Here is a 115343-nt window from a genome sequence, read left to right as displayed (position 1 = left end):
CGTCCTGCTCGAACACGGTGTCGCCCTCGCGCGCCTCGCGCGCCAGGTCGGCGGTGTGCTGCCAGCCCGAGCAACCGGTCTTGGTCACGCCGAAGCGCAGCCCCAGCGTGCCGGGCGATTCGGCCAGGAAGTGCTGGACGCGGGCGAGAGCGGCGGGAGCGAGGGTGACGGCCATGGACGGGGCTTCTTGGTGGTTTCTTGGAGCTTGCGGTGGAGGGTCGGCGCAGCGGATCGCGACGCCGGATTCATGTTATCAGCCCGGCCGCGGCCGGCTGTACCCGATATGGCGGCTGACCGGGCCGGTTCAAGCCTGGGTTCAGGCCCGTGCCGCCGGGCCCGGGGCGGCGCCGTGACCGCCGCCGCAGTTCGCCGGACCCTGCCCTCCGGCGCGTGCGGCCGGCGCCATCCGTTATGATCGCCCTCCCTCACACGCAACGCGCTAAGGCGGCACGACATGACGGTGGTAAGCGTCGAACAGGCACTCGCAGGCAAGGTTCCGGCGGGCGGCGAGGTCACGGTACGCGGCTGGGTGCGCACCCGGCGCGATTCCAAGGCCGGTCTGAGCTTCGTCAACGTCAGCGACGGCTCCTGCTTCGCGCCGATCCAGGTGGTGGCGACCAACGCCCTGGCCAATTACGAAGACCAGGTAAAGCACCTCACCACCGGCTGCTCGGTGATCGCCACCGGCACCCTGGTCGCCTCGCAGGGCCAGGGCCAGAGCTTCGAGATCCAGGCCAGCAAGCTGGAAGTGGTCGGCTGGGTCGAGGACCCGCTGACCTACCCGATGCAGCCCAAGCAACACTCGCTGGAGTACCTGCGCGAGTTCGCCCACCTGCGCCCGCGCACCAACCTGTTCGGCGCGGTGACCCGGATCCGCCACTGCCTGTCGCAGGCCGTGCACCGGTACTTCCACGAGAACGGCTACTACTGGATCAGCACCCCGATCGTCACCACCTCCGACGCCGAAGGCGCCGGGCAGATGTTCCGCGTCTCGACCCTGGACCTGGCCAACCTGCCGCGCGGCAAGGACGGCGCGGTCGATTTCTCGCGCGACTTCTTCGGCAAGGAAACCTTCCTGACCGTGTCCGGCCAGCTCAACGTCGAGGCCTACTGCCTGGCGCTGAGCAAGGTCTACACCTTCGGCCCGACCTTCCGCGCCGAGAACAGCAACACCACCCGCCATCTGGCCGAGTTCTGGATGATCGAGCCGGAGATCGCCTTCGCCGACCTGATGCAGAACGCCCAGGTCGCCGAGGACTTCCTCAAGTACCTGTTCCGCGCGGTGCTGAACGAGCGCGGCGACGACATGGCCTTCATCGCCGAACGCGTCCAGCCCGACGCGATCAGCCGCCTGGAAGCCTTCATCAACTCGCCGTTCGAGCGCATCGACTACACCGATGCGATCGCGCTGCTGCAGAAGTCGGGCAAGAAGTTCGAGTTCCCGGTCGAATGGGGCCTGGACCTGCAGACCGAGCACGAGCGTTGGCTGACCGAGGAACACGTCGGCCGGCCGGTGGTGGTGCTGAACTACCCCGAGCACTTCAAGGCCTTCTACATGCGCCTCAACGACGACGGCAAGACCGTCGCGGCGATGGACGTGCTGGCCCCGGGCATCGGCGAGATCATCGGCGGCAGCCAGCGCGAGGAGCGCCTGGACGTGCTCGACGCGCGTATGGCCCAGTTCGGCCTGGATCCGGCGCACTACGGCTGGTACCGAGATTTCCGCCGCTACGGCACGGTGCCGCACGCCGGCTTCGGCCTGGGCTTCGAGCGCCTGGTGGTCTATGTCTGCGGCCTGGCCAACATCCGCGACGCGATCGCCTATCCGCGCGCCCCGGGCAGCGCCGAGTTCTGAGTACGCCGGAGCGGCTGCGTCCGCTCCCAGCCGTCGTTCCCGCGAAAGCGGGAACCCAGGGCTTCGTCGCGACCGCGCGGCGAAGTCTCTGGATCCCCGCCTTCGCGGGGACGACGATCACCGTCGTGCGCGGCGAGCGGCCGGCAACGCGCTCCCCGCGCCTCATCGAGAGGCAGCGAGTGATCCTGTTCCTGGCCCTGACCTTCGTCGGCATCGCGATCTCCGCCGCGTGCGCGTTCGCGATCTTCTGGCCGCTGGCGCTGGTGCATCTGCGCGACCGCCACCCCTCGCTGCGCGGCGAACTCGGCGAGGCCGCGTTCGTCAGCCCGCAGGCCTGGCGCTGGCTGCTCGGCAGCCGCTACCGCGAAGCCGGCGACCGCAACCTCGACGGGCTGGCGACGCCGGCGCGGATCTCCCTGTTGACCGTTTTCGCCGCACTGGCCTGCGCCGGCCTGCTGTGGCTGCTTTCCATGGTGGTGTCATGAGCGAATCCGAAATCTCCAGCGCCGGCGACGCCGGCGCTTCCCGCAGCGAGCAGTGGTGGCTGGCCACCCTCGGCCGCACCGTGATCTGGGCCCGGCTGCGGGTGCGCGAGGCCGGCACCGCCGAGGTCTTCGACAGCGACGGCAACACCCTGCCCTACGACAGCGAAGACACCGCCCGCGCCGCGCTGATGGACGCCGAGTTCGTCGAGCTGGACGGCCTCGACGAGGACGACGCGCAAGCGCGCGGCTTCGCCCTGGCCGAACTGGCGCCGCCGCGCGCCGGCGACGACCAGGGCCTGGCCGCGCTGATGATCCAGAAGCTGCCGCAACGGCACTGAGCCCGGCCATGTACCTGCCCCGCGCATTCGCCGAAACCGACCTGGGCGCGCTCGACCGCCTGGCCGACGCCTACGACTTCGCCAGCCTGATCACGGTGCGCGAGGGCGCGCCGGAGGTCAGCCATCTGCCCTTGCTGTACCGGCGCGAGGGCGAGCGGATCGAATTGCGCGGCCACTGGGCCCGGCCCAACCCGCAGGCGCGCCACGCCGGCCCGGCGCTGGTGGTGCTGCAGGGCCCGCACGCCTATGTCTCGCCGGGCTGGTACCCGGACAAGGAAAGCGCGGCGCGGGTGCCGACCTGGAACTACGCCCTGGCCCATCTGCACGGCGAGTTGCGGACCTTCGAGGACGAAGCAGGACTGGCGCAGTTGATCGACGACCTCAGCCGCCGCCACGAAGCCCGCCTCGGCAGCGACTGGCGCTTCGAGTTCGAACGCGACGACCACCGCCGCCAGTTGCGCGGCATCGTCGGATTCCGCTTCCTGGTCGAACGGATCGAACTCAAGTTCAAGCTCAGCCAGAACCATCCCCAGGCCAACCGCGACAGCGTCGTCGCGCGGTTGCAGGCGCAGGATCGCGACGACAGCCGCGCCATCGCCGCGCTGATGCGCGAGCGCACCGCGCAGGCCGAGTGAGCGGCCGAGTGACTGGCCGAATGAATCGGCGCGCGGTTGCGCGGTCCAAGGACGCCCCGCCAAGGTCGGCCGGGAGCGTCGTCGGAGCGAATCGAATCGAACGAATCGGAGACTGCGTATGGATCTGAACCTCAGCGGCAAGCACGCCCTGGTCTGCGGCGCCTCCGAAGGCATCGGCCGCGCCGCCACGCACGAACTGGCCCTGCTCGGCTGCGACGTCACCGTGCTGGCGCGCCGGGCCGAGGCCCTGGCCGAGGTCGCCGCGGCCTTGCCGCGCCAGGGCGCGCAGGCGCACGGCTGGATCGCCGCCGACGTCGCCGACGCCGCCGGCCTGGCGGCTCAGGTCGAGGCCCTCGCGGCCGGCAAGCCGGTGCAGATCCTGGTCAACAACACCGGCGGCCCGCCGGGCGGTCCGGCCCATACCGCCGCCGACGCGGCCTATTTCGATGCCTTCCAGCGCCATCTGATCGCCAACCACACCCTGGTGCGCGCGGTGCTGCCGGGCATGCGCTCGGCGCGCTGGGGGCGGATCGTCAACGTGATCTCGACCTCGGTACGCGAACCCATCGTCGGCCTGGGCGTGTCCAACACCATCCGCGGCGCGGTCGCCAGCTGGGCCAAGACCCTGTCGCGCGAGTTGGCCGCCGACGGCATCACCGTCAACAACGTCCTGCCCGGCTACACCAAGACCGGGCGCATCGAACAGATCATCGCCGACCGCGCGCGCAACAGCGGCCAGTCCGAGCAGGAAGTGATCGAGGCGATGCGCAAGACCGTGCCGGCGCAGCGCTTCGCCGAACCCGGCGAGATCGCCGCCTGCATCGCCTTCCTGTGCTCGCCGGCCGCCGGCTACGTCAACGGCGTCAGCCTGGCCGTCGACGGCGGCCGCATGCAATCGATTTGAGTCCGCACCCAGTAGGAGCGGCGTGAGCCGCGACAGGGGACGCGTCGAACGCCCAGCGGCGATCGGCGCCGAGCGAAGCCACGCATCGTCCCTCTCGTCCACGGACATACCGCTTTGGTCGAGATGGAACGCGGTTTCGATAAGCGGCCTGCAATACTGAGGTGTCTGCGCGTCCCGTGTCGCGGCTCACGCCGCGCCTACAGGGGCGGCATCGCGGCGTCCGAGGCGCGAGCGTTCGAACCACCACAGCAGGCTTGCGGCCATCAGCCAAGCCAGGAACCAGGGCCAGGCCGGCATGCGCGCCGGCGCGGTCGGCGCGAACCAGCGCGGTTGCGCCGGGTCCAGGGCGACCGCCGCCGATGGCCGCACCAGCGCCGCGGTCGCCTGGCGCAATTCGTTCGCGCGCAACCCCGGTGCCTCGTCCTGGGCCCGCACCACCAACGGCACGCGTCGCGCGCCGTCGACCAACAGATGCCAGCCGGCCTGTTGCGGCCAGAATCCGGCGCAGCGCCGCGCGCCGCTGGCCGGGTCGGGCAGCAGTCCGATCCGGCCGCCGTCGGGCGCGAACACCTGAGCCGCGCCGCCCAGCCCGCACAGCACGCTGCGGCGGTGCTGGCGGAACGGGTCCGATTCGGCGGCCTCGTCGCGCAGCGGCGCTTCGACCGCGCTCGCCCGCGCCAGCGTGGCCACGGCCTGGCTCCACAGCTGCGCATGCAATTCGTCGCGTCCGGCCAGCACCAGGCGAAAACTGTCGCCCAAGGTCCATACCGCGACCCGCCCGCGGCCCCGGGCGCGCCAGGCCGCCAAGCCCGCGCCGTCGGCGGCGCGCAGCCAGACCTGCGCCGTCGCCGGCAAGTCCAGCGCCCGCCGGCTCAGCATCGGTGTCTCGCCAGGCGATTGCTCCGGCCGCCTCGGCGCGTCGGCGCTGCCGGGCCCCAGGCGCGCCCGCACCGCGGCCTCGTCGCGCGCCTGCGCCGGCCAGCGCGCCGGCAGCGCCTCCGCGCCGGCGCCGAGCTCGAAACCGAACCCGCGCCACTGCGCTCGGGTTCGCGCCGACAAGGGACCGGTGACGCGCAACAGCACGCCGAGCCCGTCGCGTGCCGCCGCCGACACCGCGGTTCGCGAGGCCTCGCTCAAGCCGTCCCAGGCGCGCTCGTCGACCAGCAGCAGGTCGAAACCGGCCAGGGTCGCGGCATCGATCGGCAACGGCGGGTCGCCGATCTGCAGTCCGGCGCCCAGCGCGATCTGGCTGTGCAGGCGCACGCCGGCGTCCTCGGCCCATCGCCGCAGGTACTTCAGCTCCGGATTCGGCGCGCCGGCGAGCAGCAGCACGCGCGGCGCCGCGTCCGCGGCGACGTTCAGCGGCAGCGACAAACTGTCGACCGCCGCGCCGCGCGCATCGCGAAGGCGCACAACGAACTCCACCGGGCCGGCCACCCGGGCCAGGCCTTCGAGACGAAAGCGTCCGTCGCGCGCCAGCGCGATGCGGTCGATGCGCTGGCCGGCCGGATCGAGCAGTTCGGCGCTGCCGCCGGCCAGATCGTGGGCGCGGCCGTGCACGGCGAAGACATTGCCCGCGCTGGCCCGCTGCGGCGGCCACCATTCGCTCAGGCCGCGCGGCAGCGGCGCCGGAGCGAAGCTCAGCGCCAGCCCCTGCGCCGCAGCGCGATCGCGCGGCTCCAGACCGGCGCCGATCACCCGCAAACGCCGCGTCTGCGGATGACGGCGCAGGGCCGTGGCCAGGTCCGGCACGCGTTCGCCGTCCACACCGTGCGGCGCCTCCGGCAGGACCACCCGCGCCGCATCCGCGGCGAACGCGCCCGGCGCGGCGGCGGCGGTGAGCACGACCAGTTCCGCCTGCGGCGTGCGCAGCGGAGGCGGGAACAGGGTCAGCAACAACAGCGCCGCGCACAGCGGTTGCGCGGCCAGCAACAGGCCCAGCCGCCAAGTGCGTGCGCGATGTTCCGGCACGGTACGGTACTGGCGCGCGAGCAGGCGCAGCACGGCGATCAGCGTCGCCGATGCCAGCAGGGCGGCTACCGCGACGCCCGGGCTCATCGTCCGCCCTCCGCCTGCAAGGCCTCGAAATAACGCCGGTCGCCGGCATCGCCCGCGGCGCGGCGCGGCACCGTCGCCGGCGGACGCGCCAGCACCGGCCACAGCAAGGCGCGCAGGCGCGCCCGGCAGTCGCTGCAGTCGCCGCGCTGGCGCAGCGCATCCAGCGCGGCCGCGAACGCCAGCGGATCGCTCACCCGCTCCGGATGCGCGCCGAGCCAACGCTCCAGGGCGGCGTAGTCGACCGGCGCCGCGGCGGCGCCCGGCACTGGCTGCAAGGCCTGCCACCAGGCCGCCGGCAAGGGGTCGGCGGCGGTCGCCGCGACCAGCGGGTCGGCACGCCGCGCCAGACCGGCGCGGTCGCCGCTGAGGCGGCGAGAGAAATCGATCGGCGGCAGCTCCGGGCCCACCCGGGCCAGGTAGATCCGGTCCGCCTGCTGCACCTGCTTGATCAGGCGCAGGGCGCGATAGGCATAGGGCAGCGCCAGTTGCGGCCGGCCCTGGCGCAGTTGCAGTTCCGACTGCCACATCTCGTCCAGCGCCGATTTGAGCAAGGCCCGGGTCTTGGGATCGAGCAAGGTCGCGGCCTCGGCGATGTCGTGGGTGTGGCCGAACTGCTCCAGCACCGAGCCGGCTTCGCCGAAGCGCTGCGGCACCGGATCGTGGGCATGGCCGTCCTCGCCGGCCGGCGCCGGTTTCGCCGCCGCGCCGTCTTCGCCGGATTCGGCGGAGTGGCCGTCGTGGGCGCCGCCTTGGTGCTCCGCGGCGTCGTGCCCGGGCTCGGCCTCGCGCGCGTCGTGGGTCGGCAAGCTCGGCGCGCCTTCGGATTCCTCGCCCAGGAACTGGCCGTAGCGCAAGCGCAGCAAGCGCTGGTCGACGCCGATCGCGTCGGAACGCTGGACGAAGCGTTCGCCGTCGAGCTTGCGCCGCTGCGCGATCAGCGCTTCGGCGTCGATGATGATCTGGCGCTGGCTGCGGAAATACGCCGGCATCACCGTCTTGACCAGTCCTTCCACCCCGGTCGCCTCGCTGCCCTGGTCGGCCGGCCAGCGCAGGATCAGGCTGGCGCTGCGCACGCTGTGCGCCTGCGGGCGGCGGTTGTCGTCGACGCTGAGCTGGACGATCAGGTCGTCGCCGCGGGCGAAGCCCAGCGCGGCCAGATCCAGGCGCTGCGCATAGCGCTTGGCGGCGATGCCGCCACGGCCGGGCACGCGCAGGGTCTGCTCGCGAAAGACGATGTTCTCGCCGCTGCCCTGGGCCAGGGTCACGCGCAGCGTGGCGTAGGCGGCCAGGCCATAGTCGTCGCTGGCGTCGAAGGCCAACGGCCAGTGGCGCTGGCCGGGCTCGACCAGGCTCAGGCTGCGCTCGGGCTCGATCGTCCGCAGTTGCGGCGGACGGTCCGGCACCACGTCGAGCCGGTGCAACCGCTGCGACTGCGCCGCCGGCGCGCCGCGGGCGAGGATCCGGTACAGCGCAGAACGGGCCAGCGTGCCTTGCCCATGCCAGTCGCCGTCCGCGCCGCGCTGCAAGGGCAGCCGCCGACCGTCGAGGAAGGCCAGTTCGGCGGCTTGCGGTTGCGGCGCGAAACGCAGCCGCCAGCGCAGGGTCGAGCCTTCGGCGATGCGCCCCTGCAGGCTGGGTTCGTCGCGCGCCGGCAGGCCGGTGTAGGCCGGCGGCTGCACGCGCAGGTTGTGCGCCAGCAGGCGCGGCTGCCCCGGCGCGGCGGCGACCGCGGGCGCCGGCGCCAAATCGCCTTCGCTCGGCGCCGCCGGGGTTCGCGGCCACAACAGCGCGGCGGCGACGAGCGCCGCAGCCGCCAGCCCCGACAGCGCTATCCATCGCCGCGACCAGGCCGGGCGCAGGTCCGGCGCCGGTCCGGCGGCCAATCGCGCCTGCAGCCGCGCCTGCTGCAGGCGCTGCAATTGGTTGAGATCTTGCTCGCGCGCGAACAGCAATTCGGCGCTGTCGTCCATGTCGCGGCGCAGACCGTCGAGCCGTCGCGTCAGCCAGCGCCGGTCGAGCGCGACGACGGCGCGCCAGGCGAACGCCGACACGATGCCGGCGGCGACGACCAAGCCGAGCGCGGCGGCGGCGGTACCGCAAACGCGCCACAACCCGACGCCGAGCGCCCCCGCCCATGGCAACCACAGCGCGGCCCGGTCCAGACCACGACGCCAACGCGCCGCACGCCAAGCCCGGCGCAGCCGCAACTCGGCCGCAGCGGCGCTCACGGCCCGCCCCCGTTGCGCGCCCGTGTGGCCCGCCAGCGCTCCAGCAACGCGACCAGGGCGATAGCTACAGCCAGCCACGGCCCCAGGTCCTGCGGCGGCAAGACCGAGGCGACCGCGCCGGTGCGCGGCGCGACGTCGCCGGCCCGCGCCCGCGTCGGCGGCGGCGGAGACGGTTGGAACAAATCGCGCAAGCCGGCGACGAAGCCGGGTTCGAGCAGTTCCGGCCATTGCGCCGGCGACAACGGCCGGGTCAGGCGCAGCAGGCGGCCGCGACCGTAGCGGCCGCCCTGCGCCAGCACCGCGCCGGCGGCGTCGCGCCACAAGGCAGCAGGTTCCGGCGCGGCATCGGCCGGCCAGTCCGCCTGCGCGTCCAGCAACACGGTGGCGCCCTCGCGCGCGCGCGCCAGGACCGTCGCGGGTACCGCGCCGGGCGCGAGCCAGATCAATCCGTTCGAGGCCTGCGGCCAGGGCGCCGAAAACGGCGCGACGTCGGTTCGCGCGTCCGCCGGCGCGGTCGCGCTCCAGGCGATCAGCGCCGCGCGCAGGTAGGGCAGCGCCGAAGCGCGCTCGGGCGCGTGCCGCAGCGCCGGCGGCGCGACGGCCGCCGCCGCGACCGCCGGCGGCGACGGCGAAGCGCCCTCGGTCGCGTGCCATTCGATCCGCCGCGACAGGCGCACCCGCTCTGCGTCCAGTCCGCCCAGGCGCTCGGGCACGAACACCTGCAGCGCGGCCTGCGCCGGCAGGCGCGCATCGAGTTCGCGCAACAGGCTGGCGGTCGCCGCGGTGCCTGCGTCGGCGGGCGGGACAGCAGCCTCTTCGGCGACGGCGGGAAACCCCGGGGTCAGCCAATGCAGGCCTGCGCCCTGCGCGGCCGCCGCGGCACGCGCCGCGGGCAAGTCCGCGCCCGGCGCCACCGCCACCCAGGCGCGTGCGCTGTCGGCGCCCGACAATACCGGCCGCGCCAGCCACAGCGCCAGCAGGGCCAGCAGCAACAACCGCAGCAACAGCAGCGGCCAATCGTCGAAGCGGATACGCTGGCGCGGTTTCGGCCGTTGCCGCAACCAGCGCAGCGCGGCGAACTCGGTCGGGCGCTGTTCGCTGCGCCGGGCCAGATGGATCAGCAAGGGCAGGACCCAGGCCGCCAGCGCGGCCAGGCCCAAAGGCAGCAACAGCGCCAGGCTCACGCGCCCTCCGCTGCGTCGCGTCCGCCGAACAACCGCCGCAATGGCAGATCCAGCTCCTCGTCGAGCACGTACTCGGCATGGCGGACGCCGCAGGCCTGCAATCGCGCGTCGATCGCCTGGCGTGCCGCGGCGAAGCGGCGCAGGAACTCCTCGCGTAGCGCGGCGCCGTCGCCGAGCAGCTCCTCGCCGGTTTCAGGATCGCGGAAGCGGTGCCCGCCGCGGTACGGGAAGTCGCGCTCCTCGGCGGTCAGGATGCGGATGCTCAGCACTTCGCGCCGCGCCGCGGCCAGCCGTTCGGCGACCTCCAGCGCGGCCTCGTCGAAGCCGTCGCCGAGCATCAGCACCAGGTCGCCGGCGCCGATCCGCTCCCACAACGGCCGCAGCCGTTGCGGCGACGGCCAGCGACCTTGCGCGCACAACGCATGCAGTTCCAGCCACAGCCGGTCGCGCTGGCGGGTGCCGGCGGCCGGGGCGATCAGGCGCAGGCCGTCTTCCTGCAGGGCGATCAAGCCGAAACGGTCGCCCTGGCGCAGGGCCAGCTCGGCCGCGCACGCGGCCAGGGCCTTGGCCGCATCGAGCCGGCTCCAGCCGGGACGCGCGGCATCGCCCTGCCCCATCGAGGCGCTGGCGTCGACCAGCAGCCATAGCGCCAGCGGACTTTCGCGCTCGGCTTCGCGGACGAAGAAGCGGTCCGAGCGCGCGTACAGCTTCCAGTCGATCTGGCGCGGCTCGTCGCCGGGCTCGTAGGCGCGGTACTGGGCGAATTCCAGGCCGGCGCCACGGCTGCGGCTGCGGTGCTGGCCCAGTCCGTGCGCGCCGAGCGAGCGCCGCGAAACCAGGCTCAGACCGCGCAGGCGCGCCCGCACCGCCGGCGGAATCAGCTCGCGCATGCGCCGGCTCAGGCGTCCGGCGCAGGCAAAGCGCGCAGCAGCGCCGCGACCACATCGTCGGCGCTGCGCGATTCGGCCTCGGCGGCGAACGACAGCAACAGGCGGTGGCGCATCACCGGCGCGGCCAGGGCGATCACGTCCTCGCGCGTCGCGGCCAGGCGGCCGTGCAGCAGGGCGCGGGCTTTCGAGGCCAGGGCCAGCGACTGGCCGGCGCGCGGGCCGGCGCCCCATTTCACCCATTGCCGGACCTCGCTCGGCGCGCCCTCGCCCGGCCGGCTGGCGCGCACCAGGCGGGTGATCCAGCGCAGCAGGTCTTCGCTCAGGTGCACCTCGCGCACTCGCGACTGCAGCGCCAGCAGGTCGGCGCCGTGCATCACCCGCGGCACCTGCGCGCCGTGGCTGCCGGTGGTCTGGCGCAGGATGTCGTGTTCTTCGTTCTCGCTCGGATAGCCGACCCGGATGTGCAGCAGAAAGCGGTCGAGCTGGGCTTCGGGCAAGGGATAGGTGCCGGCCTGTTCGAGCGGATTCTGGGTCGCCAGGACGAAGAACGGCGCCGGCAGCGCATGGGTGGTGCCGGCGTAGCTGACCGTGCGTTCCTGCATCGCCTCCAGCAACGCCGCCTGGGTCTTGGGCGGGGTGCGGTTGAGTTCGTCGGCCAGCAGCAGATGGGTGAAGATCGGCCCGGGCTGGAAGCGGAAATGGCGATGGCCGGTGCCGTGGTCTTCTTCCAGCAGCTCGGTGCCGAGCAGGTCGCTGGGCATCAGGTCGGGGGTGAACTGGACGCGCCGGAACTGCAGCTCCAGCGCCTGTCCCAGCGAGCGCACCAGCAGGGTCTTGCCCAGCCCCGGCACGCCCTCGAGCAGGCAATGGCCGCCGGCGAGCAGGCCGATCAGCAACTGCTCGACCACCTCGTCCTGGCCGACGATCGCCCGCGCGATCGCCCCGCGCAGTTCGCCCAGCCGCGCCAGCAAAGCCTGCAACCCGGCTTCGCCGCCCACTTCGTCCGCTACCGCCTTGGTGTTCATGTCTGGTCCCGATTCCTTACGCATCGAATGCAAGAGCAAAAGCAAATCCCCCGCGTCCGCTGCGCGAACGCCGCCCCCTTGTGCAAAGGGCAACGGCACGAGCGCTCGATGCCGTGCCCCCGCCTTTCGCCCGTGGCCGCTTCTGCCTCTGCCACGCTTTACCCCGACCGAGTCCGCACCCTCACCCCATCAACGCATACATCACGATATTGACCGCGAACTTGGTGTTGTCTTCGGCCAGGAAGCGCTTGTTGCGCCAGTCGTAGTCCCATTCGCAGCCGTAGTCCTTGTTGCTGTACAGCACGCCCAGGCGGCCGTCGATCTCGATCCCCTGCAGGTAGTCGTGGACCAGGTCGTCGCCCCAGCCGTTGAGCTCGAAGCCGGTCGCCGGCGGACCGTCGAAGACGAAGAAGCTGCGGTAGAGAGGGTGGTTCCTGGGCAGGCGCTTGAGCGCCTTGCGGCCGAAGATCGACGCCATCTGGCTTTCGAACGAACGCGCGAACAGACCGTCGATGTCGTGGTTGCAGTCGTCGACGAAGACGAAGCCGCCGTTGCGCACGTAGCGCTCGAAGTTGCGCCGCTCCTCGGGATTGAACTCGACCAGCTTGTGCCCGGCCAGGTAACAGAACGGCGCGCCGAGCATCTTCGGATCGGACAAGGCCAGCACATGTTCCTTCGGGTCCACCCGCAGGCCGGTGTAGTCGACCAGCGCGGTGATCAGGTTGGCCGGCATGCGCTGGTCCACGTCCCAGTCGCCGGAGTCGTACTTGAGCCGGGTGAACCAGAAGTCGTAGTCGGCCGCGGCCCGCGCCAGCGGCGAGCGCGCCAGCCAGGCTCCGGCCAGGCCGCCGGCGAGCAGGCGCAGGAAGGCGGCGCGGTTCATCGCCGTCCTCGCCGGCCGGCGCGCAACGGCCGGGACGGTCCGCGATGCCGCCGCGGCGAACCGCCCCGCACCGCCATGCTCAGACCGCGTCCGAGAGCGAGGTGAAGGTGAAATCGCGCAGCTTCATCGGCGGGATCATCATCACGAAGCTGGACTCGTCGCCGGCCACCCGCACCGGCCGGCCGAGCTCTTCGATATTGTTGAGCATGATCACCGGCGACTCGTTGAAGCGGAAATTCTTCACCGGATGCTTGATGGCGCCGTTCTCGATGTAGAAGGTGCCGTCGCGGGTCAGCCCGGTCAGCAGCACGGTCTGCGGATCGACCAGGCGGATGTACCAGGTTCGGGTGACCAGGATGCCCTTCTGGGTGCCCTTGATCAGCTCGGCGGTGGACTTGTCGCCGCCGGCCATCAGCAGGTTGCCCGGCTGGCCGACCGCCTTCTTGCCCTGCTTCTGCGCCCAGTAGCGCGAATAGCCCAGCGCGGCGATCTTGCCGTTCTCGACCACCGCCATCTTCTCGCGCGGCAGGCCTTCGTTGTCCCAGGGCAGCACCGCGGCGCGGGCGTCCCAGGGGTCGGCGCTGATGTTGACCCGGCTGTCGTAGACCTGCTCGCCGAGTTTGTTGCCGCCGCCCTTCTTGGACAGGAAGCTGCGGCCTTCGTCGGCCTGGCGCGCGTCGAAGAAGCCCATCATGAACGAGATCAGCCCGGCGGCCGCGGCCGGCTCCAGGATCACCGTGTATTTGCCCGGCTCCAGCGCCTTGGCTTCGGCCGATTCGGTGGCCTTGCGCATGGCGATGCGGACCTCGTTGTCGGCCTTGAAATCGGCGGCGTCCTTGAGATTGCGGCCGACCCAGCCCGAGCCCCGGCCGTCGTCGGTGCGCACGGTGCAGGTGTAATTGAAATTGGTCGCTTTCTGGTAGCCGAAATTGCCGTTGCTGTTGGCGATCGCGACGAAGCTGCGGCCGTCCTCGAGGAAACCGGCGGCGGTCAGCTTGCCGGCGCGGCAGGGCGCGATCGAGTCGGATGCGGCCTTGGCGCGGAACTCGGGATCGATCGCTGCGGTGGATTCGCTGAAGGTCGGGCTGGGTTTGTAGTCCTGCTTGCCGATCGCCGGCACGAACTCGGGATTCTCCGGCGCCAGCCGGGCCAGATCCTCGGCGCGGCGCACCACCCGCTCCAGCGCGGCGTCGTCGAACTCGTTGATCGTGGCGATGCCGACGCGCTTGCCGAACGCCACCTGCACGGCCAGGTCGACGTTGCTGACGATGCCGCTGGTGGAGACGTCGTTGAGGGCGAAACGGATGTTGCCGTCGACCGACCCGGTCAGGGTCGCGGTGCACTCGTCGGCCTTGGACAGGGCGATGACCTTGTCGAGGATGGCCTTGGCTTCGGCTTCGGTGAAGATGCTCATGGTCGTTTCTCCTGCGCCGGTCAGCCGAGCTTGCGGGCGGTGTTGATGACGTTGACGCCGTTGAAGCGCGCCGTGGCGGAGCCGTGCGAGACCGCCGAGACCTGGCCCGGCTGGCCCTTGCCGTCGAAGAACGAGCCGCCCAGGCGGTAGTCGCTTTCGTCGCAGACGGCGACGCAGGAGTTCCAGAACTCCGGGGTGCGGATCTGGTAGGCCACGTCCTCGAGCATGCCGGTGATCTTGCCGTTCTTGATCTCGTAGAACAGCTGGCCGCCGAACTGGGCGTTGTAGCGCTGCTGGTCGATCGAGAACGAGCCGTCGCCGACGATGTAGATGCCGTTCTCCACGTCCTTGATCATGTCGGCGACGCTGAGCTTGTTCTTGCCCGCCGCGAGCGACACGTTGGCCATGCGCTGGAACTGCACGCTGGACCAGGAATCGGCGTAGCAGCAGCCGTCGGACTCGGTCTTGCCGAGGATGTGGGCCTGGTCGCGGATGGTCTGGTAATCGACCAGCACGCCGTCCTTGATCAGGTCCCAACGCTTGGTCTTGACGCCTTCGTCGTCGAAGCCGACCGCGCCGAGGCTGCCGGGCTGGGTCTTGTCGGCGAACACGGTGACCTGGTCGCTGCCGTACTTGAACGCCGACTTGAGCTTGTCTACGGTGGCGAAGCTGGTGCCGGCGTAGTTGGCCTCGTAGCCAAGCACGCGGTCGAGTTCGAGCGGATGGCCGATCGATTCGTGGATGGTCAGCCAGGTATGCGAGGGGTCGAGCACCAGGTCGTACTTGCCCGGCTTGACCGAGGGCGCGGTCAGCTTCTGCCGCGCCTGCTTGGCCGCGGCGACCGCGTCCTCGACCATGTCGTAGGAGTCGCGGTAGTTGACCACGCCGTTGGGCGAGACGACCTTGCCCGAGGCGGCGCCGTCCAGGTACTCGTAGCCCATGCCCATCGGCGAGGACAGGCCTTCGCGGGTGCGGAACTTGCCGCTGGCCTTGTCGATCGCGGTCACCGTCATCGGCGCCCACACCCTGTGCACGTCCTGGTCGATGTAGGAGCCGTCGGTCGAGGCGAAGTATTTCTGTTCGTTGACCAGGAACAGCATCGAGTTGACGAAATCGGCGCCGGCCTTGAGCGCGGCGGCGTTCACGCTCAGCAGCAAGTCGGCCTTGTCCTTGATCGGCACTTCCATCGCGTTCTTGCGGATCGGGGTCTTCCAGGCGACCTCGCCCACGCCGGGGGTCTTGGCCAGCTCGACCTTGGCGGTCTGGGTCTTGGCGTTGGCGCGGGCGATCGCGGCGGCCTGCTTGGCCGCCTCGGCCACGCTCTTGTCGTCCAGGCGGTTGGTCGCGGCGAAGCCCCAGGCGCCGTCGACCAGCACGCGAATGCCGATCCCGGTCGACTCGGTGTTGACCACGTTCTCGACCTTGTCCTCGCGGGTGATCACGAACTGGCGCAGGTAGCGGCCGATGCGCACGTCGCAATAGCCGGCGCCGGCGCCGCGGGCGGCGGTCAGCGCGGTGTCGGCCAGGCGCTTCTTGCGCGCCACATCGAGCGGAACCAGCAGCGCTTCGGCGGCGATGGCGCTGCCGAAGGGAATCATCAGACCGGCGATGCCGAGCCCGGTCATGCTGAGGAAGTTGCGTCTGTCCACGTTGGCTCCGCCGTTATGGCCCGTGCGATCGGTTGCGAACCGCGTCGCAAGGCATGGATGAATGTGACCGCCGGACTGTGCGCAGCGGTTCAGCGCGCAGTCAAGTGCCGTCCGCCATCGCGTCATGGCGTCGTCATCGCCCCAGCACGCGCTGCGCACGCAACCAGGATGCGGCGCAAGCGAACCCGGTTGCACACGGGATTTACGCCACTATCGGCGCGACGCGACCGGCATGTTCGCGCTGCGCCGCGACTGCGATCGCAGCGCTGGAACGAGACGATGCGCACTTGGCACGGGCCAAGGGTCATGCATGACTTTGGTCACGCTGGGCGCAGAGTCGGCAAAGTCGGGACTCGGGACTCGGGACTCGGGACTCGGGACTCGGGGCTCGGACTCGGACTCGGGACTCGGATTCGGATTCGGGACTTGTAACTTGGGTTCTAGGTTCTCGGTACGCGGTTGCGCAGCGCCGACGACCGCGGCCTACGACCTTCCCGGCCGCGGCGAATACGCTTACCGAGTCCCGAGTCCCGAGTCCCGAGTCCCGAGTCCCGAATCCGAGTCCCGAGTTCCAAGTGCCGATTCCCAGCCACAAGCGTTAAGCTTGGCGCCATGCACAAATTCCGGCACTGGATCGACGGACAGCCCCGCGATGCGGCCGGCGGCCGTTGGCTCGACGTCCACGACCCCGCCAGTGCGCTGGCGTATGCGCAGGTCGCCGCCGGCGGCGCCGACGACGTCGAACTCGCCGCGAGCGCGGCGCAGCGCGCTCTGCCCGGCTGGGCCGGGCTGCCACCGAGCGAACGCGCGCGTTGGCTGGAGGCCCTGGCCACGGCGCTGGAGGCGCGGCTGGAAGACTTCGCCCAGGCCGAGTCGCGCGACGGCGGCAAGCCGATCCGGCTCGCCCGCGAGGCCGAGATTCCGCGCGCCGTGGCCAACCTGCGCTTCTTCGCCCAGGCCGCGACCCAGTTCGCCAGCGAATCCCATCACGGCCAGGCCGGGCTGAACTACACCCTGCGTACCCCGCTGGGCGTGGTCGCGACGATCTCGCCCTGGAACCTGCCGCTGTACCTGTTCACCTGGAAGATCGCCCCGGCCCTGGCCGCCGGCAATACGGTGATCGCCAAGCCTTCCGAGGTGACACCGGCCACCGCGACCCTGCTCGGCGAGCTCGCCGCGCAGATCGGTTTCCCGCCCGGCGTGCTCAACATCGTCCACGGCCTCGGTCCCGAGGTCGGCGAAGCGATGGTCCGGCACCCGGCGGTGAAAGCGATCTCCTTCACCGGCAGCACTGCGGTTGGCCGGCGCATCGCCGGCATCGCCGCGCCGATGCTGCGCAAGGTCTCGCTCGAGCTCGGCGGCAAGAACCCGACCCTGGTGTTCGCCGACAGCGATTGGCGCGCCCAGCTCGACACTCTGGTCCGCTCGGCGTTCCAGAACTCCGGGCAGATCTGCCTGTGCGGTTCGCGCCTGCTGATCGAGCGCGGCATCTACGCCGAGGTCCGCGAGGCCTTGGTCGAACGCGCGCAGGCCTTGCGCGTCGGCGACCCCGGCGACGAGAGCACCGCGCTCGGTCCGCTGGTGTCGCAGGCCCATTACGACAAGGTCGTGGCCGCGCTGCAACGCGCCCGCGACGAAGGCGGCACGGTGCTGTGCGGCGGCCAGGCGCTGGACCGGCCCGGCTGGTACGTCGCCCCGACCCTGATCGAGGGCCTGGGTCCGGACTGCGCCAGCAACCGCGAAGAGATTTTCGGCCCGGTCGCGACCCTGCAGGCCTTCGACGACGACGAGCACGCCCTGGCCCTGGCCAACGCCAGCGACTACGGCCTCAGCGCCAGCCTGTGGACGCGCGACCTCAACCGCGCCCATCGCCTGGCCGCGCGCCTCAACGTCGGCATGGTCTGGATCAACACCTGGCTGCAACGCGACCTGCGCACGCCGTTCGGCGGCGTCGGCGCGTCCGGCCTCGGCCGCGAAGGCGGCGTCGAGGCGATGCGTTTCTTCACCGAGGCCAAGAACGTCGGCCTCCACTTGGGATGACCGCTGCATGAGTAGTACCGCCACCAGTCCGCTCGAAGACCTGCTCGAGCGCAATCGCGAATGGTCCGAACGGATCAACGCCGAAGACCCCGAGTTCTTCGCCCGCCTGTCGCGCCAGCAGGCGCCGGAGTACCTGTGGATCGGCTGCTCCGATTCGCGCGTGCCGGCCAACCAGATCATCGACATGGCCCCGGGCGAAGTGTTCGTCCACCGCAACATCGCCAACGTGGTCGTGCACACCGACCTCAACTGCCTGTCGGTGATCCAGTTCGCGGTCGACGTGCTCAAGGTCAAGCACATCCTGGTGGTCGGCCACTACGGCTGCGGCGGCGTCCACGCCGCGCTGCACGGCCAGCGCGTCGGCCTGGCCGACAACTGGCTGCGCCACGTCGCCGACGTCGCCGACAAGCACGCCGGCTGCATCCACCATGCGCACAGCGACGAGCGCCACGACCGCCTGTGCGAGCTCAACGTGATCGAGCAGGTGCAGAACGTGTGCCTGACCACCATCGTCCGCGACGCCTGGAGCCGCGGCCAGCCGCTGGCCGTGCACGGCTGGGTCTACAGCCTGCGCAACGGCCTGGTCCACGACATGGGCATCGACGTCGACGCCTACGACAAGCTCGACGGCCTGTACGCCGCGGCGGTGACCCGGGTCAACGGCTATCGCGGGGATTCGCCGCGATGAGCCGGGCGGTGCGCACCGACGCCGCGCCGCGCCCGGTCGGGCGCTACCCGCATGCGCGCCGGGTCGGCGAACTGCTGTTCCTGTCCGGGGTCGGTCCGCGCGACGCGGCCAGCAACGCCGTGCCCGGCAACGTCCACGACGCCGACGGCCGGTTGATCGCCTACGACATCGAGCTGCAGTGCCGCTCGGTGTTCGCCAACGTGCGCGCGGTGCTGGAAGCCAGCGGCGCGTCCTGGGACGACCTGGTCGACGTCACCGTCTACCTGACCGACATGGCGCGCGATTTCGCCGCCTACAACGCGGTCTGGGCCGAGTACTTCCCCGACATCGAGCGCGCGCCGTGCCGGACCACGCTCGGCATCACCGCCCTGCCGACCCCGATCGCGATCGAACTCAAATGCATCGCCCGCCTGCCGGCGGACGCCGCCAAGGACTGACCATGCTGCCCGGCCCGATCAACCTGCAAGCCTGGATCGACGAACACCGCCATCTGCTCAAGCCGCCGGTCGGCAACAAGGTGATCTACGCCGGCGACTTCATCGTCATGGTGGTCGGCGGACCCAACCAGCGCACCGACTACCACTGGGACGAGGGCCCGGAGTGGTTCTACCAGCTCGAGGGCGAGATGGTCCTGCGCATCCAGGAAACGCTGTCCGACGGCAGCGGCGCGGTGCGCGACATCCCGATCCGCGCCGGCGAGACCTTCCTGTTGCCGCCGCGGGTGCCGCATTCGCCGCAGCGCCTGCCCGACTCGGTCGGCCTGGTGATCGAGCGCAAGCGCCTGGCGCACGAGGACGACGGCCTGATGTGGTTCTGCGAGCGCTGCAACCGCAAGCTGTACGAGGAATTCTTCAAGCTGCGCAACATCGAGACCGATTTCCCGCCGGTGTTCGACCGCTTCTATTCCTCGCGCGAGCACCGCACTTGCGGCGAATGCGGGCATCTGAACCCGGCGCCGGCGCGCTACGCGATGCCCGATACCTGAGACGCGGCGATGCGGGCGCTTACGCGATCGTCGTTGCGCCGGCTGGGCGGCCTGCTCGCCGCGGCCTTGCCGGCCGCCGCGGCGGCTACGCCATCGCTCTCGCTCGAACCGGTCCCGCTCCCGCCCCCGGCCGTCGTGGTGCTCGCCGGCTGCCTGATCGCCGAACCCGGCGAGGCGGCGCTGGGCCCGCACACCCTGCTGGTCCGCGACGGTCGCGTGCAGCGGCTGCAATCCGGCCTGGACCGCGCCGCCGAGGCCGGCGCGCGGGTGCTCGACCTGTCGCAGGCCTGCGTCCTGCCGGGGCTGATCGACGCGCACATGCACTTGGCGATCGATTCGGAAGCCGATCCCGCGCTGTACGCCGAGCCGGCCCGGCTGGCCCTGGCGGTGGCCGGCTATGCGCGGCGTCTGCTGCGCGCCGGCGTGACCACGGTGCGCGACGTCGGCGACAACACCGGCGTGACCTACGCCGTGCGCGACGCGATCGAGTCCGGCACCGTCGAAGGTCCGCGCATCCTAGCCGCCGGCCGGATCGTCTCGCGCAGCGGCGGTCACGGCGCCAAGCGCGCCGCGCCCGGCGACGTCGCCGCTCCGCCGGCCGCCTGCGACGGCCCCGAATCCTGCCGCCGCGCGGTGCGCGAGAACGTCGAGGCCGGCGCCGACTGGATCAAGCTGACCGTGTCCGGCTCCGGCCGCGAAACCGGCGGCCGCGCGCAGGCCGCGCCGATCCTGTTCCAGGACGAACTCGACAACGCGATCGCGGCGGCGCGGCAGGCGCAGCGCCCGGTCGCCGCGCACGCCCACAGCACCCAGGCGATCGACTTGGCGCTGCGCGCCGGCGCACGCACGATCGAACACGGCACCTATTTCGACGCCGGCTCGGCGGCGCTGTTCAAGCGCCAACAGGCTTACCTGGTGCCGACCGCGTTCATCGCCCACTACGTCGGCACCCAGTTGGACCGCTTCGCCGGCGGCCGCGACGGCCAGTCGCAGCAGGACCTGCGCGCCTGGGTCGACGCCGCCAGGCAAACCCCGGGCCGGGCCTGGCGCGCCGGCGTGCCGCTGGCGCTGGGCACCGATGCCGGCCCCAGCTTCGCCACCGATGCGACCGCGCGCGAAGTCGTCCACTACGTCGAATCCGGCGTGCCGGCGGCCGCGGCGCTGCGCGCGGCCACCGCCGGCAACGCCGACGCGCTCGGCCTGGGCGCGCAGCTCGGCCGGCTGCGCCCCGGCCAGCGCGCCGATCTGATCGCGGTGGACGGCGACCCGCAGCGCGACCCGGCCGTGCTGCAACGCGTGCGCATGGTCATGAAACACGGCCGGCTGGTGTGCCTGAACGACTGCGCCGAAGCCGGCGCGGGATCGCCAGCGCAGGAACCGGCCAAGTAGACTGCCGCCATGCTCAAGATCGACACCCACGCCCACTACCTGCCGCGCGACTGGCCGGACCTGGCGCGCAAGTACGGCGACGACCGCTTTCCGGTGATCCACCATACCGAGGACGGCCGCCACCGCATCTACAAGGACGGCAAGTTCTTCCGCGAGATCTGGTCCAAGACCTGGGACCCGGTGGAGCGGATGCAGGACTACGCCCGCTTCGGCGTGCAGGTGCAGGTGATCAGCACCGTGCCGGTGATGTTCAGCTACTGGGCCAAGGCGCACCAGGCGCTGGACCTGCACCAGGCGCTCAACGAACACATGGCCCAGGCCTGCCGCGACTATCCGCGCCACTACGCCGGCATTGGCACCGTGCCGCTGCAATCGCCGCGGCTGGCAGTGCAGGAACTGGAACGCTGCATGGACCAGCTCGGCCTGCAAGGCGTGCAGATCGGCAGCCACGTCAACGACTGGAACCTGGACGCGCCGGAACTGTTCGAGTTCTTCCAGGCTGCCAGCGAGTTGGGCGCGGCGATCCTGGTCCACCCCTGGGACATGATGGGCACGCCGAGCATGCCCAAGTACTGGCTGCCCTGGCTGGTCGGCATGCCGGCCGAGCAGTCGCGCGCGGCCTGCTGCCTGGTGTTCGGCGGCGTGCTCGAACGCCTGCCGAAGCTGAAGATCTGCCTGGCCCACGGCGGCGGCAGCTTCCCCTACACCATCGGCCGGATCGAGCACGGCTTCAACATGCGCCCGGACCTGGTCGCTACCGACAACCCGCGCAATCCGCGCGACTACCTGTCGCAGCTGTATTTCGATTCCTGGGTCGCCGACCCGCGCGCCCTGCAGTACCTGCTCGACACCTGCGGCGTGTCGCGGGTGATGCTCGGCACCGACTACCCCTTCCCGCTCGGCGAGCAATCGCCCGGCGCCGGCATCGCCTCGCTGGACCTGCCGCCGGCCGACCAGGCCCGGCTGTACCACGGCACCGCGCTGGAATGGCTGGGCTTGCCGAAGTCGCGTTTCGAATGAACCCCGATCGCTTCGCCCGCCACGACGCCTGCGTCCGCACGAGCCCCGCATGCCGCACTTGACCCTGCACTACACCGCCAACCTCGCCGGCTTCGACGCCGACGCCGCGTTGGCGGCGCTCAACCGCGTTCTCGCCGACAGCGGCCATTTCGACGAAGCCTCGATCAAGAGCCGCGCCCTGCGCCTGGATCACTACCGCATCGGCACCGCCGACGCCGGCCGCGGTTTCGTCCATGCCCAGCTCAAGATCCTGCCGGGCCGCGACGCCGCGGTGCGCGCCGCCCTGTCGCAGGCCGTGCTCGATGCGCTGCGCGCCCGACTGCCGGCCTCGGCCGGCGCGGCCGAATTCCAACTCTGCGTGGAGGTCGACGAGATCGTCGCCGACGCCTACCGCAAACACGTACTCGCTCCGGACCCGCTCTGACCCCATGACCGACCTGCATTCCGCGGCCCACGCCGCCGCCCTGGACGCCGCCGATCCGTTGCCGACCCTGCGCGAGCAGTTCCTGGTCCCGCGCCACGGCGGCGCCGAACAGGCCTACTTCGTCGGCAATTCGCTCGGCCTGCAGCCGCGCGGCGCCCGCGCCCACGTCGAGGAAGTGCTGGACAAGTGGGCGACCGAAGCGGTCGAAGGCCACTTCACCGGCCAGGCGCAGTGGATGCCCTATCACGAACTGGTGCGCGAACCGCTGGCGCGGCTGGTGGGCGCGCAGCCGCAGGAAGTGGTGGCGATGAATTCGCTGACCGCCAACCTGCACCTGATGATGGTCAGCTTCTACCGCCCGACCCGCGAACGCCCGGCGATCCTGATCGAGGCCGGCAGCTTTCCGTCCGACCGCTACGCGATGGCCTCGCAGATCGCCTTCCACGGCTTCGACCCGGCCGTCGACCTGATCGAACTGGAGCCCGACGGCCCCGGCGGCCTGATCTCGATGGAACGCATCGAGCGCGCCATCGCCGAGCATGGCCCGCGCCTGGCCCTGGTGCTGTGGCCGGGCGTGCAGTACCGCACTGGGCAAGCCTTCGATCTGGCCGAAATCGCCCGCCTCGCCCACGCCCAGGGCGCGCTGTGCGGCTTCGACCTGGCCCACGGCGTCGGCAACCTGGATCTGCGCCTGCACGACAGCGGCGCCGATTTCGCGGTCTGGTGCCACTACAAATACGTCAACGCCGGTCCCGGCGCGGTCGCCGGCTGCTTCGTCCACCAGCGCCACGCCGGCACCGACCGGCCGCGCTTCGCCGGCTGGTGGGGCCACCAGGCCGCGACCCGCTTCCGCATGGGGCCGCAGTTCGTGCCGACTCCCGGCGCCGAAGGCTGGCAGCTCAGCAACCCGCCGATCCTCGGCCTGGCGCCGCTGCGCGCCTCGCTGGAGCTGTTCGACCGGGTCGGCATGGCTGCGCTGCGCGACAAGTCGCTGCGCCTGACCGGCTACCTGGAGCGACTGATCCGCGCGCGCCTGGCGCAGACCCTCCAGATCGTGACCCCGGCCGATCCGACCCAGCGCGGCTGCCAGCTCTCGCTGCGGGTGATCGGCGGACGCGGCCTGGCCGGCCGCGAAGCCGGCCGCGCCCTGTTCGACTACCTCGCCGCCCAGGGCGTGCTCGGCGACTGGCGCGAGCCGGACGTGATCCGGATCTCGCCGGCGCCGTTGTACAACACCCATGCCGATATCGCACGGTTCGTGCAGGCAGTGGAGGATTGGCAGGGGAGCTGAGACGGCCGTAAGCCGATGCTGATGCTTACGCCCAGCGTCACGTTGCCAGTACTGCCACGCCCCTATCGTCATTCCCGCGAAGGCGGGAATCCAGAGCGGGTCGTAGCGTGAAGTCTCCCGCGGTCTACCTGCTGGCCAGCGCAAAACGCGGCACCCTCTACATCGGAGCGACCTCGAACCTGATTCAGCGGGTGTGGCAACATCGGAATCATGCGGCGGACGGATTCAGCAACCGCTACGACGTCACCCGCCTGGTTTGGTACGAGCAGCACGAAACGATGGAAAGCGCCATTCTTCGCGAAAAACAGCTGAAGAAGTGGAATCGGCAATGGAAGATCGGTCTGATCGAAGAAAGCAACCCAGACTGGCGGGACCTATGGCAAGACATCGCAAGTTCCGGCTGAAGTCTCTGGATTCCCGCCTTCGCGGGAATGACGGCCTGCGGGTTTCTGGCAGCCCGGCCCCTCTCATGCGGCGTGCCGCAGGACTCATTCTTTGAACGTGTCTACCGACAAACACCTCACCATCATCGGCGCCGGCCTCGCCGGCGCCCTGCTCGCCACCCTGCTCGCCCGCCGCGGCTGGCAGGTCGACGTGTACGAGAAGCGCGGCGATCCGCGCCAGCAGGGCTATCAGGGCGGGCGCTCGATCAACCTGGCCCTGGCCGAGCGCGGCCGCCACGCGCTGCGCCTGGCCGGCGCCGACGAGGCGGTGATGGCGCAGGCGGTGATGATGCGCGGGCGCATGGTCCACTTTCTCGACGGCCGCACCGACCTGCAGCGCTACGGCCGCGACGACAGCGAAGTGATCTGGTCGGTGCACCGCGGCGAGCTCAACCTGATCCTGTTGCAGATCGCCGAAGACGCCGGCGCGCAGCTGCATTTCCACCGCGGCCTGCAGTCGGTCGATTTCGAACGCCGGCTGGCGGTGTTCCACGACGACCGCGACGACCAAGCGCACGAGATCGTGTTCGACAGCCTGGTCGGCGCCGACGGCGCCGGCTCGGCCCTGCGCGGGGCGATGAAGCAGGCCGTCGACCTGGGCGAGCGCACCGAGTTCCTCGGCCATTCCTACAAGGAACTGGAGATCCCGCCGGCCGCCGACGGCGGCTTCAGCATCGAACCCAACGCCCTGCACATCTGGCCGCGCGGCCGCTACATGTGCATCGCCCTGCCCAACGACGAGCGCACCTTCACCGTCACCCTGTTTCTGCCCAATCAGGGCGAGCCGGGCTTCGATACCGTGCGCAGCGGCGCCGATGCGCGGGCCTTGTTCGAACGCGACTTCGCCGACGCCCTGCCGCTGATTCCGCAACTGGAACAGGATTTCGAACGCAACCCGACCGGCCTGCTAGCGACCTTGTACCTGGACCGCTGGCACCTGGACGACCGCGCGGTGCTGCTCGGCGATGCCGCCCACGCGATGGTGCCGTTCCACGGCCAGGGCATGAACTGCGCGTTCGAAGACTGCGTCGCCCTGGCCGAGCGCCTGCTCGCCGACGACGATCGCGCCCGCGCCTTCGCCGATTTCCAGGCGCGGCGCCTGCCCAGCGCGCGCGCGATCCAGGCCATGGCGCTGGAGAACTACCTGGAGATGCGCGACCGCGTCGACGACGACGATTACCTGCTGCAGCGCGCCCTGGAGCGCGAGCTGGCCGAGCGCCACCCGGACCGGTTCATGCCGCGCTACGCCATGGTCACCTTCCACCGCATGCCCTACGAGGTCGCGTTCGAGCGCGGCCAGCGCCAGCGCGAGCTGCTGGTCGAGCTGACCCGCGGCCACGACAGCCTGGCCAGCCTGGACTGGAACGCGGTCGACGCGACCGTGCGCGCGCGCCTGAGCCCGTTGCCCGCGGACGAGTGAGCCCATGGCCGCGAGCTTTTTGTTCTACGACCTGGAAACCTTCGGCGCCGATCCGCGCACGACCCGCATCGCCCAGTTCGCCGCGATCCGCACCGATCCCGACCTCAACCCGGTCGAAACGCCGATCAGCGTGTTCGTCAAGCCCGCCGACGACCTGCTGCCCTCGCCGATCGCGACCCTGATCACCGGCATCGCGCCGCAGGACGCGCTGCGCGACGGCGTCGGCGAGGCCGAGATCTTCGCCCGCATCTTCGACGAGATGGCGCGCCCGCAGACCTGCAGCGCCGGCTACAACTCGCTGCGCTTCGACGACGAATTCGTCCGCCACGGCCTGTTCCGCAATTTCTACGATCCCTACGAGCGCGAGTGGCGCAACGGCAACTCGCGCTGGGACCTGCTCGACGTGCTGCGCCTGGCCCACGCCTTGCGCCCGGATGGGGTGATCTGGCCGCAGCGCGAGGACGGTGCGACCTCGTTCAAGCTCGAGCACCTGGCCGAGGCCAACGGCGTGCGCGAAGGCGATGCGCACGAAGCCCTGTCCGACGTGCGCGCCCTGATCGGCATCACGCGCAAGTTCAAGACCGCGCAGCCGCGGCTGTGGGACTACGCCCTGCGCCTGCGCGACAAGCGTTTCGCCGCCGGCCTGCTCGACATCATCGGCATGGTCCCGGCGCTGCACGTCTCCCAGCGCTACCCGGCCGCGCGCTTGTGCGCCGCGCCGGTGATTCCGCTGGCGCGGCATCCGCGCATCGACAGCCGGGTGCTGGTGTTCGATCTGGCCCAGGATCCGCAGGCGCTGCTGAACCTGGCCGCGGACGAGATCGCCGACCGCCTGTACACGCCGACCGCCGACCTGCCCGAGGGCGAGGAGCGGATCGCGCTCAAGGAAGTGCATCTGAACCGCTGCCCGTCGCTGATCGCCTGGAACCACCTGCGCCCGGCCGACTTCGACCGGCTGCGGATCGACCCGGCCCAGGTCGAGCGCCGCGCCGCGCAGATCCGCGAAGCCGGTCCGGAATTGGTCGAGAAGGTCCGTCGCGTCTACGCCCAGGATGCGGCGCGCGAGCCCGGCGACGTCGACGGCTCGCTCTACGACGCCTTCATCAACGAAGCCGACAAGCGCCTGTTCCGGATCGTCCGCAGCACCGCTCCGGAAGCGCTGAGCAGCGTGGAGTTCGACTTCCGCGACGCGCGCCTGCCCGAACTGTTGTTCCGCTACCGGGCGCGCAACTGGCCGCACACGCTCGACGCCGGCGAGCGCCGGCGCTGGGACGACTACCGACGGCGCCGGCTGGGCCAGGACGCCGGCCTGGCCGAATACGGCTTCGAGCGCTTCCGCGCCGAGCTGCTGCAGGCCCGCGCGATGGCCGGCGAGGACGGCGCCAAGCAGGTGCTGCTGGACCGGCTGCAGGCCTGGGCGGAGGAGATCGAGCGCGGGCTGGGCTGAGGGCGAGAAGTGAGCGCAGAGAAGCGAGGAACGAGCCGGATCGCTGCAGTCGGCCGACCGGCGACGATCTGCACACACCGCCCTGCCCCGCTCCGGCTAATCTTCCCCTCTGCCTGCTCTGGCTCTGCTCACTACTCACTCCTCTGCGCTCTCTCTTAGCCTTATGCCCGGTTATTTCTCCGAAGCCAGCTTCAAGTTCCTGCGCTCGCTGGCGCGCAACAACAACCGCGAATGGTTCCATGCCCACAAGGCGGCCTACGAGGAGCACGTGCGCGGGCCGTTCCAGCGCCTGTTGACCGACCTGCAGCCGGTGCTGGCCGAAGTCAGCCCGCACTACCGCAGCGAGCCCAAGACCGTCGGCGGCTCGCTGTTCCGGATCCAGCGCGACACCCGCTTCGCCAACGACAAGGCGCCGTACAAGACCCACCAGGGCGCGCGTCTGTTCCACGAGCGCGGGCGCCAGGTCGAATCGCCCTCGTTCTACATCCACCTGCAGGGCGGCGAGTGCTTCATCGCCGCCGGGGTCTGGCATCCGCAACCCGACACCCTGCGCAAGATCCGCCACTTCGTCCTCGACAACCCCGGCAGCTGGAAGGCCGCCGCCTACGCGCCGGCGTTCCGCAAGCGCTTCGACCTGGACGACAGCGAGATGCTGACTCGCGCCCCGCGCGGCTTCCCGGCCGAATTCGAGTTCGCCGACGATCTGCGGCGCAAGAACTTCGTCGCCCTGCGCGCGATCGACGACGCCGTCATGACCGGCCCGCGCCTGCTGTCGACGCTGCACAAGGACCTGGCCGGGCTGGCGCCGTTCACCGATTATCTGTGCGCGGCGCTGGACCTGGAATTCTGAGGCCGATGCAGCGATCGCGAGCTAGCGGAAGCTACAACTATCTCCTATCTCCGACTGCTATCTCCTGCTCTAATACGCCCGCCCCTTCCCGCAAGACGCCGCCCCGGTGCCTGCCGAATTCCGCCGTTACGCCCTGTTCTACCTCGGCTACTTCGGCGCGCTCGGCGCCTACACGCCCTACATCGGCCGCTGGGTCACCAGCCACGGCCACGGCGGCTATGCGGTCGGGGCGATGCTGGCGCTGTGGTACGGCGGCCGCATCCTGGCGCCGCCGACCTGGGCGCGCTGGGTCGGGCGCAGCCCGCGACCGGGCCATTGGCTGGTCGGCGGCTGCCTGCTGGCGCTGCTGATCTTCGCCGGCTTCCTGCGCTACGACCAAGGCCTGGCCCTGTTCGCGGTGATGGGCCTGTTCGCGGTGTTCTTCAATGCGGTGATGCCGCAGTTCGAGGCGATGACCCTCAACGCGCTCGGCGCGCGCAACCACGACTACGGCCAGATCCGCATGTGGGGCTCGATCGGCTTCCTGCTGGTCGCGGCCAGCTACGGCTGGCTGCTCGACCGGCTCGGCGACGACGCCTTCGTCTGGCTGACCCTGCCCTGGCTGGCGCTGACCGTGGTCGCGGCCTGGCTGCATCGCGCCGACCCGGCGCAGCCGCCGGCGCCCGCCGATGCGCCGCGCGAGGCGCTGTGGCGCCGGCCAGGCATGCGCCCGCTGCTGGTCACGGTACTGCTGACCCAGCTCGGATTCGGCCCGTTCTACGTGTTCTACACCTTGCACCTGCAGGCGCAGGGCCACGACGGCTTCGCGGTCGGCCTGCTGTGGGCGATCGGGGTGCTGTGCGAGATCGCGATGTTCTGGCAGGCGCCGCGGCTGGTGCAGCGCTTCGGCGCGCAACGGCTGCTGGCCGCGTGCATGCTCGCGACCGCGGTGCGCTGGACGATCGTCGCCGCGTTCGCCGACTCCTTCGCCTGGATGGCGCTGGCCCAGACCGGTCACGCCTTGAGCTTCGCCGCCTTCCATGCCGGCTGCATGCGGCGCATGGCCGAACTGTTCCCGATCCGGCGCGACATGGCTGCGGCGCAAGGCCTGCTGTCGGCCTTCAGCAGCGGCATCGGCGGCGTGCTCGGCGCCGGCATGGCCGCATTGACCTGGCAACTGGGCGGCGGCGCGTTGGCCTTCGGCGCCGGCACGGTCTGCGCCCTGGCCGCACTCGCCGTGCATCTGTCGGCCCAGCACGGCCGGCGGACCGAAGCCGCGGCCTGAGCGGCGCCCGCCGATCCGCATTGCGGTAGCGCCGCGCACCCATTCGAAGTTGCGGTGCCTGTAAGCGTGCGCGCGGTCGCCTGGCAATCCCGCCGCGGTCACGCTTTTCATCGCCGCGCTACCGCGCTGCCGCATGACAGCAACATGCGCCTACGTATGCTCGAATCTAGGCCGCGCAGGACGCGCCGGCCATATCGATCGGGCGCGCCGGCGGGACGCCGGCCTCTTGCGCCCGAGCATTCTCGGGGAGGAGACATGCAACAACTCCGCAATTGGCGGCGGCCTGCGGCCGCGGCCGCACTCGCTGTCGCGCTCGTCGCGGCCGCGCCGCTGACCGCCGGCGCCAACACCGGCGTCGCCTTCGTCCACGGCACCGGCAAGCAGAGCAACGCCTACCAGGACTACTGGAAGCCGGCCATGGTCGACAGCGTGCGCCAGGGCCTGGCCAATCCGGCCAACTACACCGTGGTCAACTGCGATTTCGAGCAGTACATGTGGGACAGCCGCGCCGCCGGCTGCCTGGCCCAGCAACTGACCGACTTCATCGCCGCCCGGCAGATCACCCGCCTGATCGTGATCACCCATTCCAACGGCGGCAACGTGATGCGTTGGATCCTGTCCAATCCCAGCTACGACAGCCGCTACCCCGACATCATCGCCAAGACCGTGCGGGTCAACGCGATCGCGCCGTCCTCGGCCGGCACCCCGCTGGCCGACGCGGCGATGAACGGCAACGTGTTCGAACAGGCGGTCGGCTGGCTGCTGGGCTACAAATCCGACGCGGTGAAGATGCAGCAGGTCAGCTGGATGGCCAACTACAACCGCAACAATCTCTACGGCACCGCCGGCCGTCCGGCCCTGCCCAAGCCGTTCCGCAGCGTGGTCGGCAGCGACGTCGACTCCTCGCCGTTCGACAGCGACAGCTATTGCGGCGGCTACACCGAGAACGTCGGCCTGGAGACCACCCAGAACTGGCTCGACAGCTGCTCCGACGGCTTCCTCAACTGCTCCAGCCAGTCGGCCGCGGGCAGCGTCTGGTTCCAGGACAAGCAGCGCACCGCCGGCGGCGAACCGCTGAGCCACAACCAGAGCCGGCGCGCCTGCTTCAACCTCAACACCATCCTGCGCAGCGACATGACCCAATGAGGCCGACGACCATGCGAACGATCCTGACTCTCGCACTGCTCGCCGCAGTCGCCGACGCCTTCGCCGCCGATGCGCCGCTGCTGCCGCCGGCCCGCACCGACCAGGTGCCGCAGCGGCTGAGCGCGCTGGCCGCGCCCAAGGCCGCGATCGAACGCGCGCCGGTGGGTTTTTCCTGGGCCTTGGACCCGTACGCGCCGCTGACCGCCGCCGCGCAGCCGACCGTCGCGGAAAGCCGCGAGTACTGGCAAGAGACCGACGGGGCCGAACTGCAGCGCGGCCTCGACCTGTCGACCAGCGCCCCGGGCGCGCTGATCCGGGTCAGCCCGGTCGCGGGCGCCGCGCCGGTGCCCGCCGATGCGGTGCAACTGCATCGCGGCGGCCAGGCGGTCGCGCTGGCCAAGCGAAACGATGCCGCACAACTGCAAGCGGCCGGACTGCAGGTCGCCGACGGCAGCGCCGCGGTGCAACTGGCCGACCAGGCCGGCCCCGGCCGCTATGCGCTGCGGGTCGCGCAGGCGCGCGGCCGCTACCTGGTGCACGTGTACGAACCGCACAGCCCGGTGCGCCTGCACGCATCGCTGAGCCAAGACCGGGCCTTGGCCGGCGGCCGCAGCGAAGTCGTGGTCGACCTCAGCGACGGTCGGCGCCAGTTGTCCGATGCGCAAGGCAGCGCGCTGCTGGTAGCGCCTTCGGGCCGCAGCTGGCCGCTGAGCCTGCAGCGTGGCCGCGACGGTCGCCTGCGCGCGCCGGTCGTCGTGCCCAGCGACGCCGGCGAACAGCCGGCCGGGCTGTGGGAGGTGCAGGTGTTCGCCGCCGCGGGCGAGATCCAGCGCGACGTGCGCACTGCGCTCGCGATCGCCCAGCCGACCGCGCGCCTGGAAGGCCGCTATGCCTTCGACGCGCGCCGGATGAGTTTCGAACTGCCGGTGCGCGCCGCCTCGCCGGGCCGTTACGAGCTGCGCGGCACGCTGTACGCCAGCGGCCCGGACCGCAGGCTGCGCCCGGTCGCGATCGCCCACAGCGCGCAATGGCTGGACAGCGGCCAAGGCCGGATCGAACTGGCCTTCGAGCGCAAGCAGTTGCCGGCCGGATTCGGCGCGCCGTTCGAGCTGCGCCAGCTCGAGCTCAACGACCAGAGCCGTCTGGCACCGGTCGAGCGTCGCGAGCGGGCGGCGCGGGTCGGTCGCTGAGGCGGTATTAGCTTCGCATGTTGAAAGCCCCTCTCCCGCCTGCGGGGTGAGGGGTTGCGCTTGCGAGCCACCGGCTCGCGCGGCGCCGAACGCCCGGACGCCGTGCGTTCGGGCCGGGATGGGTTGGGTTGGGGTGAGGGCCGTTCGTGTGGTATCGCGTCTTCGGTAGCTACGCTTGCGTACATCGCTTCGGTTGGTCGCGGCTCACGCCGCTCCTACAGACGGGACCGGCCTCGCGTGCCGAGGCCGACCGTCCGCACCGGCGACGGAATATGGCTCCGCTTAATCCAGCATCGGGCCAACGCCGCTAATCTGTCGGCTCACGCTCAGCGGACCGCCCCGATGAAGAAATGGATCGCCTTGTTCGCGCTCGCCCTGGCCCTGTTGCTCGGCTACGTCGCCGCGGGACCGTTTTTGACCGTGCATGCGATCCGCAGCGCGGTCAAGGAAGGCAACACCGGCGAGCTGTCCAAGCACGTCGACTTCGCCGCGATCCGGCTCAGCCTCAAGGCCCAGGTCGACGATTACCTGGTGCGCCGCGCCGGGCCCGAGGTGCAGTCCAACCCGTTCGGCGCGATCGGCCTGAGCCTGGCCGGCAGCCTCGCCGGCACCGCGGTCGACGCGATCGCCACGCCGATGGGCATCGGCGCCGTGCTGGAAGGGCGCAAACTGCTGCGCCGGGTCGACGGCAGCGCGAGCCGGCGCGACGCCTACCAACCGGTGGCGCCGGCCGAACCGCTCAAGGAACTGAGCTATCGCTTCGAATCGCCGTCGCGCTTCACCGCCACCGTCGCCAACGCCGACGGCGATCCGGTGGTGTTCGTGCTGACCCGCGACGGGCTCAGCTGGACCGTCACCGACGTGCGCCTGCCCTTGGACAAGATGCTGCCCTGAGCCGCGCCGGCGGCGTCATCGTCGTCGTGCGCCAACGCGACCGGCCTGCATCGATCGTGCCAGGACCGGCGCCGCCGGTCGCTGCGTACACCAGCAAGTTCCCCGGCGGCGAGGTGCGCAGCCAACTCGGCGATCCGCGCGAGGATTGAGGCGCAGCAGCGCCGGCCGGGCGGATGCGCGCTTGCTTTGCCGATCGGACGAACCCGGCCACGCCGCCCGGCGTGGCCGACGCGTGTGCGCGACGCGGCAAACGGTCAGCGATTGGCCACGCCGTGCGGCACATGGCCGGCGGCGACGTGGTCGCGCGCCGAGCGGATGTTGTGCTCGGAATCGTCGAAGAAGATGTCGGCGCCGAACGCCTCCAGGAACGGCCCCTTGGAGCGGCCGCCGAGGAACAGCGCTTCGTCGAGGCGGATGTTCCATTCGCGCAGGGTGCGGATCACCCGCTCGTGGGCCGGAATCGAACGCGCGGTGACCAGGGCGGTGCGGATCGGCGCGTCCTGGCCGACCGGGAACGCGGCCTGCAAGCGGTGCAAGGCGTCGAGGAAGCCGCGGAACGGACCGCCGGACAGCGGCTCGCCGGCATGGCTGCGCTCGTGTTCGGTAAACGCGGCCAGGCCGCCCTCGCGCGACACCCGCTCGCCTTCGTCGTCGAAGATCACCGCGTCGCCGTCGAAGGCGATGCGCAACTGGTCCGGGCTCAGGTGCGGCGCCAGCCGCGACGGCGGAATCGCCGGCAACAGGGTCGCCGCGGCCACGCCGGCGGCGAGCGCGGAACCGACGTCCTCGGCATTGGCCGACAGGAACAGGTCGGCGCCGAACGGACGGATATAGGGGAACGGCGGCGCGCCGTTGCTGAACGCCGCACGCTTGATCGACAGGCCGTGGTGGGCGATCGAATTGAAGATGCGCAGGCCGCTGTCGGCGGAGTTGCGCGAGATCAGGATGACCTCGACCCGCGGCGCTTCCGACGGCGCGCCGTGATTGAGCGCCAGCAGTTTGCGCACCAGCGGGAAGGCGATGCCCGGCCGCAGCACATCGTCCTCGTGCTCGCGCTGGAACGAGGCGTAGGCGTCGATGCCCTCGCGTTCGAACAGCGCGTGGCTGTCTTCCATGTCGAACAAGGTTCGCGAGGAGATCGCGACGATCAGCGGGTCGGCATCACGGTCGGGCATGGGGGCATTGTAGAGGAACCCGGACGCGGCGAGGCCTAGGCCGGAAGCCGCCGAAGAGGGACCAGGTGCGGTAGGAGCGCTGAACCTTGCTCTTTACTCGTTCCCCTGCGCTCATTTCCGGGTTCGCGCTCCTGCCCAGGCGCCTCACCCTATATCCTTGCCCTTTCGCCCGCCCGGACCCGCTCGATGCCCGCCAGCCCCGCCGCCCCCGCTTCCGCTCCGCAGCTCGGCCATGCGCTCAAGTCGCGGCAACTGGTGATGATGGGGCTGGGCAGCGCGATCGGCGCCGGCCTGTTCCTGGGCTCGGGCGTCGGCGTGCAGACCGCGGGACCGGCGGTGCTGCTGTCCTACCTGATCGCCGGCACCCTGATCATCATCGTCATGCGCGCGCTCGGCGAGATGGCCGCCGCGCGCCCGACCAGCGGCGCGTTCTCGGTCTACGCCGCCGACGCGATGGGCCCGACCGCGGGCGCGACCCTGGGCTGGCTGTGGTGGGTGCAGATCGTCATCGTGGTCGCGGCCGAATCGGTCGGCGCGGCCGGACTGCTGGCGACGGTCTGGCCCGGATTGCCGGTGGCGGCGACCTCGTTGGTGTTCATGACCGCCTTCACCCTGGTCAACCTGCTTGGGGTGCGCAACTTCGGCGAGTTCGAATTCTGGTTCGCGATCCTCAAGGTCGGCGCGATCCTGGCCTTCATCGCCATCGGCGCGGCCCTGCTGCTGGGCCTGCTGCCGGAGGTGGCCTCGCCCGGCCTGGCCAATTTCACCGCCCACGGCGGCTTCGCGCCCAAGGGCTGGGCCGGGGTCGGCGCCGCCTTGCTGGTGGTGGTGTTCGCCTTCGGCGGCACCGAGATCGTCGCCGTCGCCGCGGCCGAAACCCAGGACCCGGAGCGCAGCATCACCCAGGCGATCCGCACCGTGGCCTGGCGCATCCTGGTGTTCTACGTCGGCTCGCTGGCGGTGATCATCGCGGTGGTGCCGTGGACCAGCGAGGCGCTGAAGTCGCCGTTCGCGGCGGTGCTGGAAGCGGCGCGGATCCCGGGCGCGGCCACCGCGATCACCCTGGTCGCGGTGGTGGCGCTGCTGTCGGCGCTCAACGCCAACCTCTACGGCGCATCGCGCATGATCTACTCGCTGGCCCAGCGCCGCGAGGCGCCGCGCTTGCTCGCCCACCTCAGCCGCAGCCAGGTGCCGGTGGCGGCGGTGCTGGCCAGCGTCGCGTTCGGCTTCGTCGCCACCGCGCTGGAGCTGCTGTACCCGGAGAAGGTATTGCCGGCCCTGCTCAACGTGGTCGGTTCGACCTGCTTGCTGGTGTGGACGCTGTCGCTGCTCTCGCAGTTGATCCTGCGCCGCCGCGCCGATCGCGACGGCACCGCGCTGCCGTTCAAGATGTGGGCGTTCCCGTACGTGACCTGGCTCGGCCTGGGCATCCTCGGCCTGGTCTTCGTCCTGGCCCTGATGACCCCGGGCCCGCGCCTGCAGTTGCTGTCGACCGTGGCCCTGACCCTGGTCATCGCCGCGCTGAGCGAAATCGCCCGGCGCCTGCGGGCGCGCGCCTGATGCCGCGCATTACTTCAAGTAGGCGATGCAAACCATTGATTCGAATAATTAAGTGATGCGTAACTTAAAGTGATTTCGAGCTACGCTACCGCCGCCGACCGAATTCCCGCGCGGGCCAGCACATGAGCGCCGGCGAACGCCGCATCGGCCTGGTCGGCGCCCTGCTGATGCGCGACGGCCAAGTCCTGCTCGGCTTGCGCGCCGGCTTCAAGCGCCTGGCGCCGAATCGCTGGGACATGTTGGGCGGCCACGTCGAGCCCGGCGAATCGCCGCAGCAGGCCTTGCGCCGCGAGCTCGAAGAAGAGGCCGGCGTGCGCATCCGGGCCTGCGCCGAACTGGCCGAACTCGAGCGCGGCGGCATCCGCCTGCGCGTTTATCGCGTCGACGCCTGGGACGGCGAGCCGCAGGCCTGCGGCGACGAGCACCGCTGCCTGCACTGGTTCGAGCCGGCGCAGGCGGCCGAACGGCCCGACCTGTCCGATCCCTGGATGCGCGAGCTGCTGTTGAAACTGATTTGAGCGCCGGCCTCAGCCGCTGGTGAACTGCTCGATCAGCATCCGCTCTTCGAGATTGTGCTCGCGGTCGAACAGCAGGGTCACGGTGCGGTCGCGCGACTCGCGGATCATCACCTCGACCACGTCGCGCACCTCGTGCGAATCCGCGGTGGCGCTGACCGGGCGCTTGTACGGGTCGAGCACGCGGAACTTGACCTCGGTATCGGCCTTGAGCAGCGCGCCGCGCCAGCGTCGCGGCCGGAACGCCGCGATCGGAGTCAGCGCGATCACCGCCGAACCCAGCGGCAGGATCGGCCCGTGCGCGGAGAAGTTGTAGGCGGTGCTGCCGGCCGGGGTGGCGACCAGCACGCCGTCGCAGATCAGCTCGTCCAGGCGGGTCTGGCCGTTGAGGTCGATGCGCAGGTGCGCGGCCTGGCGGGTCTGGCGCAGCAGCGAAACCTCGTTGTAGGCCAACGAGCCGAAGGTCGCGCCGGACTCGGTCTGGGCCACCATCTCCAGCGGCCGCAACACCGCCGGCTCGGCCACCGCCAGGCGTTCGAGCAAGCCGTCGCCGGCATCGGCGTACTGGTTCATCAGAAAGCCGACCGTGCCCAGCTTCATCCCGTACACCGGCTTGCCGAGCGCGCCGTGGCGGTGCAGGGTCTGCAGCATGAAACCGTCGCCGCCGAGGGCGACCAGGACGTCGGCATCGCCGGGTTCGTGCTGGCCGTGCCGCTGCGACAGGGCCGCGAGCGCGCGCTGGGCGTCGTCGGTGTGACTGGCGAGGAAGGCGATGCGGGGCGTCGCGGTCATCGGCGGCTCCGTGAACAGGCCGCCAGCATAACCCGCCGACCGTGGCGGTTTCCGCACGCCCCGTCGCGCCTCGCCGATGCCGGCCTGCGGGCGCATTCCGCAGGACGCGCCGCACCCTTCCAGGGCAGGAGCGGCGCCCCAGGGATTTCCTCTGGTCACCAGCCGCGATCGCGTCGCCGCAGCCACCGTGCAAGCGCCGCGCTCCCTGCAGGAGCGGCGTAAGCCGCGGCCGCGCCGGCTCGGCTGCGGCGCCGGCCCGGATCGGCCGTGGTTCCGCGGTCGCGGCTCACGCCGCCCCTACAAGAAGGGCGATGCTTGCGCCCATAGCCAGACAACAAAAAAACCTCTCCCTGGCAGGAGACGGCTCGAGCGCTGCGATCCCAGTAGGAGCGGCGTAAGCCGCGATCGCGCCGGCTCGGCTGCGGCGCCGGCCCGGATCGGCCGCGGTTCTGCGGTCGCGGCTCACGCCGCCCCTACAAGAAGGGCGATGCTTGCGCCCATAGCCAGACAACAAAAAAACCTCTCCCTGGCAGGAGACGGCTCGAGCGCTGCGATCCCAGTAGGAGCGGCGTAAGCCGCGATCGCGCCGGCTCGGCTGCGGCGCCGGCCCGGATCGGCCGCGGTTCTGCGGTCGCGGCTCACGCCGCTCCTACAAAAGAGGCGATGCCTGCATCTTGGCCGGGCGGTGCGGTCGCGGCTGGTGACCATGGGAAATCCCTGAGGGACGCCGCTCCTAGTCCGACGAGATGCCCGGGCCAGACAACAAAAAGCCCCCTCCCTTGCGGGAGAGGGCTCGATGGCGATCGGTTGCCGCGCGCAGGACCGGCCTGACGGCCGGCCTGCGCTCGATCAGCCGCGTGCGGCCAGTTGCGACAAGCGCTGCACCGCGACCGAGGCGGTCGGGTAGTCCAGGCTCTTCTGCGCCGCCAGCTCGGTCAACATCGCCAGGGTGAAGCGCAGCGACTGGTCGTCGCGGCCCAGCCACTGCTGGACCTTGGCCTCGGCGGTGGCGCCCGGCATCTTCAGCACCTGGCCGACCAGGATCCGCTGCTGGGTCGAGAGCTCCTCGCGCAGCACGCCGCGCGCGACCGCGTGCCAGCGGCCGTCGACCACCAGGGCATCGATCTGCTCCTGCAGCCACGGCAGGCGCAGCGCTTCGCCGAGGCGGAAGTGGACCTTGGCTACCTCGACCGGCTTGAGCTTGCGCTCGCGGGCCAGTTCGATGATGTCGCAGCTCGGCTCCAGGTACGGCAGCGCCGCCAGCTGCGCCGCCAGCGCTTCCGGCACGCCCTTGGCCTTCCAGTCGGCGTAGGCGGCGTCGTGCGCCGGCCGCTGGCCGTCGCCGAGGATGCCCTTGCCGGCGCGGATGTCCTTGAAGCCGTCGTGGTAACGCTCGACCGCGGTGGTGATGTCCGGAATCGCGCCCGGCCGCGACAGCAGCCAGCGGGTGAACGAGCGCTGCAGGTTCCAGATCACCTGCAGGGCGTCGATCTGGGTCGACTCGGCGACCGCGCCGTCGAGCGCGTCGATCTGCGCCCACAGGGCGCGCGCGTCGAGGGTCTCGCGGGTGATGGTGAAGGCCTTGGCGACTTCGCCCGGGGTGCGGCCGCTGTCTTCCTGCATGCGCAGCAGGAAGGTCGCGCCCATCCGGTTGATGGTCGAGTTGGTCACCGCGGTGGCGATGATCTCGCGCTTCAGGCGGTGGTTCTCCATCGCCTTGGCGTACTTCTTCTGCAGCGGCTCGGGGAAGTAACGGACCAGCTCCTTGGACAGGTACGGGTCTTCCGGCACGTCCGAATCGAGCATCTGCTGGAACGCCACCAGCTTGGAGTACGACAGCAGCACCGACAGTTCCGGACGGGTCAGGCCCTGGCCGCGCGCCTTGCGCTCGGCGATCTCGGCGTCGGACGGCAGGAACTCGATCTGGCGGTCGAGCAGGCCCTGCGACTCCAGGGTGCGGATGAAGTGCTGCTTGGACCCCAACCGGCTCAGGCTCATCCGCTCCATCAGGCTGATCGCCTGGTTCTGGCGGTAGTTGTCGTTCAACACCAGGCCGGCCACTTCGTCGGTCATCGACGCCAGCAGCTTGTTGCGCTCGGGCAGGGTCAGCTTCTTCGCCTGGACCTGGCCGTTGAGCAGGATCTTGATGTTGACCTCGTGGTCGGAGGTGTCCACGCCGGCCGAGTTGTCGATGAAGTCGGTATTGAGCAGCACGCCGTGCTGGGCCGCCTCGATGCGGCCGAGCTGGGTCAGGCCCAGGTTGCCGCCCTCGCCCACCGTCTTGCAGCGCAGATCGCTGCCGTTGACGCGCAGGCCGTTGTTGGCGCGGTCGCCGACGTCGGCGTTGGACTCGCTGGAAGCCTTGACGTAGGTGCCGATGCCGCCGTTCCACAGCAGGTCGACCGGGGCCTTGAGGATCGCGCTCATCAGCTCGACCGGGCTCATCGCCGCGGCCGCGCCCTCGATGCCCAGCGCCGCCTTGATTTCCGGCGACAGCGGGATCGACTTGGCCGAGCGCGGGTACACCCCGCCGCCCTTGCTGATCAGCTTCTTGTCGTAGTCGTCCCAGCTCGAGCGCGGCAGCTTGAACATGCGCTCGCGTTCCTTGAACGTCCTGGCCGCGTCCGGGTTCGGGTCGAGGAAGATGTGGCGGTGGTCGAACGCCGCGACCAGGCGGATGTGCTTGGACAGCAGCATGCCGTTGCCGAACACGTCGCCGGACATGTCGCCGATGCCGACCGCGGTGAAGTCCTGGCTCTGGCTGTCGCGGCCCATCGCGCGGAAGTGGCGCTTGACCGACTCCCAGGCGCCCTTGGCGGTGATGCCCATGCCCTTGTGGTCGTAGCCGACCGAGCCGCCGGAGGCGAAGGCGTCGTCGAGCCAGAACTTGTGCTCGGCGGCGATGCCGTTGGCGATGTCGGAGAAGGTCGCGGTGCCCTTGTCGGCGGCGACGACCAGGTACGGATCGTCGTTGTCGTGGCGCACCACGTTCTTCGGCGGCACGATCTTGCCGTCGACGATGTTGTCGGTGATGTCGAGCAGGCCGTTGATGAACATCTTGTAGCAGGCGATGCCCTCGGCCAGCACGGCGTCACGGTCGCCGCCCAGCGGCGGACGCTTGGCGAAGAAGCCGCCCTTCGAGCCGACCGGCACGATCACGGTGTTCTTGACCATCTGCGCCTTGACCAGGCCCAGCACTTCGGTACGGAAGTCTTCGCGACGGTCCGACCAGCGCAGGCCGCCGCGGGCGACCGGGCCGAAGCGCAGGTGCACGCCTTCCACGCGCGGACCGTAGACGAAGATCTCGCGGTAGGGCTTGGGCTTGGGCAGGTCCGGCACCTGGGCCGAATCGAACTTGTAGCTGACGTAGCCGCGCTCGCCGCCGTCGGCGGCGCGCTGGTAGTAGCTGGTGCGCAGGGTGGCGTTGATCACGCCGATGAAGCTGCGCAGGATGCGGTCCTCGTCGAGGCTGGAAACGCGGTCGAGCAGGCCCTTGAGCGCGCCCAGGGTCGCTTCGGCCTGGGCCTCGCGCTTGCCGCTGCGGGCGTCGAGCACCGGCTGCAGCACCGCCAGCACCGCGGCGTCGCCGCCGGCGAGCACTTCGAACTGCTCGCGCAGGCGCTCCTGGCCGGCCTTGATCTCGGCCTTGCTCTCGCTGCCGGTGCTCGGGTCGAAGCGGGCTTCGAACAGCTCGACCAGCAGGCGCGCCAGCAGCGGATAACGGCTGAAGGTTTCCTCGACGTAGCTCTGCGAGAACGGCACCCCGACCTGCAGCAGGTACTTGCAGTAGGCGCGCAGCATCGCGACCTGGCGCCAGGACAGGTTGGCGGCCAGGATCAGGCGGTTGAAGCCGTCGTTCTCGGCGTTGCCGCGCCAGATCTGCGCGAACGCGTCCTCGAAGGTCTCGTCGAGACGGTCGACGTCGATGTCCTGGGTGGCGGTCTCGACTTCGAAGTCCTGGATGTAGAGCGGCTGGCCGTCGACGCTCAGCCGATAGGGGTGCTCGGAGATCACCCGCAGGCCCATGTTCTCCATCATCGGCAGCGCATCCGACAGCGGGATGTCGTCGAGCTGGCGGTAGAACTTGAAGCGCAGGCCGCCCTCGCCCTGACGGGTCCGGCACAGGCTCAGGCGCAGGTCGTCCGGGCCGCTCAGTGCGGCCAGGTGGGCGATGTCCTGAGCGGCGACCGCGGCCGAGACCTCATCGATATAGCCCGCCGGCAAGGCGCGGCCGTAACGGTTGGCCAGGGCCAGGCCCCGTTGCTCGCCGTGGCCGCGGACCAGCGCGTCGCGCAGTTCGTCCTGTCGATTGCGCACGATCTCGGCCAGCTCGGCCTCGATCGCGGCGTTGTCGATCTGCACCGCCTCGCCCGACTTCGGCCGCACGATCAGGTGCAGCTGGGCCAGCGGCGATTCGCCGATGTGCACGGTGGTGTCGACATGCTCGCCGTGCAGCTTGTCCTTGAGCATCGCTTCCACGCGCAGGCGCACGTCGGTGTTGAAGCGCTCGCGCGGGATGTAGGCCAGGCCGGAGAAGTAGCGGCCGTAGCGGTCGCGGCGCAGGAACAGCTTGCTGCGCACGCGCTCCTGCAGGCCGAGGATGCCCGAGGCGGTCTTGAACAGTTCCTCCTCGCTGGACTGGAACAGCTCGTCGCGCGGCAGGGTTTCCAGCACGTGGCGCAGGGTCTTGCCGCTGTGGCTGTCGGCGGCCAGGCCGGAGCGCTGCATCACGTAGGCATGGCGCTGGCGCACCAGCGGGATGTCCCAGGGGCGACGGTTGTAGGCGCTGGAGGTGTACAGACCGAGGAAGCGCTTTTCCGCCACCGGGCGGCCTTCGGCGTCGAAGCTCAGCACGCCGATGTAGTCCATGTAGCCCGGACGGTGCACGGTCGAGCGGGCATTGGTCTTGGTCAGGATCAGCGCGTCGACCGAACCGGACTGCGGCATGTAGTGCGCCGCCAGCGAGGTCAGCGGACGCGGCTTGCCCGCATCCTTGCCGCGCAGCAGGCCCAGGCCGCTGTCCTTGATCGCGCGCAGCACCTCCTGGCCGCCCTGCTTGACCACCTCGTATTCGCGGTAGCCCAGGAAGGTGAAGTGGTTGTCGGCGGCCCAGTGCAGGAAGGCCTGCGCCTCGCGCTTGCCTTCATCGGCGACCGGCATGCGCTCGCCGACCAGGTCGTCGGCGACGGCGTTCATGCGGTCGCGCATCTGCGCCCAGTCGCGCACGATCGCGCGCACGTCGGCGAGCACCACGTCCAGGGCCTGCTTGATCGCAGCCATCGCCTCCGGCGTCTGGCGGTCGATTTCCAGGTGCATCAGCGACTCGGACACGCCCTGCCCGACCGCGACCAGCTTGCCGGCCTTGTCGCGCTGGAAGGTCACTACCGGGTGGCCGAGCACGTGCACGCCGATGCCCTGGTCGGCCAGGGCCATGGTCACCGAGTCGACCAGGAACGGCATGTCGTCGTTGGCGATCTGCAGCACGGTGTGCGGCGATTCCCAGCCCTGCGCCTTGAGGGTCGGGTTGAACAGGCGCACCAGGGCGGTGCCCGGCTTGCGGTCGCGGGCGAAGTCGAGGAAGTCGGCGGCCAGCGCGGCCCAGCCCTCGGCCGGGTGCTGCGGCAGCTCGTCGCCGCTCATGCGCTTGTAGAACGCCTGGGCGAAGGCCTCGGCCTCGACATGGCGCGCCTTCGGCAGGCGCTTGCGCATGGCCTCGACGATCGGGCCTAGGTCGACGGCCTGCGTTTCGGCCGCCGGCGCGATGCGCGGCGCCTTGGCCGCGGCGGACTTGGCGGCCGGCTGGGTCGCGGCCTGCTTGACCGGGGCTTGCTTGGACGAAGCCGGCTTGGCGGCCTTGGCCGGTTTGGCGGGTTCGGACTTGGAAGCTTTGGTTTTATTGCTCATGGGAACGTTGGCGATCCGGATGGAATGAGGCCCACGCTTTCGCGCGGGCCAAGAGGAAGTCGGTGCGGGGGATGGGGGCGATCGAGGCTTGCAGGGCGGCGATGGACGCGGCGCCGTAATCGAGCGACGCGCCCACGCGGCCGCGCGCCGTCGGGCGCGGGCCGGCTACGGCGGCGGCGTTCGCGACGCGCAAGCCCATGCCGCCGTCCTCAGGACAGGCGGTGGGCCGTGACGAGCCGAAACGTTTCATCGGGCTGGGGCTTCAGCGCAGGCCGGTTTCGTTGCGGGCGATGACCAGGCGCTGGATTTCGCTGGTGCCTTCGTAGATTTCGGTGATCTTGGCGTCGCGGAAATAGCGCTCCAGCGGCATTTCCTTGGAATAGCCCATGCCGCCGTGGATCTGCACCGCCTGATGGGCGATCCACATCGCCGCCTCCGAGGCGGTCAGCTTGGCGATCGCCGCCTCGTTGCTGAAGCGGCCGCCGTTCTTCTCCGCCTGGCCCTTCTGCCAGGCCGCGCGCAAGGTCAGCAGCAGGGCCGCGTCGAGCTTGCACTTCATGTCGGCGATCTTGGCCTGGGTCATCTGGAACGCGCCGATCGGCTGGCCGAAGGCCTTGCGCTCGCGCACGTAGGCCAGGGTCGCCTCGTAGGCGGCGCGGGCGATGCCGATGGCCTGGCTGGCGATGCCGATGCGGCCGGCGTCGAGCACGCCCATCGCGATCTTGAAGCCGTGGCCCTCGTCGCCGAGCACGTCTTCGGCCGCGGCGACGTAGTTCTCGAACTCGATCTCGCAGGTGGCCGAGGCGCGGATGCCGAGCTTGGGCTCGGTCTTGCCGCGGTGGAAGCCCGGCTTGGCGGTATCGATCATGAACGCGGTGATGCCGCGCGCGCCCTTGTCCGGGTCGGTCATCGCGAACAGGACGATGTACTTGGCCACCGGGCCGGAGGTGATCCAGCTCTTCTTGCCGTTGATCACGAAGCTGCCGTCGGCCTGCTTGACCGCCTTGCAGCGCATCGCGGTGGCGTCGGAGCCGGACTGCGGCTCGGTCAGGGCGAAGGCGCCGATTTCGCGGCCCTCGGCGATCGCGCGCACGTACAGCTGCTTCTGCGCCTCGGTGCCGAACTTGAGGATACCGTTGCAGAACAGCGAGTTGTTGACCGACATGATGGTGGAATGGGCGGCGTCGCCGGCGGCGATCTCGACCATCGCCAGGACGTAGCTGATCGGGTCCATGCCCGCGCCGCCGTACTCGGCCGGCACTTCGATGCCCATCAGGCCGTTCTCGCCCAGGGTGCGGATGTTCTCGAGCGGGAACTCGCCGGTCCGGTCGTGGTGCTCGGCGCTGGGAGCAATCTTTTCCTGGGCGATACGGCGCGCCACGTCCTGGATCATCAACTGCTCTTCGGTAAAGCCAAAATCCACGTCGCACCTCTGCTGGGTTTGAGCGCTGCGGCCGTTCCCCCATTGCGGCGCGCTCTTCGGCGCTGCCGCGTCCCGGAACGACCGGCGCGTTGGTTCTGCGTCCTGGTCCGCGCTCCGTTGCCCGGACCGCGACTGCGAATTGTAGCCGCGCGCGCCGAATAACCCCACCCGTCCGGCTGCCCGGATCTGGCGTCATCCGCGCGCCGCCGGCGCGCTTCAGTCGCCGTTGCGGCTTGCTGCACCGCCGCACGACTTGACCTGGACGCACGGTCGGCACACACTCATCGCTATATCGCGATACGTTGATGGATGCTCGGGACTCGGGACTCGGGACTCGGGACTCGGAGCTCGGGACTCGGAGCTCGAGCCTCGGGGCTCGAGCCCAGCGCTCGGTTCCCCGCTTTGCCGAGTCCCGAGTCCCCAGTCCCGAGTCCCGCCCCCACCCACATCACACAGACCCACACGACCGATGGATCTCGAAGGCTGGTCCTCCCGACTCAAAGTATTCGCCGACGCCACCCGGGTCCGGCTGCTTGCGCTGCTCGAGCGCGAGGAGCTGACCGTGGCCGAGCTTTCTGCGATCACCCGGCTGGCGCAGCCGCGCGTGTCCACCCATCTGTCCAAGCTCAAGGAAGCCGGGCTGGTGCGCGACCGTCGCGCCGGCGTGTCGGCCTATTACCGTTTCGACGAGGCCGCGCTCGACCAGGCCCAGCGCGCCCTGTGGCAGACCCTGAGCACCGGCAGCGACGACCCGCTGCTGCGCCAGGACGCCGACCGCGTCGCCGCGGTGCTGGCGATGCGCGCCTCCGACCAGAACTGGGCCGATTCGGTCGCCGGCGACATGGAACGCCATTACTCCCCGGGCCGCACCTGGGAGGCGCTGGCGCGCTCGGCCCTGCCGTTGCTGCAGCCCGGCGACGTGCTCGACATCGCCTCCGGCGACGGCGTGCTGGCCGAACTGCTGGCGCCGCACTCCAATCGCTATGTCTGCCTGGACGCCAGCACCAAGGTCGTGGCCGCGGCCTCCGAGCGCCTGCGCAAGCTGCGCAACGTCGAAGTCCGCGAGGGCGACATGCACGCCCTGCCGTTCGAGGCGGCCAGCTTCGACCTGGTGGTGCTGATGCACGCCCTGACCTATGCCGAACACCCGGCCCAGGCGGTGGTCGAAGCGGCGCGCGTGCTGCGCCCCGGCGGCCGCCTGCTGCTGACCAGCCTGGCCCGCCACGAGCACCGCGGCGCGGTCGAGGCCTTCGGCCACGTCAACCTGGGTTTCGCCGAAAAAGACCTGCAGAAGTTCGCCAACAAGGCCGGCTTCGACATCGTCAGCTGCGAAACCGTAACCCGCGAGCGCCGCCCGCCGCATTTCGAAGTGATCGCCCTGATGGCGCGCAAGCCCGGCGCCGAGCCGGCGCGCAAGCCGGCGAAGAAGTGAGGACCAGCCGATGAAACAGCTACCGTGGATCCATCCCGAACGCGCCCAGGCCCTGCTGCAGGGGTTGGCCCAGCGCATCCTGGTCATCGACGGCGCGATGGGCACGATGATCCAGCAGCACACGCTGGAGGAGGCCGACTACCGCGGCGAACGCTTCGCCCACGGCTACGACCGGCTGTACCTGGCGCACGGCGACGACCACGTCCACGGCGAAGGCTGCGGCTGCGCGCGCGACCAGCGCGGCAACAACGACCTGTTGACCCTGACCCGGCCCGACATCATCGCCGGCATCCACCGCCAGTACCTGGAGGCCGGCGCCGACCTGGTCGAGACCAACACCTTCAACTCGACCACGATCTCGCTGGAAGACTACGGGCTGGAACACCTGGCCCGCGAACTCAACCTCGAAGGCGCGCGGCTGGCGCGCGGGGTCTGCGACGAGATCGAAGCGCGCGACCCGTCGCGGCCGCGCTTCGTGATCGGCGTGCTCGGCCCGACCAGCCGCACCGCCTCGTTGAGCCCGGACGTCAATCGTCCCGGCTACCGCGCGATCAGCTTCGATCAGCTGCGCGCGGCCTACCGCGAGGCGGCCGACGGCCTGATCGACGGCGGCGCGGATGTGCTGATGGTCGAGACCATCTTCGACACCCTCAACGCCAAGGCCGCGCTGTTCGCGATCGAGGAAGCCTTCGACGCCCGCGGCGCGCGCCTGCCGGTGATGATCTCCGGCACCATCACCGACGCCTCCGGCCGCACTCTGTCGGGCCAGACCGCCGAAGCCTTCTGGTACTCGGTGCGCCATGTCCAGCCGACCGCGATCGGCTTGAACTGCGCGCTCGGCGCCAAGGACCTGCGCGTGCATATCGATGTGCTGGCGCAGATCGCCGACGCCTGCATCAGCACCCACCCCAACGCCGGCCTGCCGAACGCCTTCGGCGGCTACGACGAAACCCCCGAAGACATGGCCGCAGTGCTCGGCGAGTTCGCTCGCGCCGGCTTGCTCAACCTGGTCGGCGGCTGCTGCGGCACCAGCCCGGCGCACATCGCCGCGATCGCCCAGGCGGTCGAGGGCGTGGCGCCGCGGGCGCGGCTGCAGCTGATCGACGCGGCGGCATGAACTTCCACCAACTTCCCGCGCGCCCTTCCTATCGTCATTCCCGCTTGCGCGGGGATGACGGGCAAAAGCGAACGCCAAGAATCAGCAGCAGGCAATGACCGATTCCCTTCCCCGCCATACCCGTCTCAGCGGCCTGGAGCCGCTGCAGATCACGCCCGAAAGCAACTTCGTCAACGTCGGCGAACGCACCAACGTCACCGGCAGCGCGCAGTTCAAGAAACTGATCCTGGAAGGCCGCTACGACGAAGCGGTCGCGGTCGCGCGGCAGCAGGTCGAAAGCGGCGCCCAGGTCATCGACGTCAACATGGACGAGGGCCTGCTCGATTCCGAGCAGGCGATGGTCACCTATCTCAACCTGATCGCCGCCGAGCCGGACATCGCCCGGGTCCCGGTGATGGTCGACAGTTCCAAGTGGAGCGTGATCGAGGCCGGACTGAAGTGCCTGCAGGGCAAGGGCATCGTCAACTCGATCTCGATGAAGGAAGGCGAGGCCGAGTTCCTGCGCCAGGCCCGGCTGGTGCGCCGCTACGGCGCGGCGGTGGTGGTCATGGCCTTCGACGAGGCCGGCCAGGCCGACACGGTAGAGCGCAAGGTCGAGATCTGCTCGCGCGCCTACCGGCTGCTGACCGAAGAGATCGGCTTCCCGCCCGAGGACATCATCTTCGACCCCAACGTGTTCGCGGTCGCCACCGGCATCGAGGAACACAACGACTACGCGGTGGCGTTCATCGAGGGCGCGCGCGAGCTCAAGCGCCGCTTCCCGCACAGCCACATCTCCGGCGGCGTCTCCAACGTCTCGTTCTCGTTCCGCGGCAACGAGCCGGTGCGCCAGGCGATCCACGTGGTGTTCCTGTACCACGCGATCCGCGCCGGCATGGACATGGGCATCGTCAACGCCGGCGCCCTGCCGCTGTACGACGACCTCGACGCCGAATTGCGCGAACGGGTCGAGGACGTGGTGCTCAACCGCCGCTCCGACGCCACCGAGCGCCTGCTCGAGATCGCCGACCGCTACAAGGGCAAGAAGGGCGAGAAGAAGGTCGAGGACCTGCGCTGGCGCGACAAGCCGGTGCGCGAACGCCTCAGCCACGCCCTGGTCCACGGCATCGACCAGTGGATCGAAGAGGACACCGAGGCCGCCCGCAGCGAGGCCGCGCGCCCGCTGGACGTGATCGAAGGCCCGCTGATGGCGGGCATGAACGTGGTCGGCGACCTGTTCGGCGCCGGCAAGATGTTCCTGCCGCAGGTGGTCAAGTCGGCGCGGGTGATGAAGAAGGCGGTGGCCTACCTGCTGCCGTACATCGAAGCCGAAAAGCTGCGCACCGGCGACGCCGGCAAGTCCAACGGCAAGATCGTCATGGCCACGGTCAAGGGCGACGTGCACGACATCGGCAAGAACATCGTCGGCGTGGTGCTGGCCTGCAACAACTTCGACGTCGTCGACCTCGGCGTGATGGTGCCGGCGCAGACCATCCTCGACCGCGCCCGCGCCGAGAACGCCGACCTGATCGGCCTGTCGGGCCTGATCACCCCCTCGCTGGAAGAGATGAGCCACGTCGCCCGCGAGATGCAGCGCCAGGGCTTCACCATGCCGCTGCTGATCGGCGGCGCGACCACCTCGCGCGCGCACACCGCGCTGAAGATCGACCCGCACTACCAGGCCCCGACGATCTGGGTCAAGGACGCCTCGCGCGCGGTCGGCGTGGCCCAGTCGCTGATCTCGATCGAGCTGCGCGAGCCGTTCGTCGCCGCCAACGCCTCCGACTACGCCGAGATCCGCCAGCGCCACCGCAACCGCGGCGACGGCAAGCGCCTGGTCTCGCTGGACAAGGCGCGCGGCCAACGCTTCGACGGCGGCTGGGCCGAGTACGCGCCGCCGGCGCCGAAGCTGGCGCCGGGCGTGTACGCGTTCGACGACTATCCGCTGGACGAACTGGTCGACTACATCGACTGGACCCCGTTCTTCAACACCTGGGAACTGGCCGGGCGCTACCCGGCGATCCTCAGCGACGACATCGTCGGCGTCCAGGCCAGCGAGCTGTACCGCGACGCGCGGGCGATGCTGGGCAAGATCGTCGAAGAGAAGTGGATCTCGGCCAAGGCGGTGTTCGGCCTGTGGCCGGCCAACGCGGTCGGCGACGATGTGGTGGTCGACTTGCGGGACTCGGGACTCGGGACTGGGGACTCGCAGAGCTTCGCCAGCCCGTCGCCTCGCCGCGTCGAATCCCCAACCCCCGATCCCGGATCGCAAACCCTGCACTTCCTGCGCCAGCAGGCCGACAAGCCGGCCGATCGACCGGACTTCTGCCTGGCCGACTTCATCGCCCCGCGGGATTCCGGCCGCCAGGACTGGATCGGCGCGTTCGCGGTCACCGCGGGGCTGGGCATCGAGCCGCACGTGGCCCGCTTCGAGGCCGACCACGACGACTACAACGCGATCATGCTCAAGGCCCTGGCCGACCGTTTCGCCGAGGCCCTGGCCGAGCGCCTGCACGAGCGCGTGCGCAAGGAGTTCTGGGGCTACGCCGGCGACGAGGCGCTGGACAACGATGCCCTGATCGACGAGGGCTACCGCGGCATCCGCCCCGCCCCCGGCTATCCGGCCTGCCCGGAGCACAGCGAGAAGGCCAGCCTGTTCGCGATGCTCGACGCCGGCGCCAACGCCGGCCTGGAGCTGACCGAAAGCTTCGCCATGTACCCGGCCGCGGCGGTGTCCGGCTATTACTTCAGCCATCCCGACAGCCAGTACTTCGTGGTCGGCCGGGTGTCCAAGGAGCAGGTCGAGGACTACGCCCGGCGCAAGGGCGCGAGCCTGGCCCAGGCCGAACGCTGGCTGGCCTCGAATCTGGATTACGATCCCGAATGAGCGGTGCGGGCCCTGCGGCCCGCGTCCGCTCGCGCCTCCCGGCCCGGTCGCGTTGCCGGCGACGGGCGCCGCGCCCCACCGACCATCGCCGTCACCCAGAGAGTTGCCAGGATGAGCGACATTCTGCTGCCCGAAGACCTCGCCGAGGACGCTTCCTCGGACCCGCGCGGCAATGCCGCCTTCATCGAGAAGCACGCCGGCCCCGGCCGGATCGGCCTGTGCGGCGGCCGCGACTTCATCAACAAGCTGATCCGCAAGGCGCAGGCGCCGCTGACCGAGGACGGCCATCGCAGCCTGTGGTCGCACGCGTTCTTGTTCAACGAACGCCGCAGCGACGGCCAGTGGTGGGTGATCGAGTCCGACCTGGACCTGCGCTATCGGCAGATCCGCCTGGGCGTGCAGGAGAACCGGGTCGCGCGCTATTACGACGCCGAAGCCTTTCCGAACATCGCGATCCTCGACTTCGGCCTGGACCAGGCGCAAATCCGCCAGGTCCAGATCGCCGGGCTGGACCTGCTGGCCGGCTTGTCGAGCTATTCGATCAGCGAACTGGTCGGCACCTTGATGGCCATGCACAGCCGGCGCCTGCGCCGGCGCAGCAACCTGCTGGCCAAGGAGGGCGCGCTGTACTGCTCGGCCCTGGTCCAGCACTGCTATCACGCCGCCGGCATCGAGTTCCTGCCCGGCGTGCCGGGCAAGAACATCGCCCCGCACGACATCGACGACTCGCCGATCCCGCACGCCACCCACCGCATCATCCGCGACCTGGGCGTGTCGACGGTGCGCACCCTGGCCCACAGCGCCCGCGCGCGGCTGAGTTCGGCGCTGGACTGAAAGCCGGCGCAAGCGGACGCCGCCGGCGGACCGGCGGCGTCGCGATGCCGGACGGCGGGTTCGAGCGAACCTCGCCGCGGGGGTTTACGGGCCGGGCGGCGGCAACGGACGCTCGACGTTGTGGCGGCTCACCGCGCATTCGGAGAAGCCCGAGCGCTGGGTATTGACGAACACGTTCTCGACGCAGGTCGCATCGACCGCGCCGGTCATGCCATGCGGCAGGCCCGGCTCGGACTGCATGATCGTGTTGTGCACCACCCGCGCCCGCGGCGAACGATCGAACTGGATCATCCGGTCGACGCCGGCGAAGTCGAGGAACTGGTTGCCGATCAGCTGGGTGTCCGGCGCATCGGCCAGCCACAGGCCGCGCCGGCCGTCGCGAAAGCCGGCGACGACGTTGTTGCTGAGGATCGCGCGATTGAGGCCGATCACCTGCACCGCCGCATGCGAGCCCCAGGACGGTTCGGTGTCGTAATAGCCGAAGATCCGATTGCCCGTGACCCGGATCGGCGTGGCCAAGGGGTCGTGCCGGCCGTGCACCAGCAGCGGCGCCTGCCTGGCCCGCAGCACCGTGTTGTTGACCAGTTGCGAGGCGCCGCGCGCGTCCAGTTCGATGCCGCGCTCGAAGCCGTCGACGCGGCAGTTGCGCACGATCAGGTTGTCGCCGTGGGCGCGGATGCCGGCAGGGCCGGCGCCGCCGCCGGGCGGCGCGATCAGGCTGCGGCTGCGGCAGTCCAGTTCGATATCGCTGCCCTGGATCTCGATCGGCAGGCTACGGTTGGCGCTGAGGCAGTACTTGCCGGGATGGAACACCTGCACCTGTTGGGGATCGAGCACGGTTTCGCAGGCCAGCGCGGACCCGCTGAGCATCAGGCCCGACAAAGCCAGGCCGGTAATGGCGATGAGTCGCATGAAGTTCCTCTTCGTGAGTTGTCCTTGTGCGGCACGGAGCGCCGTCCCGGCGCCCCGTCCGCACCACGATCATGGACCCGCGATGTCGCCCTGGACGCGACCGGGGCCGCGGCCGGGGACCAACCCGACGATTCAAGGGACGGGTTGGCTGATCTGCTCGAGGTTGTTGCGCTTGGCCGCGCACAGCGCCAGGTTCGACGGCGTGGTGTTGACGAACACGTTCTCGATGCAGGTGGCGTTGCCCACGCCCTCGCCTTCGATGCCGCGGACGTTGTACGGCCGCAGCGCAGTCACGGTGTTGTGGACCAGGCGCGTGCGCGGCGAATAGCGGTCCAGGTAGAACGCCGAGCCGACGCCGGACTCGAAATCCAGCACCTGGTTGCCGGTCAGGCGCACATCGGCCGAATGTTCGACATGGACCACGCCTTCGCCGCCGAAACCGGCGATCACGTTGTTGACCGCCTGCAGATGGTTGGCGCCCTGCAACCGGATCGCCACCACCGGCTGCACGGCGCCGTGGTTGCCGTAGTTGGCGATGCGGTTGCCGATCAGGCGCACGCCGTCGCCTTCGGGCAAGTCGTTGCCCTGCACCAGCAAGCCGGCCGACCGCGGACGCAGCACGGTGTTGTTGACGATCTGGGTATCGCTGGCGCGGTCGACGTACACACCGCGCGGCCAGCCCTCGATGCGGCAATTGCGCACGGTCACGCCGCGGCGCGGCGATACCGAAATGGCCGTGTCCCAGGACGAGCCGGCGCCGTTGCCGAGCAGGCGGCCGCGGCAATCGAGTTCGACGTTGTCGCTGCGGATCTCGATCGGCAGTTCGCGATCGGCGAACAGGCAGTACTTGCCGGGGGCGGTGATGTCGCGTTGGTCGGGCTGGAGCACGAAATCGCAGGCCGAAGCCGAAGCGCTGGCGAAGACGGCGGCCAGGGCGAGGCCCGCACGGGAAACGATGCGCATGAAATCCCTCTCTTTGTGGTGGTCCATCGGTGGCGATCGACTGACGGCAATCGATTGACGGCAATCGATCCGGTGCGCGGCGAACGCACGAACGCCGCGCCGGCCGAGTATGCGCGCGCGCCGTTTCACCGAGTCAGATCGCAGCGGCGAGACGACGGTCCGCGACGCCGGGACGGCGCGCTGCGGCTGCGGCGCGATCAGGGCCGGGCTTCGATCCAGTCCCGGGTCTGCGCCAGCAGTTCGGCCGACAGCTCGGGATCGTCGCTGGCGCGGGCCAGGATCAGCGCACCGACCATCGCCGACCAGCGTCCGATCGCGTGGCGGCGGCGCTCGGCGCAGTTGGCCCCGGGCGCCGAGACGGTCATCGCCTGCAAGGCCTGGCGCAGGAACCCGGTCATCGCCGCGCGCGCCTGCGGCGACTGGCGCAGCGTCTCGGCGGCCAGGCCGGCGGTCGCGCAGCCGCCGGCGAGGTCGGCGCAGTGCTCGGGCGAGAGGTAGGCGGCGAGAAACGCCGCCGGCTCGGCGGGCGCCTCGGTCGAGGCCAGCGCATGGGCCAGGGCCTGCGCGATCAGGTCGTCCTTGGACTGGAAGTGACCGTAGAAGGCGCCATGGGTGAGCCCTGCCGCCTTCATTACCTCGGCCACCGTCACCGCCTCGAACCCGCGCTCGCGGAACAAGCGCGCCGCGGCCTGCAGGATCCGCCGACGGTTCTCTTCGACCTGCTCGCGACTGACTTTCATGACCCCTCCGGCACAGGCTTGACATGTTACATGATGATCGTCATGATAACTTAAACATTACGCTCATCATCAATAAATCGCCATCCCTCGCCCTTCCCGCCCGCCGCTCCTGCCTTTCAACCGCTAGCTCCTAGCCCATCCAGGCCCTATCCATGCCCACTCCCACCGTTCTCATCACCGGCGCCTCCAGCGGCATCGGCGCCGTCTACGCCGACCGCTTCGCCCGGCGCGGTCACAACCTGGTCCTGGTCGCGCGCGATCGCGCCCGCCTGGACGCCCTCGCCGAACGCCTGCGCCGCGAGGCCGGGGTTCAAGCCGACGTGCTGGTCGCCGACCTCAGCGATCCGGCCGCGCTGGCCGCAGTCGAAGCCCGCCTGCGCGACGACGCCGCGATCGAAGTGCTGATCAACAATGCCGGCGCCAGCCTCGCCGGCGGCTTCCTCGACCAGGGCCCGGACCGGGTCGGGCAACTGATCGCGCTCAACGCCGTCGCACCGGCGCGGCTGGCGGCGGCGATCGCGCCGCGCCTGGCCGCGGCCGGCCGCGGCGCGATCGTCAACATCGGCTCGGTGGTCGGGCTGGCGCCGGAGTTCGCGATGGCGGTGTACGGCGCCACCAAGGCCTTCGTCCAGCATTTCAGCCAGGCCCTGCAGGTCGAACTGGGACCGCGCGGCGTGTACGTGCAGGCGGTGTTGCCGGCGGCGACCCGGACCGAGATCTGGCAGCGCTCGGGCAAGGACGTCAACAGCCTGCAAGGGGTCATGGAGGTCGACGAACTGGTCGACGCCGCCCTGCTCGGCTACGACCGCCGCGAGCCGGTGACGATCCCGCCGCTGCCGGACGAGGCGCAATGGACGGCGCTGGAAAACGCCCGCCGGGCGATGCTGCCGAATTTCGCCCAGTCCCGCGCCGCAGCGCGCTACCGCAACCGCGACTGAGCGCCGCCCGGAGCGGCCGCGCCGGGCGCGCGAACCGCGGCGCGCGGCGCTGTCGCCAAACAGTACGCAATGGTATGTTTGGCGCCCCGCGCCGCCTCCGCCGGCATCCGCGACCCGCGCCCGCTCCATGACCGATCTGTTGTTGTTCTCCCACGCCAACGGCTTTCCGGCCCCGGTCTACGACCTGATGCTGGAGTCCCTGGCCGGTCGCTTCCGGATCGAACGCCCGGAGCGGATCGGCCACGACCCGCGTTACCCGGTCACCCGCGACTGGCCGCACCTGGTCGAGGAGCTCAGCGCCCGCATCGGCGCCGCCGCCGGCGACGCCGGCCGGATCTGGCTGGTCGGGCACTCGCTCGGCGGCTATCTGAGCCTGCTCGCCTCCCTGCGCCTGGCCGGCAGTGCGCTCGGCGCGCGCGTGGCCGGGGTGGTGATGCTGGATTCGCCGCTGATCGCCGGCTGGCGCGCGCGCCTGGTCCAGGTCGGCCGCCGCACCGGCCTGGACAACCTGGTCATGCCGACCCGCGCCACCTTGCAGCGCCGCCGGCATTGGCCCGATCCGGACGCGGTGCGCGCGCATTTCCTGGCCAAGCCGGCGTTCGCGCGTTGGGACCGGCGGGTGCTGGAGGCCTACGTCGAACACGGCACCCGCGCCGCCGGCGACGGCTCGCGCGAGTTGGCCTTCGAACGCGAGATCGAGTACCGCATCTACCGCAGCCTGCCGACCACCGCGCTCAGCGACTGCGTGCCGCAGGTGCCGGTGCCGGTCGGGTTCCTGGCCGGCACCCGTTCGCGCGAATTGCGCCACGCCGGCCACGCCGCGACCCGGCGCCTGGTCGGCGAACGCTGGCGCTGGCTGGAAGGCAGCCATCTGTTCCCGATGGAACGGCCGCTGGACACGGCGCAGGCGATCGAGGCGATGATCGACAGCCTGGCGCCGCAGGCTCGGCGCTGAGCGCGCGCGATCGGCGAGCGGCATGCGGGGGGCCGGCGGCGCAGCCGCGGCCGCCTCGCGCCTTCCGGTCGCGCTGACGAAGACAGCGGCATCGCGCCGCTGTTCGACTGCCGACGACGCGCCGGGCCTGGGCGACCCGGCGCGAGGGACTCACCAGACCAGGTCGTCGGGCACCTGATACTGCGGATCGGCGTACGGGTCTTCGTCGGCCGGCGCGTTCGGGTCGACCTTCAGCGCCACCGCCGGGGCGAACACCGCCTCGGCCTGGGCCAGCATCGCCGCGGTCACCAGCACGTAGCGGCCTTCCATCTGCACCACGCCGAGTTCGCCGGCGTTGAGCTGCTTGAGTTGGGCCTCGGTGACGTAGATGCGCTTGATCTTGCCGCCGTACGGGAAGTGGCGCGCGATCTCGGCGTCGGCGGCGTTCAGCGCCTGGTCCTTGAGCAGTTCGGCGAGCTTGGCGCGCGCCTCGCGGCGCAGGCGCGCCTCTTCCTGCTTGGCCTGCTCGGCGGCGATGCGCTCTTCCTTCTCGCGCTGGGCGCGGATCGCATAGGCCTTGGCCAGGTCGATGTCCTCGCGCGTGCGCGGCTTGCCCTGACCCGGACGGCCCTGGCCGGGCTTGGCGGCGCCGCCCGGCTTGTGGCCGCCGGACGGACGGCCGTCGGCGCGGGCGCCGTCGGGCCGCGGGCCGCCGGGCTTGCGCGCGTCGTGGCGCGGCTGGCCCGGGCGCGCGCCCGGCTTGGCGTCGGCGCGGGCGCCGCCGCCGGGCTTGCCGCCGCGGCGTTCGTCGGGCTTGCGCTCGCTGCGTTCGGGCTTGGGCGCGGGCTTGAAGCCCAGGCCCAGCAATTGGTCGCGGAGACTGTCGCTCATGATTCGGTACTTGAAGTTCGGTGCTGGAGCGAAAGCGCTCAGTAATGCGGCGGAGGCGGTTCGGCGGCGGCGTCGCCGGTCAACGGCGTCGCGGCCATGGCGGCGCGCAGGTGCTTGATCTCGTCGAGCGCGCGGTACAGCAGCAGCGAATTGCGCGCCTCTTCGCTGCGCGCGGCGGCCAGCGCGTCGCTGAGTTCGTTGAGCGCGTGTTCCTGGAACGCGAGCCGCGTTTCCAGGTCGATCAGGCGCTGGTCGAGTTCGTTGGTCACGGTTGCGCTCGCTCGGAAGAAGGCGGTCGGCCGGCTCAGCCGGCGTCGACCAGGATCGAACGGCCGCGGCCGATGCCGTAATACGCCAGCTCGGCGGCTTCGACTTCGTCGGGGTGGTAGAGGTTGCGCCCGTCGAAGATCACCGCGTCGGCCAGAGCTTGCCGGATGCGGACGAAATCCGGGCTGCGGAACTGCTTCCACTCGGTCACCACCACCAGCGCGTCGGCGTCGGCCAGGGCGGCGCGGGCCGAGTCGCACAGCACCAGGTCCTCGCGCTCGCCGAAGATGCGCTCGGCTTCCTCGTTGGCTTCCGGGTCGTAGGCGCGCACCCGCGCGCCGGCCGCCCACAGCTGCGCCAGCAGGGTGCGGCTGGAGGCCTCGCGCATGTCGTCGGTGTTGGGCTTGAACGCCAGGCCCCAGACCGCGAAGGTCTTGCCCTTCACTTCGCCGCCGTAATGGCGCTGGATCAGTTCGAACAGATGGCCCTTCTGGCTGTCGTTGACCGCCTCGACCGCATCCAGCAGGCGCGCGCCGTAGCCGTGCTGCTGAGCGGTGCGGGCCAGGGCCTGCACGTCCTTGGGAAAGCACGAGCCGCCGTAGCCGGCGCCGGGGTAGATGAAATGCCAGCCGATGCGCGGGTCCGAGCCGATGCCCTGGCGGACCATCTCGATGTCGGCGCCGACCTTCTCGGCGATGTTGGCGATCTCGTTCATGAAGCTGATCTTGGTCGCCAGCATCGCGTTCGCCGCGTACTTGGTCAGCTCGGCCGAGCGCACGTCCATCACCACGATGCGCTCGTGGTTGCGGTTGAACGGCGCGTACAGGCGCTTGAGCTTCTCCACCGCGGCCGGGTTGGACGAACCCACGACGATACGGTCCGGGCGCATGCAGTCGTTGACCGCATCGCCTTCCTTGAGGAATTCGGGGTTGGAGGCGACGTCGAAGGCGATCTCCAGCCCGCGCTCGCGCAGCTGTGCGGCGATGGTGGCCTGGACCTTGTCCGCGGTGCCGACCGGCACGGTCGACTTGTTGACCACCACCACCGGGCGCTCGATGTGGCGGCCGATGGTCGCGGCGACCGCGAGCACGTACTTGAGGTCGGCGCTGCCGTCCTCGTCCGGCGGCGTGCCGACGGCGATGAAGATCAGGTCGCCGTGGCCGATCGCGCTGGCGGCGTCGGTGGTGAAATGCAGCCGGCCGGCGGCGTGGTTGGCCTTGACCATGGGCTCCAGGCCCGGCTCGTAGATCGGGATCACGCCGCGGTTGAGGCCCTCGACCTTGGCCTGGTCGATGTCGACGCAGACCACGTCGTGGCCGACGTCGGCCAGGCAGGTTCCGGTGACCAGACCCACATAGCCGGTACCGAAGATGGTGACGCGCATTCGTTGCTCTCAGTGCTGGGTACTGCGGCGCCTGGGCGGCGCGCCGCGTCCGGGTTGCGGACGCGGCGCGCGCCGGAGGCTCACTTCTGCTGCGGCGGCTGGGTGCCCATCGCGGCCGACTCGGCGCCCTGCGCGTTCGGCTTGACGATGTCGAGCAGTTCGACGTCGAACACCAGGGTCGCGTTCGGGCCGATCGGGCCGCCCGGGGTGCCCTGCTCGCCGTAGCCGAGCTTGCTCGGGATCCACAGCTTGAACTTGCTGCCGACCGGCATCAGCGCGATGCCTTCCTGCCAGCCCGGCACTACCGCGCCGAGCGGGAACACCGCCGGCTCGTTGCGGTCGTAGGAGCTGTCGAAGGTCTTGCCGTCGAGCAGCGCGCCCTTGTAATGCACGCGCACGGTATCGCTGGCCTTGGGCTTGGCGCCCTTGCCTTCGCTGACGATCTGGTACTGCAGGCCCGAAGCGGTGGTCACCACGCCCGGCTTCTTGCCGTTGGCGGCGAGGAACTTGTCGCCCTCTTCCTGGTTGGTCTTGGCCATCGCGACCATCTTTTCCATCTGCTTGGTGCGCACCTTGTTCTGCAGGCGCTCGCGGATCTGGCGCGCTTCCTCGTCGCTCAGCAGCGGCTTGTCGCCCTTGATGTTGGCCTGCATGGCCTTCTGCAGCACGGCCAGGTCGAGGTCGTCCTTCAGCAGCTCCAGCGAACGGCCCATGTCCATGCCGATCAGGTAGCTGTCCTGCTCCTTCTCGGTCTTCATCCCGCCGATCGCCTTGACCTCGGCGCCCTTGGCCTCGGTCGCGGCCTTGGCGTCGGCGGCCGGCTTGTCGCCCGGCTTGCCGGCCTGGTTGCAGCCGGCGGCGAACAGCGCCATCGAACCCACGGCCACGGCGAAGGCGGTGTTACGCATGAAAGGCTTCATCAAACTGCACTCCTGAATACGGGAAAGCGAAAACGGAATGGGAACCGGCCCGGCGGCACAAACTGCCAGCCGGCAGCTGAACGCAACGAGTCTGCGCGGCGACCGGTCAGAGGATATCGAGCAGTTCGACTTCGAATTCCAGGGTCGCGTTGGGGCCGATCTTCGGCGGCGCGCCCGACGGGCCGTAGGCCAGCTCGGCCGGGATCCAGAACTTGAACTTGCTGCCGACCGGCATCAGCGCCAGGCCTTCCTGCCAGCCCTGGATCACGCCGTTGACCGGGAATTCGGCCGGCTGGCCGCGATCGTAGGAGCTGTCGAAGGTGCTGCCGTCGAGCAGCGTGCCCTTGTAGTTGACGCTGACCTTGTCGGTCGGCTTGGGACGCTCGCCCGAGCCCTGGCGCAGCACCATGTACTGCAGGCCCGAGCCGGTCACGAACACGCCCTTGACCTTCTTGTTGCCTTCCAGGAATTCCTTGCCCTTCTTCAGGTTGGCTTCGCCGGCGACCGCGGCCTCGGCCTTCATCTTGGCCTGCAGGCGCTCGCTGAAGCCGGTCAGCACGGTGCGCGCCTCGCCCTCGGCCAGCAGCGGCTTGCCGCCGGTCAGCGAAGTGCGCAGGGCCTGCACCAGCACCGGCAGTTCGATCTCGGCTTTGATCTGCTGCAGCGAGGGGCCGACCATGTAGGTGCCGATCAGCAGGCCGACCTTGTCCTTGGCCACCTCCGGCGGCTTGGCGCCCGGCGCCTGGCCCGGCACCGGCTTGCCGTCGCGGGCGGCGATGCGCGCGCGCAGGGCCTGGTCGACGCTGCGCGCCTCGTCCTGGCCGATCAGCGGCTTGCCGCCGTCGAACACGTTCTTGACCGCGCGCTCGAACGCGGCGGTGTCCAGGTCCGGTCCGACCGGCTTGAGCGAACTGGCCACGTCGAGGCCGATGGCATAGCTGACTTTTTCGCGATCGTTGGCGAGCACGGTCTTTTCCTGGGCAGAGGCGACGCCGCCGAACAGCGTCGCAGTGGTGATCAACACGGCCGCGCCGCGCACGAAAGCCTTCATCGGGGTCCTGCTCCTGGTTGCAGTCCTGGTGGTGTATCGATACGCCGCAGTCCGGCGCAAGCCCGTCATTGTCGCGGGCCGGCGCTATGGCGGCAATGTTCCAGTGTGACGTCGCTCAAGCTGCGAAGTTCCGCACCCTAGCGGCTCGCGCGCGGCCGAAACCCGACCGCGCGCGCAAATCCCGCCGGACCGGCTCAGCGCCGGCCCGGCGCGGCCGGACGCGGCGCGGCCAGGGCGCGCTCGATCGCCGCGACCAGCGCCGGGTCGTTCGGCGCGGTCTTGCTGCCGTAGCTGGCGATCAGCCGGCCGTCGCGGCCGACCAGATACTTGTGGAAATTCCACTTCGGCGCCTCGCCGGCGTTGCGGGCCAGGTCCCGGTACAGCGGCGTGGCCTGCTCGCCGACCACATGCACCTTCTCGAACATCGGGAACTTGACCCCGTAAGTCAGAGTGCAGAACTCCTGGATCTGCTTCTCGTCGTCGAATTCCTGCGCCTTGAAGTCGCCGGAGGGAAAGCCGAGCACGGCGAAGCCGCGCGCCTTGTACTTGGCCTGCAGGCCTTCCAGGGCCTCGAACTGCGGGGTGAAGCCGCATTTGCTGGCGGTGTTGACCACCAACAGCACCTGGCCGCCGTACTGCGCCTGCAGGTTGACCGGGGTCTTGCCGGCCAGCGGGCGGAAGCTGCGGTCGAGCAGGCCGGCGCCGGCCGCGGCGGCGGCGGCGGTCGTCAGCACGGTCAGGCACAGCGCGGCCAGGGCCGCCCGGCGCGCCGGGCGAGACCGCGAAACGGCGGGAAACAGCGGGGTCTGGGACATGAACAGGCTCCGTCGCAAGGGGCAGGCCCGGTCGCGGCCGGGCGGTGCGGGCAAGTATGACTTTAGTTGGGCCGGCGGCGATTGACGCGACGTGTTTAGGTGTTATAGTTGCATACAACACCGGCCCACTAATGAGCAGGACGTTCGCATGAACCGCAAGCTCCATAACTCCATATCGGCCCTGATGGCCGCCGGCGGCGCCCTGGTCCTGGGCCTGGTGATCGCCCTGCCGGCGCCGAGCGCCCCGGCCGGGCAGCTCGCCGCCGCGCACAGCCGCCCGCTCGAACTCGACCTGGGCCTGGTCCAGGCCCGGGTCCGCTTCGACCCCGCCTATGTCGAGCGCGCCCGCGCCCGCAGCGGCGACCTGACCCGGGTCGCCGACCGCATCGGCGCTCGCGCCGAGCAGTTCGAACGCGACGGCGCGGCCCTGGCCTTCGCCACCGGCATGGCCGGCGAAGTCGCCGACTTGGCCGCGATCGCCTCGACCCTGGAATCCCCCGCTGCCGCGGAGCCGGCCAGCACCGAAAGCAAGCGCAAGGCCGGGAAGGCCGCGCGCCGCAACCGACGGAACCTCGTCATGCCTTACTTCTCCTTCCTGCCGCGGGGCTGAACCATGACCGCAATCCAATGGAGCGACGGCGCTCCGATCTATCGCCAGCTCAAGGAGCGCGTCGTCGCGATGATGCTCGACGGTGTGCTCAAGCCGGGCGATGCCCTGCCGTCCGTGCGGCAGGTGGCCGCCGAATACCAACTCAACCCCATCACCGTCTCGCGCGCCTATCAGGAATTGGCCGACGAGGCGCTGGTCGAAAAACGCCGAGGCCTGGGCATGTACGTGACCGAAGAAGCCGCAAGGAAACTGCTCCTCAACGAGCGCGAACGCTTCCTGAAAGAAGAATGGCCGCTGGTCCTGGAGCGCATCCAGCGCCTGGGCCTGAGCACCGAGGAGTTGCTCGGCGGCGGCGACGACCAGAAGGCGGGCTCGCCATGACCGACGCCATCCGCATCGACCCGGGCCACATCGTCACCGCGCGCAACCTGCGCAAGCGCTACCGCAGCAAGCTGGCGCTCGACGACGCGGCCTTCGACATCCCGGCCGGCCGCATCGTCGGCCTGATCGGTCCCAACGGCGCCGGCAAGACCACCGCGCTGAAGGCCATCCTCGGCCTGATCGCCTTCGACGGCGATCTGTCGGTGCTCGGCCGCGACCCGCGCACCCAGCGCGACGACCTGATGCGCGACGTGTGCTTCATCGCCGACGTCGCGGTGCTGCCGCGCTGGCTGCGGGTGCGCGAGGCGATCGACTTCGTCGCCGGCGTGCATCCGCGCTTCGACCGCGCCAAGTGCGAGCGCTTCCTCCACGGCACCCAGCTCAAGCCCAACCTGCGCGTGCGCGAAATGTCCAAGGGCATGATCGTGCAGCTGCACCTGGCGCTGGTGATGGCGATCGACGCCCGCCTGCTGGTGCTCGACGAACCGACCCTGGGCCTGGACATCCTGTACCGCAAGCAGTTCTACCAGCGCCTGCTGGAAGACTACTTCGACGAGAACAAGACCATCCTGATCACCACCCACCAGGTCGAGGAGATCGAACACATCCTCACCGACGTGATGTTCATCCGCGACGGCAAGGTCGTGCTCGACAGCCAGATGGAAGTGCTCGGCGAGCGGTTCGTCGAGGTGCTGGTCAACCCGGACCAGGCCGTGCACGCACGCAACCTCGGCCCGATCGACGAACGCGCGCTGCCGTTCGGCAAGACCGTGATGCTGTTCGACGGCATTCCGGCCGCGCAGCTGGACGGGCTCGGCGAAACCCGCACCCCGGGCCTGGCCGATCTGTTCGTCGCCACCATGAAGGGAACCTACGCATGAACGCCGCAGACGACATCCTCGCCCCCTCGCCCGCCGCGCCGCGCGCGGTCGCCGCGACGCCGAGCCTGCAGACCTTCAAGATGCTGCTCAAGCGCGAGTACTGGGAACACCGCGGCGGCTTCCTGTGGGCGCCGTCGATCGTCGGCGCGATCGCGATCGTGTTCACCCTGCTCGGGGTGGTCGCCAGCACCGTGATGCTGCGCAGCGCCGTCAGCAAAGGCGAAATCGACCTGGAGAACGTCAGGATCGGCGTAGGCGCCGGCTCCGAGGCCGGCTTCGCCGGCGACGTGGCCCTGCTCGGCGGCATCGGCATGGTCAGCATCGTGCTGGTGTTCGTGGTGTTCTTCTACGCCCTGGGCTCGATCTACGACGAGCGCAAGGACCGCAGCATCCTGTTCTGGAAGTCGCTGCCGGTCTCCGACACCCAGACGGTGCTGTCCAAGCTGGCCTGGGCCCTGCTCCTGGCGCCGCTGCTGACGATGGCGATCGGTCTGGTGGTCGGCGCGGTGCTGTGGCTGATCTCGTGGCTGGCGATGGTGATCAACGGCGTCCCCGGCGCCAGCGCGCTGATCACCGAAGCGCATCCGTTCCGGCTGATCTTCCAGTTGCTGTGCGCGGTGCCGGTGTACGCCCTGTGGGCCCTGCCGACCATCGGCTGGCTGATGCTGTGCTCGGCCTGGGCCCGCAGCGTGCCCTTCGTCTGGGCGGTGGTCGCGCCGCTGCTGGCCTGCATCTTCATCAGCTGGCTCGACGTCCTGCCGGGCATCGAGATCCCGCACGACAAGATCTGGTACGCCGTCGCCTTCCGCGGCCTGCTGAGCATGGTTCCGGCGAGCTGGTACCTGAGCCCGGGCATGGAACAGGTCCGCGACTCGGCCATCCACGGCCCGGAAGAGCTGGCCCGCTCGATCGAACTGGGCAGCAGCCTGCACGCCCTGGGCACCGCCGACCTGTGGATCGGCGCGATCCTCGGCGCGGCCATGGTCTACGGCGCGATCCGCCTGCGCCGCTGGCGCGACGAGGGCTGAGCCCCGCGGCCCCGCCCGCCTCCGGCGCGGCGGGGCCTGGCCGGAAAGATCGTCGCTTGCGCAGGCCGCCGCCGACCGGCCTGCGCGTCTGCGCCACGCAACCATCGCGGCTTGCGCCGCATCCATCGAACTTCCACCCATCCCTGGAGCTTCCGATGCGCCCCGTCGCCGCCCGCCTCGCCCCGATCCGTTTCGTCCCCGCCCTGCTCGCCCTGGCCCTGCTGCCGCTGGCGGCCCAGGCCGAGCGTCGCTGCGAGCACAGCCAGCCGCGCGAGCTCAAGCTCGACCTCGCCGGGGTCAAGGCGGTGGTGTTCGAGACCGGCTCCGACGATCTGCACATCGTCGGCGCGCCCGGCGCCCGCGCCGAAGTTCGCGGCAAGGCCTGCGCCTCCAGCGCCGCCGACCTGGCCGGGCTGCGCCTGAGCCAGCGCCGCGCCGGCGACAAGCTGATCGTGCGCGCCGAGCACGAGTCCAAGCTCAGCCTGTCGTTCAACCGCTACGCCTACATGGTCCTGCACGCGAGCCTGCCCGACAGCGCCCGGGTCCAGCTCAAGACCGGCTCCGGCGACGTCGACGTGGCCCGGGTCGCGGCGCTGAGCGTCGACGTCGGCTCCGGCGACATCAAGGCGCGCCAGGTGCGCGGCCTGACCGTGGCCGATGTCGGCTCCGGCGACGTCGAGCTGGACGACATCGGCTCGCTGCAGGTGATTTCGCTCGGTTCCGGCGACCTGCTAGCGCGCGGCATCGGCGGCGACGCCAAGCTCGGCTCGATCGGTTCCGGCGACGTCGCCCTGGAACGCGTCGGCGGCTCGGTGAGCCTGGAGCGGATCGGCTCGGGCGATCTGGAAGTGCGCGACGTGCGCGGCGACCTGCACGTGCGTTCGGTCGGCAGCGGCACGGTCAAGCACGCCGGCGTCGCCGGCCGGGTCGACGTACCCAGCGACGACTGACGCCGCTTGCGGCGTCCCTACCCTAAGCACCCCACCCAGGAATCTTGGCGATGAAACTTCCGTTCGTGTCCGCGCTGTGTCTGGCCCTGCTCGTTGCCGCCGCCGGCAGCGGCTGCTCGAACGGCACGCCCGAGGTGCACGTGATCGCGCCGGTCAGCCTGTCCGGCGACCGCATCCAGATCCGCGGCCAGGGCGGCGCGCGCGCCGAGATCGGCCCCGACGGCGCGTTGCGCATCGACGGCCAGGCGGTCTCGCTCGATCCGGCGCAGTTGGCGGCGAGCCGGCGCTACTACGTCCAGGCGATGGGCATGACCCAGGACGGCATCGCCGTCGGCAAAGCCGGCGCGGCCCTGGCCGGCAAAGCGGTCGGCAACGTCGTCGCCGGCCTGACCCAGGGCGATACCGAGTCGATCGAGCGCAAGGTCGAGGCCGATGCCAAGGAAGTCGAACGCCAGGCGCTGCGCCTGTGCGAGCGCATGGCGTCGCTGCGCACCGCCCAGGACGAGCTCGCCGGCGCCCTGCCGGCGTTCCAGCCGTTCGCGGTGCTCGACGCCGACTCGGTCGACAACTGCAAGCGTTGAGGCGGCGGACACGGGCGCCGACCGGCGCCCGTGCCGGGATGCGGTTCAGTCCTGGTAGTCGCGCGCGCTCGCGTCGCGGGTGTTCTTCTGCACCGCGATCGCGCCGAACAGGCTCAAGGCGAAGGCCATTCCGTAGAAGCCTTTCTCGCTGAGCAACAGCTGCGCGTTCCACAGGCCGACGAACAACAGCAGCAAGGCGCCGACCATCGAGAACCAGGCCAGACCGTAGTACAGGCCGGTGACCGGAATGCCTTCCATCCTGTCGCGCACGCTCTTTTGCACCGACACCGCGGCGAACAGGCCGTACAGCAGCAGGGTCAGGTAGTAGCCCTTCTCGTTGAGCAGCATATCGGCGTTCCACAGGCCGATCAGGAAGGCCGTTGCGCCGAGCAACAGCGCGCCCCAGGACGCGCCGACGAACGCGGCGGAGGGCTTGCGGGAAATGACGCGATTCATGGATGAGTCCTTGTCGTGGGTAGCGGCCATGCCGGGCGGCCCACACCGTGTCCGGCATGGATCCGGATCGGCGCCGCGCTCGGCGGCCGGTGCGGGCACCGGTCTGTGTCGTGCGGGCGCTCCCAGCCCGCGCGCGCACTATGCCGCGCGCCGGGACTTCTGTCATCCAACCGCCCCGGTCAGGCCTGCTTGGTCAGGCCGCGCCGGCGACCGGGGCCGCGCCCGCTGCGCCGCGGTCGGCGCTGACCCGGTCGCGGCCGGCGCTCTTGCTGGCGTACAAGGCCGCATCGGCGCGGCGCAACAGTTGTTCGCCGCTCTCGCCCGGCCGCAGTTCGGCCACGCCCAGGCTCAACGCGATCGGGATCAGCCGGCCCTCGATCGACAAGGGGTGATCGTTCAAGGACAGGCGCATGTGCTCGGCCACCCGCAGCGCCTCGTCCAGGTCCGCGCCGATCAGCACCGCGACCATTTCGTCGCCGCCGTAACGGCCGCACAGGTCGCCGCGGCGCAAGCGGTTGCGCGCGCGCAGGGCGACGATGCGCAGGGCCTCGTCGCCGGCTCGGTGGCCGTGCTCGTCGTTGATCCGCTTGAAATGGTCGATGTCCAGGAACAGCACCGACAAGGCCTCGCCGCTGCGCTGCGCATGCGCCACCGCCGAGGCCAGCGCCTCCTCCAGCGCGGTGCGCGCCAGCACCCCGGTCAGCGCGTCGTAGGACGCGCGGTGCTGGGCGCGGTCGCGGTCGTGACGCAGCTGGCGCAGGCGCGAGGTCAGGCCGAACAGCAGCGCCAGGCCGCTGAAAGCCAGGCTGGAGGGAAAGGCGAACTCCAGCCAGCGGTACATCGGCCACCAGCGCTGGTAGGCGCCGACCAGGGCCACCAGGCTGACGATCAGCGGACTCCAGGCGACCAGCAGGAACATGCCTTCGCGCTGGCGCCGCCACACCGCGTTGGCGATCGCGTACAGCACCACCGCGATCGCCGCCAACAGCACCAGGTTGCCGAAGTTGCCGCTGAAGGGCCAGGTCTTGAACACGGTCACCGCGATCAGGCCGCCGAGCAGCAGGCAGCAGCCGTCGAGCAGCCGCGCCGCGCGCGGCTGCAGCTCGCGCAGGCGCAGGAACAGGCTGAAGAAGCGCAGCGAAGCGATCACCGCCGCAGTGTTGAGGATGATGTCCATGCGCCGGTCCAGGCTCAGCGGCCCCAGTTCCAGCCAGGCGCGCATCTCGCCGCCCTCGATCGCCATCGCCAGCATCTGGCTGGCCAGGGTCAGGCCGAGGAACACATAGCCGCGCTCGCGCAGGCCGATCCACAGGCCGAACGCCAACGCCGCGATCAGGCCGAGCACGGTCAGCACGAAGGTGCGCACCGCGACATAGACGATGTCGCCGCGGTAGACCTCCTGGCCGGGCAAAATCGAGACCTGCGACGGCACCACGTCGGCGGCGATCATGCGCAGGTACAAAGCGTCGCCGCGGCGCAGGCCCTGCGGCAGCGGAAACACCAGGAACCGGGTCGAATGGCTGTAGTCGGCGTCGTCGCCGTAGATCGCGCGCGCCAAGGGCTCGCTGTCGCCGGGTCGCCACAGCTCGACCCGCTTGCGGTGCGGCGGGGTCAGCACCAATTGCGGCGCGTTGCCCGGAGCGATGTCGCGCAGCGCGACCAGCCGCCACCAACCGACTTCGCGGCGCGCGGTCGGAATCAGCCGGCCGTCCTCGACCTCGGCGAAACCCGACGCGGCCGCGCCGGACAGGACCTGCCACAGCGCGGGTTCTTCGGCGCCGGTCCAGCGCGCGACCGCCAGTTCGGCGGCCGGCGGCGGCGGCAAAGCGGTCTTCGCCCGCAACGGGCTGCACCACCCCAGAATCAGGCACAACAGCGCGAGTCCTGCCCCGCCGATGCGCCACGCCGCTCGATCCATGCACGTAATCCGATGGTGCCCGTTGCAACCGCCGCGACAGAGTCCGCTGCCGCGACCGGCGGGGCGCGAACCGGCGCCAGGGCGCCTGCGGCGGCAAAGAGTAACCCGGGAAAGCGACGATCGTCGTCGCCGCCGGCGCATGCTCCGCGGGGCGCGCCGTCGCGGGCGGCCGCCCCAGCCGACGGACGCGGCCCGGGCCGGCCGCGCGTCGTCGCGGCAACGCCGCCGAAGCCGGCGGCGCAGATTCGTCCGGAGGGCCGAGGCCCTCCGGACGGACCCAGCTCGCTCAGCCCGCCGCGCGGGCGTCGTCGGCCGCCGGCGTCGCGGCGGGCGCTGCTTGCGCGCTGAGATCGACATGGATCTCATCGCCTTCCGGCTCGAGCTGCGGGTTGCAGGCGGTGGTGCCGACGAGCAGCGACAGGACGGCGGCGTAGCGCAGCAAATGGGTGGATTTCATGAGCGAAGCTCCTGGTTATGGCGACCGGATCGAGTCCGGGGGTCGGGGGAAAATCACCCGCGCGGCAGGTACGGCGCCGTTCGGGCGAAAAGCATAAACCGCAAAAATAACCCGGCCGTTGCGCATCGATTACCGCTCAATAACCGATCGCCGACGCCGTGCTTCCGCGGCGGGCCCGGCGGCTCGCGCCGCCGGATCGGCGCCTGCGCCGGGGGCCGGCGTAGACGCGCGAGTGTGTCACGACGGCCGGCCCGGAGGCGGTTCCATCCGCGTTCGGTCCTGCGCCGCCGGGGTCGAGTTTATCCGCGCCGGTGCCTGCGAATATCCCCCCTTGCGTGCGGCGAGGATATCCAAGCGGCGGTAATGGAAAATACCACCTGAGTCGCGAAACTAAATCTCCGAACATTTTCCGATAAAGGCCGCTGGGCACATTCAGCCGCCGGCGCCGCCCCCGCCGGCCTGGATGCCGCCGCGGGTCAGCGCGGCCGGGTCGAGCAGCCGGCGCAGTCGTTTCTCGCTCAGGCCGCTGTCCTCCAGCGCCACCTCCAGCACCGGCCGGCCCTCCTTGTAGGCGCGCTTGGCTATCGCCGCGGCCTTTTCGTAGCCGATGATCGGATTGAGCGCGGTGACCAGGATCGGATTGCGGTCCAGCGCTTCGCGCACCCGCTCCTCGCGCACCCGCAGCCCGGCGATCGCGCTGTCGGCGAGCAGGCGCATCGCGTTGCCGAGCAGGCGGATCGAATCGAGCAGGTCGTAGGCGATCAGCGGCAGCATCACGTTGAGCTGGAAATTGCCGCTCTGCCCGGCCACGGTAATCGCGGCGTGGTGGCCCACGACCTGGGCGCAGACCATCGCCAGCGCTTCGGGAATCACCGGATTGACCTTGCCGGGCATGATCGAGCTGCCCGGCTGCAGGGCCGGCAGTTCGATCTCGCCCAGGCCGGCCAGCGGACCGGAGTTCATCCAGCGCAGGTCGTTGGAGATCTTGCTCAGCGCCACCGCCAGCGCGCCGAGCTGGCCGGACAGTTCGACCGCGTCGTCCTGCGCCGCCAGGCCTTCGAACTTGTCGCCGGCCGACTCGAAGCGGGTGCCGGTCGCCGCCGACAAGGCCTTGGCCATGGCTTTGCCGAAGCGCGGATCGGCGTTGATGCCGGTGCCGATCGCGGTGCCGCCGATCGGCAGCCGGCGCAGCCGCTTGAGGCTGTCCTCGATGCGCTGCTGCGCCGAGTCCAGCTGCGCCGCCCAGGCGCCGAACTCCTGGCCGAAGGTCAGCGGCATCGCGTCCATCAGATGGGTGCGGCCGGTCTTGACGACTTTGGACAGCTCGCGCGCGCGGCGCTCGATGGTCTTGCGCAGATGCGCCAGCGCTGGCAGCAGCGTCTCCACCGTCGCCAGTTGCGCCGACACCCGGATCGCGGTCGGGATGACGTCGTTGGAGCTCTGGCCGAGGTTGACGTGGTCGTTGGGGTGGATCGGCTGGCGGCCGCTGCGCGAAGCCAGGGTGGCGATGACCTCGTTGGCGTTCATGTTGCTCGAGGTGCCCGAGCCGGTCTGGAACACGTCGATCGGGAACTGCGCGTCGTGCTCGCCGGCGGCGACCTGCGCGGCGGCGGCGCGGATCGCCGCGGCCTGGGCCTTGCCGAGCAGGCCGAAGCCGCCGTTGACCTCGGCCGCGGCGCCCTTGACCAGGGCCAGGGCGCGGATGAACTCGCGCGGCATCGGCACGCCGGAGATCGGGAAGTTCTGCACCGCGCGCTGGGTCTGCGCGCCCCACAGGGCCTGCTCGGGGACGCTGAGCTCGCCCATGCTGTCGTGTTCGATGCGGAAGCCCGCCGCAGCCTGGCCCGTCTTGCCGGCCGTCTTGCCGGCCTTCCCGCCGCGGGCCGCTTTCGCGCCCGGCGCCTTGCCCTGCTTGCCGGCCGCGCCCGCGGCCGGGGTCTTGCGTTTGCTCGCCATTGCCAACTCCATTGAGTCGTGGGGGAGACGCGCCGCCTGCGCCGCGCGTCGTGTCGATCGGATCGCATCGACTCGCTTCAAGACCGGCCGTAAGGGGGCGGTCGTGAACGAGGTCGTCGTGCTGGCATCGGATTCCGCTGGCGGGCGCCATCATCGCCGCGACATCGGCGGGCGTCGAGTGCGTGCGCGCTTGACGCCCGATTCGGCCTGTCGGCGCCGCGTCCGCCGCCCCTCGCCGCCCCTGCCGCGGGGCCGGCGCCGGCCGCTGCGGGCGGCGCGGGCCGCGCAGGGGGTAGAATGGCGGACTGTTTCCTCCCCGCTGCGTGCCATGTCCGCCGATCCCAAGACCACCCTGCTCGCCCTGTCCCCGCTCGATGGCCGCTACGCCGGCAAGGTCGACGCGTTGCGGCCGATCTTCTCTGAATTCGGCCTGATCAAGGCCCGCGTCAAGGTCGAGGTGGAATGGCTGCTGGCGCTGGCCGACGAACCGGGCATCGTCGAGCTGGCGCCGTTCTCCGCGGCCGCGGCCGCGCGCCTGCGCCGGCTCGCCGACGAGCTGTCGATCGAGGACGCGGCGCGGGTCAAGGAGATCGAGCGCACCACCAACCACGACGTCAAGGCGGTCGAGTACCTGATCAAGGAGCGGCTGAAGGACGACGCCGAGCATACCTTTCCGGAACTGGGCCCGGCCCTGGAATTCGTCCATTTCGCCTGCACCAGCGAGGACATCAACAACCTCAGCTACGCGCTGATGCTCAATCAGGCCCGCCAGCACGTGCTGCTGCCGCGCCTGGACGAGCTGATCCAGAAGCTGCGCGCGATGGCGCACGAGTACGCCGCGCTGCCGATGCTCTCGCGCACCCACGGCCAGACCGCCTCGCCGAGCACGGTCGGCAAGGAGATCGCCAACGTGGTCGCGCGCCTTCAGCGCCAGGGCGAAACCCTGGCCGGGGCGCAGATGCCGGGCAAGATCAACGGCGCGGTCGGCAACTACAACGCCCACCTCTCGGCCTACCCGGACATCGACTGGCCGGCGTTCTCGCAGCGCTTCGTCGCCTCGCTGGGCCTGGACTGGCAGCCCTACACCACCCAGATCGAACCCCACGACGGCATCGCCGAACTCTGCGACGCCCAGCGTCGCATCGACACCATCTGCATCGATCTGTGCCGCGACGTCTGGGGCTACATCTCGCTGGGTTACTTCAAGCAGGCGGTCAAGGCCGGCGAAGTCGGCAGCTCGACCATGCCGCACAAGGTCAACCCGATCGACTTCGAGAACGCCGAGGGCAACTTCGGCATCGCCAACGCGCTGTTCGAGCATTTCGCCGCCAAGCTGCCGATCAGCCGCTGGCAGCGCGACCTGACCGACTCGACCGTGCTGCGCGCGCTCGGCACCGCCTTCGGCCATGCCCTGATCGGCCTGGACGCCCTGCAGCGCGGCCTGGGCAAGCTCAGCGCCAACCCCGAACGCCTGGCCGCCGACCTGGACGCGTCCTGGGAAGTGCTGGCCGAAGCCGTGCAGACGGTGATGCGCCGCCACGGCTTGCCCAACCCCTACGAACAGCTCAAGGCGCTGACGCGCGGCCAGGGCATCAACGAGGCCTCGATGCGCGAGTTCATCGCTTCGCTGGACCTGCCGGCCGAGGCCAGGCAGCGCCTGCTGGCGATGACCCCGGGCAGCTACACCGGCCTGGCCGAACAATTGGCGCGCGAGATCTGAGCGCAGCCGCCGCTGCCCTGAGGCGATGCGGACGCTTCCGGCAGGAGCGGCGTGAGCCGCGACCGTGGGATTGCGGACGGCGGCGCAGCGAACATGGAGCGGCGCGGTCGCGACTTGCGTCGCTGCTACCCGGAGGCGGCGCGGCCTCGCCTTCTGTAGGAGCGGCGTGAGCCGCGACCGTCGACGAGGGCGGATACCACCTCGGCATCCGAAGCCAACAGCAGCCGGTCGATCCGGCTTCGAGACGGGCCGCTCGCGTTCGTCGCTTCGGCCGTCGCGGCTCACGCCGCTCCTACAAAAGAACAAACCCGGCGGTTTCGCCGCGCGGCGCGATCGAACATACGAGCAGCTCGCGCGGGATCTGAGCGCAGCCGCTGCTAGCGGCCGCCCCGGGGTAGGAGCGGCGCGAGCCGCGACCGTGGGATTGCGGACGGCGGCGCAGCGAACATGGAGCGGCGCGGTCGCGACTTGCGTCGCTGCTACCCGGAGGCGGCGCGGCCTCGCCTTCTGTAGGAGCGGCGTGAGCCGCGACCGTCGACGAGGGCGGATACCACCTCGGCATCCGAAGCCAACAGCAGCCGGTCGATCCGGCTTCGAGACGGGCCGCTCGCGTTCGTCGCTTCGGCCGTCGCGGCTCACGCCGCTCCTACAAAAGAACAAACCCGGCGGTTTCGCCGCGCGGCGCGATCGAACATAGTGGCAAGCCCTTGGCTGCCGTTCGAGATCCGCCGATGCGATTGCGTGCCGGTTTTTCCGCCGCCTCCCTGCTCTGCCTGTTGACCGCCTGCGCCGCGCACGCGCCGGCCAAGCCCGACCCGAGCGCCGGCCCGGCCTTCGCGCCCTGCGCAGCCGATCCGGACTGGAACCAGCCGACCCAGCCGCGCCGCATCCACGGCAACACCTGGTATGTCGGCACCTGCGGCCTCAGCGCGGTGCTGATCATCTCCGCGCAGGGCCACGTGCTGATCGACGGCGCCAGCGAACGCGGCGGCCCGCTGATCGAGGCCAGCATCCGCGCGCTCGGCATCGACCCGCGCCAGGTCCGCTACCTGCTCAACTCGCACGAACACAACGACCATGCCGGCGGCCTGGCCCATCTGCAGCGCGTCACCGGCGCGACCGTGGTCGCGCGCGCGCCGGCGATCGCGGCGCTGCAAAGCGGCAAAGGCGACCGCAGCGATCCGCAGTTCCTCAGCGTATCGCCGTTCGCGCCGGTGCGCGCGGTGCAGCGCATCGGCGACGGCGACACCCTGCGCCTGGGCCCGATCGAACTGACCGCGCACGCCACGCCCGGCCACACCCCCGGCGGCACCAGTTGGAGCTGGCGCGCCTGCGACGAGGCCGGCGACTGCAAGGCGATCGCCTACGCCGACAGCCTCACCCCGCTCACCGACGAGGTCTATAGATATAGCGACGAGGCCGCGCATCCGGGCGTGGTGGCGGCGTTCCGGCGCAGCATCCAGACCGTCGCCGACCTGCCCTGCGACATCCTGGTCACCCCGCATCCGAACGCCAGCAACCTGCTCGCGCGCCTGGACGCGCCGGGCCCGATGCCGCAGGGCACGGCCAGCGACTGCCGGGCCTACGCCGCGTCCGGCAACGGCAAGCTCGAGGAGCGACTGCGCAAGGAAGCCGCCCCGGCGCCCTGAGCGCGAGCCTGCGCGCCGCGCCTGGACCGGCGCGGCGCGCATCGCCACGCCGCCTTAGCGCCGCACTGCGCACACTCGGCCCTCACGCCCGCGGAGCCAACCGATGCAGCAGTTGATCAATATCGATGTGCCCGACCTGGACGCCGCGCTGGCGTTCTACACCCGCGCCTTCGGCCTGCATATCGGCCGCCGCCTCGGCGCGGACGCGATCGAACTGCTCGGCGGCGCCGCGCCGATCTATCTGCTGCGCAAGCCCGAGGGCTCGCCGGCGGCCGGCGACGAGACCCGCCGCTATGCCCGCCATTGGTCGCCGATCCATCTCGACGTGGCGGTGGCCGACCTCGACGCCGCCCTGACCAGCGCCCTGGCCGCCGGCGCGCGCCAGGAAGGCCAAATCCGCAGCGCGAACTGGGGCCGGATCGTCGCCATCGCCGACCCGTTCGGCCATGGCTGGTGCCTGCTGCAATTCCTCGGCCGCGGCTACGACGAAATCTCCGTCTGAAGCTGCTCCGTCTGAAGCTGCTCCGTCTGAAGCGGCTCCGTCTGAAGCTGCGCCGGCTGAAACTGCGCAGCCTGGAGCTGCGCTGGCCGAGCTGCTCCGGCTGAAGGCTCGCCGGCGAGGACGCGCCGGCCGCAGCGGGCGCCTAGGGTCGGCCCTAGCTCGGGTCGCTCCGGATGGCGGACCGGCGCAGGCTGTGGCGAGATTCGGGCAGCCCGTCTCATCCCTCTCGCCGAGGCCGCCATGTCCTTCGTCAGCGATATCGCCGGTACCGTCAGCCGCGTCGTCGAGCGGTCGCTGCAGCGCGAACCGCCGCCGCCCCCGCCGGCACTGAGCGCCGAGCAGATCCAGGCCCGCGCCGATGCGGCGACCTCCGACCCGCAGCAGCGCGAACTGCTGGTGCAGGGCTACACCCAAGCCCAGCAGGATCGCGACGGCGCGCTGTGGCAGCAGACCGAGCAATTGCAGACCCTGTACCACGACCGCGAGGTGCTGACCCTGAGCCGTTCGCTGGGCGCCGACGACAGCGTGCCGGAGGGCTGGCAGCGCGCCAGCGATGCGCAACTGGCGCAGTACGGGCTCAGCGCCGAGCAACTGCATCCGCAAGGCTCGGGCTTCAACGCGGAATTGTTCATTCCCGACCCGGCGGTGTTCGGGCCGGACGCGGCGCCGGTGCTGCAGTTCGAAGGCACCGATTTCGGCGACTTGGAAGACGTCAACGCCGACGTCGCCCAGGCGATCGGCAACGACGAGGCCTATTACAACCAGGCCATCGACATCGCCCAGTCGGTCGCCGAGCACGGCGGCGACGACGTGGTCTTCAGCGGCCACTCGCTCGGCGGCGGCCTGGCCACCGCCGCGGCCCTGGTCACCGGCAACCGCGGTGTGGTCTCCAACCCGGCCGGCGTGCATCCGGCCACGGTCGAGGCCGCGCTGGCCGAGCGCGGCCTGAGCTTCGAGCAGGCCGACGGCAACATCACCACCTACGCGGTCGACGGCGACCTGCTGACCGAGCTGCAGGCGGCCACCTCCGGCCTGTCGGCCGACAACGCCGACGGCTTCGCCGCGATCCTCAACGGCGTCGGCCTGGCGGTGAACCGGTTCCAGGACGAGGTGCGGCTGCCGACCGACGCCACCGCCGAGGGCGTGCTGAACCTGCCCGACGCGGTCGGCCGCCGGGTGACCCTGGACGCCACCGACGAACAGGGCGATCCGCGCCCGGACATCGTCTCGCTGGAAGACACCATCGACGGCATCAACGCCGCCTCCGACCAGTTGCCGATCGGCGAACTGGGCGATGTGGCCGAGACCGTCGGCGACGGCGGCGGCCTGTTCGGCGACATCGTCGGCGGCTTCGGCGACCTGATCGACCAAGGCACCGAATTCATCGACGAACGCCTGCCCGGCCCGGCCGGCGCGATCGTCGGCGCGTTCGGCGACGGCGTGGAGACCCTGGGCGACGGCATCGAATCGCTGGGCGATCTGGTCGAGCAAGGCGGCGACCTCGCCGCCGATGCGACCGACGCGATCGAGACCGGCGTCGCCACCGCGCTCGAGGCCGGGCTGGAGCCGGACACGATCCCGAGCGTGCTGGAAATGGTCGACCGGCACAGTTTCGGCGTATTCGACGATTCCATGGCCAGCCACATCGGCGAGCAGGAGGCGGCGCTGCGCGAACGGCTGGGGTAGTGGCCGCCGCGGGCCCGCCTGCACCGCGCCTTGCCGCGTTCGCGCCGATACTGCAGGAATGTACTGCCAGCACGCCGTCCGTCCCGCTTCGTCCGCTGCGCGCATCCGCTGGCTATGGCCGGCGCTATGGCTGGGCCTGAGCGCCTGCGCCGAGCGGGTCCCCGCCGCCCTCCCTCATTCCGCCGCCGAGCCCACCGCGATGATCGCAACCCCGCACCTGGAGCAGCATTTCAGCGGTCCCGAACTGGCCCTGGCCGAGGCCGCCGCGGCCGGGCGCGGCGACGAGGTGCGGCGCCTGGTGAGCGAGGAGCGCGCCGACCCCAATGCGGTCTCGCCCGGCGGCCTGCCCTTGCTGGCCTGGCCGATCCTGCACGGCAACGCCGAGGGTGCCGCCGCCCTGCTCGACGCCGGCGCCGACCCCAACCGCGCCGTGCCCGCGCTCGGCACGGTCATGGTCTGGGCGGCCAAGGCCGAACGCCCCGAGTTGCTGCGCGCCCTGCTCGACCACGGCGGCGACGCCGACGCGCAGGACCTGGACCGGCAGCCGCTGATCCGGGTCGCCGCCCTGGCCGGACGCTGGGACAACGTGCGCCTGTTGATCGAGCGCGGCGCCGACATCGACGCGCCCGCCCACGGCCGCCCCGGCGACACCGTGCTGGCCTACTACTCGCGCGGCCAGTTCGACAAGGCGCACTGGCTGCTGGAACGCGGCGCCGATCCGGGCCACCGCCTCGACGCGGCCGCCGACCCGGAGCGCATCGGCGCCCAGCCGGTGGTCGAGAACGTCTACTGGTGGCCGGTCGACGCCGGCAAGTTCCCGCAACTGGCGCAGTGGCAGCAGCGCTGCCAGGCCCTGCTCGCCGCGCGCGGGCTGCACCTGCCGCGCGAGCCGGCGCATCTTGCCCGGCTGCGCGCCGCCCAGGGCGGCGCCGGCGCCGCGCCCGCGCGCGACCTCGGCGAGGAGATCGAGCGCCGCGAACGCGAGCTGGGCCACGCCCTGCCGCAACGCTGAGGCCCCGACCCGGGTAACGGTCGCGACGGCGGCATTGGCGTAGACTTCGCGCCCATGCGACCGCTCCCCCTCGAAATAGACGCCGCGCGACGCCCGCCGCTGGGCATGTCCGCCGCGGTTTTCCTGCGCGATTACTGGCAAAAACGCCCGCTGCTGATCCGCAACGCCTTCCCCGGCTACCGCTCGCCGATCCAGCCCGAAGACCTGGCCGGCCTGGCCTGCGAAGACGGCGTGCTGGCGCGGCTGATCCAGCACGATCGCGCCAGCGATCGCTACTCGCTGCGCCACGGCCCGTTCGACGAAGCCGAGTTTCCCGGCCTGCCGACCCAGGACTGGACCTTGCTGGTGCAGGACGTCGACAAATGGGACGCCGACGTCGCCGCGCTGTTGCCGGCGTTCGATTTCCTGCCGCGCTGGCGGATCGACGACATCATGGTCTCCTTCGCCGCGCCGGGCGGCTCGGTCGGCGCCCACACCGACCAGTACGACGTGTTCCTGCTCCAGGCCCAGGGCCACCGGCGCTGGCAGATCGACGCCCGCCCCGGCGCGCCTCAGGATTTCCGTCCCGACGCCGAACTCAAGCTGCTGCGCGAATTCGAGCCCAGCCACGACTGGGTGCTCGGTCCCGGCGACATGCTCTACTTGCCGCCCGGCGTGCCCCACCACGGCGTCGCCGAAGACGCCTGCCTGACCTTCTCGGTCGGCATGCGCGCGCCGTCCGCGGCCGAGCTGATGGGCGACTACATCGACACCCTCGCCGCCGAGGCCGACGAAAGCCTGCGCTACGCCGATCCGGACCTGGCGCCGCCGCGCGACCCCAACGAGATCGACGCCACCGCGATGGGCCGGGTGGTGGAAGCGTTGAACGTGCTGCGGATGAACGATCCCGACCGCCTCGGCGACTGGTTCGGCCGCTTCATCACTGTCTACCGCGCCGCCGGCGAGGTCTCCGCGGGCGGCGCGCCGGTGCGCTCGCGGATCGAGATCGAATGGGACCTGGAGCGCGGCGCCGGCCTATGGCGCCACCCCTGGTCGCGGATGGCCTGGCGCCGCGCTCACCGCCGCGGCGCCGCCGCGCGGCTGTACGTCAGCGGCCAGGAATTCGCCCTGCCCGCGCGCGACGCCCAGGCCCTGGCCGGCGCGGCCGAACTCGACGCCGCGGCCTACTCGGCCTTGTCCGAGGCCGGGCGCGAGTGCGTGCTGGCGCTGATCGCCGGCGGCCATTACCGGCTCGGCGCGGACGAAGACCAAGACGAAGATCGAGACCGGGCCGACGCCGGCCCGGACGGGGACGGAGAAGAGCGATGAGCGCCGGGTTCCGGGTGGTCGAGGTCGAGGACTACGCCGCCGCCCTGCCGGCCCTGCGCGCGGTGCGCGAGACGGTGTTCGTGCAGGAGCAGCAGGTCCCGGCCGAACTGGAACACGACCTCGCCGGCGACCCGCAATGCCGGCACGTGCTGGCCCTGGACGCGCAGGACCGCCCGATCGGCACCGGCCGGCTGACCCCGGACGGGCGCATCGGCCGGCTCGCGGTGCTGGCCGCCTGGCGCGGCCGCGGCGTCGGCGAGGCCCTGCTGCAGGCCCTGGTCGCCCAGGCCGCGGCGCTGGGCTGGCGCCGGCTGAACCTGCACGCGCAGGCGCCGACGATCGGCTTCTACGCCCGCCAGGGCTTCCTGCCGCACGGCCCGCGCTTCTTCGAAGCCGGGATCGAACACCAGGACATGCAGCGCCAGCTCGACGGCCCCAACCCGGTCGAGGACGCCGAGTCCGCCCTGGCGGCGCTGCTCGGCGCCGCCGCCGGCGCCCGCCGCGAGCTGTGGATCTACAGCCGCGAGCTCGACCCCGGCCTGCTCGACCGCCCCGAAGCCCTGGCCGCGCTGCGCCGGCTGGCCACCGCCGGCGGCCGCAGCCGGATCCTGCTGCAGGACCCGCAGGCGCCGCAGCGCGCCCTGGCGCCGTTGCTGGGCTTGGCCCAGCGCCTGCCCAGCGGCTTCGAATTCCGCGCGATCGAGGAGCCGGTCGACCTGGACTACGCCTCGGCCTACCTGGTCAACGATCGCGACGGCTGGTATTTCCGCCCGCTCGGCCACCGCTACGACGGCGAAGCCCGGATCGACGGCGGCGCCCGCGCCCGCCAGCTGCGCGCGCACTTCCTGCCGGTCTGGGAGCGTGCCCGCCCGTGCAGCGAGTTCCGCGCCCTGGGAATTTGACCGCGCTGGGCCTCGGTCGCGAATCTGAGGCCCGGCTAAACCGGGCCAGCGGCCCGCGCCGCCGCGCCGCCCCGGCTTGAAAGCCGGCGCCGGCCCCCAAACTCCAGCGCATTGCCGGAACGGGCCGTATCCCGCGCAGGGCCCGATATCGGCCCGAAACGGCCGCCTAGACGTAAGTAGTTATGCCGCTGGCCTTAACACTACCGTTATACTTCCGATTCTTATGAGCGCCGACTGCCGCCCGCGCGCGCGCGACGGCGCTTCCGAACCTCCCCCTGAGTTTCCCGATGCCATCGTGGACAGTCTCCTGAAGCAGTTTTCGCAGTCCTCGCAACTCGGCGCCAACGCCGCCTTCATCGAAGACCTGTACGAGCAGTACCTGGTCGATCCCGACAGCGTCGGGCCCAAATGGAAAGCCTATTTCGACGGCTTCAAGGGCCGAGAAGCCGGCGACGTCCCCCATTCGGCGGCGATCGAGAGCATCGCCGCGGCCGGCCGCGCCGCCTCGCGCGGCGTGGTCACCGCCGCGGCCGGCGGCGGCAGCGACGAGCGCGAGCGCGCGGTCGGCAAGGTCATCACCGCCTACCGCTCGCGCGGCCACCTGGCGGCCAACATCGACCCGCTGGGCCTGCTGCAGAAGCCCGACGCGCCGGACCTGGCGCTGGGCTTCCACCGCCTGTCCGAAAGCGACACCGGCAGCGAGTTCTCCACCGGCGGCGTCGCCGGCAAGGAACGGATGAAGCTCGGCGACCTGCTCGCCCTGCTCAAGGCGACCTACACCGGCCCGATCGGCGCCGAGTTCATGCACATCGCCGACGCCGAGCAGCGCCGCTGGATGTACGAGCGCCTGGAAGGCGCCGGCGGCAAGTTCGGCCGCAACGCCGAGGACAAGAAGCGCATCCTGGAGCGGCTGACCGCGGCCGACGGCCTGGAGCGCTACCTGGGCACCAAGTACGTCGGCCAGAAGCGCTTCTCGCTGGAAGGCGGCGACGCGCTGATCCCGCTGATGGACGTGACCATCCGCCGCGCCGGCGAACAGGGCGTGCAGGACGTGGTCATCGGCATGGCCCACCGCGGCCGCCTCAACGTCCTGGTCAACACCCTCGGCAAGCCGCCGCGCAAGCTGTTCGACGAGTTCGAAGGCAAGTTCGACCACGACGAGCACGCCCATACCGGCGACGTGAAGTACCACATGGGCTTCAGCGCCGACGTCGCCACCCCGGGCGGCCCGGTCCACCTGGCCCTGGCGTTCAACCCCTCGCACCTGGAAATCGTCAACCCGGTGGTCGCCGGCAGCGTGCGTTCGCGCCAGACCCGCCGCGGCGACAAGGGCCGCGCCCAGGTCCTGCCGATCCTGCTCCACGGCGACGCCGCGTTCGCCGGCCAGGGCGTGGGCATGGAACTGTTCCAGATGTCGCAGGCGCGCGGCTTCGCGGTCGGCGGCACGGTCCACGTGGTGATCAACAACCAGGTCGGCTTCACCACCAGCGAACGCCAGGACGCCCGCTCGACCCTGTACTGCACCGACGTGGCCAAGATGGTCGGCGCGCCGATCCTGCACGTGAACTCCGACCACCCCGAAGCGGTGGTGTTCTGCGCCGAGCTGGCGCTGGACTTCCGCCAGCGCTTCGGCAAGGACGTCGTCATCGACCTGGTCTGCTACCGCCGCCACGGCCACAACGAGGCCGACGAACCGGCGGCGACCCAGCCGCTGATGTACCAGGTGATCCGCAAGCACAAGACCCCGCGCGAGCTCTACGCCGAGCAGCTGGTCGCCGAAGGCACGCTCAAGGCCGAGGAGGCTCAGGCCCTGGTCGACCAGTACCGCGACAAGCTCGACGCCGGCGCGGTCACCACCGAGCTGGTCGAGGTCAAGCCCGACGAGTTCACCATCGACTGGTCCAAGTACCTGTCGGGCAAGCTCAGCGACCCGGTCGACACCAAGTTCGAGCGCAGCAAGCTCGACGCCCTGGCGGTCGAGATCAACGCCATCCCGGACAGCGTCAAGCTGCACCCGCGCGTGGCCAAGATCTACGAAGACCGGCGCAAGATGGCCGCCGGCGAACAGGCCGGCGACTGGGGCTTCGCCGAGAACCTGGCCTACGCCACCCTGCTCAGCGAAGGCTACAAGCTGCGCCTGGTCGGCCAGGACAGCGGCCGCGGCACCTTCTTCCACCGCCATGCGATCCTGCACGAGCAGAGCACCGACGAATACGTCATGCCGCTGCGCCGCCTGGTCAAGAACCCGACCGACGTGACCATCATCGACTCGCTGCTGTCCGAGGAAGCGGTGATGGCGTTCGAGTACGGCTACTCGACCGCCGATCCCATGACCCTGGACATCTGGGAAGCGCAGTTCGGCGACTTCGCCAACGGCGCCCAGGTGGTGATCGACCAGTTCCTGTCCTCGGGCGAGGCTAAGTGGGGCCGCCTGTGCGGTCTGGCCCTGTTCCTGCCGCACGGCTACGAAGGCCAGGGCCCCGAGCACAGCTCGGCGCGCCTGGAGCGCTTCCTGCAGCTGTGCGCGCTGGAGAACATGCTGGTCTGCGCGCCGACCACCCCGGCCCAGGCCTACCACATGATCCGCCGGCAGATGCGCATGAGCACGCGCAAGCCGCTGGTGGTGATGACGCCCAAGTCGCTGCTGCGCCACAAGCTGGCGGTGTCGAGCCTGGACGAGTTGGCCAACGGCGAGTTCCAGCACCTGATCCCGGACAACGCGGCCAACGCCAAGAAGGTCAAGCGCGTGGTGCTGTGCTCGGGCAAGGTCTACTACGACCTGTTCGAACAGGCGCAGAAGGACGGCCTGGACGACGTCGCCTTGGTCCGCGTCGAGCAGCTCTACCCGTTCCCGCGCGAAGCCCTCGCCGCCGAGCTCAAGCGCTTCAGCGCCGCCAAGGACGTGGTGTGGTGCCAGGAAGAGCCGCAGAACCAAGGCGCGTGGTACCAGATCCGCCACCACCTCAGCGCCTGCCTGGCGCCGAAGCAGGCCCTGCACTACGCCGGCCGCGCCCGCTCGCCGTCGCCGGCGGCCGGCCATCTGGCCGACCACGTCGCCGAGCAGGCCAAGCTGGTCGCCGACGCGCTGGTCAATTCGCTGCAAGGAGAGTCCAGCGCCGAATAAGGCGCTGGTTCTTCGAGTCGTACCCCTTACGCATACCCACATACAAGCAATCCAGGATGCCTGCCCCATGAGCACCGAGATCAAAGTCCCCGTCCTTCCCGAGTCGGTCTCCGACGCCACGATCGCGACGTGGCACAAGAAGCCGGGCGACGCGGTCAAGCGCGACGAGAACCTGGTCGATCTGGAAACCGACAAGGTCGTGCTCGAAGTGCCCTCGCCGGTCGACGGCGTGCTCAAGGAAATCAAGTTCGCCGAAGGCGCGACCGTGACCAGCCAGCAGTTGATCGCGATCGTCGAAGCCGGCGCCGCCGCCGCTGCGCCGGCCGCGCCGGCCCAGGCCGAAGCCGCCCCGGCCCCGGCCCCGGCCAAGACCGAAGCCGCCAAGCCGGCCGCTCCGGCCGCCGCCTCGGCCAACGACCAGCTGCCGCCGGGCGCGCGCTTCGCCGCCAACGTCCAGGGCGTCGACGCCGCCCAGGTCGAAGGTACCGGCCGCAAGGGCGCGGTGACCAAGGAAGACATCGTCAACTATGCCAAGTCCGGCGGCGTCGGCGCGGCCGCCGGCCTGCGTCCGGAAGAGCGCGTGCCGATGACCCGCATGCGCGCCCGCATCGCCGAGCGCCTGATGCAGTCGAAGAACTCGATCGCCATGCTGACCTCGTTCAACGAAGTCAACCTGGGCAAGGTCATGGCCATGCGCAAGGAGCTGGGCGAGACCTTCGAGAAGGCCAACGGCGTCAAGCTGGGCTTCATGAGCTTCTTCGCCAAGGCCGCGGCGAACGCGCTGCAGCGGCACCCGATCGTCAACGCCTCGGTCGACGGCAACGACGTCATCTACCACGGCTACTCCGACATCTCGATCGCCGTGTCGACCGACAAGGGCCTGGTGACCCCGGTCCTGCGCAACGTCGAGCGGATGGGCTTCGCCGACATCGAGAAGGCCATCGGCGACTACGCCAAGAAGGCCCGCGACGGCAAGCTGGCGCTGGAAGACCTGCAGGGCGGCACCTTCACCATCACCAACGGCGGCACCTTCGGCTCGCTGATGTCGACCCCGATCGTCAACCCGCCGCAGTCGGCCATCCTCGGCATGCACGCGATCAAGGAGCGCGCCATCGTCGAGAACGGCCAGGTCGTCGCCGCGCCGATGATGTACATCGCGCTGTCCTACGACCACCGCATCATCGACGGCAAGGACGCGGTGCTGTTCCTGGTCGACATCAAGAACCAGCTGGAAAACCCGCATCGCATGCTGCTCGGCATGTAATGCCTCGCCGGGACTCGGGACTCGGGACTCGGGCCTCGGCGAAACACCCTATCGGACCTGGACTCGCACGCTCCGCCGTGCGAGTCCCGAGTCCCGAGTCCCGAGTCCCGTTTTCCCAAGGACTCCGCAATGTCTGAACAATTCGACGTAGTCGTCATCGGCGCCGGTCCGGCCGGCTACCACGCCGCCATCCGCGCCGCCCAGCTCGGTCTGAAGACCGCCTGCATCGACGCCGCGCTGGGCAAGGACGGCAAGCCGGCCCTGGGCGGCACCTGCCTGCGCGTGGGCTGCATTCCGTCCAAGGCGCTGCTCGACAGCTCGCGCCAGTTCTGGAACCTGCAGCACCTGTTCGGCGAGCACGGCATCAGCGCCGACAACGCCAAGATCGACGTCGGCACCATGGTCGGTCGCAAGGACAAGATCGTGAAGCAGTTCACCGGCGGCATCGCGATGCTGTTCAAGGCGAACAAGGTCACCCCGTACTACGGCTTCGGCACCCTGCATCCGGGCAACGTGGTCAAGGTCAAGCAGCACGACGGTTCCGAGGTCGAGCTCAAGGGCGCCAACGTCATCCTCGCCGCGGGCTCGGACTCGATCGAGTTGCCGTTCGCCAAGTTCGACGGCGACAAGATCGTCGACAACGTCGGCGCGCTGGACTTCACCGCGGTGCCCAAGCGCCTGGGCGTGATCGGCGCCGGCGTGATCGGCCTGGAACTGGGCAGCGTGTGGAAGCGCCTGGGCGCCGAAGTCACCATCCTGGAAGCCCTGCCCGACTTCCTCGCCGTCGCCGACGCCGAGGTCGCCAAGACCGCGGCCAAGGAATTCAAGAAGCAGGGCCTGGAGATCAAGCTCGGCGCCAAGGTTTCCAAGGCCGAGGTCAAGGGCGATGAAGTCCACCTGACCTACAACGACGGCAAGGCCGACCAGCAACTGGTCGTGGACAAGCTGCTGGTGGCCGTCGGCCGCCGCGCCGCGTCCAAGGGCCTGCTCGCCGACGGCACCGGCGTGAAGCTCAACGAGCGCGGCCAGATCGAAGTCGACGAGCACTGCCACACCGGCGTCGACGGCGTCTGGGCGATCGGCGACTGCGTGCGCGGCCCGATGCTGGCGCACAAGGGCTTCGAGGAAGGCATCGCGGTGGCCGAGCTGATCGCCGGCCTGCCGGGCCACGTCAACTTCGACACCATTCCGTGGGTGATCTACACCGAGCCGGAAATCGCCTGGGTCGGCCGCACCGAGCAGCAGCTCAAGGCCGACGGCGTGCCGTACAAGACCGGCAGCTTCCCGTTCGCGGCGATCGGCCGCGCGGTGGCCATGGGCGAGCCGGCCGGCTTCGTCAAGGTCATCGCCCATGCCGAAACCGACCGCGTGCTCGGCCTGCACCTGGTCGGCGTCGGCGTCTCCGAACTGGTCCACGAAGGCGTGCTGACCATGGAGTTCAAGGGCTCCGCCGACGACCTCGCCCGCATCTGCCACGCCCACCCGACCCTGTCGGAAGCGATCCACGACGCGGCGATGGCGGTAGACAAGCGCGCGATCCACAAGGCGAATTGAGGGCTGCGGGACTCGGGACTCGGGACTCGGGACTCGGGACTCGGGACTCGGGACTCGGGTAAGCAGTATTTGCTCCCCAGCCTAGAACGCAAGACGCCAGGCTCGCCTGGCGTTTTGTTTTTTACGCCCAAGATCTTCCGCTTCCCGCTTCCCGCTTTTCGAGTCCCGAGTCCCGAGTCCCGAGTCCCCAACCCCGAACCCCGAGTCCGCCCCCCGCCTCACCGAACTCAAGAGTCAGAACATGAAAACGATCTGCGTCTACTGCGGCTCCAACTCCGGCTCCAAGCCGATCTACACCGAACGGGCGATGGCGCTGGGCCACCGCCTGGCCCAGGACGGCATCGCCCTGGCCTACGGCGGCGGCAACGTCGGCCTGATGGGCGTGGTCGCCGATGCCGTGCTCGAAGGCGGCGGCCAGGTGATCGGGGTGATCCCGCAGCAACTGGTCAACTGGGAAGTGGCCCATCGCGGCCTGAGCCAGTTGGAGATCGTCGGCTCGATGCACGAGCGCAAGCAGCGCATGTTCGACCTCGCCGACGGCTTCGTCGCCCTGCCCGGCGGCTTCGGCACCCTCGACGAGATGTTCGAGATGCTGACCTGGCGCCAGCTCGGCATCGGCAACAAGCCCTGCGCCTTCCTCGACATCGACGGCTTCTATACGCCGCTGATGGGCATGCTCGACCGCATGGTCGCCGAGCGCTTCCTGCATCCGGAACAGCGCCAGGACCTGTGGCACGGCGACGACATCGAGGCCATGCTGGACTGGATGCGCGGCTACCAGCCGGCGTCCTCGAGCAAGTGGATGGACGAGAAGCGCCGCAACGCGCTGCGCTAAGCTGCAGCGTCCGCCCCGGCCGGAACCGCGCGGACCCGCCGCGCGAACCGGCCCGGGCCCATTCGGATACAGGAGTGCCCGACCATGCGCGCGATCGCAGCGCCGCTCGCCTTGACCCTGTCCCTGCTGTGCGCCTGCCAACCGGCATCGCGCGGCGGCGCCAGCGCGGTGGAGGACACCGTCGTCGAGGTCGAACGCAACGGTGGCGGCGACGGCAGTCCGGTCTATCGACTGCGCATCGACGGCAACGGCATCGCCCTGTTCGGCGCGCGCGATTTCACCGGTCGCCATCGGCTGCGCCAGTCGACCGGCGAAGTCGCGGCCGTGCACCAACTCGACGAGGCCCAGCATGCCGCCCTGGTCGGGCTGCTGCACTCGCAGGCCTACGCCGCCTTGGCGCCCCGCTACGAGGCCGCCGTCTCCGACGGGCCCAGGACCACGATCGCGGTGTCCACGCCCGCCGGCGTGCGCCGCGTGACCCGCTACGCCGTCGCCTGCCTGCGCGACAGCCGCGAACCGCATGCCTTGCCCGCCACGACCGTCCATGCCGGCTCGCGCTTCGTGCCGGACGTGTTCTGCGAGGCCGTCGACCTGATCGAGAACGCCAGTTGCGCCGGCTACTGGTCGGCGCAGACCCGGCCGCCCGCCGATCGCGACGATCCGCGCCTGTCGCCGCCGCAACGCTGCCGCCTGCCGGCCCAGCGCGGCACCGGCGCGGCGCCGATTCTCTGATCCGCAGGCTGTTCGATCCGCATAGCGCCGGGCCGGCCTGCCGTTGCGCCGCTGCGCCGGCCCTCGCGCACGACGGCGAGGCTTTGCCGGCCCGGGCGGGACCGAACGGGTGCGCGCGCTCCTCGACGCCCGCCCCGATCGCGCCGGCGCGGTCGGCTATCATCGCGCTTCTCTCTCGCCCGCGGCCGCCGCGCCGCGCGCCATCGGACGGACCGACGCCATGCCCCTGCCCGCCTCGTTCAACGCCTTCCGCATCCATAACGACGCCGCCGGCTATCGCGGCGGCATCGAAGCGGTCGGCATCGACGACCTCGCGCCCGGCGAGGTGGTGATCAAGGCCGCCTATTCCTCGATCAACTACAAGGACGCCCTGGCCGGCACCGGCGAAGGCAAGATCCTGCGCCGCTTTCCGCTGGTCGGCGGAATCGACGTCGCCGGCCACGTGGTCGCCTCGACCGATCCGCGCTTCAAGGAAGGCGATGCGGTGCTGACCACCGGCTGCGGCCTCAGCGAGACCCGCGACGGCGGCTACAGCGAGTACGCGCGGCTGGAAGCGCAGTGGACGATCGCGCTGCCGCCCGGGTTGAGCCTGCGCGAGAGCATGATCCTCGGCACCGCCGGCTTCACCGCCGCGCTGGCCCTGCACCGCATGCTCGACAACCGCCAGACCCCGGAACTGGGCCCGCTGGCGGTGACCGGCGCCAGCGGCGGGGTCGGTTCGCTGGCGCTGGACATCTTCAGCCGCGCCGGCTTCGAGGTGCATGCGATCAGCGGCAAGGCCGATCAAGCCGACTACCTCAAGAGCATCGGCGCCAGCCAGGTGCTCGGCCGCGACGCCCTGCAGACCGCGCGGCCGATGGAATCGGCGCGCTTCGGCGGCGGCCTGGACAACGTCGGCGGGCCGATGCTGGCCAGCCTGCTGGCGCAGACCGCGCCCTACGGCAACGTCGCCACCGCCGGGCTGGCCGCCAGCCACGAGTTGGCGACCACGGTGATGCCCTTCATCATCCGCGGCGTGTCCCTGCTCGGGGTGGCCTCGGCCGGCACCGCGCGCGAGATCCGCGACGAGATCTGGCAGCGCCTGGGCAGCGACTGGAAGCCGCGCCACCTGGAACGGATCCGCACCCGCGAAGTGCCCTTGAGCGGGCTGGCGGAGGTCTTCTCCGGCATGCTTTCGGGCGGTTCGCTGGGCCGGACCCTCGTCGTGATCTAGTTGGCATTGCAGCGGCGCGGCGCGTCGCTACAATCGGCCGCAGATATTTGGGGGAATCACATGGCGCGCATTCTGATCGTCGACGACTCGCCGTCCCAGTTGATGGGCATCCGTCGCATCGTCGAAAAACTGGGGCACGAGGCCTTGACCGCGGAAGACGGCGCCGCCGGCGTCGAAGCGGCCAAGCGCGAGCTGCCCGACCTGATACTGATGGACGTGGTGATGCCCAACCTCAACGGGTTCCAGGCCACGCGTTCGATCTGCCGCGAGCCGACCACCAAGCACATCCCGATCGTGCTGGTCACCACCAAGGACCAGGACACCGACCGCGTCTGGGGCATGCGCCAGGGCGCCAAGGCCTATATCACCAAGCCGTTCAGCGAGACCGACCTGTCCGAGATCATCGGCCAGTTGCTGCCCTCGGCGGCCTGAACGGGCGTCGCGCCGCGCGCGACCGCAAACGAAAAATCCCGGCTCAGGCCGGGATTTTCGTTTCTGCGCCTGCCGCTGCGGCCGCGGCGGCGTCGTCACTCGCGCCGCCAGTCCTCGCCGAACGCCGCACCCAGGCCTTCGTAGGCTTCGCGCTGGGCCTGGGTTTCCGGCTTGGGCGCCAGCACCTCCAGCTCGACGATCTGGTCGCCGGACGGGCTGCCCGGCAGGCCGCGGCCGCGCAGGCGCAGCTTGCGTCCGGCCTCGGAGGCGGCGGGAATCTTCAACTCGACCGCGCCGCCCAGGGTCGGCACGCTGACCGTGGCGCCGAGCGCGGCCTCCCAGGGCGCCAGCGGCAGCACGTGGATCACGTTGCGGCCGTCGACTTCGAACTGCGGATGAGCGGCGTACTCGATTTCCAGCAGCAGGTCGCCGTGCGCGCCCTGCCCGGCCAGACGGATCAGCTGGCCCGGGCGGATGCCCTTGGGCACGCGCACGTCCAAGGTCTTGTTGTTGATCGAAATGCGCACGCTGCCGCCGTCGTAGACGGTTTCCAGCGACACCGCCAGCTTGGCCCGGGTGTCGCCGCGCGGCGGCGCGCTGCGACCGGCCTGGCCGGCGAAACCGCCGCCGGCCGAGCGGCCGCGGCCGAACAGGTTCTCGAAGAAGTCGCTGAAACCGCCGCCCGCGCCGCCGCCGGCGAAGATCTCCTCGAAATCGACCCCACCGCCGCCGTAGCCGCCGCCGAACCCGCCCGGGGGCGGCTGCACCTCGTCGCCGGGCCGGTAGCCGCGCGCGCGCAACTGATCGTAGGCGGCGCGCTTGGCCGGGTCGCGCAGCGCCTCGTAGGCCTCGTTGACGGCCTTGAACTTGTCTTCCGCCCCGGCCTCCTTGCTGACGTCGGGGTGATACTTGCGCGCCAGGCGCCGATAGGCCGTCTTGATCTCGGCCTCGCCCGCGCTCGGCTCCAGGCCGAGGGTTTCGTAATAATCCTTGAACTGCATCGCTCGCTCCCGACTCGCAACCGCCAGCGCCGGCGTACTGAACTCACGCCGCGTTGACGCATCATTAAGCGGACAGCATGGCGGCGCCGGGCGCGATTTCAAGTCGCCTTGACGCGGCATTAGCGCCGCCTGCCTAGACTCGACCCCATCACAGGAGAAACCCATGAGCATCCAGGTCGGCGAACGCCTGCCCGAAGTCGTACTCAAGCGCATCAACGACGGCGTCGAGAGCGTGGATACCCGCGCCCTGTTCGACGGCCGCAAGGCCGTGCTGTTCGCCGTGCCCGGCGCTTTCACCCCGACCTGCTCGGAAAAGCACCTGCCCGGCTTCGTCGAGCACTTCCAGCAGTTCCGCGACAAGGGCATCGAAGTGGCCTGCATGGCCGTCAACGACCCCTTCGTCATGCAGGCCTGGGCCCAGAGCCAGCACGTGCCCGACGGGCTGATGATGCTGTCCGACGGCAACGGCGACTTCACCCGCGCGCTCGGCCTGGAACTGGACGCCAGCGCCTACGGCATGGGCGTCCGCGCCAAGCGCTTCGCCCTGTACGCCGAAGACGGCGTGGTCAAGCAACTCCACGTCGAGGCGCCCGGCGAATACAAGGTGTCTTCGGCCGAGCACCTGCTCGCATCGATCTGACCCGGTCCGCGGCCGCGCGACCGGTTCGCGCGGCCGCCGTACTTCCTTCCCCCTAGCGCGCCGAGGTCCACCGCCCCAGTTTCCCCACCGCCAGGAGGCCGCCATGCCTGCCAAGCCCATGCGCAAGAACGATGCGTCCGCGTTCGTCACCGACCTTGCGACCATCCGCGCCCGCGCCCGCCAGCACATCGAGGACGGCGCGATCACCGCCAGCTACACCGCCGACCGCGCCGCGGTGATCAAGCTGCTCAACGAAGCCCTGGCGACCGAGATCGTCTGCGTGCTGCGCTACAAGCGCCACTACTTCATGGCCAGCGGCCTGATGGCCGACGCGGTCAAGGCCGAATTCCTCGAGCACGCCAACGAAGAACAGGCCCACGCCGACCGCATCGCCGAGCGGATCGTGCAACTGGGCGGCGAGCCCGACCTCAACCCCGACGTGCTGTCCAGGCACGCCCATGCCGAGTACGTCGAAGGCAGCGACCTGCGCGACATGGTCAAGGAGGACCTGGTCGCCGAACGCATCGCCATCGACAGCTATCGCGAGATCATCCGCTTCGTCGGCGACCGCGACACCACCACCAAGCGGCTGATGGAAGACATCCTGGCCCAGGAAGAGGAGCACGCCGACGAACTGGCCGACCTGCTCGACGGCTGGACCGGCAAGTAGGCGCCTGTAGGAACGGCGTGAGCTGCCGAGGCGGCGTACGCAAACACTCTTTCCGCAGCTCGGACGATTGGCGAGTTCTGCCGCTGCCGGGCTTCGGATGACACGCTGTCGAACACCGCTACGGCGGGTCGCGGCTCACGCCGCTCCTGCGAGAGCCTGCTCGGCGAACAGGCCGCGACCGAGTTCGAACGCGGTCCGCAACTGCGCGGCGGCCTCTTCCGGACGGGTGTGCAGCAGCAACTCCGAGGTCCGCACCTGCGCGCCGCAGTAGTCGAAGATGCCGTGGTCGATCTGGGTCTTCATCGCCGCCTCGTAGCCGTGCTTGGCGTAGGTGCCCCGGCCGGCGCCGCCGACGCCGATCAGGTGCACCTTCAGCCGCTGCAGTTTCTTCACTACCCGGCCGTCGGTCTCGTCGTAGGCCCAGCCGTTGGCGAACACGCGGTCGATCCAGCCCTTGAGCAGGGCCGGCATCGACCACCAGTACACCGGAAACACCAGCGCCAGGGCGTCGGCGCGGTCGATCCGCGCCTGTTCGGCGCGCACGTCGGCCGGCGCGTCGGCGCGCCGATAGAAGCCCTCGATGTCGCCGGCGTTGAAGCGCGGGTCGAAGCCTTCGGCGGCCAGATCGGCGGTTTCGGCGCGGTGGCCCGATTCGGCCAGGCCGGCGGCGAGGCGGGCGGCGACGGCGTGGGTCAGCGATTGCGGGTCGGGGTGGGCGACGACGATGAGAGCTTGCATGGCAGGCCCTGAGTTGAAATTACCAAAAGTAACTTACCTTAAGTAAGCTACGATTGGTACATTTCCCTGTCAAGCTCGGATGCCGACCGATTGCGTCGGCCCCCTGGCCGCCTAGACTGCGCGGCATGGACCGTCAAAGCGAAATCGCCCGCCTGCGCCGACGCCTGGAACGCGACCACTGGCCGCGCCTGCAGATGAGCCTGATCGTGCTGGCGCGGTCGGCTTCCTGGCCTCCTACGCCCTGCTCGCCGCCGGGGTCGACGCCATGGCGCTGCGCTATCCGCTCGCCGCCGCCGGGGCCTACCTGGCCTTCCTCGCCCTGCTGTGGACCTGGGCGCGGACCCGCGACCACGATGCCTGGAGCGAAGCCGACCCGACCGAGATCGGTTTCGACGCGGGCAACGGGCGGCCGGCAACGCAAACCGCTGACGCCGGCGACTGGGATCTGTCAGCGGCCGACGCCGGCGACGAAGCGGCCTGGGTCTTGGCGGCGCTGGCCGTGGCGCTGTGCGCCGTGCTCGCCGCGCTGTGGGTGATCTGGATCGCGCCGGCCCTGATGGCCGAGCTGATCCTCGACGTCGCCCTGGCCGGCGGCCTGTACCGTCGCCTGCGCCGGATCGAAACCTCGCATTGGCTGAGCACGGCGCTGCGCCGCACCGCCCTGCCGTTCCTGATCATCGCCGCGATCGCCGCCGGCGCCGGCGCGGCGGGCGCCGCCTATGCGCCGGGCGCGCAGACCTTCGGCGATGTGCTGGCGGCCTGGCACGGCGCGGGTTGAGCGCCCCCAACGCGCGCCCTCGGCAACGCCGCTCCTACAACAATCTCGGCGTCGCGCTCAGCGCAGCACCTTGAACCGCACCCTAGACCAGGCGCCGGTATCGGCCAGCGCGGTCAGCACGTGCTCGCCGGGTTCGCCGAAGTCGTGTTCGAGTCGTCCCCTGCCCTGCGATTCGCCGATCAGGCGGCCGTCGAGCAGCCAGCGCACCCGCGCCTCGCTGCCGAGCGCGCGCACCGACAGGCGCAAAGGCGCCTGGCTGCCGGGCGCGCGCGCCAGCGTGGCCTGGTCGTCGACGCCCTCGATGCGCAGTTCCTCGACCGCGTCGCGGCCGTCGTCGCTGCAGTCCGGCGCCAGCGCCGGCAACTGCGAGGCGCGGCGGGTCTGCGCCGGCAGCCAAGGCGAGGCCAGCGCCGGCCAGCGGGCGATCTCGCGCGGCTCGCGGCGGTGCGGCCGCGCGCATTCGGCGGACAGGCGCAGGCCGCTGTCGGCATCGGCTTCGAAACGCTCCACGCCTGCGCTCCACAAGCGCGCATCGCGTTCGGCGAAGGTCGGCGGCACCGAGCCGTCCAGGGTCCAGGCCTGCATCCGGCGCTGGCACAGCCCCGGCGTCTGCGGGTCCGGCGGCAGGCCCAGCGGCCAGCAGACTTCGATCTGCTCGACCCCGCGCGGCGGCGGGCGCAGTGCGGCATCGCCGCGCTGGCGCGGCAGGCTGTCGACCACTTCGAACAGCAACGGCAAGGCGGTGACCGCGCCGTACTGGCCCGGCAGCGGCGTGCCGTCCGGCCGCCCGACCCAGACCCCGACCGTGTAGCGGCGCGTGCTGCCCAGGGCCCAGGCGTCGCGGAAGCCGTAGCTGGTGCCGGTCTTCCAGGCCACCCGCGGCCGGCCCTGCGGATCGAAGGTCTGCTCGACGCTGCCGGGGCGCGGATTGGCCTCGAGTATCTCGCGCACGATCCAGGCCGCGCCCGGCGACAGCAGGCGCCGGTCCAGGCGCGGCGCGTCGCGGCGATAACGCACCCGCCCGGCGACGCCGTTGCGGTTGAACGCGGCATAGGCGCCGACCAGGTCTTCCAGGCGCGCGCCGGTGCCGCCGAGGATCATCGCCAGGTTCGGCGCGGCGCCGCGCGGCCAGTGCAGGTCGATGCCGGCATGGGCCAGGCGCGCGGAAAAGCGCGACGGTCCGACCCGTTCCAGCAGATCCACCGCCGGCACGTTCAAGGACAGGCGCAGCGCGGTCGCCGCGCCGACCGGGCCGTTGAAGGCGGCGTCGAAGTTGCCCGGGCGATAGCCGCCGAAGGCCTGCGGCGCGTCGACGAAGAGGCTTTCGGAATGGATCAATCCGTCGTCCAGGGCCAATCCGTACAGGAACGGCTTCAGGGTCGAACCCGGCGAGCGCCAGGCCTGGACCATGTCGACGTGGCCCAGCCGCGCCGCGTCGCCGAAGGTCACCGAGCCGACGTAGGCGCGCGCTTCCAGGCTGGCGTTGTCGACCACCAGCAGCGCCGCCGAGGTGCGTTCGGGCAAGGTCGAGAAGTACGCCGACACCCGGTCCTCCAGGGTGCGCTGCAATTCCAGGTCGACGGTCGAGACGATCCGCGCCGTCTTCGGGTCCTGGCTGCGCAAGCGTTGCGCCAGCAGCGGCGCGTAGCGCGGCGGCTGCAGCGAGCGCGCCACCACCGGCTCGACCCGCGCATCGGCGACCTCGGCCGGCGTCCACACCCCCAGCGCGGCCATCCGCGCCAGCACCTTGTCGCGGGCGATCCGCGCGCGCTCGGGCTCGCGGTCCGGACGCAGCCGGCTGGGCGACTGCGGCAGCACGGTCAGCAGCGCCGCCTCGGCGTGCGACAGGCGCGCCGAGGGCTTGCCCAGATAGGCCCAGCTCGCCGCCTCCACTCCTTCGACGGTACCGCCGAACGGCGCCCGGTCCAGGTACAAGGCCAGGATCTCGCGCTTGGACAGGTGCGCTTCCAACTGCAGGGCGCGCAGCACCTGGCGCAGCTTGGCGCCGAGGCTGCGCCGGCCCTCGCCGGGACGCGGGTCGAGAATGCGCGCGACCTGCATGGTCAGGGTCGAGCCGCCCGACACCACCCGTCCGCTGCGCAGCCACTGTCCGGCCGCGCGCAGCATCGCCAGCGGATTGATGCCCGGGTGCTGCCAGAACCAGCGGTCTTCGTAGTTCAGCAGCGCCTGCAGGTACAGCGGCGACACCTTCGAGGCCTCGACCGGATAGCGCCACACGCCGTCGCGGTCGGCGAACGCTCGCAACGGCGTGCCGTCGGCGGCGACCACCACCGCGCCGGCGTCGCGCGGCTGCGGCAGCGGCAAGGGGAACAGCAGGTCGAGCAGCATCGTTGCGGTCAGCAGCGACAGCGCCAGCAGTAGCGCCTGCAGCAAACGCCGGCGCAGCCGCGTGCGGCGCGGCACGGCGGCTGCGCGAGCGGTGTCGACGGCGGAAGCGGACGGCGCGGACGGCATGGCGAGGACGGCTGGGAGACAGATCGACAAAGGGCGCGAAGCGAAGCCTAGCGCCGAGCGGGACGGCGCGGCGCGAAGCGCCGGCAGACCGACGGATTCGATCCGGCGCATCCGCCCGGCGAACGCGCAGCGCAACGACGCCAGAGACGCCGGCCCGGCCTCAGCGCCGGCCGCGCTCGGCGACTGCGCGCCGCACGGGCCGCGTCAAGCGCGCTGGCGGCGGCGATGCCCTGCCGCCTCGCCTGCGCCGGCCGCGGCGCTTAGCCCGCGGTATTGATCGCGACAATGTCCAGCTTGCCCTCGCTGAGCAACAGCACCAGGTTCTGGCCGCCGTCGCCCTGGCTCTGGGCCACGTCGACGCGGGCGTCGATGATCCGGTCGCCATGGCCCTCTTCGCGGTCCTCGTCGGGGTCGAAGACGATGTTCAGGCTGTACTTCTCGCCGTCCGGCGCCGGCGTCACCACCCCGTGGCCGCCGGCGGAATCGCGCTTGAGCGGCTTGGCGACGGTCGCGGCGATCGCCGCGGCGTACAGGTCGGCGCGGTCCTTCGGGAACAGGTCCTGGAAGTGGGCCTGGGCGGTGGCGCGGTCGATCTTGCCGCCGGTCTTCTTAGCCACCGCTTCCAGCGGGGTGTCGTAGATCGGCCAGTAGCTGACGTCGAGCGGGAAGCGCAGCGCGTCCAGCACCACGCCGCGATCCCCGGACGCGAACGCCGCGCCGAGCGGCCTGAGCAGGTTGACCACGCGCTGCTCGACGGTCTCGTGGCCGGCCTGGGCCAGACCCTTGCCGTCCCAGGCATAGACGTAATAGCCGACGGTCTTGGGCCGCGCGGCGCTGCAGATGTCGGGCTCTTCGACGTAGAGCTTGCCGTGCTCGATCTTGCGCGCGAACGCGCAGAAGTCCGGCAGGCCCGCCGCCGGCAGCAACTGCGCGCCCTGCGGACGCGACATCGCCACCGCCAGGCGCCAGTTCGCGGCCAGGGTCGCGTCGGGCGTGCCCTCGCCATAGCCGATCACGACATCGTCGACGCCGTCGCCGTCGAGGTCGCCGAGCAGATGGGTATGGCCCAGGCGCTGGAAATCCGGTTCGGCCTTGCGCAGCGCGGCGAAGGCGCGCTCGGCGATTTGTTGTTTGCTCAGCGCCGGCGCGGCGGCCGCAGCGCCGGTCGCCGTCGCCGCGGTCGCGTGGGCGGCCGCATCGGCTTGCGCCGGTGCGGCGGTCGCGGCCTGTCCGCCGCCCTGGCAGGCGCCCAGGCCGAGGATCAGGGCCAATGTCGGAATCAGCGCGGGGGAATGTCGCATGTTCGCTCCTTGCGTTCGTTGCCTTCGTTGCCCGCTCGGGCCGCGGCGGCTGGCCGCGGCACGTGCGAGGCGGGAGAAATCCTTACTGGCTTTCGCTGTCGAAGCCGCTGTGGTCGAGCAGGTACAGCCGGCCCTGGATCAGCAGGAACCGGACCGAGTAGCCGACCCCGTCGCCCTGCGGCCATTCCAGCGTGGCGACCGCGTCGTTGACCGTGTCGCCGGCGCCGAGTTCGGCCAGTTCGCCTTCCGGTTTCAGGTTCACGTGCAGCTTGCGCTCGCCGCGCGCGCCGCCGGGCGACGCCAGCGCCCGGGTCGCCACGAGCTCGTTGTCGCTGGAGCGCCGGAAGCTCTGGTCCGAAAGCGCCTCGACCGCGGCGATGAACTCGGCCCGGCGCCTAGGGTCGTCGAACAGCGGATCCGGCGCGCCCGGCGCGTCTGCGGCCGCGACCGGCCCCGGCCGCAGGAACTCGGCCGCGTCGGCGCTGCGGCCGCTGCGCAGCGCCTGGGCCAGTTCGCCCAGTTGGGCCTGGATCTGCTCCTCGTTGGAGCGCTCGGCGACCAGGCGCAGCCCCTGCCCGGTCCATTCGTATTCGTAATGAGCGTCGGTGCGCGGGAACGGAATCATGCAGGCTTCCAGCGAATCGACCCGCAGCCGGCCGCGCTCGATGCCGCGCACGGCCGCGCAATAGCGGAACAAATCCGGATCGTCGCGCTGCAGTTCCAGGCCGGCGCCGCGCATCAGCAGCACCCGCACGTTGTTGGCGACGTGGCGCATCGCACCCTCCTCGCCGATGCCGTATTCGACCGCGACGTCGTCGCGGCCGTCGCGGTCCAGGTCGCCGAAGGCGAACTGGGTGTAGTAGTCGTCGAAGTCCGGATCGTCCTGGCGCAACACCGCTTCGGCGGCCGCCTGCAACGGCGGCACCGGCGCCGGAGCGACCGCTTCGGCCTCCGCCGGTCCGGGCTGCGGCGGATCGGCGGTCGCCACCGCCGCCGCGGGCTCCGACGGCGTCGGAGCCGGCACCGGAGCGCTGTCCGGCGCGCCGGCATCGGAGCGCGCGCAGGCGCTCAATCCCAGCAGCAGGGCCAGCGCACCGGCCGCGACCACGCTCGCCGGCGGCGCGCGCGGACGGGCCGGCGCGACGGGAAGCGCGCGGCCTCCCGTCGCCGATTCCGCCGCGGTCACGGCTGGCGTACCGTCAGCGCCGACGGCACCGCCTTGCCCACCCCGCGCAGGTCGGGACGGTACATGTCCTCGACCAGCGACGGCGGCACCGTGTAGGTGCCCGGCGTCACCGCGCGCACCAGGTAGAACACCCGCGCGGTCTGGTTCTGCTCCAGCTTCAGCGCGGCCACGTAGCGGTCGTCGCGGAACTCCTCGTGGCGCACTTCGGCGGCGCTGCCGCGCTCGGAGATTTCGATCCCGTCCACGACCACGCCGGCCCATTGCTTGGCGTCGCCGAGGTTGAAGTTCTCGATCTCCAGGCCCGCCGGCAGCAGGTCGGTCAGCAGCGCGTCGGGCATGGCGCGGTGGGCCTTGATCGTGACCTGGACGATCAAGGCCTCGCCCTCGACCAGGCTGCCGCCGCTCCAGTCCTTGCCCTCGGTGGTGTAGTACTTGCGCCCGACCTCGATCTGCGAGGCGTCGGGCGCCGGCGCACTGCGCGGAACGCCGGCCACTTCCATGCTCGCGTACAGCGGCGGCTGGCCGGTCGGTGCGAAGCTGACCCCGCGCGCCAGGGCGGCGTAGTCGAACAGGCGCCCGATCAGCTTGCCCGGATCGGCGTCGGAGCCGACCTCGCCGACGTTCCAGCGGCCGCCGATCTGCTTGCCCTGGTCGGCCATCAAGGCCTTGCCCAGGCGCGCCAGCGCGACCTGCTCCTGAGTGCTCAGCCACAGCCAGCCGCTGTTGCGGCGGGCGTCGAGCTCGCGTCCCATCGCCACGCTGCGCGCGTCGTACTCCGGCCGCGCCAGCTTGTGCTCGTGGACCAGGGCGATCATCAGCGCGTCGTCGCGCAGGCGGCTGCCGTAGTCGCCCAGGTACTCCGGACGATCGCTGGCGTCGCGGGCGAAACCTTCCTTGATCGCCTTGGCGCCGCGGGTCTTGTCGCCCTGCAGGCTCAGCGCCAGACCCAAGTGGACCAGCGGCAGGCCGGTCAGGCTGTGCTTGCGGTCGTTGTCGTACAGCGCGCGCAAGGTGCCCAGCGGCGCCCGGTTGACCCGCGCCAGCACGTAACCGGCCTGGGCCTGGTAGGCGAACTTCAGATGCTCGCGGCGATCGTAGCCATAGAACGAGGCGTTGCCCGAGAGCAGGTCCTCGTTGAGCACCTTGAGGGCCTTCTGCAGCATGGACTCCGGCACGGCGAAGCCGCCGTCGCGGGCGTCGAGCAGGAACTCGACGATGTACGGGGTCAGGCCCGGATTGACGTAGTCGCCGTCGCCCCACATCGAGAAGTGGCCGGAGCCGATCTGCATCGCCGCCAGGCGACCGAACGCGCCTTCCATGCGCGCGCGCCGCTGCTTGGCGTCCAGGCCCTTGGCGCCGAGCATCTTGGCCGTGGCTTCGTCGAGTTCGAGCGCGGCGTAGCCCTTGCTGGTGGTCTGCTCGGCGCAGCCGTAGGGGTACTCCAGCGCGCCCTGCAGCGCGCTGGCGAAGGGAATCGGCGGCAGCGCGCTGACCACCATGCGGGCGTTGACCGAATCCGGCATGAGGCCCTCGGCCAGGTCGGCGCCGAGCTGGACCGCACCCAGTTCGTCCAGCACCCGGGTGCGCGAGCGCAGCACCGACGGCCAGGCCGGGCGCACCGGCACGTCGTAGCGACGGTCGACCTGGTAGCCGTTGCCGTCGACCCGCACCCGCACCTGGGCGGTGGTATAGCCCTCGCGCGCCACGACCGGGAAGGTCAGGGTCTTCTTGGCCTCAACCCCGAGCGAGAGCTTGCGTTCGCCCTCGCTCAGCGCCAGCGGGCCGATGCCCTCGACCTTGACCGAGAACTCGCCCGGCTTGCCGGTGAAGTTCTGCACGTCCAGGGTCACGTTGCTCTTGTCGCCCGGCGCCAGCACCCGCGGCGTGCTCGCCTCGGCCAGCACCGGCGCGCGCACCACGGTCTCGGCGTCGCGGTTGCCGTAGCTGCCGCCGGCATAAACCAGGGCCGAGACGCGCAAGGTGCCGTTGAAATCGGGCACGCGCAGCTTGACCCGCGCATTGCCCTTGGCGTCGAGCTTGACCGGCCCGGCGAACAGGTCGACGGTCTGCACCCGCGCGGTCGGCCGCCGCGCCTGCGGCAGGGCCAGCAAAGCCATGTCGCCGCCGAAGCGGATCTTGGCGGTGTCGCCTTCGTAGCTCTCGATCACCCGGCCGTAGACGTCGTAGCTGTCGACGCCGAGGCGGCGCTGGGCGAAGAAGTGCGCGGCCGCGTCCGGCACCGCGAAGCGGGTGATATTGAGGATGCCCAGGTCGACCGCGGACACGGTGACGTAAGCGTCCTTGCCGGCCAGCTGCGGCGCGCTGACGGTGACCGGCAGGTCCTGCTCGGGACGCATCAGCTTGGGCACGTTGAGGCCGACCGCGACCTTGCGCGCGCGCCGGTCCATCGGCACGTGGGCGACGCCGACCGCGCGCGCCGGGGTGATCTTGCTCGGCGCGCTGCCGCCGCGGAATACCAGCGCGGTGACGTAGACGTCGTGGCGCTCCCAGTCGGCGGTGACCGGAATCTCGAACTTGCTGCCGGCCTTGGCCTGGATCTCCTGCACGTACAGCATGCGGTCGGTTTCGACCATCAGCAGGCCGGGGCCTTCGTGCGGCGGGGTCAGGGTCACCTGAAGGGTGTCGCCGGCCTGGTAGCCGGTCTTGTCCAGGGCCAGCTTGACCTTGTCCGGGCGCGCGTCGAGGCCGCGGTTCTGGTCGTCCCAGCTCCAGCCGGCGCGGAACGGATAGCGCGTGGTCAGGCGCGTCGCCGGGTCGTACACGTCGAGCCGGTACTCGCCCCATTCGACCGGGAAATCGATCTTCTGCGGCGCCGCGCCGGCGTCGAGGGTGCGCACCTGCACGTCCTCGTAGCGGCGGGTGAAGTCGTAGTCCCAGCCGCCGTCGTCGTCGTGGTTCCAGTGGTAGTCGCGGTGCTCGCGCACCAGGGTCACGCGCAGGCCCTTGCCCGGGCGCGGCTTGCCGTCGCTGCCGACGCGGGCGATCTCGAAGCCGGCGTTGCTGTCGGTGGCGGCGCCGTCCTTGTCGTCGAACAGCGGGCGCACGCCGACCAGCGCATCGGCCGGCCACAGCACCCGCTTGAGGCTGCGGTTGACGCTGCGGCCGCCGGTCTCGTAGACGCTGCCGGTGACGATCGCGGCGATGGTGCTGACCGGCTTGGCCTCGTCCGGCAGGGCGATGTCCTGCTCGAGCTTGCCGTCCGCGCCGAGGGTGGTGTCGACCACGTCCTTGGCCTCCTTCGGCAGGCTCAGGGTCGGGTCGCCGAAGAAGTAGCCGGGCAGTTGTTCCAGCGGGTGCTGTTCGACCGTCACCGCGAGCTTGGCGGTGAAGCGGTTACCGGCCGCGGGCGCGCCGTACAGATAGGCCGCGTCGACGCCGAGCTTGAACGGCTGGCCCGGGCGCAGCACCTCCGGCGCCTTCAGGTCGAGCTTGAGCCGCTCGGGCAGGAATTCCTCGATCCGCAGGGTCATGCCCTGCACCGCTTCCTTGCTCGCCGGGTCGGTGCGGAACTCGACCCGCCAGCGGCCGGTGGCGGCGTCGACCGGAATCGCCTGGGCATGGCGCACATAGCCTTGCGGGTCGGGCTGCAGGCGGGTTTCCAGGAAGGTCTTGCCGTCCGGCTGGACGTAGCGCAGGAACACCGGCTGCAGGGGCTTGCCCTTGGTGTCGACCGGCTTTCCGTCCTGGTCGCGCAACAGCGCCGACAGGCGCACGGTCTCGCCGGGGCGGTACAGGTCGCGGCCGGACCAGGCGAACACGTCGAACCAGGCCTGCTCGCGGCCGGCGACGGCGAACTCGGACAGGTCCAAGGCCGGCTGGTTGAACGGCAGCATCGACACGTCGCTGCCGCGCTGGGCGATCAGCACGTGGCCGGCATCGAGCCGGTAGCCGAGCATGGCGTTGCCGTTGCGGTCGGTCTCGCCCTTCAGCGCCGGCTCGCCCTGGGCGTTGAGCACCTTGAGTTCGACCCCGCCGACCGCCTTGCCGGTTTCCAGCGAGGCGACGTGGACGAACAGCTTGTCCTTGTAGGCGCGGGCATGCAGGCCGAGGTCGCTGACGGTGAAGAACGCGGTCTCGAACTCGTCCTTGAACTGGCCGGCGCGCTTCATCACAGCGAAGTACAGGCCCGGCTCCTGCAGTTCCTTGATGTCCTGCAGCGGCAGGTAGGTCAGCACCCGCTCGTTGGGCTTGCCGCCGAGCACGAAGCGGTTGACGTAGACCGGTTCGGCCAGCTTGGACAGCGGCTTCTTGTCGTCCCAGTCGCGCTCCAGTTCCCAACTGCCGCGGCGGCCGCCGCGCTGGTACTCGGCGAAGAACTTCGGCAGTTCCTTTTCCTTGACCCGCAGGAACTCGACGTCGACCTCGGGCACGTTGATCGACACCACCGGCAGGCCGCGGCTGTCGCGCGCCGGCAGCACGCTGCCCTGCGAGGCGAAACCGACCACCGGCTCCAACGGCCCGGTATAGACCTCCTTGCGGATTTCCTGGCCGATCCGGTCGCCGGCCGCGGCGGTCAGCCCGGCCTTGATCGTGACCGCATAGTCCTTGCTCGCCTCCACGTGCGGGAAGCGCAGGATCTTGCCGTCGTCGTCCAGCACCCAGCTGCCCTGCACCGCCGCGCCGTTCTTGTCGGCGACCGCGATCAGCTCGTCGAAGCTCTGGGTGCCGACCAGCGGCTGGCTGAATTCCAGGGCGATCGCCAGTTCGTCGCGCTTCTGGTCCGGATAGGCGGCGACCAAGCCGAAGCCCTTGACCGCTTCGCGCTTGGCCTGGATCGCCTCGCCGCTGGTTTCCGGCAACTGGCCGGCGCTGTCGCGCTTGCAGCCGGCGACCAGCGCGGTCGCGGCGATCAGCAGCGCGGCCAGGCCGCGGATGGCGCAGCGCCGGGCGCTGCGGGGCGGCGTCGGCCGCGGGTGAGGTTGCATCGGGGATCCGTCCTGGCCGTGCGAGCGCATCGTGCGTGTCCTTGCAGAAACTGCGACGAGTATAGAGCGGGCTTGGTGATCGACAACCGTTGTTTGCGGTCCGCCCTGACGATCGGTTGCGGCGTTCGCGCGCATCGCCGGATCGATCGCGCCGGCCGAACTCGGCCGCACGCGCCCACCGCTTCGGCGCGCTCCGATCGCGCTCGGGCAGCGCGCCCCTGGCCGCCGGCGCGAGCGATGCATCGACCGCGGTGTCGGCGAGCGCGCTGCGCCGGTCTGCGCAGGGCGGGGTAAAGCCGTCGTACCCACGTCCCCGGAGTCGCCTGCCCGTCGATCGTGGACCTCGGCCGTCGCCGCTCGCGCCGGACGCCCGCTCGACGATCCGGACACCGGCCGAGCGCAGCGACGCGATCGGCCCGATCGGACTCGGCCCGGCGACGCTGCGCGGCGACCGCGGATGCGGCGCCCCCCTATCGGGTGTGGGCGGCGCCGGCTCCGGCCATGCCGGTTGCGCCGCCGTCACGAACCGGGCCGCGCTGCAGCCGGCTCGCCGTCCGCCGGCGACCGGTCCGTCCGCCCGGTGCGTCCGCGCAGCCGCGCGAGCGAATACGAAAGCCGATTCGCCCGCTCATGCCCAAAGATAATGATTGCGGCCTGCGAGGCCGATTGCAGAATCGCCCGGACCCGCATCACAAGCGCCTCTGGAAACTCGCTCGGATTCGGAAACTGCGACATCGCACGAATCCGGCGCGCCCCCGGCCAAGCGTGCCTCGATGCGGAAAACCGCGCAAAAACCGGACAAATCCGCTCGCGATCACATTCGAAAATCCGATCCGTTGCATAACCGGGCGCGCAGCGGACGCAATACATTGCTGCGGCGCAGCATATTACTCGAAACATTATTACATCGGCTTCGCGCGGCAGAACCCAACCGCCAAACCGCGCAAAGCCGATGACAGAACGATTTCAGACGAAATCATGTTGCGGCGCAGCCCGCACAGGTCGCATTCGCTATGTGACCTCCGTAGCCGCCGTTGACGGCTTTTTCGCCCCGCCCCTAGCGTGCCGTCCGCCGCGCGACGCGTCAGCGCGGTATCCGCACGAAGTTCGCCGGCGCAGGCGCTGAGGCAGGGACTGCCATGCGCGTCGTCGCGCGACGGGCTACGGGGGAGCGGATGCACGAGCAATGAGAGCCGGCCGCGCCCGCGGCCTCCATCCAACTCGTTTCGGGGGTTACACCAGTGAATCGCTACGTATCGCCGAGCCTGCATGCCCTGTCCTTCGCCCTGTCGCTCGCGCTCGTCTCCGGCGCCGCCGGCGCCGCCCAGCGCGTGGACCTGCACAGCAAGGACGTCGCCAAGCTCAACCAGCAGTACCGTGCCGCCGTCGCCAAGTCCGGCGCCGCCGCCAAAGCCAACGTGCGCCACGCCGAACTGATCGCGCTCGACGCCGACTCCTCGCTGGTCCAGCTCAAGAGCAGCCAGGACGGCAACGGCGTGCGCAACTACCGCTACCAGCAGACCTTCCGCGGCGTGCCGGTGTTCGGCGAGCACGTGGTGGTCAGCGAAGACGCCCAGGGCAACGTGCGCAGCCTGTTCGGCCGCTCGATCGAAGGCCTGGCCGCCGAACTGCCGGCCGCCGCGCCGAAGCTGAGCTCGGCCCAGGCGCTGAGCGTGGCCAAGAGCGCCGTGCTGGGCAAGCGCGCCTCGGCGCTGCAGACCCGCAACGAAAGCAGCCGTCAGATGATCTACATCGACGACAACGGCCGCGCCCACATGGCCTACGTGGTCAACTACTTCGCCGACGCCGCCAAGGGCGGCGAGCCGACCCGTCCGTTCGTCATCGTCGACGCCAACAGCGGCAAGGTCCTCAAGCAGTGGGAAGGCCTGAACCACGCCCTGATCGGCACCGGCCCGGGCGGCAACCAGAAGACCGGCCAGTACGAGTACGGCACCAACTACGGCTACAACGACGTCGCGCAGAGCGGCAGCACCTGCACGATGAACAACGCCAACGTGAAGACCGTGAACCTCAATCACGGCACCAGCGGCAGCACGGCGTTCTCGTACACCTGCCCGCGCAACACGGTCAAGACCATCAACGGCGCCTACTCGCCGCTGAACGATGCGCATTACTTCGGCAAGGTCGTGTTCGACATGTACAACAGCTACGTCGGCCTGCCGCCGCTGACGTTCCAGCTGACCATGCGCGTGCACTACAGCAACAGCTACGAGAACGCGTTCTGGGACGGCTCGGCGATGACCTTCGGCGACGGCGCCACGCGCTTCTACCCGCTGGTCAGCCTGGACGTGTCGGCGCACGAGGTCTCGCACGGCTTCACCGAGCAGCAGTCGGGCCTGATCTATTCGGGCCAGTCGGGCGGCATCAACGAAGCCTTCTCCGACATCGCCGGCGAAGCGGCCGAATTCTTCATGAAGGGCAGCAACGACTACCTGGTCGGCGCGCAGATCTTCAAGGCCACCGGCGCGCTGCGCTACATGGACGACCCGACCCGCGACGGCCGTTCGATCGGCCACGCCAGCAACTACACCAGCGGCATGGACGTGCACTACTCGTCCGGCGTGTACAACCGCGCGTTCTACCTGCTGTCGAAGAAGGCCGGCTGGGATACGCCGAAGGCGTTCAAGGCCTTCGCCAAGGCGAACAAGGACTACTGGACCCCGAGCACCGACTTCAACAACGGCGCCTGCGGCGTCGAGAAGGCGGCCACCGACCTGGGCTACACCGTGGCCGACGTCTCCGACGCGTTCCTGACCGTCGGCGTCGACTGCCCCGGCGGCCCGGGCCCGGGTCCGGGCACCACGTACACCAACGGCACCGACTACGCGATCAACGACAACGCCACCGTCGACAGCCCGATCACGGTCTCCGGCCGCACCGGCAACGCCCCGACCAACGCCTCGGTCTCGGTGAACATCATCCACACCTATCGCGGCGACCTGAAGGTCGACCTGGTGGCGCCGGACGGTTCGCTGTACAACATCACCAACCGCAGCGGCGGCAGCGCCGACAACGTCACCGGCACTTACACGTTCAACCTCTCCAGCGAACCGCTCAACGGCACCTGGAAGCTGCGCGTGAACGACAACGCCAACCTCGACACCGGCCGCATCGATACGTGGAGCATCACGTTCTGATCTCGGCGGACGTCTAAGGCTGCGTGAGAGACCCCGGCTTCGGCCGGGGTTTCTTTTGTGCCGGCCGGCCCGGGGCTGCTCGGGACTCGGGACTCGGGACTCGGGACTCGGGATTCGGGATTCGGGATTCGGGATTCGGGTTCCTGGTTCCTGGTTCCTGTTCCATCCTAGTTTCTAGTCCCTGCCTCGGGAATCGCGATTGGCATCGGCGTCGGAACCGGGATCGGAGCCGGATGGAGGTCGCGGCGAAGGGCTTCCAAGCCGCAGCGAATCCGCAAGCGCCCTCCCGCTTTCCGCAAGCCGACGATTCCCCCCCTTTGAAAAAGAGAGGCCAGGGGGATTGGCTTTAAGCCGCGCCGAACCAAGCAGCCGCGGCGCGGGCCTCAGAACCGAACGATCGGCTTGAACCCGCCGAAAATCATCCGCTTCATGTCGAACGGCATCGACTCCGGCGCCATCCCGTCCAGGCGCGGATCCTTCATCACCAGCGCATTGACCTTGTCGCGATGCTTGCGCGACTTGAACACGATCCACGAGAACGCCACCGTCTCGTCGGGCTTGAGCTTCACGCTCTGCGGAAATGAGGTGGTTTTCCCGGGCTTGACGTCGTCGGCGATCGTTTCGACGTACTGCAACGCGCCATGCTCCATCCAGATCTTGCCGGCCTTGCGCGCCAGCTTGCGGTAGGCCGCGACATTGGCCTTCGGCACCGGCAGGACATAACCATCGACGTAGCTCATCACTCCTCCGATCGGGGGCGCCCCCGTAGTCAGGAACCGGACGGCGCCGCCGCATCGGCGCCGCCGCGCATCGCCACCATAGCGCCATGCGCCGGTGCCGGCCGCGAACTGCGGCACAGCAACGCGCCGGCAAGGGCGGCTCGTCTCCACGACGAACCGGGCCGGCGAAATTCGACATGCCGTTGCCTGCGTGGGACGCCGCCCTGCAAGGGCCGACGCCGCATAGCAAAACGCCGCCTGCAGGCGGCGTTTTCTGAATGCGAGAATCGCGGTCTACTCGCTGGTTTTCGCTTCGGTTTTCGCATCGGCCTTGGCCACCGCCTCGACCTGAATGCGCAGGGTCACGCCCATGTCGAAGCCCCAGTCCTTGCCCGCGTCCATGCCGAACTGGTCGCGCTGGAACTGAGCGTACGCGTCGGCGCCGCAGAACTCGCGCTTGAGCATCGGATGCGGCATGCACTTGAACTTGTTGATCTTCAGTTCCACCGGCCGGGTCACCCCGCGCAGGGTCAGCTCGCCGACCACCTTGGTCGGCGCGCCGTTCTCGAAGCCGGCCAGCTTGCCCTTGTAGGTCGCGGTCGGGAACTTGGCGGTATCGAACAGGTCCGGCTTGTTGGCGTGCTCGTTCATGCCGTCGTGGCCGAAGTCGATGCTGGTGGTGTCGACCACGATCTCGACCGTGCCGGTGCCGGCTTGCTTGTCCAGCACCACGCTGCCCTTGGACTTGTTGAACTTGCCGCGCCACACCGACACCCCCATGTGGTCGGCCTCGAAGCTCGGATAGGTGTGGCTGGGCTCGATCTCGTAGGTGGTCGGCGCGGCCGTCGCGGCGCCGGCGGCGAGGACGAACGGGGTAGCAAGGCAAAGCGCGAGCTGGTTCATGGGGCAGTCCCGTGGCGGAAGTCGCAGCACGCTAGCACCGCGCCGGCGACCGCGGCAATCGCCCCTCACCGTAGGAGCGGCGTACCACGGGACTTCCTACGGTCGTAAGCCCGACAGCCAGAGCGCTTTACCCAGGCGCAACATCCGAAGCCCGGATGCCCCCGGACCATCGACGCCGCATGCGTGAGCTTCGCAAGCGAAGCTCAGGTAAGCCGCCTTGGCTGGCGCGGCTGGTGCCGCTCCCACAAGAGTTCGACCGCAACGAAAAACGCCGCCCGAGGGCGGCGTTTTTCGCGATCGCGCTACGCCATCAGGCGTCCGGCGCCGGCGATTCGGCCGCCGGATGGGCCGCGGCTTCGTCCGCCGCGATCGTCGGCTCGCCCTCGCCGCCCTCTTCGGTCTCGTCCAGCGAGGCGTCGACGCGTTCGATGGTCTGCAGGCTCTCGCCTTCCGACAGGCGCATCAGGGTCACGCCCTGAGTGTTGCGGCCGACCTGCGAGATCTCGGCGGCGCGGGTGCGCACCAAGGTGCCGCCGTCGGAGATCATCAGCACTTCGTGGTGGTCGCTGAGCTGGATCGCTCCGACCAGGGCGCCGTTGCGCTCGGTGGTCTTCAGCGCGATCACGCCCTGGGTGCCGCGGCCCTTGCGCGGGTACTCCTCGATCGCCGTGCGCTTGCCGTAACCGCGCTCGCTGGCGGTGAGGATGTCGCCGTCGCCGTCGACCACCACCAGGCTCACCACCACCGTGCCGCTGTCGTTCGGCGCGTCGGCGGCGTCGGCATCGCCCTCGGGCGCGGCCGCGTCGTCGGCGTCGGCGTCGCTGGCCGCGAGCAGGCGCATGCCGCGCACGCCGCCGGCGGTACGGCCCATCGGCCGCACGGTCGACTCGGCGAAGCGCGAGGCGCGGCCGTTGGAGGCGAACAGCATCACGTCGCGGGCGCCGTCGGTCAGGGCCACGTCGACCAGGGCGTCGCCCTCGTCGAGGTTGATCGCGATCTTGCCGCGGGCGAGCTTGAACGCGAATTCGGTCAGCGGGGTCTTCTTGACCCGGCCGTTGCGGGTGGCGAAGAACACGAAATGGTTTTCGTCGTAGCTGCGCACCGGCAGCACCGCCTGCACCTGCTCGCCGGCTTCCAGCGCCAGCCAGTTGATGATCGGGCGGCCGCGCGCGTTCGGCCCGGCTTCCGGCAACTGGTGCACCGGCAGCCAGAACACCCGGCCGGTGCTGGTGAAGGTCAGCAGCGTGTCGTGGGTGTTGACCAGCCACAGCTTGTCGATGAAATCCTCGTCCTTGGTCGCGGCGGCGTTGCGGCCCTTGCCGCCGCGCTTCTGCGCGCGATAGGCGCTGACCGGCTGGCGCTTGGCGTAGCCGGCGTGGGACAGGGTCACCACCACGTCTTCCGGCGCGATCAGGTCGAGGATGTCGAGGTCTTCCTCGCTGGCGCGGATTTCGCTGCGGCGCTCGTCGCCGAATTCTTCCTTGAGGTTGCGCAGCTCGGTGCGGATGACGTCGAGCAGCACGTCCGGATTCTCGAGGATCTCGATCAGGCCGCGGATCGCGTCGAGCAGCTGGCGGTACTCCTCCGTCAGCTTTTCCTGCTCCAACCCGGTCAGGCGGTGCAGGCGCATTTCCAGGATCTGGTTGGCCTGGACCTCGGTCAGCTGGTAGCGGCCGTCGGCGAAACCGACGCCCGGCGGCAGGTCTTCCGGACGCGAGGCCTCCGAACCGGCGGCGGCCAGCAATGCGCCGACCAGGCCCGGTTCCCAGGTCTTGGCCAGCATGCGCTCGCGCGCTTCGTTCGGGTTCGCCGAGGTCTTGATCAGCTCGATCATCTCGTCGATGTTGGCGAGCGCGACCGTCAGGCCTTCCAAGATGTGCGCGCGCTGGCGCGCCTTGCGCAGTTCGAAGATGGTGCGGCGGGTCACCACCTCGCGGCGGTGGCGGACGAAGGCTTCCAGCACCTGCTTCAGGGTCAGCAGCTGCGGACGGCCGTCGACCAGGGCGACCATGTTGATGCCGAACACCGACTCCATCTGCGTCTGCTGATAGAGGTTGTTGAGCACCACTTCGGCCGACTCGCCGCGCTTGACCTCGATGAAGATGCGCATGCCGTCCTTGTCGGACTCGTCGCGCAGCTCGCTGATGCCTTCGAGCCTCTTCTCCTTGACCAGCTCGGCGATCTTCTCGATCAGGCGGGCTTTGTTGACCTGGTACGGGATCTCGGTGACGACGATCGCCTCGCGGCCGGTGTCCTGGTTGACCTCGATCTCGGCGCGCGCGCGCATGCGCACGCGGCCACGGCCGGTGCGGTAGGCGGCGACGATCCCGGCGGTGCCGTTGATGATGCCCGCGGTCGGGAAGTCAGGGCCCGGGATGTGCGCCATCAGGCCGTCGACGTCGATCTCCGGCTCGTCGATCAGGGCGATGGTGGCGTTGACCACCTCGACCAGATTATGCGGCGGGATGTTGGTCGCCATGCCGACCGCGATGCCGGCCGAGCCGTTGACCAGCAGGTTCGGCACCCGGGTCGGCAGGACCGTGGGCTCGAGTTCCTTTTCGTCGTAGTTGGGCTGGAAATCGACGGTTTCCTTGTCGATGTCGGCCAGCAACTCGTGGGTCAGGCGCGTCATCCGCGCCTCGGTGTATCGCATCGCCGCGGCGTCGTCGCCGTCGACCGAACCGAAGTTGCCCTGGCCGTCGACCAGCAGGTAGCGCAACGAGAACGGCTGCGCCATGCGCACCAGGGTGTCGTACACCGACTGGTCGCCGTGCGGGTGGTACTTACCGATCACGTCGCCGACGATACGCGCCGACTTGAAGTGCGGCTTGTTGGCGTGCGTGCCGAGTTCGTTCATCGCGTACAGCACGCGGCGATGCACCGGCTTGAGGCCGTCTCGCACGTCGGGGAGCGCGCGGCCGACGATCACGCTCATCGCGTAATCGAGATAGCTGCGGCGCATCTCGTCTTCGAGATTGACCTGGATGATTTCCTTGGCGAGTTCGGCCATCAGGGTTCCGTTGCGGGCGGTGGTTCGACCGCCCCGCGCGGGCCGCGGCGTTCCGTTCGGAACGCCGCGGTGAAAGCCGAAAACAGCACCCCGGCGGGCCTGTCCTGCAGCTCGCTCGGGGCGGCATCAAAGAGACGGCAAATCATAGCACGAAACGCGGTCGCACAGGGGTGCGATTTCCACGCAGAAACAAGCACTTGGATGGGATTTTCAGCTGCGTTGCAGCATCGCGGCGCGGGCTGTGTCAATCGGCCTCGCCCAAGGCCTTGGCGGCGCGCGGCCGCGAAGCCCATCCGCCTGCGCTCCTGCGAAGGCGGACGCCGAAACCCACCTGCCGTCATCCCCGCGAAGGCGGGGATCCAGGGCTCTATCGGGGCACGGCTGCGAAGTCTCTGGATGCCCGCCTACGCGGGCATGACGGGCTTTGGGGAGGCGCGGCGAAACCTCCCTGCCGCCTAGCCCGGGCGCGTCGGCTCAGCCGAAGGCCGCCTTCATCGCCGCCGCGTCGGGGCGCTCGATCACCCCGCGCTCGGTGACGATGGCGTCGATCAGCTCGTGCGGGGTGACGTCGAACACCGGATTCCAGGCGCCGACCCGTTCGGCCGCGGTGCGCTGGCCACCGACCGCGAACAGTTCGCCGGGGTCGCGCTCTTCGATCTCGATCGCATCGCCGCTGGCGGTGTCCATGTCCACCGTCGACGAGGGCGCGGCGACCATGAACTTGACCCCGTGGTGGCGGGCAGCGATCGCCAGCTGGTAGGTGCCGATCTTGTTGGCGGTGTCGCCGTTGGCGCAGATGCGGTCGGCGCCGACGATCACCCAGCGCACCTTGCCGCGCTTCATCAGGTGCGAGGCGGCGGCGTCGGCGATCAGGGTCGGGGCGATGCCGTCCTGCTCCAGCTCCCACACGGTCAGCCGCGCGCCCTGCAGCCAGGGCCGGGTCTCGCCGGCGAACACCTGCCCGATCCGGCCCTGGGCCACGCCGGCGCGGATCACGCCGAGCGCGGTGCCGAAGCCGGCGGTGGCCAGCGAGCCGGTGTTGCAATGGGTCAGCACGCCGCTGCCGGGCTCGATCAGCGCCGCGCCGAGCGCGCCCATGCGCCGGTTCGCGGCCAGGTCCTCGTCGGCGATGGCCTGGGCCTCGCGTTCCAACACGTCGCGCCAGTCGGCGCCGGCCGGCGCCAGCGCCCGGCGCATCCGCGCCAGCGCCCAGGCCAGATTGACCGCGGTCGGGCGCGCCGCATTGAGCCGCTGCATCGCCGGTTCGATCGCGGCCAAGGCCGCGGCGCCGTCGGTCGCGTCGACCGTGCGCGCCGCCAGCACCGTGCCCCAGGCGGCGGCGATGCCGATCGCCGGCGCGCCGCGCACGGTCAGAGCGTGGATCGCCGCGGCGACCGCGTCGCTGTCCTCGCAGCGCACGTATTCCACTGCGAACGGCAGCTTGCGCTGGTCGAGCAGTTCCAGGGCCTCGCCGGTCCAGCGGATCGGGCGGATGCGGTCGTAGCGGTCGAAATCGATGGCGTCGTTCATGCGGCTAGTTTAGCCGATGCGTGTTGCGGGGCTTTGGCGAGGAGAGGACGGCTGGGAGGCGGCAGGTGGGGGACAGCCGGAACCGAGCCGGCCGAAACCGAGCCGGCCGCAAACGACGACGCCCCCGCTGCAGGGCAGCGGAGGCGTCGCCGGGCCGATCGAAGGTGACCGACTCAGTTGACCATGAAGCGGCCGCGGCAACCGTTGGATACCCATACGCCGCTGCGGTCCCAGCCCCAGGTCTGGCCTTCGATGCACGGCGAGCCGGAGTTCTGGCGCAGCAGGCGCACGTCGCGGCGCACGGTCATGTTGCAGCGGTTCTGGCGGTTGTTGTTCGACTCGCAGCTGATCTCCTGACCGCCGCCCCACCCGCCGCCGCCACCGCCCCAGCCGCCGCCGCCGCCGTTCCAGCCGCCACCGCGGCCGGCGACGAATTCGCCGCGGCAACCGCCGCTGACCCAGACCTGGCCCGGGCGCGAACCCCAGGTCTGGCCTTCGATGCACGGCGAGTTCGACAGCTGGCGCTGCAACCGGGCGCGGTTGCCGGCGATGCTGCAGCTGCGGGTACGGCCGCTTTCGGATTCGCAACGCACGACGTTGTCGCCGCCACCGCCGTTCCAGCCGCCGCCGCCGCCATTCCAACCGCCGCCGCCGCGCCCGGAGGCGAATTCGGCGCGGCAACCGTCGGTCACCCACACGCCGTAGCGGTCGTAGCCCCAGGTCCGGCCCTGGATGCAGGACGACTTGGACAGCTGGCGGACCAGTTGCACCCCGCCGCGCGTGTCGGCGTCGCAGCGCTGCTGGCGGTTGCCGTCGGATTCGCAGCGGAAGGTGCCGTTATCGCCGTAGTAGTCGTCGTACTGCGGCGCGGCTTGGGCCGGCGCGGCCAGGCCGAGGCCCAGACCGACCAGCAGACCGAATCCGGAAACGATACGTGCGGACATGTGCGTGCTCCTTGTCAATGTGCCGAGGACTCTAGCCGAAGCCGCTTAACGTCAGCTCAAGATTTCCGTGACCGGCGATACGCGCAGGCAGGACGTTGCGGCTCCGTTCACTCGCCGCCTAGTGTGCCGCCAATGGCGCACTGCGCCATGCGCCGTCGGTCGCAGAGCCGGAGGCCGATCCCCAGCTCGACCGGCGCCGTCGATCAACCGCCGCCGCGGCGGTAATCCAGCTCGAATTCGGCGCGGCAGCCGTCCTCGACCCAGACCCCATGGGCGTCGTAGCCCCAGCTGCGGCCCTCGACGCATTCGGAATTCGACAACTGCTTGACCAGGCGCACCCCCTGACCGGTGTCGCCGTCGCAACGGCGCGCGCGGCGGTCCTGGGATTCGCAGCGCAGCATGGCCTTGTGCGGAAGCCCGGCCGCGGGCGCGGCCGCCTGCTCGCTGCCGATCAGGCGGAACTCCGCCCGGCAGCCGCCGGCGACCCACACGCCCCGCTCGTCCGCGCCCCAGGTCTGGTTGCGCAGGCAGGGCTGCTTGGACAACTGCTGGGCCAGCGCGACGCCGTCGACGATGCGCGCCGGGCAATGGTTCCAGCGCCCGCCACGCGATTCGCATTTGATCACCCGCGCGCCGGCGGTGCTGTCGCGACCGCTGCCGCCCTTGCCGAGCACGAAATCGGCGGCGCAGCCCTGGGTCACCCATACCCCGCCGCGGTCCGCGCCCCAACTGGCGCCTTCGACGCAGGGCTTGCCGGAGGTACGCCGCACCAAGCGCACGCCTTCGCGGGTGTCGGCCGGGCAACGCACCACTTCCTCGCCGCTGGAGGCGCAGCGCAACAGGCGCCCGCCGTACAAGCGCTCTCCGACCGGTTCGGCACGCGCCACGCCGGTCGCGCAGGCCAAGCCCGCGAACGCCAGCAGGTGGATCGCGGCTTTCAAACTACGCATGCATGGCCCCCCAGACCCGATGCGATCACTCTAACCGCGTCGCATTAACTTGCAATCAAAACGCGGCGTCGGCCCGCAACGTGAAGCTGCACGGTTCAGGGGGGTTCATCGCCATCAAGCACGCGTGAAGTCGAACGCCAGCGCGTCGGCGATGCGGCCGGTGCCGAGCATCGCCATCAGCAGCCGGTCTACGCCGAGCGCGACCCCGGCGCAATCGGGAAACCCCGCCGCGAGCGCGTCGAGCAAGGCCTGATCGCGCGGCGGCGCCGGCTCGCCGCGTTCGCCGCGCAGGGCGCGGTCGCGATCGAAACGAGCGCCCTGCTCGGCCGCATCGGCCAGTTCGTGGTAGCCGTTGGCCAGTTCCAGCGGCCCCAGGTACAGCTCGAAGCGCTCGGCCACGGGCTGGCCGTCGCCGTCGTCGCGCAAGCGCGCCAGCGCGCACTGCGAGGCCGGGTAGTCGCACACCGCCAGCAGGCGGTCGGCGGCGAAGCCCGGTTGCAGGCGGTGGGTCATCAGCAAGTCGAGCCAATCGTCGCGAGTGAGCCCCTGCGGATCGATGACCACCTCGCCCAACGCGGCGCGCAACTCCCCTTCGTCGGCGACGAACGGATCCAGGCCGAGCCGGTCGCGGTACAGCTCGCGATAGCTGACCGTTTCCAGGCTCGCCTCGCGCCCGACCAGGGCCAGCGCGGCGCGCACCAGTTCGGCGGTCTCGCCGATCAGGCGGCGATGGTCCCAGCCGAGCCGGTACCACTCCAGCATGGTGAACTCGGGGTTGTGGCGGCCGCCGGCTTCGCCGTCGCGGAACACCCGTCCGAGTTCGTAACAGTCGCCGAAACCGGCCGCGAGCAAGCGCTTGAGCGCGAACTCCGGCGAGGTGCGCAGCCAGCGGGTGCGCGGCGCGCCGTCGGTGCGGCCGCTGAACTGCAGCGAGAACGAGGCGATGTTGGGATCGGTGTTGCCGGCCATCGACATCACCGGGGTCTCGACCTCGGTCACGCCGCGCTCGGCGAAGAACGCGCGCAGCGCGGCGTTGAGGCGCGCGCGCAGGCGCAGCGCCTCGAACGACGCCGAAGGCCGCCACGATGCCGGGGTGCCGGTGGCGCTCATTCGTGTTCGGCCAGGAACGCCAGCAGGCGCGCTTCGTCCCAGACCTCGACGCCCAGCTCCTGGGCCTTGTCGAGCTTGGAGCCGGCCGCCTCGCCGGCGACCACGAACGCGGTCTTCTTCGACACGCTGCCGGCGACCTTGGCGCCCAGCGCTTCCAACCGCGCCTTGGCCTCATCGCGGGTCAGCGCGGTCAGGGTGCCGGTCAGCACCGCGGTCTGGCCGTCGAGCGGCCCGCTCGCCGTCGCCGAAGCCGCCGGGGTCAGGGCATCCAACTGCGCCAGCGCCTCGCCGACCCGGATCAGCAACCGCGCGTTCTCGTCCACGCTCAACCACGAGGCCAGGGCCTGGGCGCTGTCGGCCGGCAGGCCGGCGGTGATGTAGGCGTGCTCGGGCGCATCCAGCAGCTTGTGCGCATCGCCGAACGCGGTGGCCAGCTGATCGGCGCGGATCCTGGTGACCTTGGGGATCTCCATGTCGACCAGCAGCGTGGCCAGGTTGAGGCCCTCGCGCAGCTTCGGCGTCGGCGGATGGGCGTCGCCGATCTTCACCTCGCGCTGCAGCAAGTCGTCGATCACCTGCTGGTTGCCGGGCTGGTCGAAGAAATGCCCCAGCGAACGCGCGACTTCGCCGCCGATGTCGGGCACCCGCTTGAACAACGGCCAGGGCAGACGGCGAACCAGTTCGAGCTCGCCGAACCACAGCGCCAGCGCTTTGGCGGTGCTCTCGCCGACGTGCTGGATGCCGAGCGCGAACAGGAAGCGCTCCAAGGTGGTGTTGCGGCTGTGGTCGATGGCCTCGAGCAGGTTGTCGGCCCACTTGGTCGCGACCTTGCCGGCCTTGACCGTCTCCGGGGTGGTGCCGTCGCGCTCGTCGGCGCGGCGCTTCATTTCCAGCAGGTCGGCCAGTTCGAGCTTGTACAGGTCGGCGACCGACTGCAGATAGCCCAGGTCGGACAGGTCTTCGATGTAGCGGTCGCCCAAGCCCTCGATGTCCATCGCCCGGCGCGAGGCGAAGTGGCGGATCGCTTCCTTGCGTTGGGCGGCGCAGGTCAGCTCGCCGGAACAGCGCCACACCACTCCGTCCTCTTCGCGCACGATCTCCGAGCCGCACACCGGGCAGGCTTCGGGCATGCGCCATTGCGGCGCGTGCGGGTCGCGGTATTCGGGCACCACCCGGACGATTTCCGGAATCACGTCGCCGGCGCGGCGCACGATCACGGTGTCGCCGATGCGCACGTCGAGGCGGGCGATCTGGTCGGCGTTGTGCAGGGTCGCATTGGTCACCACCACCCCGGCGACCTGCACCGGGCGCAATCGCGCGACCGGGGTCGCCGCGCCGGTGCGGCCGATCTGGATGTCGATGCCTTCCAGCACCGTCGATTGCTCCTGGGCCGGGAACTTGTGCGCGATCGCCCAGCGCGGCGCGCGCGAGACGAAGCCCATCTCGCGCTGGCCGGCGTAGTCGTCCAGCTTGTAGACCACGCCGTCGATGTCGAACGGCAGCGCGTCGCGCTTGGCGCCCATCCGCCGGTAATAGCCGAGCAGGCCTTCGGTGCCGGCGACCACGTCGCTTTCGGCGCTGACCGGGAAGCCCCATTCGCGCAACTGCTGCAGGGTCGCCGAATGGCTGGGCGGCAGTTCGTAGCCCTCGACCACGCCGACGGCGTAGGCGTAGAACGCCAGCGGACGCTGCGCGGTGATGCGCGGGTCGAGCTGGCGCAGCGAGCCGGCGGCGCCGTTGCGCGGATTGGCCAACACTTTGCCGCCGTCGCGCAGCGCCTTTTCGTTGTAGGCCTTGAACGCGGCCAACGGCATGTAGACCTCGCCGCGGACTTCCAGCACCGGCGGCCAGCCTTCGCCGCGCAGCTTCATCGGGATCGCCTTGACCGTGCGCAGGTTGGCGGTGACGTCCTCGCCGGTGGCGCCGTCGCCGCGGGTCGCGCCCTGGACGAAGTGGCCGCCCTCGTAGCGCAGGCTGATCGCCAGGCCGTCGAGCTTGGGCTCGACCGAGAATTCGGGCGCTTCCACGTCCAGCCGCTCGACGATCTTGCGCACGAAGTCGGCCACTTCCTCGTCGCTGAAGGCGTTGCCCAGCGACAGCATCGGCACCGCGTGGCGGACCTCCTCGAAGTGGCCGGCGGGCGAGCTGCCGACGCGTTGGGTCGGCGAATCGGCCGAGGCCAGCTCGGGATGCGCGGCCTCCAGCGCCTCCAGCTCGCGCAGCAGGCGGTCGTAATCGGCGTCGGCCAGGGTCGGGTCGTCGAGGACGTAGTAGCGGTAGTTGGCGTCTTCGAGCTGGGCGCGCAATGCGGCGGCGCGCTGCGCGGCTTGGTCCGCGGTCTGGTTCGGGGTCACGGGTCGGCGTCCTGGCACGGCTTGGCGGCGGGGCGGGTGGCATTTTGAACGGGAAACGCGCCATTGTGGGCGATGGGCGTCGCTGCGGGCGCGACGGTGGGGAAAGGCAAAGGCAGAGGCAAAAGCAAATCCCCCCCTACCCCCCTTTTTCAAAGGGGGGTAGCCTGCTGGTTAGAGGCGGCGCGCCTGCTCTTGTAGGAGCGGCGTCCCACAGGATTTCCTCCGGTCATAAGCCGCGACAGCCACCGCGGCGGAGTACTACGCCGCACCCCGCATCTCTGGCAACGCAAAGAAACCCGAGGGCCTG

93 protein-coding genes and 2 pseudogenes (1 of these 95 only partly in view) are annotated in these 115343 nt (G+C 70.4%); 53 read left to right on the top strand and 42 right to left on the bottom strand.

What is annotated here, in order from left to right; all coding sequences use genetic code 11:
* On the bottom strand, positions 1 to 175 hold the 5' portion of the coding sequence (locus AC3A57_RS10005) for a HesB/IscA family protein (RefSeq protein ID WP_221672757.1). 164 nt of this gene lie to the left of the window's left edge; the window shows 175 of its 339 coding nt (coding positions 1–175); its start codon is at positions 173 to 175; its stop codon lies beyond the left edge, outside the window.
* A gap of 279 nt (positions 176 to 454) precedes the next feature.
* Between AC3A57_RS10005 and asnS the strand changes: the two genes are divergently transcribed.
* The 5 genes from asnS (at position 455) to AC3A57_RS09980 (ending at position 4217) form a co-directional block, all read left to right on the top strand.
* Positions 455 to 1855, top strand: coding sequence for an asparagine--tRNA ligase (asnS, locus tag AC3A57_RS10000; RefSeq protein WP_487578774.1), 1401 nt, complete (start codon positions 455 to 457; stop codon positions 1853 to 1855).
* A gap of 179 nt (positions 1856 to 2034) precedes the next feature.
* Entirely contained in the window at positions 2035 to 2340 is a 306-nt protein-coding gene (locus tag AC3A57_RS09995) for a hypothetical protein (RefSeq protein ID WP_487578773.1), read from the top strand.
* 11 nt (positions 2341 to 2351) lie between these two features.
* Complete coding sequence (locus AC3A57_RS09990) at positions 2352 to 2678, top strand: hypothetical protein (protein ID WP_487578845.1); 327 nt, start codon at positions 2352 to 2354, stop codon at positions 2676 to 2678.
* Between the two features lie 8 nt (positions 2679 to 2686).
* Positions 2687 to 3313 carry an FMN-binding negative transcriptional regulator gene (locus AC3A57_RS09985; RefSeq protein ID WP_487578772.1) on the top strand — a complete coding sequence of 209 codons (627 nt, stop codon included), beginning with the start codon at positions 2687 to 2689 and terminating at the stop codon, positions 3311 to 3313.
* Positions 3314 to 3431: 118 nt separating this feature from the next.
* A complete protein-coding gene (locus AC3A57_RS09980; protein ID WP_487578771.1) occupies positions 3432 to 4217 on the top strand; it encodes an SDR family NAD(P)-dependent oxidoreductase in 786 nt (261 codons plus the stop codon).
* 186 nt (positions 4218 to 4403) lie between these two features.
* Here AC3A57_RS09980 and AC3A57_RS09975 read toward each other — a convergent pair whose 3' ends face one another.
* The 8 genes from AC3A57_RS09975 to AC3A57_RS09940 form a co-directional block, all read right to left on the bottom strand.
* A complete protein-coding gene (locus AC3A57_RS09975; protein WP_487578770.1) occupies positions 4404 to 6275 on the bottom strand; it encodes a carboxypeptidase regulatory-like domain-containing protein in 1872 nt (623 codons plus the stop codon).
* The gene (locus AC3A57_RS09970; RefSeq protein WP_487578769.1) at positions 6272 to 8503 is read right to left on the bottom strand and encodes a hypothetical protein; all 2232 of its coding nucleotides are present in this window, start codon (positions 8501 to 8503) and stop codon (positions 6272 to 6274) included. The genes AC3A57_RS09975 and AC3A57_RS09970 overlap by 4 nt, the downstream gene beginning before the upstream one ends.
* On the bottom strand, positions 8500 to 9687 hold the full coding sequence (locus tag AC3A57_RS09965; protein WP_487578768.1) for a BatA domain-containing protein: 1188 nt from the start codon (positions 9685 to 9687) through the stop codon (positions 8500 to 8502). The genes AC3A57_RS09970 and AC3A57_RS09965 overlap by 4 nt, the downstream gene beginning before the upstream one ends.
* Entirely contained in the window at positions 9684 to 10577 is an 894-nt protein-coding gene (locus AC3A57_RS09960) for a DUF58 domain-containing protein (RefSeq protein WP_487578767.1), read from the bottom strand. The genes AC3A57_RS09965 and AC3A57_RS09960 overlap by 4 nt, the downstream gene beginning before the upstream one ends.
* An 8-nt stretch (positions 10578 to 10585) precedes the next feature.
* Positions 10586 to 11602, bottom strand: coding sequence for an AAA family ATPase (locus tag AC3A57_RS09955; RefSeq protein WP_487578766.1), 1017 nt, complete (start codon positions 11600 to 11602; stop codon positions 10586 to 10588).
* Positions 11603 to 11783: 181 nt separating this feature from the next.
* The gene (locus AC3A57_RS09950) at positions 11784 to 12485 is read right to left on the bottom strand and encodes a DUF4159 domain-containing protein (RefSeq protein WP_487578765.1); all 702 of its coding nucleotides are present in this window, start codon (positions 12483 to 12485) and stop codon (positions 11784 to 11786) included.
* 79 nt (positions 12486 to 12564) lie between these two features.
* Positions 12565 to 13899: a TldD/PmbA family protein gene (locus tag AC3A57_RS09945; protein ID WP_487578764.1), complete on the bottom strand. Its 1335-nt coding sequence runs from the start codon at positions 13897 to 13899 to the stop codon at positions 12565 to 12567.
* 20 nt (positions 13900 to 13919) lie between these two features.
* Entirely contained in the window at positions 13920 to 15548 is a 1629-nt protein-coding gene (locus tag AC3A57_RS09940) for a TldD/PmbA family protein (RefSeq protein ID WP_487578763.1), read from the bottom strand.
* 612 nt (positions 15549 to 16160) lie between these two features.
* Between AC3A57_RS09940 and AC3A57_RS09935 the strand changes: the two genes are divergently transcribed.
* The 16 genes from AC3A57_RS09935 (at position 16161) to AC3A57_RS09860 (ending at position 32039) form a co-directional block, all read left to right on the top strand.
* Positions 16161 to 17588, top strand: coding sequence for an aldehyde dehydrogenase (locus tag AC3A57_RS09935; protein ID WP_487578762.1), 1428 nt, complete (start codon positions 16161 to 16163; stop codon positions 17586 to 17588).
* A gap of 7 nt (positions 17589 to 17595) precedes the next feature.
* Positions 17596 to 18276, top strand: coding sequence for a carbonate dehydratase (can, locus tag AC3A57_RS09930; RefSeq protein WP_221672771.1), 681 nt, complete (start codon positions 17596 to 17598; stop codon positions 18274 to 18276).
* On the top strand, positions 18273 to 18713 hold the full coding sequence (locus AC3A57_RS09925; protein ID WP_487578761.1) for a RidA family protein: 441 nt from the start codon (positions 18273 to 18275) through the stop codon (positions 18711 to 18713). The genes can and AC3A57_RS09925 overlap by 4 nt, the downstream gene beginning before the upstream one ends.
* Before the next feature lie 2 nt (positions 18714 to 18715).
* On the top strand, positions 18716 to 19261 hold the full coding sequence (locus AC3A57_RS09920; RefSeq protein ID WP_487578760.1) for a 3-hydroxyanthranilate 3,4-dioxygenase: 546 nt from the start codon (positions 18716 to 18718) through the stop codon (positions 19259 to 19261).
* Between the two features lie 138 nt (positions 19262 to 19399).
* Entirely contained in the window at positions 19400 to 20650 is a 1251-nt protein-coding gene (locus tag AC3A57_RS09915) for a metal-dependent hydrolase family protein (protein WP_487578759.1), read from the top strand.
* Positions 20651 to 20659: 9 nt separating this feature from the next.
* Positions 20660 to 21670 carry an amidohydrolase family protein gene (locus tag AC3A57_RS09910; protein ID WP_487578758.1) on the top strand — a complete coding sequence of 337 codons (1011 nt, stop codon included), beginning with the start codon at positions 20660 to 20662 and terminating at the stop codon, positions 21668 to 21670.
* A 49-nt stretch (positions 21671 to 21719) separates the two neighbouring features.
* Positions 21720 to 22094, top strand: coding sequence for a 5-carboxymethyl-2-hydroxymuconate Delta-isomerase (locus AC3A57_RS09905; RefSeq protein ID WP_487578757.1), 375 nt, complete (start codon positions 21720 to 21722; stop codon positions 22092 to 22094).
* A 4-nt stretch (positions 22095 to 22098) separates the two neighbouring features.
* A complete protein-coding gene (gene kynU / locus AC3A57_RS09900) occupies positions 22099 to 23385 on the top strand; it encodes a kynureninase (RefSeq protein WP_487578756.1) in 1287 nt (428 codons plus the stop codon).
* 107 nt (positions 23386 to 23492) lie between these two features.
* Positions 23493 to 23789 (top strand): GIY-YIG nuclease family protein, encoded by a 297-nt coding sequence (locus tag AC3A57_RS09895; protein WP_221672778.1) that lies wholly within the window; start codon positions 23493 to 23495, stop codon positions 23787 to 23789.
* A gap of 91 nt (positions 23790 to 23880) precedes the next feature.
* Positions 23881 to 25248, top strand: coding sequence for an FAD-dependent oxidoreductase (locus tag AC3A57_RS09890; protein WP_487578755.1), 1368 nt, complete (start codon positions 23881 to 23883; stop codon positions 25246 to 25248).
* Between the two features lie 4 nt (positions 25249 to 25252).
* Positions 25253 to 26695, top strand: a complete 1443-nt coding sequence (gene sbcB, locus AC3A57_RS09885; protein WP_487578754.1) for an exodeoxyribonuclease I — start codon at positions 25253 to 25255, stop codon at positions 26693 to 26695.
* 163 nt (positions 26696 to 26858) lie between these two features.
* A complete protein-coding gene (locus AC3A57_RS09880; protein WP_487578753.1) occupies positions 26859 to 27545 on the top strand; it encodes a DUF2461 domain-containing protein in 687 nt (228 codons plus the stop codon).
* A gap of 106 nt (positions 27546 to 27651) precedes the next feature.
* Positions 27652 to 28809 (top strand): MFS transporter, encoded by a 1158-nt coding sequence (locus AC3A57_RS09875; protein WP_487578752.1) that lies wholly within the window; start codon positions 27652 to 27654, stop codon positions 28807 to 28809.
* Between the two features lie 255 nt (positions 28810 to 29064).
* The gene (locus AC3A57_RS09870; RefSeq protein WP_487578751.1) at positions 29065 to 29955 is read left to right on the top strand and encodes a hypothetical protein; all 891 of its coding nucleotides are present in this window, start codon (positions 29065 to 29067) and stop codon (positions 29953 to 29955) included.
* A gap of 11 nt (positions 29956 to 29966) precedes the next feature.
* Positions 29967 to 31145 carry a DUF4785 domain-containing protein gene (locus tag AC3A57_RS09865; RefSeq protein WP_487578750.1) on the top strand — a complete coding sequence of 393 codons (1179 nt, stop codon included), beginning with the start codon at positions 29967 to 29969 and terminating at the stop codon, positions 31143 to 31145.
* Positions 31146 to 31487: 342 nt separating this feature from the next.
* A complete protein-coding gene (locus AC3A57_RS09860) occupies positions 31488 to 32039 on the top strand; it encodes a DUF2939 domain-containing protein (RefSeq protein ID WP_487578749.1) in 552 nt (183 codons plus the stop codon).
* 254 nt (positions 32040 to 32293) lie between these two features.
* Here the strand turns inward: AC3A57_RS09860 and AC3A57_RS09855 are convergent, their stop codons facing one another.
* Positions 32294 to 33214, bottom strand: coding sequence for a 5'-nucleotidase (locus AC3A57_RS09855; RefSeq protein ID WP_487578748.1), 921 nt, complete (start codon positions 33212 to 33214; stop codon positions 32294 to 32296).
* Between the two features lie 186 nt (positions 33215 to 33400).
* Here AC3A57_RS09855 and AC3A57_RS09850 point away from each other — a divergent pair, with 186 nt between their 5' ends.
* Complete coding sequence (locus AC3A57_RS09850) at positions 33401 to 34774, top strand: amino acid permease (RefSeq protein ID WP_487578747.1); 1374 nt, start codon at positions 33401 to 33403, stop codon at positions 34772 to 34774.
* Positions 34775 to 34896: 122 nt separating this feature from the next.
* Complete coding sequence (locus tag AC3A57_RS09845) at positions 34897 to 35292, top strand: NUDIX domain-containing protein (protein ID WP_487578746.1); 396 nt, start codon at positions 34897 to 34899, stop codon at positions 35290 to 35292.
* Between the two features lie 9 nt (positions 35293 to 35301).
* Here the strand turns inward: AC3A57_RS09845 and AC3A57_RS09840 are convergent, their stop codons facing one another.
* The 4 genes from AC3A57_RS09840 to AC3A57_RS09825 form a co-directional block, all read right to left on the bottom strand.
* Positions 35302 to 36081, bottom strand: coding sequence for an NAD kinase (locus AC3A57_RS09840; RefSeq protein ID WP_487578745.1), 780 nt, complete (start codon positions 36079 to 36081; stop codon positions 35302 to 35304).
* A gap of 849 nt (positions 36082 to 36930) precedes the next feature.
* Positions 36931 to 41985, bottom strand: a complete 5055-nt coding sequence (locus AC3A57_RS09835; RefSeq protein WP_487578744.1) for an NAD-glutamate dehydrogenase — start codon at positions 41983 to 41985, stop codon at positions 36931 to 36933.
* Positions 41975 to 42235 carry a hypothetical protein gene (locus AC3A57_RS09830; RefSeq protein ID WP_487578743.1) on the bottom strand — a complete coding sequence of 87 codons (261 nt, stop codon included), beginning with the start codon at positions 42233 to 42235 and terminating at the stop codon, positions 41975 to 41977. Before AC3A57_RS09830 ends, AC3A57_RS09835 begins: the two co-directional genes overlap by 11 nt.
* A 12-nt stretch (positions 42236 to 42247) precedes the next feature.
* Positions 42248 to 43408: an acyl-CoA dehydrogenase family protein gene (locus AC3A57_RS09825; protein WP_487578742.1), complete on the bottom strand. Its 1161-nt coding sequence runs from the start codon at positions 43406 to 43408 to the stop codon at positions 42248 to 42250.
* A 469-nt stretch (positions 43409 to 43877) separates the two neighbouring features.
* Here AC3A57_RS09825 and AC3A57_RS09820 point away from each other — a divergent pair.
* The 4 genes and pseudogenes from AC3A57_RS09820 to AC3A57_RS09805 all read left to right on the top strand — a co-directional run.
* Positions 43878 to 44807: pseudogene (locus tag AC3A57_RS09820) on the top strand (ArsR/SmtB family transcription factor); the annotation flags it as partial.
* A gap of 43 nt (positions 44808 to 44850) precedes the next feature.
* Complete coding sequence (locus tag AC3A57_RS09815) at positions 44851 to 45957, top strand: homocysteine S-methyltransferase family protein (RefSeq protein WP_487578741.1); 1107 nt, start codon at positions 44851 to 44853, stop codon at positions 45955 to 45957.
* A 94-nt stretch (positions 45958 to 46051) separates the two neighbouring features.
* Positions 46052 to 48823 (top strand): methionine synthase, encoded by a 2772-nt coding sequence (metH, locus tag AC3A57_RS09810; protein WP_487578740.1) that lies wholly within the window; start codon positions 46052 to 46054, stop codon positions 48821 to 48823.
* 111 nt (positions 48824 to 48934) lie between these two features.
* Positions 48935 to 49657 carry a hypothetical protein gene (locus AC3A57_RS09805; protein ID WP_487578739.1) on the top strand — a complete coding sequence of 241 codons (723 nt, stop codon included), beginning with the start codon at positions 48935 to 48937 and terminating at the stop codon, positions 49655 to 49657.
* Between the two features lie 84 nt (positions 49658 to 49741).
* Here the strand turns inward: AC3A57_RS09805 and AC3A57_RS09800 are convergent, their stop codons facing one another.
* From AC3A57_RS09800 to AC3A57_RS09790, 3 genes are all read right to left on the bottom strand, one after another.
* Complete coding sequence (locus tag AC3A57_RS09800) at positions 49742 to 50569, bottom strand: right-handed parallel beta-helix repeat-containing protein (RefSeq protein ID WP_487578738.1); 828 nt, start codon at positions 50567 to 50569, stop codon at positions 49742 to 49744.
* A gap of 132 nt (positions 50570 to 50701) precedes the next feature.
* Entirely contained in the window at positions 50702 to 51532 is an 831-nt protein-coding gene (locus AC3A57_RS09795; protein ID WP_487578737.1) for a right-handed parallel beta-helix repeat-containing protein, read from the bottom strand.
* A gap of 197 nt (positions 51533 to 51729) precedes the next feature.
* Positions 51730 to 52272, bottom strand: coding sequence for a TetR family transcriptional regulator (locus AC3A57_RS09790; RefSeq protein ID WP_487578736.1), 543 nt, complete (start codon positions 52270 to 52272; stop codon positions 51730 to 51732).
* 152 nt (positions 52273 to 52424) lie between these two features.
* Between AC3A57_RS09790 and AC3A57_RS09785 the strand changes: the two genes are divergently transcribed.
* Positions 52425 to 53210 carry an SDR family NAD(P)-dependent oxidoreductase gene (locus AC3A57_RS09785; protein ID WP_487578735.1) on the top strand — a complete coding sequence of 262 codons (786 nt, stop codon included), beginning with the start codon at positions 52425 to 52427 and terminating at the stop codon, positions 53208 to 53210.
* A gap of 127 nt (positions 53211 to 53337) precedes the next feature.
* Positions 53338 to 54165: an alpha/beta fold hydrolase gene (locus tag AC3A57_RS09780; protein WP_487578734.1), complete on the top strand. Its 828-nt coding sequence runs from the start codon at positions 53338 to 53340 to the stop codon at positions 54163 to 54165.
* Positions 54166 to 54315: 150 nt separating this feature from the next.
* On the opposite strand, the gene AC3A57_RS09775 is transcribed toward AC3A57_RS09780, so the two are convergent.
* From AC3A57_RS09775 to AC3A57_RS09750, 6 genes are all read right to left on the bottom strand, one after another.
* On the bottom strand, positions 54316 to 55035 hold the full coding sequence (locus AC3A57_RS09775; RefSeq protein WP_487578733.1) for a DUF2058 domain-containing protein: 720 nt from the start codon (positions 55033 to 55035) through the stop codon (positions 54316 to 54318).
* A gap of 38 nt (positions 55036 to 55073) precedes the next feature.
* The gene (locus AC3A57_RS09770) at positions 55074 to 55304 is read right to left on the bottom strand and encodes a SlyX family protein (RefSeq protein ID WP_487578732.1); all 231 of its coding nucleotides are present in this window, start codon (positions 55302 to 55304) and stop codon (positions 55074 to 55076) included.
* 35 nt (positions 55305 to 55339) lie between these two features.
* Positions 55340 to 56686 (bottom strand): UDP-glucose dehydrogenase family protein, encoded by a 1347-nt coding sequence (locus tag AC3A57_RS09765; protein ID WP_487578731.1) that lies wholly within the window; start codon positions 56684 to 56686, stop codon positions 55340 to 55342.
* An 80-nt stretch (positions 56687 to 56766) separates the two neighbouring features.
* Complete coding sequence (locus AC3A57_RS09760; protein ID WP_221672805.1) at positions 56767 to 57594, bottom strand: FKBP-type peptidyl-prolyl cis-trans isomerase; 828 nt, start codon at positions 57592 to 57594, stop codon at positions 56767 to 56769.
* A 118-nt stretch (positions 57595 to 57712) separates the two neighbouring features.
* Positions 57713 to 58657, bottom strand: coding sequence for an FKBP-type peptidyl-prolyl cis-trans isomerase (locus tag AC3A57_RS09755; protein WP_487578730.1), 945 nt, complete (start codon positions 58655 to 58657; stop codon positions 57713 to 57715).
* A 194-nt stretch (positions 58658 to 58851) separates the two neighbouring features.
* A complete protein-coding gene (locus AC3A57_RS09750) occupies positions 58852 to 59472 on the bottom strand; it encodes a glutathione peroxidase (RefSeq protein WP_487578729.1) in 621 nt (206 codons plus the stop codon).
* Positions 59473 to 59620: 148 nt separating this feature from the next.
* On the opposite strand from AC3A57_RS09750, the gene AC3A57_RS09745 reads away from it, so the two are divergent.
* The 6 genes from AC3A57_RS09745 (at position 59621) to AC3A57_RS09720 (ending at position 63903) form a co-directional block, all read left to right on the top strand.
* Entirely contained in the window at positions 59621 to 60082 is a 462-nt protein-coding gene (locus tag AC3A57_RS09745) for a hypothetical protein (RefSeq protein ID WP_487578728.1), read from the top strand.
* 3 nt (positions 60083 to 60085) lie between these two features.
* Entirely contained in the window at positions 60086 to 60463 is a 378-nt protein-coding gene (locus AC3A57_RS09740) for a GntR family transcriptional regulator (protein ID WP_487578727.1), read from the top strand.
* Entirely contained in the window at positions 60460 to 61344 is an 885-nt protein-coding gene (locus AC3A57_RS09735; protein ID WP_221672810.1) for an ABC transporter ATP-binding protein, read from the top strand. The genes AC3A57_RS09740 and AC3A57_RS09735 overlap by 4 nt, the downstream gene beginning before the upstream one ends.
* Complete coding sequence (locus AC3A57_RS09730) at positions 61341 to 62372, top strand: ABC transporter permease (RefSeq protein WP_487578726.1); 1032 nt, start codon at positions 61341 to 61343, stop codon at positions 62370 to 62372. Before AC3A57_RS09735 ends, AC3A57_RS09730 begins: the two co-directional genes overlap by 4 nt.
* Before the next feature lie 155 nt (positions 62373 to 62527).
* A complete protein-coding gene (locus tag AC3A57_RS09725) occupies positions 62528 to 63322 on the top strand; it encodes a DUF4097 family beta strand repeat-containing protein (RefSeq protein ID WP_487578725.1) in 795 nt (264 codons plus the stop codon).
* 50 nt (positions 63323 to 63372) lie between these two features.
* The gene (locus AC3A57_RS09720; protein ID WP_487578724.1) at positions 63373 to 63903 is read left to right on the top strand and encodes a DUF2884 family protein; all 531 of its coding nucleotides are present in this window, start codon (positions 63373 to 63375) and stop codon (positions 63901 to 63903) included.
* A 45-nt stretch (positions 63904 to 63948) separates the two neighbouring features.
* Here AC3A57_RS09720 and yiaA read toward each other — a convergent pair whose 3' ends face one another.
* The 4 genes from yiaA to AC3A57_RS09700 all read right to left on the bottom strand — a co-directional run bounded on the left by yiaA (position 63949) and on the right by AC3A57_RS09700 (position 68540).
* The gene (gene yiaA, locus AC3A57_RS09715) at positions 63949 to 64359 is read right to left on the bottom strand and encodes an inner membrane protein YiaA (protein WP_487578723.1); all 411 of its coding nucleotides are present in this window, start codon (positions 64357 to 64359) and stop codon (positions 63949 to 63951) included.
* Positions 64360 to 64552: 193 nt separating this feature from the next.
* A complete protein-coding gene (locus tag AC3A57_RS09710) occupies positions 64553 to 66277 on the bottom strand; it encodes a sensor domain-containing diguanylate cyclase (protein WP_487578722.1) in 1725 nt (574 codons plus the stop codon).
* 286 nt (positions 66278 to 66563) lie between these two features.
* Complete coding sequence (locus AC3A57_RS09705; protein WP_487578721.1) at positions 66564 to 66734, bottom strand: hypothetical protein; 171 nt, start codon at positions 66732 to 66734, stop codon at positions 66564 to 66566.
* A gap of 432 nt (positions 66735 to 67166) precedes the next feature.
* Entirely contained in the window at positions 67167 to 68540 is a 1374-nt protein-coding gene (locus tag AC3A57_RS09700) for a class II fumarate hydratase (RefSeq protein WP_487578844.1), read from the bottom strand.
* A 478-nt stretch (positions 68541 to 69018) separates the two neighbouring features.
* Between AC3A57_RS09700 and purB the strand changes: the two genes are divergently transcribed.
* The 14 genes from purB to AC3A57_RS09630 all read left to right on the top strand — a co-directional run bounded on the left by purB (position 69019) and on the right by AC3A57_RS09630 (position 86623).
* Positions 69019 to 70410: an adenylosuccinate lyase gene (purB, locus tag AC3A57_RS09695; protein WP_487578720.1), complete on the top strand. Its 1392-nt coding sequence runs from the start codon at positions 69019 to 69021 to the stop codon at positions 70408 to 70410.
* Between the two features lie 731 nt (positions 70411 to 71141).
* The gene (bla, locus tag AC3A57_RS09690; protein WP_487578719.1) at positions 71142 to 72059 is read left to right on the top strand and encodes a subclass B3 metallo-beta-lactamase; all 918 of its coding nucleotides are present in this window, start codon (positions 71142 to 71144) and stop codon (positions 72057 to 72059) included.
* A gap of 103 nt (positions 72060 to 72162) precedes the next feature.
* Positions 72163 to 72561, top strand: coding sequence for a VOC family protein (locus AC3A57_RS09685; RefSeq protein WP_487578718.1), 399 nt, complete (start codon positions 72163 to 72165; stop codon positions 72559 to 72561).
* A 240-nt stretch (positions 72562 to 72801) separates the two neighbouring features.
* Positions 72802 to 74247, top strand: coding sequence for a Tle-like phospholipase domain-containing protein (locus AC3A57_RS09680; protein ID WP_487578717.1), 1446 nt, complete (start codon positions 72802 to 72804; stop codon positions 74245 to 74247).
* A gap of 199 nt (positions 74248 to 74446) precedes the next feature.
* The gene (locus AC3A57_RS09675; protein ID WP_487578716.1) at positions 74447 to 75259 is read left to right on the top strand and encodes an ankyrin repeat domain-containing protein; all 813 of its coding nucleotides are present in this window, start codon (positions 74447 to 74449) and stop codon (positions 75257 to 75259) included.
* A gap of 105 nt (positions 75260 to 75364) precedes the next feature.
* The gene (locus AC3A57_RS09670; protein WP_487578715.1) at positions 75365 to 76567 is read left to right on the top strand and encodes a JmjC domain-containing protein; all 1203 of its coding nucleotides are present in this window, start codon (positions 75365 to 75367) and stop codon (positions 76565 to 76567) included.
* Positions 76564 to 77469, top strand: a complete 906-nt coding sequence (locus AC3A57_RS09665) for a GNAT family N-acetyltransferase (protein ID WP_487578714.1) — start codon at positions 76564 to 76566, stop codon at positions 77467 to 77469. Before AC3A57_RS09670 ends, AC3A57_RS09665 begins: the two co-directional genes overlap by 4 nt.
* Before the next feature lie 295 nt (positions 77470 to 77764).
* Positions 77765 to 80593 carry a 2-oxoglutarate dehydrogenase E1 component gene (locus AC3A57_RS09660; RefSeq protein ID WP_487578713.1) on the top strand — a complete coding sequence of 943 codons (2829 nt, stop codon included), beginning with the start codon at positions 77765 to 77767 and terminating at the stop codon, positions 80591 to 80593.
* A 67-nt stretch (positions 80594 to 80660) separates the two neighbouring features.
* The gene (gene sucB, locus AC3A57_RS09655) at positions 80661 to 81857 is read left to right on the top strand and encodes a dihydrolipoyllysine-residue succinyltransferase (protein ID WP_487578712.1); all 1197 of its coding nucleotides are present in this window, start codon (positions 80661 to 80663) and stop codon (positions 81855 to 81857) included.
* 129 nt (positions 81858 to 81986) lie between these two features.
* Positions 81987 to 83411 carry a dihydrolipoyl dehydrogenase gene (gene lpdA / locus AC3A57_RS09650; protein WP_487578711.1) on the top strand — a complete coding sequence of 475 codons (1425 nt, stop codon included), beginning with the start codon at positions 81987 to 81989 and terminating at the stop codon, positions 83409 to 83411.
* Positions 83412 to 83652: 241 nt separating this feature from the next.
* Complete coding sequence (locus AC3A57_RS09645; protein WP_487578710.1) at positions 83653 to 84246, top strand: LOG family protein; 594 nt, start codon at positions 83653 to 83655, stop codon at positions 84244 to 84246.
* 84 nt (positions 84247 to 84330) lie between these two features.
* Positions 84331 to 84978, top strand: coding sequence for a DUF6438 domain-containing protein (locus AC3A57_RS09640; RefSeq protein WP_487578709.1), 648 nt, complete (start codon positions 84331 to 84333; stop codon positions 84976 to 84978).
* A gap of 220 nt (positions 84979 to 85198) precedes the next feature.
* Positions 85199 to 86191, top strand: coding sequence for a YhdH/YhfP family quinone oxidoreductase (locus AC3A57_RS09635; RefSeq protein WP_487578708.1), 993 nt, complete (start codon positions 85199 to 85201; stop codon positions 86189 to 86191).
* Positions 86192 to 86251: 60 nt separating this feature from the next.
* Positions 86252 to 86623: a response regulator gene (locus AC3A57_RS09630; protein ID WP_064747881.1), complete on the top strand. Its 372-nt coding sequence runs from the start codon at positions 86252 to 86254 to the stop codon at positions 86621 to 86623.
* Positions 86624 to 86718: 95 nt separating this feature from the next.
* Here AC3A57_RS09630 and AC3A57_RS09625 read toward each other — a convergent pair whose 3' ends face one another.
* Positions 86719 to 87624 (bottom strand): DnaJ C-terminal domain-containing protein, encoded by a 906-nt coding sequence (locus AC3A57_RS09625; RefSeq protein ID WP_487578707.1) that lies wholly within the window; start codon positions 87622 to 87624, stop codon positions 86719 to 86721.
* A 163-nt stretch (positions 87625 to 87787) separates the two neighbouring features.
* On the opposite strand from AC3A57_RS09625, the gene AC3A57_RS09620 reads away from it, so the two are divergent.
* Together AC3A57_RS09620 and AC3A57_RS09615 are read left to right on the top strand one after the other, a co-directional pair.
* A complete protein-coding gene (locus AC3A57_RS09620; RefSeq protein ID WP_487578706.1) occupies positions 87788 to 88264 on the top strand; it encodes a redoxin family protein in 477 nt (158 codons plus the stop codon).
* Positions 88265 to 88382: 118 nt separating this feature from the next.
* Entirely contained in the window at positions 88383 to 88934 is a 552-nt protein-coding gene (locus tag AC3A57_RS09615) for a ferritin-like domain-containing protein (protein ID WP_487578843.1), read from the top strand.
* A 135-nt stretch (positions 88935 to 89069) separates the two neighbouring features.
* Here the strand turns inward: AC3A57_RS09615 and AC3A57_RS09610 are convergent, their stop codons facing one another.
* Positions 89070 to 89672, bottom strand: coding sequence for an NAD(P)H-dependent oxidoreductase (locus tag AC3A57_RS09610; protein WP_487578705.1), 603 nt, complete (start codon positions 89670 to 89672; stop codon positions 89070 to 89072).
* Positions 89673 to 89937: 265 nt separating this feature from the next.
* On the opposite strand from AC3A57_RS09610, the gene AC3A57_RS09605 reads away from it, so the two are divergent.
* A complete protein-coding gene (locus tag AC3A57_RS09605; protein ID WP_487578704.1) occupies positions 89938 to 90450 on the top strand; it encodes a hypothetical protein in 513 nt (170 codons plus the stop codon).
* A gap of 57 nt (positions 90451 to 90507) precedes the next feature.
* Here AC3A57_RS09605 and pbpC read toward each other — a convergent pair whose 3' ends face one another.
* From pbpC to AC3A57_RS09580, 5 genes are all read right to left on the bottom strand, one after another.
* On the bottom strand, positions 90508 to 92925 hold the full coding sequence (gene pbpC, locus AC3A57_RS09600) for a penicillin-binding protein 1C (RefSeq protein ID WP_487578703.1): 2418 nt from the start codon (positions 92923 to 92925) through the stop codon (positions 90508 to 90510).
* A gap of 260 nt (positions 92926 to 93185) precedes the next feature.
* Positions 93186 to 94226 (bottom strand): hypothetical protein, encoded by a 1041-nt coding sequence (locus AC3A57_RS09595; RefSeq protein WP_487578702.1) that lies wholly within the window; start codon positions 94224 to 94226, stop codon positions 93186 to 93188.
* Between the two features lie 82 nt (positions 94227 to 94308).
* The gene (locus AC3A57_RS09590) at positions 94309 to 95412 is read right to left on the bottom strand and encodes a hypothetical protein (protein ID WP_487578701.1); all 1104 of its coding nucleotides are present in this window, start codon (positions 95410 to 95412) and stop codon (positions 94309 to 94311) included.
* Positions 95409 to 100358, bottom strand: coding sequence for an alpha-2-macroglobulin family protein (locus tag AC3A57_RS09585; RefSeq protein ID WP_487578700.1), 4950 nt, complete (start codon positions 100356 to 100358; stop codon positions 95409 to 95411). The genes AC3A57_RS09590 and AC3A57_RS09585 overlap by 4 nt, the downstream gene beginning before the upstream one ends.
* A 519-nt stretch (positions 100359 to 100877) precedes the next feature.
* Entirely contained in the window at positions 100878 to 101093 is a 216-nt protein-coding gene (locus AC3A57_RS09580; RefSeq protein WP_487578699.1) for a hypothetical protein, read from the bottom strand.
* Positions 101094 to 101599: 506 nt separating this feature from the next.
* Here AC3A57_RS09580 and AC3A57_RS09575 point away from each other — a divergent pair.
* Positions 101600 to 103516 (top strand): M4 family metallopeptidase, encoded by a 1917-nt coding sequence (locus tag AC3A57_RS09575; RefSeq protein WP_487578698.1) that lies wholly within the window; start codon positions 101600 to 101602, stop codon positions 103514 to 103516.
* A 383-nt stretch (positions 103517 to 103899) separates the two neighbouring features.
* Here the strand turns inward: AC3A57_RS09575 and AC3A57_RS09570 are convergent, their stop codons facing one another.
* The 8 genes and pseudogenes from AC3A57_RS09570 to ligA all read right to left on the bottom strand — a co-directional run bounded on the left by AC3A57_RS09570 (position 103900) and on the right by ligA (position 115036).
* The gene (locus AC3A57_RS09570) at positions 103900 to 104256 is read right to left on the bottom strand and encodes a DUF1428 domain-containing protein (RefSeq protein WP_487578842.1); all 357 of its coding nucleotides are present in this window, start codon (positions 104254 to 104256) and stop codon (positions 103900 to 103902) included.
* A gap of 273 nt (positions 104257 to 104529) precedes the next feature.
* Entirely contained in the window at positions 104530 to 105138 is a 609-nt protein-coding gene (locus AC3A57_RS09565; protein WP_487578697.1) for a YceI family protein, read from the bottom strand.
* A 396-nt stretch (positions 105139 to 105534) separates the two neighbouring features.
* Positions 105535 to 108148: pseudogene (gene gyrA / locus AC3A57_RS09560) on the bottom strand (DNA gyrase subunit A); the annotation flags it as partial.
* Positions 108149 to 108622: 474 nt separating this feature from the next.
* Positions 108623 to 109678, bottom strand: a complete 1056-nt coding sequence (gene mtnA, locus AC3A57_RS09555) for an S-methyl-5-thioribose-1-phosphate isomerase (RefSeq protein WP_487578696.1) — start codon at positions 109676 to 109678, stop codon at positions 108623 to 108625.
* A 173-nt stretch (positions 109679 to 109851) separates the two neighbouring features.
* Positions 109852 to 110622 (bottom strand): DUF3011 domain-containing protein, encoded by a 771-nt coding sequence (locus AC3A57_RS09550; protein ID WP_487578695.1) that lies wholly within the window; start codon positions 110620 to 110622, stop codon positions 109852 to 109854.
* A 203-nt stretch (positions 110623 to 110825) separates the two neighbouring features.
* On the bottom strand, positions 110826 to 111572 hold the full coding sequence (locus AC3A57_RS09545; protein ID WP_487578694.1) for a DUF3011 domain-containing protein: 747 nt from the start codon (positions 111570 to 111572) through the stop codon (positions 110826 to 110828).
* A 114-nt stretch (positions 111573 to 111686) separates the two neighbouring features.
* Positions 111687 to 112682, bottom strand: coding sequence for an EF-P lysine aminoacylase EpmA (epmA, locus tag AC3A57_RS09540; RefSeq protein ID WP_487578693.1), 996 nt, complete (start codon positions 112680 to 112682; stop codon positions 111687 to 111689).
* On the bottom strand, positions 112679 to 115036 hold the full coding sequence (gene ligA, locus AC3A57_RS09535) for an NAD-dependent DNA ligase LigA (RefSeq protein ID WP_487578692.1): 2358 nt from the start codon (positions 115034 to 115036) through the stop codon (positions 112679 to 112681). The genes epmA and ligA overlap by 4 nt, the downstream gene beginning before the upstream one ends.
* Positions 115037 to 115343: the final 307 nt, after the last annotated feature.

Source organism: Lysobacter sp. Soil_C_15, assembly GCF_057657315.1.
Note: the sequence above shows the minus strand (reverse complement) of the source record. Positions and strands in the feature narration are given on the sequence as shown.

Coding starts and splice junctions, on each gene's coding strand:
- yiaA (WP_487578723.1), bottom strand. CDS start 64,359: ATGAATCGCGTCATTTCCCGCAAGCCCTCCGCCGCGTTCGTCGGCGCG.
- AC3A57_RS09735 (WP_221672810.1), top strand. CDS start 60,460: ATGACCGACGCCATCCGCATCGACCCGGGCCACATCGTCACCGCGCGC.
- AC3A57_RS09685 (WP_487578718.1), top strand. CDS start 72,163: ATGCAGCAGTTGATCAATATCGATGTGCCCGACCTGGACGCCGCGCTG.
- epmA (WP_487578693.1), bottom strand. CDS start 112,682: ATGAGCGCCACCGGCACCCCGGCATCGTGGCGGCCTTCGGCGTCGTTC.
- AC3A57_RS09595 (WP_487578702.1), bottom strand. CDS start 94,226: ATGCGACATTCCCCCGCGCTGATTCCGACATTGGCCCTGATCCTCGGC.
- AC3A57_RS09945 (WP_487578764.1), bottom strand. CDS start 13,899: ATGAGCATCTTCACCGAAGCCGAAGCCAAGGCCATCCTCGACAAGGTC.
- bla (WP_487578719.1), top strand. CDS start 71,142: ATGCGATTGCGTGCCGGTTTTTCCGCCGCCTCCCTGCTCTGCCTGTTG.
- AC3A57_RS09635 (WP_487578708.1), top strand. CDS start 85,199: ATGCCCCTGCCCGCCTCGTTCAACGCCTTCCGCATCCATAACGACGCC.
- AC3A57_RS09790 (WP_487578736.1), bottom strand. CDS start 52,272: ATGAAAGTCAGTCGCGAGCAGGTCGAAGAGAACCGTCGGCGGATCCTG.
- AC3A57_RS09780 (WP_487578734.1), top strand. CDS start 53,338: ATGACCGATCTGTTGTTGTTCTCCCACGCCAACGGCTTTCCGGCCCCG.
- metH (WP_487578740.1), top strand. CDS start 46,052: ATGACCGATTCCCTTCCCCGCCATACCCGTCTCAGCGGCCTGGAGCCG.
- AC3A57_RS09955 (WP_487578766.1), bottom strand. CDS start 11,602: ATGAACACCAAGGCGGTAGCGGACGAAGTGGGCGGCGAAGCCGGGTTG.
- lpdA (WP_487578711.1), top strand. CDS start 81,987: ATGTCTGAACAATTCGACGTAGTCGTCATCGGCGCCGGTCCGGCCGGC.
- AC3A57_RS09850 (WP_487578747.1), top strand. CDS start 33,401: ATGCCCGCCAGCCCCGCCGCCCCCGCTTCCGCTCCGCAGCTCGGCCAT.
- AC3A57_RS09870 (WP_487578751.1), top strand. CDS start 29,065: ATGCAACAACTCCGCAATTGGCGGCGGCCTGCGGCCGCGGCCGCACTC.
- mtnA (WP_487578696.1), bottom strand. CDS start 109,678: ATGAACGACGCCATCGATTTCGACCGCTACGACCGCATCCGCCCGATC.
- AC3A57_RS09775 (WP_487578733.1), bottom strand. CDS start 55,035: ATGAGCGACAGTCTCCGCGACCAATTGCTGGGCCTGGGCTTCAAGCCC.
- AC3A57_RS09950 (WP_487578765.1), bottom strand. CDS start 12,485: ATGAACCGCGCCGCCTTCCTGCGCCTGCTCGCCGGCGGCCTGGCCGGA.
- AC3A57_RS09800 (WP_487578738.1), bottom strand. CDS start 50,569: ATGCGACTCATCGCCATTACCGGCCTGGCTTTGTCGGGCCTGATGCTC.
- AC3A57_RS09630 (WP_064747881.1), top strand. CDS start 86,252: ATGGCGCGCATTCTGATCGTCGACGACTCGCCGTCCCAGTTGATGGGC.
- asnS (WP_487578774.1), top strand. CDS start 455: ATGACGGTGGTAAGCGTCGAACAGGCACTCGCAGGCAAGGTTCCGGCG.
- can (WP_221672771.1), top strand. CDS start 17,596: ATGAGTAGTACCGCCACCAGTCCGCTCGAAGACCTGCTCGAGCGCAAT.
- AC3A57_RS09755 (WP_487578730.1), bottom strand. CDS start 58,657: ATGAAGGCTTTCGTGCGCGGCGCGGCCGTGTTGATCACCACTGCGACG.
- AC3A57_RS09935 (WP_487578762.1), top strand. CDS start 16,161: ATGCACAAATTCCGGCACTGGATCGACGGACAGCCCCGCGATGCGGCC.
- AC3A57_RS09745 (WP_487578728.1), top strand. CDS start 59,621: ATGAACCGCAAGCTCCATAACTCCATATCGGCCCTGATGGCCGCCGGC.
- AC3A57_RS09795 (WP_487578737.1), bottom strand. CDS start 51,532: ATGCGCATCGTTTCCCGTGCGGGCCTCGCCCTGGCCGCCGTCTTCGCC.
- AC3A57_RS09610 (WP_487578705.1), bottom strand. CDS start 89,672: ATGCAAGCTCTCATCGTCGTCGCCCACCCCGACCCGCAATCGCTGACC.
- AC3A57_RS09645 (WP_487578710.1), top strand. CDS start 83,653: ATGAAAACGATCTGCGTCTACTGCGGCTCCAACTCCGGCTCCAAGCCG.
- AC3A57_RS09765 (WP_487578731.1), bottom strand. CDS start 56,686: ATGCGCGTCACCATCTTCGGTACCGGCTATGTGGGTCTGGTCACCGGA.
- AC3A57_RS09545 (WP_487578694.1), bottom strand. CDS start 111,572: ATGCGTAGTTTGAAAGCCGCGATCCACCTGCTGGCGTTCGCGGGCTTG.
- AC3A57_RS09880 (WP_487578753.1), top strand. CDS start 26,859: ATGCCCGGTTATTTCTCCGAAGCCAGCTTCAAGTTCCTGCGCTCGCTG.
- AC3A57_RS09860 (WP_487578749.1), top strand. CDS start 31,488: ATGAAGAAATGGATCGCCTTGTTCGCGCTCGCCCTGGCCCTGTTGCTC.
- AC3A57_RS09570 (WP_487578842.1), bottom strand. CDS start 104,256: ATGAGCTACGTCGATGGTTATGTCCTGCCGGTGCCGAAGGCCAATGTC.
- AC3A57_RS09615 (WP_487578843.1), top strand. CDS start 88,383: ATGCGCAAGAACGATGCGTCCGCGTTCGTCACCGACCTTGCGACCATC.
- AC3A57_RS09840 (WP_487578745.1), bottom strand. CDS start 36,081: ATGACCGCGACGCCCCGCATCGCCTTCCTCGCCAGTCACACCGACGAC.
- AC3A57_RS09710 (WP_487578722.1), bottom strand. CDS start 66,277: ATGGATCGAGCGGCGTGGCGCATCGGCGGGGCAGGACTCGCGCTGTTG.
- AC3A57_RS09680 (WP_487578717.1), top strand. CDS start 72,802: ATGTCCTTCGTCAGCGATATCGCCGGTACCGTCAGCCGCGTCGTCGAG.
- sucB (WP_487578712.1), top strand. CDS start 80,661: ATGAGCACCGAGATCAAAGTCCCCGTCCTTCCCGAGTCGGTCTCCGAC.
- AC3A57_RS09665 (WP_487578714.1), top strand. CDS start 76,564: ATGAGCGCCGGGTTCCGGGTGGTCGAGGTCGAGGACTACGCCGCCGCC.
- AC3A57_RS09605 (WP_487578704.1), top strand. CDS start 89,938: ATGGCGCTGCGCTATCCGCTCGCCGCCGCCGGGGCCTACCTGGCCTTC.
- AC3A57_RS09565 (WP_487578697.1), bottom strand. CDS start 105,138: ATGAACCAGCTCGCGCTTTGCCTTGCTACCCCGTTCGTCCTCGCCGCC.
- AC3A57_RS09925 (WP_487578761.1), top strand. CDS start 18,273: ATGAGCCGGGCGGTGCGCACCGACGCCGCGCCGCGCCCGGTCGGGCGC.
- AC3A57_RS09905 (WP_487578757.1), top strand. CDS start 21,720: ATGCCGCACTTGACCCTGCACTACACCGCCAACCTCGCCGGCTTCGAC.
- AC3A57_RS09985 (WP_487578772.1), top strand. CDS start 2,687: ATGTACCTGCCCCGCGCATTCGCCGAAACCGACCTGGGCGCGCTCGAC.
- AC3A57_RS09670 (WP_487578715.1), top strand. CDS start 75,365: ATGTCCGCCGCGGTTTTCCTGCGCGATTACTGGCAAAAACGCCCGCTG.
- AC3A57_RS09920 (WP_487578760.1), top strand. CDS start 18,716: ATGCTGCCCGGCCCGATCAACCTGCAAGCCTGGATCGACGAACACCGC.
- AC3A57_RS09640 (WP_487578709.1), top strand. CDS start 84,331: ATGCGCGCGATCGCAGCGCCGCTCGCCTTGACCCTGTCCCTGCTGTGC.
- AC3A57_RS09675 (WP_487578716.1), top strand. CDS start 74,447: ATGATCGCAACCCCGCACCTGGAGCAGCATTTCAGCGGTCCCGAACTG.
- AC3A57_RS09865 (WP_487578750.1), top strand. CDS start 29,967: ATGCGAACGATCCTGACTCTCGCACTGCTCGCCGCAGTCGCCGACGCC.
- pbpC (WP_487578703.1), bottom strand. CDS start 92,925: ATGCCGTCCGCGCCGTCCGCTTCCGCCGTCGACACCGCTCGCGCAGCC.
- AC3A57_RS09720 (WP_487578724.1), top strand. CDS start 63,373: ATGAAACTTCCGTTCGTGTCCGCGCTGTGTCTGGCCCTGCTCGTTGCC.
- AC3A57_RS09620 (WP_487578706.1), top strand. CDS start 87,788: ATGAGCATCCAGGTCGGCGAACGCCTGCCCGAAGTCGTACTCAAGCGC.
- AC3A57_RS09750 (WP_487578729.1), bottom strand. CDS start 59,472: ATGTCCCAGACCCCGCTGTTTCCCGCCGTTTCGCGGTCTCGCCCGGCG.
- AC3A57_RS09740 (WP_487578727.1), top strand. CDS start 60,086: ATGACCGCAATCCAATGGAGCGACGGCGCTCCGATCTATCGCCAGCTC.
- AC3A57_RS09830 (WP_487578743.1), bottom strand. CDS start 42,235: ATGAAACGTTTCGGCTCGTCACGGCCCACCGCCTGTCCTGAGGACGGC.
- AC3A57_RS09730 (WP_487578726.1), top strand. CDS start 61,341: ATGAACGCCGCAGACGACATCCTCGCCCCCTCGCCCGCCGCGCCGCGC.
- AC3A57_RS09805 (WP_487578739.1), top strand. CDS start 48,935: ATGAGCGACATTCTGCTGCCCGAAGACCTCGCCGAGGACGCTTCCTCG.
- AC3A57_RS09705 (WP_487578721.1), bottom strand. CDS start 66,734: ATGAAATCCACCCATTTGCTGCGCTACGCCGCCGTCCTGTCGCTGCTC.
- AC3A57_RS09580 (WP_487578699.1), bottom strand. CDS start 101,093: ATGTCGCAGTTTCCGAATCCGAGCGAGTTTCCAGAGGCGCTTGTGATG.
- AC3A57_RS09980 (WP_487578771.1), top strand. CDS start 3,432: ATGGATCTGAACCTCAGCGGCAAGCACGCCCTGGTCTGCGGCGCCTCC.
- AC3A57_RS09975 (WP_487578770.1), bottom strand. CDS start 6,275: ATGAGCCCGGGCGTCGCGGTAGCCGCCCTGCTGGCATCGGCGACGCTG.
- AC3A57_RS09725 (WP_487578725.1), top strand. CDS start 62,528: ATGCGCCCCGTCGCCGCCCGCCTCGCCCCGATCCGTTTCGTCCCCGCC.
- AC3A57_RS09585 (WP_487578700.1), bottom strand. CDS start 100,358: ATGCAACCTCACCCGCGGCCGACGCCGCCCCGCAGCGCCCGGCGCTGC.
- AC3A57_RS09760 (WP_221672805.1), bottom strand. CDS start 57,594: ATGCGTAACACCGCCTTCGCCGTGGCCGTGGGTTCGATGGCGCTGTTC.
- AC3A57_RS09700 (WP_487578844.1), bottom strand. CDS start 68,540: ATGGGCGAGCTCAGCGTCCCCGAGCAGGCCCTGTGGGGCGCGCAGACC.
- AC3A57_RS09855 (WP_487578748.1), bottom strand. CDS start 33,214: ATGCCCGACCGTGATGCCGACCCGCTGATCGTCGCGATCTCCTCGCGA.
- AC3A57_RS09815 (WP_487578741.1), top strand. CDS start 44,851: ATGAAACAGCTACCGTGGATCCATCCCGAACGCGCCCAGGCCCTGCTG.
- AC3A57_RS09835 (WP_487578744.1), bottom strand. CDS start 41,985: ATGAGCAATAAAACCAAAGCTTCCAAGTCCGAACCCGCCAAACCGGCC.
- AC3A57_RS09550 (WP_487578695.1), bottom strand. CDS start 110,622: ATGTCCGCACGTATCGTTTCCGGATTCGGTCTGCTGGTCGGTCTGGGC.
- purB (WP_487578720.1), top strand. CDS start 69,019: ATGTCCGCCGATCCCAAGACCACCCTGCTCGCCCTGTCCCCGCTCGAT.
- AC3A57_RS09785 (WP_487578735.1), top strand. CDS start 52,425: ATGCCCACTCCCACCGTTCTCATCACCGGCGCCTCCAGCGGCATCGGC.
- AC3A57_RS09625 (WP_487578707.1), bottom strand. CDS start 87,624: ATGCAGTTCAAGGATTATTACGAAACCCTCGGCCTGGAGCCGAGCGCG.
- kynU (WP_487578756.1), top strand. CDS start 22,099: ATGACCGACCTGCATTCCGCGGCCCACGCCGCCGCCCTGGACGCCGCC.
- sbcB (WP_487578754.1), top strand. CDS start 25,253: ATGGCCGCGAGCTTTTTGTTCTACGACCTGGAAACCTTCGGCGCCGAT.
- AC3A57_RS09910 (WP_487578758.1), top strand. CDS start 20,660: ATGCTCAAGATCGACACCCACGCCCACTACCTGCCGCGCGACTGGCCG.
- AC3A57_RS09960 (WP_487578767.1), bottom strand. CDS start 10,577: ATGCGCGAGCTGATTCCGCCGGCGGTGCGGGCGCGCCTGCGCGGTCTG.
- AC3A57_RS09845 (WP_487578746.1), top strand. CDS start 34,897: ATGAGCGCCGGCGAACGCCGCATCGGCCTGGTCGGCGCCCTGCTGATG.